This window comes from Dyadobacter sp. CY343 (assembly GCF_021390335.1).
Classification (GTDB): Bacteria; Bacteroidota; Bacteroidia; order Cytophagales; family Spirosomataceae; genus Dyadobacter.
Map to the genome: position 1 here is coordinate 346,028 of NZ_JAJUXK010000001.1, position 115,343 is coordinate 461,370.

Below are 115,343 nucleotides of genomic sequence, written 5' to 3' on the forward strand. Positions count from 1 at the left end.
CGCCGCCCTGTTCCTCGCTTCCGACGAAGCATCATTCATAACAGGCACCGATTTTCTGGTAGACGGAGGAATTACGTCCGCCTACGTAACGCCGGTTTAAGGGAGGAGGAAATGGAGGATGGAGGAAAGGGAGGAAAGGAGGAAGGATTTTCCTCTACTCAATATCTTTTCTTCCCCTTCTTCCCCTTCCTCCCCAATTCCTTCCTCCTTCCTCCTTCCTCCATTCCTCCATTTCTCCCCTTTAAAAAAATGACACTTCAAAAAACGATAAGTCCGATTGATGGCTCGGTATATGTGGAACGCATGTTGGCTGATGCTGATGCTGTGGAAATCGCTTTGAATAAGGCTGTTGCGGCTCAGAAGGAATGGCGTAAAACTTCGCTGGCTGAGCGTGCGGCTATTTGTCTGAAAGCGGTTGAGTACTTCCTCGATAATGCCGATGAGATCGGGTTGGAGCTGACCTGGCAAATGGGGCGGCCGGTCCGGTATACTGCAAATGAGATCCGGAAAGGATTTCAGGAGCGTGCAAAATATATGATCTCTATTGCCGAGAAGGCCCTATCGGATGTGGAAGTGGAGGGAATTCCAGGATTTAAGAGATTCATTCGCCGCGATCCGCTGGGGGTGGTTTTTGTGGTTGCTCCATGGAATTACCCGTATCTGACCTCCGTCAATTCCGTGATTCCGGCGATTATGTCGGGCAATGCGGTGGTTTTGAAACATGCGCAGCAAACACCCCTATGTGCCGAGCGTTATGCCGCTGCATTTGAATATGCGGGATTACCCGAGGGCGTGTTTCAATATCTGCATTTAAGTCACGATCAGGTTACAAAAGTAGTTGGTGACCAACGCATTGACTATGTTGTATTTACAGGATCGGTTGAAGGCGGACATGCAGTACAACAGGCAATTAATGAAAGATTTATCGTGGGCGGATTGGAGCTCGGCGGTAAGGATCCGGCTTATGTGCGGGCGGATGCAAATCTTGCAGATGCAGTCGAAAATCTGGTCGATGGTTCGTTCTTTAATTCAGGTCAATCCTGCTGTGGTATCGAGCGTATTTATGTGCACCAGGATATTTATGAGGAATTCGTGGATGAATTTGTAAAGTTGACAAAAACCTACAAACTGGGCGATCCGCTTGATCAGGAAACTACTTTGGGGCCGATGGTACGGACTGCCGCTGCCGATTTTGCCAAAAAACAAATTGACGAAGCGATTGCGCAGGGAGCTACTGCATTGATTGATACGGATCTTTTCCCCGCGCATCAGGCCGGCACTCCCTATTTCGCACCGCAGGTTTTGGTAAATGTCAATCATTCGATGGAGATCATGACAGAGGAAACCTTTGCGCCAGTAGTGGGGATTATGCCGGTTAAAGATGATAATGAGGCTATTAGATTGATGAACGACAGTCAATATGGCCTTACAGCGTCAATCTGGACCTCGAATATTGATGCTGCCCTCGCGCTGGGTGAGCAAGTTGAAACCGGTACATTCTTCATGAACCGCTGCGACTATCTTGACCCTGCATTAGCCTGGACAGGCGTAAAAAATTCAGGTCGCGGCTGTACGCTTTCAACAATCGGATATGAAGCGTTAACCCGTCCAAAATCTTTTCATTTAAAGATAAATAGTTGATATACAATGCAAGTAGGACTGCTGGAATGTGATCATGTGCGCGAAGATCTGTTGCATATTGCGGGTGATTACCGGCAAATGTTCCCGGCATTGTTCATGCAGGTTGCGCCGGATTGGGAGTTTACTTTCTATGATGTTTGCAATGGAAATTTCCCGAAATCTGTGGCTGAATGCGATTTGTATATCTGCACAGGATCGAAATTTTCAGTTTATGATGAAGAGGACTGGATTTTTAGATTAAAGGATTTTGTAAAAGAAATTAATAGATCGGGCAGGAAGTACGCGGGAATCTGTTTTGGTCACCAAATGCTGGCGGAGGCTTTGGGTGGTAAAGTAGAAAAAGGAAGCCCGGGCTGGTGTGTAGGCGTGCATGAATTTTCGCTAATAAGGTCCGCAGAATGGATTGATCCACAAAAAAATCACTTTAATCTGCTGATGATGTGCCAGGACCAGGTAGTGAGGATGCCAGAAGGAAGTGTGCTGCTGGCGCAAACTCCCGATTGTCCGGTTGGAATGTTTCAGGTGGGCGGCAATATGATTGGTATTCAAGCACATCCGGAGTTTCCGAAGCGTTATAACCAGGCTTTAATGGAATTGCGGGTCGAGCGGGTAGGAGAGGAAAAAGTCAATTCGGGTATTGCCAGCCTTGCATTACCTACCGACGAACTGCTGATTGCGGGCTGGATAAAGAATTTTGCAGCACTATGAAGTAGTCGGATGTATGCTTATTTTTAACCCGACATTATTTTAAGAATCACTTTTCTCAATGACTGAAAGCAATATTTCTCCCCGGCAAATACTTAGTTCGCATCAAACGAACCAGAAAATCAGAAGGATTGCTTTTCAGATTTATGAAAATAATTTTGAAGAGCCGGGCGTAATTATCGCTGGAATTTCGGGAGAAGGTTATGCATTCGCGGCAATACTGGCAAAGGAATTAGCAGAAATTGCCCCTTTCCAGGTCGACCTGATCGAATTGCGCTTTGATAAGCACCTGCACCACCAGAGCCCGATCCTTTTTGACAAAGAAATAGAGATCGAAAATCGGGTGATCATCATCGCCGACGATGTCCTCAACACCGGCCGGACGCTCGCTTTTGCATTGGAGCCTTTTCTGAAAGTTCCGATGAAAAAGTTGCAGGTAGCCGTGATCGTAAACCGCAGCCACCATTTATTTCCTATTCATGCGGATTATGTAGGCTATTCGCTCAGCACTACATTAACTGAGCACGTAAAAGTAGTGCTCAGCAAAGAAGGCGAGGAAGGTGTATATCTGAAATAAAACTCAGGTATATACCCTTCTCAATTTGACATTTTCTACCGGACGGATAATCAGCGGTACTTTCTCAATTTTCACTGAGCTGCTGTCCAGACCAAACCATTTATCTTCCGGCGTAGTGAAATCTTTCACAAAGAAGTAGGTTTTCATCACCAGCTGCTCAAAAAGCGGCAGGTCGTTTTCAAACGACAGAAATCTTTCCAATACTACAAAACGGAAATCTCCCGTGATATTCTGCTTGCTCAAAGATTCGTAGCGACTGGTAATATCCACTTCCTTATTCATTACCATATCTTCCACAACCTTCCGGAAAAACATATTGATCCGCTGATCGACCCTGAAACCGAGCCGGAAATTGATTTTGATCACATTGTCGTTATTGTCGTCGTCGGACAATACCTTATATTCCATTGTGTACGGATCATCGGTAATATCCACGTGAATGAACCAATATACGTCGGCTCGTTTGGGTCTTTTCTGAAAAATAGAATAGATCACTTTCGTCTCAATTTCTGTCGCCCGCGAGGCATTTGTCATAAAGACCAAATGCGTGGTATATTTTGGGATACTGATATCGCGGCTGAGCTCGTGGAGTGCAGGCAGATATTTTTCCAGTTTGGTATATTCGGTAAGTCTTAATTTGATGTAAAAAGCTCTTAACCAGACCGTCATCAAACCCGCTACAATTGTTCCCACCATAATCGTGAACCAGCCTCCGTGCAGGAATTTGGCCAGGTTGGCGCCCAGGAACATTCCCTCAATGCACAGATAAAGCAGCATGAACGCAATGACAATCCAGAGATTTACCCTTTTCAGATAGAGGTAATACGAAAACAATATCGTTGTCATAATCATAGTCAGCGTAATTGCCAGACCATAAGCAGCTTCCATATTAGATGATTGGCGGAAATACAAAACAACGCCGCTGCAACCAAGCCACAGTAACCAGTTGATACTAGGAACATAGAGCTGACCTTTCTGGTCACTTGGGTAATTAAGCCTTACTTTTGGCCAGAAATTCAGACGGATCGCTTCGGAAATCAATGTGAATGAACCGGTTATCACAGCCTGGCTTGCGATAATCGCTGCTAATGTAGCGATCACGACACCTGGCAGCAGCCACCATTCAGGCATGATTTCATAAAATGGTTTTCTTGCGGCGAGCAGGTTTCCCATTTCAGTGATCAACCAGGCGCCCTGACCAAAGTAGTTGAGCAGCAGGCATATTTTAACAAAAATCCAGCTGATCCGGATATTCTCGCGACCACAATGTCCCAGATCCGAATACAAAGCCTCGGCACCTGTCGTACACAGAAAAACGGCGCCCAATATCCAGAAACCCTCCGGGTGGCCGGTGATCAGATTGAATCCGTAAACCGGATTAAGCGCCTTTAATATTTCGGGATGAATCAAGATCTGATTTAAACCCAATACACCCAGCATCACAAACCAGGTCACCATCAGCGGCCCGAATGCGCGCCCGACCACTTTGGTACCAAACGCCTGAATCACGAAAATCAGTGTCAGGATACTGATTACGATGGGTATAGTCTGGATATTTGGGTAAATGAGCTGCAAACCTTCGACCGCCGAGGAAACTGAAATGGGCGGGGTGATGATACCGTCGGCAAGCAGGGTACTACCGCCGATAATGGCCGGGACGGTGAGCCACTTTGCATGCTTTCGAACCAATGCATATAATGCAAAAATCCCGCCTTCTCCTCTGTTATCGGCTCGCAAGATCAGGATTACGTATTTGATTGTGGTTTGGAGCGTGAGTGTCCAGAATATGCAGGATATCGCTCCGTAAATGATTTCCTCGGTAATGCGCTCATTCATGATGATCGCCTGCATTACGTAGAGCGGGGAGGTACCAATATCCCCGTAAATAATGCCGAATGCAACCAGCACGCCGGCTGCGGTAACCTTATCAACTTTGTGCTTCGATTCCATTCATCAGTTAAAAAACAGCGAAAGTTAGGAAACGGCAATCAAAGAAAACGGGTGAATATAAAATTTTAATTTGAAAAGCTTCGGCGATGCCGGAAAGTTGAACAGTATGGTAAATGCGACCGGATTAGCCGAAGGATAATCAGGATGGTTACTTTGCTCAGTTTGTGGTCGCTTAGATTGTTTTCCACTTACATTGTGCAGTACATCCAAACGTTATAAAAATCTTCTTCACTTAAATTTTTCACATAACTAATTGAAGTTTATGAAGAAGTACTTTTTTACCTGCCTTGTCAGTCTCTCTTTCCTGGCTTTCAGCTGCGCTCAAAAAACAAGTCAGGAACCTGGTCCTATTCCCGGAGTTCCTTCAACCGAGGAGGAAACTCCTGCCGAAACCAACACGGAACGTCTTTTACCTTCCCAGCTTCCGACAATCGCTTACCCGATGTTTGTCACCGGAACAACCACCTACCATTCCAAACTGAAACCGGAAGCGTGGTTTGCCAGGCCAATAGAAAAGGCTGATCTCGGAAGTCTTGCCAATCCGGGCAAAGTCCCGCATATGATCGCATTTGGTGGCGGTCTGACCGCCGGTGTAAGCAACGGCGGCCTGAACAGGGAAGCACAGCAATTTGCCTATCCCAATCTGGTGGCCCGGCAAATGGGGATCAGTGATTTCAAAACACCTCTTCTGCCCGAGGACGAAGCCAATGGGACTGGGATCTTTCTCTATGAAGACCCAAAAGCGGAGTACCCGCGCTGGAAAGAAGTGACCAACAATCTCGCGAAACTGGAAGCAGGACAGCCCGTCAAAATGACGCCGTACGAAGGATTGATACACAATTTCGCGTATCCTAGTGGTGGCACAATCGGTGTAACTTATCCGTTTTGTCCTAGTTGCAAAGGGCAAGCTTATTCGTCCCGCTTCAGTGCATATGAAAACTTGGATGATACCTATTTACTGGGAGATATTCAGAGAAAGCACGATTATGATTTTGTAATCATAGAGGAATATTTTGACGGGCTTCATGCAGCTATTATCAATGCAGCAAGACTGGACGAACGCTCAACCGGAGTTGTTTGGAATGAAAACAGAATTAATCCCTACAGTATTGAATTTGTGTTAAACAAGGAACAGAAAGGGGTCTTATTTACGATCCCACATTTCAAACACTTAGGATTCATGAACTGGTATAATGTTCTAGATCTGAAAAGAAAAGCGTCCTCAATTTCAATGGTTTACCAGACTCTGAACGGCGCCAAAGTCGCAGACGGTTCTAAAACACTATATCTTAAACCAACTCCCACAGTTGAAGGCCTGTTCCGAACAGTTGAAATAAACAAACCACTTGAAGGGAAACTATTCGATATTGATATTATCGACAATGGAGAGGATTACTTTATGGATCCGGATAAAATCTATAATCCTGGTTTATCAAAATTTGCTAGCGAGCATAATCTTGCATTAGTCGATCTCAGAAAAATCTACGAACAGATTCACAGCGGCTCGTATGTTACAGAAGATGGAATGCATATTGACGGTTCTATGAGAGGGAATTTCTTTTCCGCAGATGGAATTTATCCCACGCCGGTGGGCCAGGCTGTGATTGCCAATGAGGTAATCAAGGCTATCAACTCGAAATACGGCTCCCGAATCCCACTGATCAACGTTACCGAATTCGCAAAGATCGTAGGAGCCAAATAATCTAATCAATCACATATTCAGCGCATGGAAGTCCACCCGGAAATTTCGGGGACGTACTTCCGTGCGCCTAAACCAGAGGTCTTATGAATGCATTTTTGATCAGAAGTCTTTTACTCGTTTTAAGTTTTGCAGGCGTGGCAGCTAATGCGCAGTATTTAAGTCTCTCATATCCTAAATACAACTCCGTGATGCAGCGAAATGCAAATAACCAGGCGACCATTACAATTGCCGGACAATTGGTTTTCGGGACCGGGGCTGATGGTGCGATCGCCCCGGGTACGATCCTGAGTTACCGCATTAAAACGTTAAGTGCCAACCCGAATGTCCAGGGTGCTACGATTAACCTTTCTATGGCTGCTAACGGAATGTTTTACACTTCGACTGTCTTGTCCAAGGGTTGGTATCTTGTTGAGGTTATGCTCAATGGTGTCGTGTACGCAGCTTCCAAAGTCGGGGTTGGTGATGTTTTTTTCGTGGCTGGCCAATCTAATGCGCAGGGTTTTGGTAATAACCTGAATCCGATGGACATTTGGATGCTACCCAAGACATCAGGCTTTCCTGAGTGGATTGTAGGAATGAATTCCGATTATAACTGTACAAAAAACTTGCCGGAAACATATGATAATATGTATTCTCTTACGGACGCAGCAAGCCATTATAATAGATTGGGCCCAACAGGAAATAATGTATGGTGTTATGGTGTCCTGGGTAAGAAAATTTCCGATGCAAACGGCGGAATGCCTGTTGCGTTTTTTAATGCAGCATCTGGTGGTAGCAGCGTAACGCAATGGTACCAGGGTGCACAGGGATTAGCAGCCCCTAATCCATTCACTGGCGGAGCTCAGTTTTGTTTGGGCCATAATAACGGATCAGTGAACCCGGTGGATTACTATGGGCAGCCCTATACCCCCCTGAGATCTGGCCTTAATTACTATGCATCATTGTATGGAATCAGAGCTGTCTTATGGCACCAGGGAGAAACCGACTCCAATATTAATATTGCGCCGGCCTATAAGGCCGCAAGCGCGCAGGACTATCAGAACAAGTTACAGTTTGTGATAAACAAATCCCGGGCTGATTTTGGCGCCACAGTGAATCCTAATATCCTGACATGGATTGTGGCAAAAGCTACAATTAGTGAGTTTGGTCCATTAAACAACACAATCCGGGCCGGGCAGGGAAATGTGGTGGGATCAGGCGCAGGAAATGCGGGGCCGGATTCAGATTATGTGACAGAAAGTGCTGGAACCACAACAGTTGCCGGTTATAGAAGAGATTTAACCCATTTCGAAGAATCCAAAAACAATGCGCTGAGCTGGCTTGCTGGTAAATGGTTCGATGCCATCGGCAATCTGGGAAATAAGATTTCGGCCGGCTTTGTACCCCAATTGACTTATTCTTCCAACGGAAACAAGCGCACGCTAACTGCGCCAGCCGGATATGCCGAGTACCGTTGGGGTTCAAGCATTAATAATCCGATAGCAGGAGCGAATGGAAATGTATTTACAACTGAAAGTTGCTGGCCGGATGTCAAATGTTTTATCCGGGATAGTAAAGGTAACTGGCACGTATCCGCAGCTACCTGGGTGCATTGTTATGCTTCAAATCGCATTGCGGCGGAAGAAAAAGGTGCTGATGAAGCCGATCTTATACCAGAATTCAAAACTTACCCGAATCCGTATCAAAAGGAGATAACCATTGAATTCTATGTCAGGGACGATAACAGCCACGTGAAGCTGGAAATTGTGGATTTGTCAGGCAGGGTTATTAAGACTATTGTCGATAACCCTCATGCGAAGGGAAAGTGGACATATCAGAGCGGCGAAATTAATTCGGTTACAGGGAAAATGCTTTTTTGTCGCCTGAAAGTCAATGATACTTATATGCTTAAGAGAATTCTAAAAGCAGGAAATGAAACTAAATGAATGTGTTCCAAAGCAGGTATCCGTTGAGTGCGACAATGACTAAGGTGATGATCCAGCTCAGAACATTCAACGCGCGTGAATTGGCAAATCGACCCATAATCGAGCTTTTTGATGTAAAAAACACGAGCGGTACCACAGCAAAGCTCAATTGAAGGGACAGGATAACCTGGCTAAACACGAGCAGTTCGGCTGTACCTCTTTCTCCATACATGATCGACACGATCAGGGCAGGGATAATAGCGATCCCGCGCGTGATCAGTCTGCGCAGCCAGGGTTTTAATCTGATATTCAAAAAACCTTCCATCACGATCTGCCCCGCGAGTGTTCCGGTTAATGTGGAACTCTGGCCCGAAGCGAGCAATGCAAGTGCAAAAAAGATGCTGGCAAGTCCTACGCCAAGTACCGGATCCAGCAAATGGTAAGCATCAGTAATATCGGCGATCTCGAAGTGACCATTGGCATGAAAAGCGGTGGCGGCCAGGATGAGAATGGATGCATTAATAAAGAAAGCAAGGCCTAGAGATAAGGTAGAATCGATCGTGGCGAATTTGATAGCCGAACGTTTTCCTTCATCGTCACGCCGGAAAGCGCGCGTTTGTACAATACTGGAATGCAGGTAAAGATTATGCGGCATGACAGTCGCTCCAAGGATCCCGATCGCGATATAAAGCATGCCCGGGTTTGTGATGATCTCTGTTTTTGGTAGTAAACCATCCGCTATGCCCGCCATCGACGGCTGGGAAACGATCATTTCATAAATAAAACTAAGCAGGATCACGCCCATTAATCCAGCCACAATACTCTCGATAATACGAAAGCCTTTTTGCTGAAAATAAAGAACAAGCAACACATCAAATGCTGTGAAAACCACGCCGACAGGCAGCGGCAGGCCGAAAAGCAGATTCAGCGCAATAGCAGAACCGATTACTTCGGCAAGGTCTGTGGCTGCGATGGCGATCTCTGACAAAACCCACAAAACAAATGAAACGGGGCGGGAGTAGTAATCGCGGCAAGCCTGGGCAAGGTCCATTCCCGAAGCGATACCGAGTTTGAGCGAAAGGTGCTGCAAAAGCATGGCAAACAGATTTGAGATCAGGATCACTGAAAGCAATGCATACCCGAATCTCGACCCGCCTTCAATATCGGTGGCCCAGTTTCCCGGATCAATGTAGCCCACTGCGACCATTAGGCCCGGCCCGGTGAATGCCATCAGTTTTTTCCAGAAGCCGGCACCCTCGGGAACTGCAATACTCGAATGAACCTCTGATAAAGAAGCGAGTCGCCCTTCATTATCCATCGCTCCTTTGCGCATAAACGCCTTCACCTTTGAGCCGTCAATCATTTGGTTTACCTGCGGAATATTAGTTAAAATACCGAAAACAAATATAAGAAAAATCTTAAAAAAAATTTAGCCTAGTCTAAATTTTTTAATCACGCGCTCAGAATTGTACTTTTGCTTATATTAAGATCAAAATCCCGGTTTGCCTGAAATGCAGAATTCGTTCACAGAAGAAAACTATTTGAAGATCATTCATGCTCTTTCGGGCAGGGACGGGGGCGAGGTGAGTACGAATGCATTGGCTGAAAGTACGGCTACCCGCGCCGCTTCGGTGACCGATATGCTTCGGAAACTGGCCGAAAAAGGCTTAATTAATTATAAAAAATACCAGGGCGTCACACTCACCGAGCAGGGCGAAAAAGTTGCAATTAAGGTAATCCGCAAACACAGACTTTGGGAAGTATTTCTGGTCGAAAAATTGGGTTTTGGCTGGGACGAAGTGCATGATATCGCCGAAGAGCTGGAACATATTCCCTCCGAAGTGCTGGTTGAAAAACTGGATACATTTCTCGGACATCCAAAATTCGACCCGCACGGTGATCCTATTCCCGACGCGAAAGGCAATCTGACAGAGCCGGATTATAAAGTACTTACCGACGTTCAAATAGGGGAAAAAGTGAGAATGATGGGCGTACTGGATCATGCACCTTCATTTTTGCAGCATCTGGACCGGTCGGGTATCAAACTGGGATCGATTATTCAGGTGAAGGAAATTAATGAATATGATAAATCTGCGTCTGTACAAATAGACGGGGGCGAGTCGTTGTTTATCAGTCTTGAGGTGTCCAAAAATTTACTGGTTCAGCGCCGATGAGACTTAACCAGCCATGAGATTGAAAATACTGGATCGCTACCTGATCAAAAACTTCCTGATTACCTACGTTTTCGTCGCATTCGTGATCGTGCTGATCATTTGCATGATCGACTATACCGAGAAAGTGGATGATTTTCTCGAAAAGAAAGCGCCGCTCCGGGAAATCCTGGTCGACTATTACCTCAACCTGATACCTTACTGGATCAATTACATCAGTCCGCTGATGGTATTTATTGCAACGGTATTTTTTACTTCCCGCATTGCCGCGCGGACTGAAATTATCGCTATTCTGAGCAGCGGGATCAGTTTCGGGCGGTTATTGCTGCCCTACATGATCGGCGCGACGATATTGGGGATCTTGACTTTTGTTCAGGTTGGCTGGATATTGCCGAAGGCGAACAAGATCCGGAACAACTTCGAAAAGACCTACGTCAAAGACCAGTTCTATTTTAGCGGGCACAATGTGCATATTACCATCGCCGACGATGTTTACGCCTATCTTGAAAGCTATAATAGCTCAACCAATACCGGCAATAAATTCACCATGGAGACGATCAAGGGTAACCAGCTGATCCAGAAATTTTATGCTGATAAGATCGTCTGGCAGGAAAAAAAGCAGAAGTGGACCCTTCAAAATTACCAGGTTAGGACGTTGGACAGTCTGGGTGAAAAGCTGAGCAGCGGCATGGAGATCGATACTTCCATTAACCTTTATCCGAAAGATTTCCAGAGTGACTATAACCTCTTCGAAACCTTCACATTACCCGAATTGAACGGACATATTCGCCTCCTCAGAAGCCGCGGCTCGGATGGATTGGAAGTTTATTTGATCGAAAAATACATCCGGTTTACACAACCATTTGCTATTCTGATACTTACCGCGATCGGAGTGATTGTTTCTGCCCGTAAAAGCAGGCGCGGAGTAGGCTGGCAGATCGCTTTGGGGTTTATGCTGGCGTTCATTTACATCCTCTTTTTTCTTTTGTCAAAAGGCGTTGCTGAGGCGGGGACGATCAATACACTTTTTGCGGTTTGGCTTCCTAATATCGTGTTTTCGTGCATAGGGTTGGTTTTATATAAAACGCTGCCCAGGTAATATGTTCTCATCGACTACATTGCGCTCCTATTTACACCTGCATTTTCTGGTACTGATCTGGGGTTTTACGGCAATAGTAGGCTTGTTGGTCACTATTTCACCAATTTCACTTGTCTTATACCGAACTCTCTTTGCAGCGATCGGGCTGGGCGCAGTTATTTTTTTTAAGCAAAAATCCTTTAAAACGAATGCAACCGATCTGCGGCGAATGCTGGCGGTAGGCTTCATATTATCGGCGCATTGGATGCTTTTCTTTGCTTCGGCGAGGGTTTCCACAGCTTCGGTTTGTCTGGCAGGAATGGCGACCACTTCACTTTGGACGAGCATTATCGAGCCACTTGTCAACAAAAAAAGCATCCGGCCGCTGGAAGTAGCGTTGGGCATTCTTGCATTCGCCGGGTTGTATGTGGTCTTTCGTTTTGAATTCGATCACGCGCTCGGATTGCTGCTTGCATTGGCTTCCGCATTGTTGGCGGCGATGTTTACAGTAGCAAACAGCAGGCTCGTGCAGCGAATTGACGCTTATACCATTACTTTTTACGAAATGATCGGCGCGACGGTGTTTTCATTGATCGCATTGGTTATTGCTGAAACTTTCGGCTGGACCGGCAATGCACCTTACCTGCCCGAAACGGGAGATTGGGTCTGGATACTTTTCCTCGCCTGGATCTGCACTGTGTATGCAAGTACGATGGCGACCCAGTTGATGAAACAATTTTCAGCCTATCTGATCAACCTGACTATCAATCTCGAACCTGTTTATGGAATCGCGCTGGCTTTCCTGTTTTTTGGGGAAAAAGAGCGGATGACGACGGCATTTTACTGGGGTACCACGCTTATCCTCCTTGCAGTACTGCTTTATCCGATGCTTTCGGGCAGTATTTTTGACAGGGGTAACCGCAAGGTAAGCGACGCCCGGAAAGGAACCTGAATAGGGCCGGCCGGGAAGTCAAAGGAAGCATATTAACTTATTACTGCTATTTTTGTCGATTCAATCGCACAGCATTATATGAACCCAGCAAGACTACTCCTGGTAATACCATGTTACAACGAGGAAGCCATTCTGAACCTGACCTACTCCAAGTTGAGCATGTATTACAACGGGATCAAACAGCAGGGACTGATCGCTGAGAACAGCCGGATTTGCTTTGTGAACGACGGAAGCAGGGACAGAACGTGGAATATCATCGAAGAACTGTGCCGGACTGATTCCAATATTATCGGCGTAGGACTCTCCCGCAACTTTGGTCACCAGAGCGCGATCATGGCAGGTTTGGAGAAGCATGTGGACGATTTTGACTGCTTCATAACCATCGACGCCGACTTGCAGGACGATATCAATGCGATTACCGGAATGATCGAAAAGCACCGCGAAGGAGCGATGGTGGTGTACGGGGTAAGGAGCGACAGGAGTTCGGATAGCTGGTTCAAGCGGGTTACTGCCGAGCAATTTTATGTTTTAATGCAGAAAATGGGCGTGCCGGTCGTATTCAACCACGCCGACTTCCGTTTAATGGACCGGCGGGTATTGCAGGAGCTTGGAAATTTCAAAGAGATCAACCTCTTCCTGCGCGGCATTGTGCCTTTGGTTGGGTTCAGAAATGAAAAGGTCTTTTACAGTCGCCTCGAACGCCAGGCCGGAGAAACCAAATATCCTTTAAACAAAATGCTGCTTTTCGCCTGGAACGGGATCACTTCGTTTTCTACTTTTCCAATGCGGCTGGTCCTTTACTTTGGCTTGTTCAATTTCATAGTGGCGATGCTCATCGTCGTATATATTCTTTTTTCTTTCTTAATAGGGCATACCGTTCCTGGCTGGACTTCAACCATGCTGCCGCTCACATTTTTTAGTGGGTTTAATATGATGGCGCTGGGATTAATAGGGGAGTACATCGGCAAGATTTACGAAGAAGTAAAAGGCCGCCCCCGATACATTATCGAAAAAATTGTCAATGAATAGATTTTATAGAAAGTACCGGACTGTTGGCAACTGGATCAACATTGGATTAATGATCGCCGTGCTGGTTCCTTTGCTCGCGCTCGCTTACTACAATCACCCCTCCGCCGCAGATGATTATTGCTACATCGATACCGTCTTCAAAATAGGCTGGTTTGAGGCAATGAAATTGTATTACACCACCTGGACTGGCAGATATTCAGGAATCTTCCTGAATCATAGCAATCCGCTGCTATTTCATTCTATTACAGGGTTTAAGGTGCTGCCTGTCGTTCTGATCGCAGCCACTATTTTTGCGCTTTATAGTCTTTTCCGGCACCTTACGCCTACCTTATCGCGTGTCGCGCATCTGGGTTTTGCGGGTGTTGTTTTCTTTCTTTTTGTATTGAAAATGGCGAGTCTCGCGGAAGCTTTCTACTGGATGGCGGCATTTGTGACGTACTCGGTTCCGAATATGCTCACCCTTTTCTGGATCGTAATGGTATTGCGCTGGTACCGGCAGGACACGCAGTCGGCGAAATTTTTGGTGGGCTTTCTGGCCGGGTTTCTGGTTTTTGCGGTAATCGGCGCCAGCGAGCAGAATATGCTGACAATGGTATTGCTGGTAGGAGCCTGGTGGGTTTACCGCCTTATTTACTACCGAAAAGTGGACGCATTTATGGTTTCCATGCTAGTGATAACCGGAATATCATGTTATCTGCTCTTAGGTTCTCCTGGTAATCAGGCAAGAATGGGTGGAAATCCGCTGGGTGGAAATATCCCTTTTTCTACCATTTCAACTTTGAAAAAACTGGCAATACTCGGTTTTGACTGGGTTTTCAGAACGCCGCTTATATTCTTTACCGCAGTTTGGCTGGTAGTGATGTCGAGATTGTCGGAAGGTGCGCGGAATTATTTTTCAATACCTGTCTGGTATGCGGTATTGCTGTTTATCGGCGTGCTTTCAGCGCAGCTTTTTCCGTCCTATTATGGGGTTGGTATCGAGCCTACGCATCGGGTTGTTAATAGTGCCTATTTCTTTTTCCTGATCGGCTGGTTCTATATCTGGGGCGTTATTTTTCATTATTTCAAACAAAAAAGGTTCGGGTTTTTCCAATTTACAGTGGCAAGATTCGTCGGGTTGTATGTCATTTTGCTCGCGTCGGTAGCGCTCTCATTTTACAGAAGTCCAAATGTCAGATTGGTTTATACCGACTGGCTGAAAGGCAAAGCAGCAGCTTACGACAAGGAAATGTACCAGCGTTATGCGTTGATGAAAAACAGTACCGAGGAAGTCACTTATCTGCCGCCAATTCACTCAAAAGCATTCTCCATTTATGTAGAGGACGATATTACTGCTAATCAGGATCATTGGTGGAACAAATGCATGGCGGGATATTACGGTAAGAAGGCGATCATAATGTCGGAAAAGAATGAATAGTTTGACCAAAAAGCAGGAGACGTATTTTCAGTATGCCGCCGGTATCCTGACCGTCTTAGTGATCGGTACTTTTTACTATATCATTGTTCAAAACAGTATCAATATCCCCTGGTTCGATGATATCGAGAACATTCCCTATTTTCTGGTAAACTGGCTCGAAGCGCCTGATTTCGCTGGAAAGTGGGAAGCATTTATCCGACCGAATAATGAGCACCGGGTTTTCACGGCGCGCCTGATCGTTTTAGCACAATACTACCTGACCAGCAAACTTAATTTCAAAGACCTGCTTTTCTGCGGTAACCTGAGTGTGCTCGTGTTGTTCCTGTTTATCGTGCGCGGCTACCTCCGTCAGGGTGGGAAATGGTACTTTATTCTGCCTGTCGCATTCTTCGTTTTCAACTTCCAGGCCTACGCTGGTACTTTCATGACGATCATGTCCATGCAGTATCAAATGGTGATTATGCTTTCGGTAGCGAGTTTTTATTTATTGGTAAAACAAAGCGTTCCTGCATTCATATTCGCGATTGCAATTGCGTGTCTGGACACATTCAGTATGGGCAACGGAATGGTGGTGTGGCCGTCGGGGCTGGCTATTCTGCTGCTGCAAATGCGCTGGAAATCGTCTTTTATCTGGCTTGCCGCAGGTGCAGCTTCGATCTATCTATATTTTCAGGGGCCTGATTTTGTGCAGGGAAATGACAAAGCGTTCTCCTACGTACTCGAACATCCGATGCGCACATTCGTCGCTTTCTTCACGATGCTGGGTGGAGATTTTGATGTGATGGCCAATGCCGAATTTAATAAGAGAATGGTGATTCCTACCATTTTAGGCTTCATTCTGTTCGCGGTTTTCATCACGTGGACGGTAGCCGTGCTTTCTGTTTCACCTTTCTGGGGCAAGTGGGTTCCCGAAAGATGGGGGCGGACACTGGCGCGTATTTACAATGTGCGCGAAGCAGATATTCGCTGGAATGCATTCTGGCTGGCTATACTCGCCTATGTTTTGATCGGAATGTTAATGGTGGTTTTCTTCCGGACCCGCTTCGATCCGCACATTATACTCTGGAGTACCTACAAAATGTACCCCGCTGTGATGACCTCGGTCATATTCATTATCGTATTGCAGGCGCTCAATATCAGATCGCGTTACCGTTTTTTCGGGACAATGTGCCTGGTCTCGGCCGGACTCTGGTGGTCGACGATACACAACTATTTACCTATCGTAAAAAACACCAGCAATGCCAGAACTGCATTTGCATTTAACCAAAAACATAACGGAGTAGGTCTTGGGGCGACGAAGAACAGCGCATTTGAGACTATGCTTGCAACCACACTCAGGAAGGTCGACAGTCTGGGCATTTATTCACTCCCAAGGCCGCTTATTCATGCGGAAGAAGATCAGGTCAGATTAACCGGGAATACTTCGCAGCTGAATGCAAAAGCAGATATTGAGCTAGAAGGCGACATTTTGAAGATAAATTTAGTTTCTGGCCCTCCTGCCGATCATCGCAGATATGCATTCCTGGAATCAGAGAATAACCGTTATTTATTCGTATTTCCGATCGACGGCACCGAAACATTGTGTCCGGTTGGAACGATACGGGCCGGTGCGTACAAACTTGGTATCTGGGATATTTCTTCCGGCAATTTGTCGGTTTGGCTTACTGAGCAACTGGTTACGATTCCATAAAACGCCTGGTAATTGCGCTTTCTATGTTAGCCTGAAACGTGTATTTTTGCGACCACTGCCAAATTTGAAATCCAGAAAAGATTGAAAGTTCCACAGATATCTATTGTTGCGCCACTTTACAACGAATCAGAAACGTTTCCTCTGCTCGTTCAGCGTATCAATGCAGTAATGGATTCCAGTGAGCTCACTATTGAAGTTGTATTGATTGACGACGGTAGTAGGGATGATACAGCCTTGAAGATCAGGCAACTGGCACTTACAGACGAGCGTTATCACGGCGTATTTCTCTCCCGGAACCACGGCCACCAGCTGGCGCTCACGGCGGGTATCTCGACTGCCAAAGGTACCGAAGCAATTTTCGTCATCGACGGTGATTTGCAGGATCCACCGGAGCTCCTTCCAGAATTTTACAGGCTTTTAAAGGAAGGTAACGATGTGGTATACGCAGTTCGAAAAAAGAGGAAAGAAAGTTTTATTAAAAAGATAGGTTATCATCTGTTTTACAGGATATTAAGATCGATTTCTTACGTAGATATTCCGCTCGATAGCGGTGATTTTGCATTGGTTAGCAGGCGGGTAGTGGACGTGATGAAAAAAATGCCGGAAGAAAGTCGCTATCTGCGTGGAATGCGGTCCTGGATTGGGTTTCAGCAAACCGGTTTCCAGTATGAGCGGGATGCGCGGGCCGCAGGTGAGTCCAAATATTCTTTCAAACAGCTTTTCCGTCTGGCTTACAACGGGATATTTAATTTCAGTGAGTTTCCTGTCAAGTTTATGAGCCGGGTCGGCGTTTTGGCGATCCTGATCTCTTTGCTTTACTTCATTATAGTTGTTGTCAAGAAACTGTTTTTTGCCCAGGTCATAGAAGGTTTCACTTCCCTGCTTTTTGTGATTATTTTGTTCAGCGGAGTGCAGCTGCTTGCGCTCGGCATAATCGGGGAATATGTGCTGCGCATCTTTTTTCAATCTAAAAACCGCCCCTTATTTATTATTAAGGAGGAAATAGTCAACCGAGAGTACACTTCGCCCGATGCTGTTTAACACAATCCAGTTTATTATATTTTTTATTGTAGTTACGCTGGCGTATTTCAGCCTGTCGTGGCGCGGCCGCTGGATCCTGCTGCTCGTTGCGAGCTGTTATTTCTACATGGTTTTCAAACCGATATTCATCCTTATTCTGTTTGGAACTATTGTAATTGATTACTATGCAGGGATTTGGATTGAAAAAGCAAAAGACCAGAAGCAGCGCAAACTGTTGCTGATCATCAGTCTTATTTCCAATATCGGGATTCTTGCATTCTTTAAATACTACGATTTTTTGCAGGATTCGGTAAATGGCTTGCTGGCAGGTCTGGATCTGCGACCCCTCGTGCCGCCTCTGACAAGATTAATGCCCACGCAGGTTGTAGAGTGGATTACAACTGGTTCGGGGAAAATCCTGCTTCCGATCGGTCTGTCATTTCATACCTTCCAGGCGATGAGCTACACCATTGAAGTGTACCGCGGAAATCAAAAAGCGGAGCGGCATTTCGGGATATATGCATTGTACGTGATGTTTTACCCGCAGCTGGTAGCCGGCCCGATCGAGCGGCCGCAGAATATGCTTTTCCAGTTCCATTCGTATTTCAAATATGATTTCGAGCAGGTTAAGTCGGGTTTAATGCAAATGGCATTCGGGCTCTTCAAAAAAATCGTGATCGCCGACAGGCTTTCTTTGTTTGTAGATCACGCGTATAACCCAGGATCCGATCACAACGGACTTACATTGCTCTTAGCGACAGTATTCTATTCATTTCAGATCTATTGCGACTTTTCAGGATATTCCGATATGGCGATCGGAGCGGCCAGGGTAATGGGTTTTACTTTGATGGACAATTTCCGCTCGCCTTATGAAGCCAGGTCCATTCCCGAGTTTTGGGGAAGGTGGCATATTTCGTTATCTACGTGGTTCAGAGACTATTTGTACATTCCTTTGGGTGGAAATAGAAAAGGTGAATTCTTCAAATACCGCAATCAACTGATCGTATTTTTAGTGAGCGGCTTGTGGCACGGTACCAGCTGGAGTTTTGTAGTTTGGGGCGGGCTGCATGGGTTTTATCAAATTTCAGCTTCCCTGCGTGACAAATGGATGAAGAAAGCGAATATCAGCGTTCCCGATAATTTATTTACAAGAATAATCAATATACTGACCACATTCGCGCTGGTCACACTTACCTGGGTTTTCTTCCGGAATTCTATCAGCCGCTCTTTGGTAATACTAAAAGAAATAGGTAACCTCTCGTTTTCAGACCAGATTTTAACGCCACTGAACCCGACAGAAATGTGGTTTTGCGCCTTTCTGATTGTTTTTCTACTCGTGAAGGAACATTACTACGAGAAAATACCGACCAGAAATACGGTTCTGTTTTTTGTCTTGTTTCCCCTGCTCTCATTTTTGACCTATCTGCTCGGCGTGGTCACGGAGAAGCAATTTATATACTTCCAATTCTGAAAAGGAACGTATAACCGCAAACAAATGCTTTTGAATATTTGTTAGCCAGTTCAGAGGACGAGTTCCGTCCGGATAAGATTAAAGTTTTTAAAATGTACGAAGTGACTTCTGATAACCGGTTGAAAAGTTTAATAGTTGTGGGTGACCGCGTTTTGATCCGTCCTAAAAGTCCAAATGACCGGACAAATAGTGGCTTGTATTTACCTCCGACCATTACCGAAAAGGAGCAGGTACAGTCGGGTTATGTGATAAAAGTTGGCCCCGGCTACCCGATTCCGGCCGCTACCGAGGACGAACCCTGGAAAGAAACGGAGGAGAAAGTGAAATATATGCCGCTTCAATCGAAGGAGGGCGACCTGGCGATCTATTTACAGCGCAATGCAATTGACCTGGAATACGACGGCCAAAAATACGTGATCGTGCCGCAGTCCTCAATACTAATGCTGGAACGCTCGGAAGATCTGTTTGAGTAGAGTTTATGAGTTTATTAGTCTATGAGTTCATGAGTGGATTTTTGGCTTAAGACTTTAAACTCATAGACTCTAAACTCATAAACTTTAAACTCCAAACTCATAAACTCAAAAAATGAAGTACAAATTCATAGGAAATACCGGCGTGCTGGTTTCGGAGCTTTGTTTCGGCACCATGACTTTTGGCGGAGAAGGATATTGGGAGGCGATCGGTCGGTTGCAACAGGAGGAGGGGAGTGCGTTGGTAAAAACGGCGCTCGATAGCGGGATCAACTTTTTTGACACTGCTAATGTCTATTCCTACGGAAAATCGGAAACAATATTAGGGCAGGCGCTAAAAGACCTGGGCGTAAAAAGGAGTGATGTTGTAATCGCGACCAAAGCGCGGGGCAGAATGGCGCCCGGTGCAAATCAGATCGGTTTGTCGCGGCTGCATATCATGGATTCGGTCAATGAAAGCCTGCAAAGGCTGGGTACTGACTATATTGATCTTTTTTACGTGCATGGAGTCGATGCTGAAACTTCGCTGGAGGAAACAATGCGCGGGCTGGAAGATATTGTGCGGTCGGGCAAAGTGCGATATCTCGGCGTAAGCAACCACGCAGCCTGGCAAATTATGAAAGCTAATGGAATTGCTGGAAAGAATGGCTGGACAAAATTCGTGGCTTGTCAGCATTATTACACAATTGCAGGCAGAGATTTGGAGCGGGAGCTGGTCCCGATGATGAAAGATCAGAACCTGGCATTAATGCCTTGGAGCCCTCTGGCAGGTGGTTTTTTGTCTGGTAAATACTCGCGTAACAATGAATCAACTGGTGAGAATCGTCGCGATAACTTCGACTTCCCGCCGATAGATAAAGAAAAAGCGTACGATATTATTGACGTGATCGAGCCGATCGCTCAGGCACATTCGGTTTCGGTGGCGCAGATCGCATTATCGTGGCTCCTGCATCAGCAAAGTGTTACCAGTGTGATAATCGGGGCAAAGAAACCGGAGCAGTTGAAAGAAAATATCGCCGCCACTTCGATTACGTTAACGCCGGAAGATCTCAAAAAGCTGAATACAATCAGCGCTTTAAAAACTGAATATCCGCAGTGGATGTTTGAGCGCCAGGGTAGAGACAGAATCCCGGGCTGAAAATGAAAGCGGCTAAAAACAAAAAAAGCATGCAGTGATGCATGCTTTCGAAATGTCTTATTATGACTAAACTTAGATAACGCGAACGTTAACTGCGTTTAGACCTTTTCTTCCATTTTCCACGTCGTAAGACACTTTGTCGTTTTCACGGATATCGTCTTGAAGACCTGAAACGTGAACGAAAATGTCTTTTTCACCTGATGCTGGTTGGATGAATCCAAATCCTTTGGAGTCATTGAAAAACTTAACTGTGCCTTCTGCCATTAGAATTGATCTTATATTTTTAAAAATCAAATGTATATAGAAAAAATATATAAACAAGAATAAAATGGAAAATTTGCTTAGAATTGTTCTTAATAATTTACCAGAAGACACATGCCCTTAATAGAGACTGATAGTTTGATTTCCCCGTATTGGCTGCCTAATGGGCATTTTCAGAGCATTTATCCTGCTCTTTTCAGGAAGGTAAATGGCGTGAAATATTTCCGTGAAAAAATTGTAACTCCTGATGAAGATTTCTTGAATCTGGACTGGTCTTACTCGAAAAATACTTCATCAAAGCATCTCGCGATCCTGACCCACGGGCTGGAAGGGGACAGTAACCGGCAATATATGCTGGGTATGGTAAAGGTTTTGAACCAGCTCGGTTATGATTGTCTTGCCTGGAATTTTCGGAGCTGCGGAGGCGAGATGAACAATGCCGCAAGATTTTACCACAGCGGCGCGACCGAGGACCTGGAACTCGTGATTCAATATGCAGCAGATCGGGGCTATGACAATATTAATTTGATTGGATTTAGTCTTGGCGGAAATCTCACATTGAAATACCTGGGTGAAAACCGGCCCGAGCCTAACCAGCGTGTCAAAAAAGCGTTGGTTTTTAGTGTTCCTATGGACCTTAAAGCTTGCAGCCTGGCGATTATAAAGCGTGAAAACCGCGTCTATATGCATCGGTTTTTAAATACACTTAACCCGAAAGTAGCCGCAAAAGCCGCATTATACCCGGAAAGAATATCAGTGTCCGACAAAAAGCTTGTAAAGACACTTTACGACTTCGACCATATTTACACTGCTCCCCTACACGGTTTCAGCGGCGCCGACGATTATTATGAGCAATGCAGCTCCATGCATTTTGTGAAAAATATAACAGTACCGACGATGATTATCAATGCAAAAAACGACCCTATTGTCCCGTTTTCAAGCCTCCCGCTCGAAACCCTCAAAAATCACGAGTCAGTAACATTAGTAGCATCCGGCGAGGGCGGTCACTGCGGATTCCGTCCTTCGAAACTGACGGACGAATTTTACTGGTCAGAAAAAAGGGCAGCGGAGTTTTTGAAATTGTAGTTTTCGGGGCACAAACATCCTCCAAATCCTGCTCTCCGAATTTTAAACTGATACGAAGTATATTTTGTTGAGGTCATATCTAAACAGATTCGTAATTTTGCGCCACGAAAGAAATCCTGACCCTGCCAGACGTTATTTCATTTGACCCGATTATTATTCAGTTATTTCCTGCTTCATGTCCACATTAACACTCAATCCGTTACCATACATTATCATTGATTTTGACAGCACTTTTACCAAAGTAGAAGGACTGGACGAACTTGCAGCGATCGCTTTGAAAGGGCACCCTGAACAAGATCAGGTTGTTCAAAAAATTGCTGATCTGACCAATAAGGGGATGAATGGCGAAATGTCATTTGCCGATGGACTGCGTCAGCGGATCGCGCTTTTGAAAGCAAACCGTTCGCATATCGGCGAGCTGGTGACCTTTTTAAAGACAAAAGTTTCGGATTCTTTCAAGCGGAATATTCAGTTTCTCACTGAGAATTCGGATCAGATATACATCGTTTCGAGCGGATTTAAGGAGTTTATCGTGCCGGTAGCGACAGAGTTTGGCATTCGCGCCGACCATGTTTACGCCAATGAGTTTTTATTTGACGAAGAGGATAATATAGTAGGGATTGATGAGGACAACGCGCTTTCCATGGATGGCGGCAAGATTAAAGTACTTGCTTCCCTGAACCTGGCGGGCGATATTTTTGCAATTGGGGATGGTTATACGGATTATGAATTGAAATCATCCGGCCTCGCAAGTCGCTTTTATGCATTCACTGAAAATGTCGACAGACCGAGGGTAACTGCGGTTGCAGATCATATTGCTACTTCTTTTGACGATTTTTTATACGATAATAAATTAAGCAGAAGTCAGAGTTATCCAAAAAGCCGCATTAAGGTATTGCTTTTGGAAAACGTGCATCCGGCTGCATTAAGAGCCTTTGAATCAGAAGGTTTCAATGTTGAGTTTGTGAAAGGCGCATTGGATGAAGATGAACTTTGCGAGCGTATTAAAGATGTGTCTATCATAGGTATACGTTCAAAAACGAATATCACAAAACGTGTTCTTGAAAATGCCAACCGGCTGATGGCGATCGGGGCATTTTGTATCGGTACCAACCAGATCGATCTTGAAGAAGCTGCGAAAAGAGGTATTGCGGTTTTTAATGCACCATATAGTAACACACGTTCCGTTGTAGAGCTGGCTGTGGGCGAAATGATTTTGCTAATCCGGAATATAGTTGGTAAAAGCAACCAGCTGCACCAGGGCATCTGGGATAAATCTGCGAGCGGAAGTTTTGAGATTCGAGGAAAGAAGCTTGGAATGGTGGGTTACGGCAGCATTGGAACACAGCTTTCGGTTGTGGCTGAGGCTTTGGGAATGGAGGTTTATTTTTATGATGAGGTTGAAAAACTTTCAATCGGAAATGCCAAAAAACTCAATTCGCTAGAAGAATTGCTTTCGATCGCAGATGTGATCAGTATGCACGTCGATGGTCGCAAGGAAAACACGAATCTGATTGGTAAACGTGAGTTTGACCTGATGAAAAGAGGAGTCATATTCCTGAATTTGTCGCGCGGTCACGTGGTAGATATCCAGGCTTTGGCAGATGCGGTGAAAAGCGGTCAGGTTGCCGGCGCAGGTGTGGACGTTTTCCCAAAAGAGCCAAAAACGAATGACGAGTTGTTTAAAAGCGAGCTTTTAGGTTTGCCAAATGTGATATTGACCCCGCACATTGGCGGAAGTACCGAAGAAGCACAGGAGAATATCGGACATTTCGTGCCTGCGAAATTGCTTGAATTCATGAATAACGGCAGCTCTTACGGAAGTGTAAATTTCCCGGAAGTACAGTTACCGAAATTGAAAGATTCGCATCGCTTGCTTCATATTCATGCTAATGTACCGGGCGTTCTGGCGAAGTTGAACCATATTTTTGGCAAAAATAATATCAATATTACCGGCCAGTACCTGAAAACCAACGAGCATATCGGTTATGTGATCGTGGATATCGAAAAGGGTTATACAGAGGAGTTTATACAGGAAGTGAAAGAGCTGGAAGGTACGATCCGTTTCAGAATGCTTTATTAGGATTCAAGCCAGTTCATTTATTAGCGAATATGCCACTTACGTTTTTTACACCGGGCCCGGCCCAGCTTTACCCAACATTTGAAAAGCATTTGCAGACTTTTGTGGCCGATCAGCTTGGAGCGATCAGTCATAGAAGTCAGCAATACCGGAATCTGCACAAATTCACCGTCGACCAGCTGCGTACGTTGCTGAACGTACCAGAAACACACGCGATTCTGTTTCTCGGATCGGCTTCTGAGGCATGGGAGCGCATTCTTTTCAGCTGCGTGGAACTGGAAAGTTTTCATTTGGTAAATGGTTCGTTTTCGAAGAAGTTTTACGACTATTCCAGCGCGCTGAACAAATATGCGCACAAGTTTGAAAAGCCAATGGGGCAGGGATTTTCGGCTTCGGAAATCGATGTTCCCGAATATGCCGAGCTGATCGCTGTTACACACAACGAAACGAGTTCCGGTGTTCAAATGCCTGTTAGTGAAATACATAAGCTAAAACAGAGAAACCCTGATAAGCTGATCGCTGTCGATATGGTTTCCTCGGCGCCTTATCCTGATCTGGACTACAATCTGATCGACACTGCATTTTTTTCGGTTCAAAAAGCGTTTGGTCTTCCGGCTGGCCTGGGAGTCTGGATTGTGAGTGAAAAATGCCTTGCGAAAGCGCAAACTATCAAAAAGCAATATTCAATAGGCGCGCATAATGATTTGCCGACGCTTTGGAAAAATGCTTTGAACAACGAAACTCCTGCTACCCCGAATGTAATGGGGATCTATTTGTTGGGTAAAATCGCGGAAGATTTCAATGCGATCGGGGTCCAAACTATCCGTAAGCAAACCGAGCAAAAAGCGGCAGCTATTTACAAGTTCATTGACAGAACAGCAGGATTTACCCCGTTTGTAAAAGAAAAAGCTTTCCGTTCGCAAACTGTGATCGTTACTGATACAGAGCAGCCTTCATCGGATATCATAAAAAGTATAAAGGACAAAGGAATGGTGATCGGGAGCGGTTATGGGGAATTTAAAAACTCCCAGCTAAGGATAGCCAACTTCCCGGCTACGTCTTCCGAAGACGTAGAAAAGTTGCTTTTTGAGTTAGGGAAGATCTAGTAAGAAATATTTTGTGACCGGGAGGTTGTTTGAACGTCTAAATTCAAACAACCTCTTTTTTTGTGTATACAAATGACATACTGTGGAAATCAATTCTAGAAGATACTTTCGAAGACTTCCTGCTCTTTTTCTTTCCTGATTCAAATGCATTTTTCGATTTCAGCAGAGGCTTTGAATATCTGGACAAAGAGCTCGAACAGCTCTTCCCGCCCGACGGCTGTGCGCATGAAGTCAAGTTCGTAGATAAGCTTGTAAAGGTATATTTGCTTGATGGTCAGGAAGAATGGATTCTGGTTCACGTGGAGGTACAGGGTTATGTAGACAAAACTTTCTCGGAGCGAATGTTCACTTACTATTACAGGATCTGGGACAACTACCGGCGCCGGATCACTGCATTTGCTATTCTGACAGATGAAAATGCCGCTTTTCTTCCTTCGAAATTTGAACAAAACTTTCTGGGTACTCGGCTGAGTTTTGAATTCAATTCTTACAAAGTGCTCGATCAGTCAGAAGATTATTTGCTGAAAAGCACAAATCCTTTCGCACATGTTGTGCTGGTCGTGAAATTAGCGATGCGAGGTAAAACCTTACAAAAAGAAGATTTGTTTTCACTGAAAATGGCCTTAGCCAGGCGGTTGCTGGCCATGCAAATTCCGAAGCGGAAAATTGGAAAGTTGATGAAATTTCTGAAACTTTATGTGAAGTTCAATGATGAAAATTTCGAGGAAAAGTTTGAAAAGGAAATAAGTAACATCACTATAAATACGCACAAAACTATGGGAATCGACGAATTATATTTGCAGATAAGAAACCAGGAGGCGAGAGAAAAGGGGTTGGCGGAAGGGAGGAAAGTAGGTCGGGAAGTGGGCCTGGCAGAAGGTGAACATCTTGCCAAGATGAAGCTGGTTCAAAACTTGCTACGGGAAACTTCATTTGACCTTATTACAATCGCCAGACTTGCAGACGTTCCGTTAGAATTTGTGGAGCAAGTGAGGTCGGAATATTAGAAATTGCTACTTATATATCAGTGCAAAGCGTAGAATCATCGATTCTGCGCTTTTTGTTTTTTAGAGTTAAGAAAAACAACCTTAATACAAATGAAACTATTGAAATCAACCGTACTCACGGTATTTGCCGCATTCCTGCTTTTTAATTGTTCTCCGAAAAAAGAAGATAACCAGGCATCAACCGACTCGACGGCTACATCCGAAGCTAGGGAGATCTGGACCAAGGAGCAGGCGAAAGAATGGTATGCTAAACAAGGCTGGCTGGTAGGAGCCGATTTTTTACCAAGTACCGCCATTAATCAGCTTGAAATGTTCCAGGAAGCGTCTTTTGACACCGCAACAATCAATCGTGAGCTGGGCTGGGCCGAGAATATTGGCATGAATACGATGCGCGTTTATCTCCACGATCTGCTTTTTCAACAGGATTCTGCGGGCTTTGTAAAGCGTGTTGGCGTATTTCTAGATATCGCTAAAAAACATAATATCAAACCAATGCTCGTTCTCTTCGACTCCTGCTGGGACCCATTTCCAAAATTGGGTACGCAACGCTCACCGAAGCCAGGCGTTCATAATTCGGGCTGGGTACAAAGTCCGGGGCTGAATGCATTGAAAGACAGCACGCAATATGCCCGACTTGAAAGATACGTGAAAGGTACAGTAGCTGCATTTGCAAACGACGACCGCGTGCTGGCATGGGACATATGGAACGAGCCGGACAATCCGAATACCAGCTCTTATGGTAAAGTCGAAATACCCAATAAAGTGGATTATGTACTGCCTTTGCTTGAAAAATCATTTGCCTGGGCACGCACCGTTAATCCTTCGCAACCACTCACAGCCGGCGTTTGGAATGGAGACTGGACTTCGCATGAAACTTTGAAACCCATTGAGAAAGTAATGATCGACCAATCGGATATCGTTACTTTTCACAACTACGAGGATGCTGCGGATTTCGAAAAACGCATTAAACAATTGCAGCAATATGACCGCCCGATGATCTGCACAGAATATATGTCGCGTGGCAACGGCAGCTTCTTCAAAGGTTCTTTGCCAATCGCGAAGAAATACAATGTAGGCGCGATCAACTGGGGCCTGGTGAGCGGGAAATCTCAAACCATTTATCCTTGGGATAGCTGGAAAAAAACCTACACCAGCGAGCCTGAACTTTGGTTTCATGACATTTTCCGAAAAGACGGAACGCCATACAAAAAAGAAGAGACGGATTTGATAAAAAGTCTGACAGCTTCCAAATAGCATCCGATATTCTGCGAAGCTGAAAAAAAGAGACTTAATACTAAGTTACTATTACAAAGAAGTTGCGTCTAAATGCATAAACACAAATTGTTTATGCAAACACGCTACCCAGTATTTCGAATTGTCCGGAAAGCACTCATTGTAGTGCTTTCCGTATTTTCAGTCAGTCACGCGCAAACCGTGTATTTCCATCAGGATTTTGCGAAAACGACTTCGCTTGTCAATCCGTTGCCTGATACCGGCCAGTTTAGCCACATGATCCTGACAGCCCCGCAGCTTTCCTATCACAAATTTCACAAAGGATATGTGGAGCTGGTACGTTCCCAGCAGGATTCTGCGACGGGAGGTATTATCAGAGCAATGCGCGCGACGCCTTTTCAGCCCAGTCCGCAGACATTAATGGTACAAATTACGCTCAGTGCAGAATCTTTGCCCTCCGACGCGGCGAATGCGATTTACTTATATGTTGGTGAAAATTTCAATCCGGTCAATAATTCTTTTCCCGGAAATGACCTGATGTTTTCGAAATGTACGGTCAGTTTTGTAAAGGATTCGATGATCATCAAGGACCCGGAAACCCAGCGGACGAGCAGATCTATTCCAATAAAAAAGCGCGTTACGCTCACCTGGGTATTAAATAATTCCAATGAAATGCTTACCTATCAAATACCGGGCGATTTGCAGGAAAGAGCAGTTTCTTCCGGTACTTACGATTTGTGGGTTGATAATGAGCCGGTTTGTTTAGGTGCTACTGCATATCCGGGAAATGCAGAATTCTCGACCGCAAAGCTTTCCAATTTCGAACTCAGGTTTCGGAATGGACTTGGGAAAATTCGGATCTATGATATATTGATCAGGGAAGGTAAAGTGCCAGAATTACCTGCGGAAGCGATTGCAATGCCGAATCCAGTCTCAGGAAATTCATTTTCCATTAACACAGACAATATGGATATGTCGACTTTACAGCTTATTTCATTGAAAGGCATTCCGGTAGCTTTTGATATTAAACCATCGAAAAAAGGGTTTTCACGAATATTTGTTCCTGAATATTTTGCGCCGGGCTTTTATATTTTGTGTTATAAAGATCTGCAACGGCGAAGGAAGAGTTTGAGAATAGTGGTACAGTAATTTTGCGGGAAGGAGTATGAAATACATTGTTATTTTACTGATCTGCATTGCCCCCTGCCTGGTTTCTGCTCAGAAAGGTGTTTTGGATACAAAGGAATTCAAGCATTACGTCGACGAGTTTAACCAGAATGATCATGAACTGTACCGGCAAAAATTTCCAAATTCCGAAGCCTGGGCATTTATGGAAGCGAATATTCCATTTTTTGAGTGTCCAGATAAACAGTTGGAAAAGACCTACTATTTCCGGTGGTGGACTTATAGGAAGCACATCAGGGAAACGCCGGATGGGTATGTGATCACAGAGTTTCTCCCCAATGTGCCGTGGGCAGGAAAACACAATACGATCAGTTGCCCGGCGGGTCACCACTTTTACGAAGGTCGGTGGCTGCATAATGCCTCCTATTTGTCGGATTATGCTCAGTTCTGGTTCAAAAAAGGTGGAAGTCCCAGATCTTACAGCTTCTGGGCCGCTGATGCGATTACCCGATTTTGTGAAGTACATGGTGACTTTTCCGTCGGTTTAAATTTGTTGCCGGACCTTATATCAAACTACAAGGCGTGGGAAAATGAAAAACTGGATTCTACGGGTTTGTATTGGCAAAAGGACGATCGGGACGGAATGGAAGTATCAGTTTCCGGCGCGATGAGCGAAGGTAAGTTAGGCTATCGCGCTACGATCAATAGCTACCAATATGGCGACGCGAAGGCTATTGCATATCTGGCCGGTTTGAAAAATGACAGAATCACTGAAAATGCTTTCAAACAAAAGGCAGCAGCTATTCGGATGAATGTAACCGAGAAATTATGGGACGAAAAGGCGCAGTTTTTCAAGGTAATCCCGCGCGGCAAACCGGAACTTACGCAATCTGATGCGAGGGAATTGCACGGTTTTACACCCTGGTATTTTAATATGCCTGATAAAAAATATGCGGGTGCCTGGCAGCAGCTAAAAGACACAACGGGTTTTTCGGCACCTTATGGATTGACAAGTGTAGAGCGGCGGCATCCGGATTTTCGGATCAGTTATGAGGGGCACGAATGCCAGTGGAATGGTCCCAGCTGGCCTTTTGCTACTTCGATAACGCTCACGGCACTCGCCAATTTGCTCAATAATTATCAACAACAATACTTGACAGGTTCAGATTACCTCAAAGCACTGCGTACTTATAGCCGAGCCCATCAGCGCAAAAAAGCAGACGGAACTAAGATACCCTGGATTGACGAAAACCTGAATCCATTCACAGGTGACTGGATTTCGAGAACGCGGCTGAAAAGCTGGGATAATGGAAGCTGGTCGGCCGGAAAGGGAGGCGAGGAACGGGGCAAAGATTACAATCACTCTACCTTCTGCGACCTGATCATTTCCGGATTAGTAGGCATCAGGCCGCAGCAAGGCAATATCCTGGTCGTAAATCCGCTGGTACCGCAGAACGAATGGGACTACTTCTGCCTCGATCGCGTGAAATACCACAATAGGATGCTCACGGTAATTTACGATAGATCCGGGAAGAAATACGGAAGGGGTAAAGGGTTCAGGGTGTTTGTAGATGGGGTTGAGAAATTTGCATCTGACAACATTGAGAAGGCGGAAATACGGCTGTAAGGGGCTGTCAGTGATTCATTTCATCTTAGGCTTAACCACTTGCTCAATATCGGTACCGGTTACTCGGTATCACTTCCACGCAACAGTTTCTGCATCTATTTTCGTGATCATTTAACAAAAACAACCTAGTCATGAAAATGTTATCCCTGAAAAAATTAACCAGTCTTCTGTTGTCTATCGCGCTGCTGGCCGGTGCTGTATCCTGTAAAAAAGACAAAGACGATCCTACTCCCGGCGGCAATGGAAATGGCGTGGAAGGATCCTGGAAACTATCCGCAATTACTGTCGATCCTGCGCAGGATGGGATTTCGGATTACCTCGCGTATTTGGAAGCATTGACCGGAACGAAATGTCTCTCGCAAACTACTTTTATTTTTAAAGGAGATGGTACCGTTTCCGGAAACGTTCCGGCAGGTTGCACGGTGGACGAATCTCCTGTTATTGAGGGAGATGGCGGCTGGAAAGTTGTAGGAAATAAAATCCAGATGACGGATGGAACCGAAGTTGATGAATATGATCTGGAAGTAAAAGGAAACGAAATGAAATGGTCGGATACGGTAACAGAAGACGGTGCTACTTACAAAATGACCCTCGTTTTCAAGAAAGCATAAACCTTCGGGTGCTCTAATGAGAGTTGACTGAACACAACTTTCTCTTTAAATTTTAGAAATTATCAAACAAATAGCCGGTCTTATGTCCGGCTATTTGCATAATATTGCAGTCATTCCTAAGAAACCCATATAACTTGAAATGAATACCCTTACGCAAGCACCTCGTTCAGATGCTTCCCACCTTTTTAGTGCACCCGTCATTGTTGCAGCGCTTGGTTACTTTGTCGATATCTACGATTTACTCCTCTTCGGGATCGTGCGCATTCCCAGCCTTGTCGCGCTGGGTTTAACCGAGGCTGAAATTTCCATCACCGGCGCCAGTATTCTGAACTGGCAAATGACAGGATTACTGCTTGGCGGTATTTTGTGGGGTGTTTTGGGAGATAAAAAAGGCAGGCTTTCCGTTTTGTTTGGTTCAATTATCACTTATTCGCTTGCTAATATTGCCTGCGGCTTCGTACAGGATCCGGATGTTTACAAGGTCCTGCGTTTCATAGCAGGAGTCGGTCTGGCAGGGGAGCTGGGCGCTGGTATCACGCTCGTTTCCGAAATTTTACCCAAACATTTGCGTGCTATCGGCACTTCTCTGGTCGCAGGTATCGGTCTTCTGGGCGCAGTTGTGGCCTATTTTACGGTTGAGTTCTTCGATTGGCGTTATGCCTACTTTATCGGTGGCGGCCTCGGGGTTTCGCTGCTTTTGCTTCGGATCGGTGTTTTCGAATCCGGAATTTTCAAGGATATTAAGAATCAAAAACACGTTGAAAAAGGTAACTTTTTTGCTTTGTTCACCAATCGGGAAAGATTATTCAGATACCTCCGTTGCATCGGAATTGGCTTGCCTACCTGGTTTGTGATCGGTATCCTGGCCACATTCAGCAATGAATTCGGGCGCGCATTGGGTATTCAGGAGGCGATTAAGCCAGGCTTGTCCATTATGTGGTGCTATGTTGGATTGTCGATCGGTGACCTCGCGAGCGGATTTATCAGTCACTGGCTCGAATCGCGCAAGAAAGCTGTATTGTATTTGATGATTTTTACGTTAATAGGAAGTTTGGTGTACCTCTACGCAGGACTCAAAACTTCAACCTCTTTTTACGCCACGGCAGGTTTGCTGGGTTTTGGAATAGGCTATTGGGCGATGTTTGTCACAATCGGAGCGGAACAGTTCGGAACTAACCTGCGCGCGACGGCGGCTACGACGGTACCCAATATGGTGAGAGGGACAGTGGTGTTAATGACGACATTATTTGCTAGTTTTAAAGAGTCTTTTTCGGTAGTTAATTCTGGCGCGCTGGTAGGTGTAATTTGCTTTGCAATAGGCATTTATTGCATTTTGACAATACCTGAAACACACGGCAGGGATTTGGATTTTTTGGAAGAATAGGAGGATAGATCCCCACAGGTTTTTGAATATTCACAATCAAATTTTATAAGTAATGGAAAGACGCATAGCTCTTAAAAGCATGGCGTTGGCTGTGGGTGCTTTGGCCAATTTACCGGCATGGGCGTCGGGGTGGACGAAGGAATCGATCGCACAGACTGCATTTCTTTCGGCTGATCAAGCGAAAAACCTGGTAGCAATAGTGGAAACGATGATCCCTAAAACCGATACGCCGGGAGCGGGTGAATTGGGAGTAGGCGATTTTGTACAGAAAATGGTAACGGATTGTTACGATGCGAAAACGCAGAGCAGCTTTACCAGCGGCATCTCCAATCTCGACCAACAAAGTGTCCAGAAATCTGGCAAATCCTTCGCTGACAGCAGCAAGGAACAGCGGCTGCAATTGCTGAAAGACCTGGAAGCAAGTGCAGATATGGCGCAAAAGGGATTTTCCAGTCTGGTAAAAAACCTGACCATTCAGGGATACCTGACTTCGGAATACGTAATGACCAACATAACTCACTACGAACTGGTGCCAGCCCGCTACCACGGCTGCGTTCCTGTTAAGAAAGTATAAAAAGGGGAGGATGGATGAAAGGGAGGATGGAGGAAGGAAAAAATTTACTTTAATTCCCTTTCCTCCATCCTCCCTTCCTCCATCCTCCCTTAAAAACAACGACTATGGCGAATTTTAATATAGATAGCAAAAAAGCCCGGACTTATGATGCGATTGTGATCGGGTCGGGGATAAGTGGCGGCTGGTCTGCCAAGGAATTGACTGAAAAGGGATTGAAAACCCTTGTGCTTGAACGTGGCCGGGATGTGCAGCATATTAAGGACTATCCTACTACGAATATGATGCCGTGGGAATTTCCGCACCGCGAGAAGCTTCCCAAAGAGGTTACCGACGCAAATCCGATTGCGAGCCGCTGCTACAATTTCAAGGAATCTTCGGCTCATTTTTTTGTAAAAGATAATGAGCACCCGTACGTGCAGGAAAAGCCTTTTGACTGGCTGCGTGGGTACCAGGTAGGAGGAAAATCGCTGTTATGGGCAAGACAAACACAGCGTTGGAGCAAATACGATTTTGAAGGTCCGGCGCGGGATAAGTTTGCAGTCGAGTGGCCGATCGGGTACGACGATATTGCACCCTGGTACAGCCACGTCGAGAAATTTGCCGGGATTACCGGTAACAAAGACGGGCTGGATTCGCTGCCAGACGGCGAGTTCTTGCCTCCACACGAACTGAACTGCGTTGAAAAATACTTCAAGGAGCAGGTTTCCAAACAATATAAGGACCGCCATTTTATCATTGGACGTGCTGCGCATATCACCCAGCCAAAACAGATTCACCTGGATCAGGGTCGGGCGCAGTGCCAGAACCGGACGTTGTGCGAACGCGGGTGCCCGTTTGGAGGTTATTTTAGTAGCAACTCATCCACTATTCCGTGGGCAATGAAAACGGGTAACCTTACCCTGCGGCCGCATTCGGTTGTTCATTCTATCATTTACGACGACAAAAAGCAAAAGGCTACCGGCGTAAAAGTGATCGATGCGACTACTAACCAGATGATGGAATTTTATGCTGATATCATTTTTGTGAATGCAGCTGCATTGAATACAAATCTGATCCTGATGAACTCCACATCGAGCCGATTTCCAAACGGTCTTGGAAATGATAGTGGCGTGCTGGGTAAATATGTGGCTTTCCACAATTACCGCGCAACTGTCTCCGGTGAGTACGAAGGGTTCCTGGATTCTACAACAGATGGTCGCCGGCCAAATGGCGGGTATATTCCGCGATTCCGGAATGTGTATAAGCAGGAAACTGACTTCTTAAGAGGATATGCGGCAGGTTTCGGTGCAAATCGGCAGACTTATAACGACCGCAGCGGGATCGGCGAATCTTTGAAGGATGGTTTATTCCAGGTTAAATACGGTAACTGGAGTGTAGGATCGCATATGATGGGCGAAACCATTCCAAAAGAGTCCAACTATGTATCACTCGACAAAACGCAAAAGGACGCGTGGGGTATTCCGCTATTAAATATCTCAGTCGATTACGACGACAACGACGAGAAAATGATCAAGGATTATGTGGAGCAGGTAAGTGAAATGTTCACCAATGCGGGCTTCAAAAATATCAGGTCAAACGACGGTAAGCGTAACCCGGGAAATGATATTCACGAAATGGGCGGTGTACGCATGGGTAAGGATCCAAAAACCTCTTTACTCAACAAATTCAACCAGCTGCACGCCTGTAAAAACGTATTTGTAACGGACGGTGCGTGTATGACTTCTACCTCAACCCAGAACCCGTCGTTAACCTATATGGCGCTTTCTGCCCGAGCTGTGGACTTTGCGGTGAAAGAAATGAAGGCGAAGAATTTGTAAGTACAATTTGGAAAATGTTGTAGAGGCTGTCGCGAAGTGTGACAGCCTCTTTTTGTATCGGGCAATTCTCGTTTTTAGAATTCGCCTGAAAGTTTAATTGGGGTGACCATTCGTTTTCACCTCAATAAATGGCTCATTGTTGTCGATAAGACTGTCTTTGATTACATACGATTGCAGTTTGTCAAGCTTGATTCTTAAATTCGCAAGGCTACGCAAGGCAGCCTCATCTACATTATTATATTGCCCGCCCCATCCACTGCCAGGATCATAGCAGATAGCCATAAGCTTGCCAGTTGCGTAGTAATTAATAATGTAATCGCCTTTTGAGATCACCTCAAAATACTCTTTGGTATTATCGGAATTAGAGTAATGTTCGTAAAATTTCGAAAAAGCCTCACTTCTTACCGAGTCTGAATGTTTAGACTTTAAATAAAAAGTTTCGACCGCCGGATCGACCTTGTTGAAGCAAGCTGCCAAGCCAACAATGCTCAAAATGATAAGTAGTTGATTTGCTTTTTTCATGATTGAATTTATTAAATGCGTACAAGGTGCCCATAACAACACTTATCTAGCCTATATTCCTTTTCTACAAGTTTGAGACGCGTTTTTTTACTTCGGCTAATTCGGATGACCGTTCGTTTTTACCTCAACCCTTGGTTCATTATCATCAATAATGCTGTCCGTGTTTACAAACGACCGAAGATTGTCCAGTTTGATCTTCAAATCGGCAAGCCTACGTAAGGTGGCTTCATCTACATTTTTGTATTGACCGCCCCAGCCGCTACCAGGATCATTACAGGTTGTTAACAGTTTGCCCGCCGGGTAGTAGTTGATAATGTAGTCACCCGTTTGTTTTGAGACCACCTCATAATATTCCTTTGTTTTATCGGAATTAGAATAGTGTTCGTAAAGTTTCGAAATAGCCTGGCTCCTTAAAGTGTCTGTACGGCCTGAGCTGAAATACAGTGTATCTACCGCCGGATCGACCTTGTTAAAGCAAGCTGCTAAACCAGCAATGCTCAAAATGATAAGTAGGTGATCTGCTCTTTTCATGATTGATTTTATTAAATGCCTACAAGGTCTCATAACAATACTTATCTTGCCTATTCCTTCTCTACAAGTTTGAGACGCGTTTTTTTATTTTGGCTAATTTGGATGACCGTTCGTTTTTACCTCGAGAATGTTATTAGGGTTCTCACTAATTATGCTGTCTTTAGATACATATAATTGCAGGTCAACTAGTTTGATCTTTAAATCTGCAAGCTTACGCAACTCGGCTTCGTCTACATTCTCATACTGATTGCCCCAGCCACTCCCAGGATCAGTACAGGTTGTCAACAATTTGCCGGCAGGATAGTAATTTAAAATATAGTTACCTGTTCTTTTTGAGATCACTTCGTAGTATTCTCTGGTTTTATCCGAATTAGAATAGTGCTCGTAAAGTTTCAAAAGCGCTTGGTTCCTTAAAGTGTCCGGATGACCAGTGCTAAAATAGAATGTACTTACCGCCGGATCGACTTTGTTGAAGCAAGCTGTCAAGGTAGTAACGCTAAAAATAATCAGGAGTAAATGTGCTTTTTTCATGGTGAATTTTATTTGAGTCGGACTAAGTGTTCATAAGACCCATACATGTTACCGTATAAATTATTCCAGGTGGTAGCATTATTACCTCCGTGTGCATTCAGAATCGCATTAAACGCTCCGGCAAAATCGACTGCACTGTTATAGTGAATTGCTATTGCTGCCTTTCCCTGCATTTCTGCAATAATTTCGCCATAACTTGGTATTTTTCTAAGCGGCCCTATCCCCCATGAAGTTTTTTTCTCCATCCAGACTCGGGCAGACATATTATTGTGTAAATCCATTGCTGCATCTATAGTGTACTGCGGATCATTATTTACAAATTCATGCTTAGCGGTGCCATCCTGCGTAAAGTCAATTGCCTGATTTTCGCTTGCAGGGGCGGACTTCAGTATATTTCTAATGGCAAATGCGTTCCAAACAGAATGCCTGAAAGCATTGCCCATATTAGTGCCGTCCAAATTTCCATAAATGGACTGCGTGTAACTATTTGCGTCAAGCCCTGAATTTACATAAGCCAAACCATACGCGGGAACGGAGAGCAAATGCAGTTGTTCCTGATCTGATAATTTGCCGGGAGATAGCGTTCTCAGGTTTTCAACACTATTTTCGTAGTTAATAACTTCCAATGTGGCGTCACGTTTACATAAATCCTGGTAGTAGTCAAAAATGACAGGCCTTTTGCTATTTACTTCTTCTACTGTTCTGAGCTTTGGAAAGTCTTGAAATATTCTTTCAAGATCATTTTCAGAAATAATATTGTCCGAAGTTATCTTCGGATATCTCTCAAGGCACTTCTGCAATATCGGTTGCAATTCCTCAAAGGATAATACGCTCATTTCCGTCGTGGCATTCGTCCTGGCACTTACAAAAAGACTACGATAATAACTTTCAAACTCTTCTGGTGATTGGTCGAACAACGTTTTCGGGAAGCCGGTAGGTACAATCACTGTTTCTCCTTTGAAGTCGATCAGTTCGATTGGGTCAGGTTGCTCAGCTGATTTTTGTAGTAATTGTTCTTTACAGCTGAATACCGTACTTGTGACAGCTATCATAAATAAAGCATTCAGAACCGTTAAGGTATCTGTTAGCTTAATGCACAAAAGTCTTTTCATTTAATTTGAACTTGATGGTGATATAGTGCACCAAAATTCAGTCAAATGAATGCGCGTAAAAAGTCATTTGAGTGATCAAAAATTGACTACTTAAGTGACTTGCACGCTTCGCGCTTTTTTGTTAATTAGAGAGCCGGGGTGGAAACAGGACTCGGAACAATTGTTTGAGCGCCCGGCGATGCTGTCTCGCAAATCTAGCCAGCGTGTTGTGTCCCTTCAATATCAGCTTGTCGCCGATGCGGTTGCGCATCGACCTGATGCTTTCAATCTTCATGTTTGTAATAACAGCAATATCCTTATTGCTCCTGTCTTCCGATATCAGGAGCAAAATTTCCCATTCACGGAAAGTCAGTTCCGTAACCGCGAAGTCGGACAACGATGCATTTTCCTCAGATTCAGTAAAGTCAGGCATTTGCTTTGATTTTTTGATAGAAAACACGAGGTGGAAGGCTTTTGCGATGCCCGGGTATTGAGGTTTAAGCGGACAAGACAAATATAGCCGGGGTAATATCAACTCAATTTATTACACCAGATGCGTTATTAACCGGCAGACACAAATAATCCTGCGGCATAGCATTAACAAAAGTTTCAGTTTTTTTTAATTGAGACTAAGGGGATTCAAGTGCAAAAAAGTCTTTCTATTATTACATAAATAAAGACTCAATGCAAGATCCTTTGCTTACTAACGAAACGAAGCATTCAAGTCCGTTTGTGTCACCTGCGCAGGAGGTTAAGGTTGAGGCAAACGAAATTGATTCTGCCACTTTCCTGAAAGCTACTTTTGAACAAAACCCTTCAAAAGGTCTGGAATTGCTGTTCAGGCGTTTTTATACGCCACTTTGCAGCCACGCGGTCAGGTTCGTTTATTCCAAACAGCTGGCCGAAGATCTGGTAAGCGAGGTCTTCTTTCAGTTCTACCGCACCAAAGCATACGAGAATATCACTTCTTCCTACACCAGCTACCTCTTTCGATGCGTGCGAAACGAATGCTATACGTATATGCGTCGGGAGTTTGGGAAAATGGATACGCTGGAAACGACCGAGGAAAACTCCATTTCTTGCTACCAGCAGCTGCCGGATGCTGAAATCCACTACAATAACCTTTTTATAAAGGTGAACGAGGTGATCGCAAGACTGCCGACGCAATGCCAGCGGGTATTCCTGCTCAGCCGGTTCGAAAACAAGAAATACAACGAAATAGCCAACGAGCTTCATATTTCCCCTAAAACCGTAGAAGTACATATCTCAAAAGCACTGAAACATCTGAGGTCCGCCTTGCACGGCGAATGGATGATCTCGCTTGGTTTGACGCTTTTGAGTTTTGCAGAATACTGATCAGCGCCTGTTCAGGCTGTACTTCGAAATGCATTAAAAATGAAAACACTTATATCAAAATATACTCTTTTCGAGTATCTGGCCGGACGCGCCAACCCGCTCGAACGTCAGCTGGTGGAGGACTGGATTATCCGCAAAGAGAATAGCGAACTCTTTCATCAATGGTTGATGGAATATGAATCCAGGCACCCGCAGTTCGCTCCAAACCAGGAAAAAGCACTGGAAAACCTGCTGCAAAAACTCGACGAAGATAAGGTTACCGAAAGAAGCCCCGAAAAGCTGAGCAGTTCTGCCGGAATTCCTCCTAAACCATTGAATAACCGTTCCTGGCTGATCGCTGCGTCTCTCCTGTTGCTGGTGGGTTGTGGCTGGCTGTTCCGTGAGCCGATCCAGTATAAAACCTACCAGACGGGCTACGGCAAAACGACTGATATCTACCTGGAAGACGGCAGCAAAGTTGCGCTGAATGCGAATTCTAAATTAAAAATTCCGCGATTTGGCTTCGACCAAAAAGTGCGGCAGGTAATGCTGGAAGGTGAGGCTGAGTTTTCGGTGAGTCACACTGTTGATAGTAAACTTTTTGTGGTAAAAACATCTGACAAGTTCAAGGTGGAGGTTTTGGGGACAACTTTTTCAGTGTACGCCCGGCCACGCGGAACGAAAGTCTCTCTCACCAGCGGAAGTGTCCGCATTGATTATTCCCAAAACGACCAGAATAAAAAAGTCATGATGGAGCCCGGAGATCAGGCAATACTTGATCCGGTAGGCAAAGTGCAGCTTGAAAAAAAGCAGGATGTCAAGACTTTTGCGAGCTGGAAAGAACATCGCTACGTGTTCAATGCGACCCCGGTGAAGGATATTATCTCAATGATCGAAGAGAATTTCGGTCAAAAAGTGAGCCTCTCAGATTCTGCTATCGCCAGGCGCACGATTACGGGGAATTTTAAGACCAAAAATGCCGAAGAACTTTTACGGACGATCTCCGAAGTACTCGATATGAGAATCGAGCAAGATGGCCGCACTATCTTTTTGACAAACAACTGATTATTCTTAACCATTTTATTATGAATGTAATGCTATCAGCTAAGCAATGGGTGGCGATAGGACTTGTATTGATGACGCAGGTCTCGCACGATGCCCGGTCCCAGGTAATTGCATTTGCATCTGTTCCTACCCGGCAGCATACGGGTTTTGGGCAAGAGATGAAATTGAAAAATGTCCTCCTAGAAATGCAAAAGCATTATGGAGTGGAAATCGTGTTTGAAGATCGGCTCGTTGGCTCGGTGAAGGTTCCTTCCGGCGATATTGACCTGACCCAGACACTTGAAAAAAACCTCGAACAGGTTTTGGGCCAGCACGGTCTTAAATTCAAGAAAACGCGGAAAAGTACTTTTGTGATCATTGATGCCAGAGCAAAGGATTCTCAGGATAAGTCAGAAAAAAAGGAATCAGCCGGCTTGCCCGACCAGTCGGTGAGATCGGAAAATCTTGATGCGCCGGGCACGGGACAGCAGGCTGCGGTTGACCGGACTATCAAAGGAAAAGTAGCTGATGAATCGGGTGCGGGCTTGCCGGGCGTGAGCGTAGTTTTGAAAGGTACGCAGCGCGGAACCTCGACAGGCGGAAGCGGTGAATTTACATTGGAAATACCCGACGGCGGCTCTAATGTGCTTGTATTCAGTTTTGTGGGGTTTAAATCTCAGGAGGTTGCAGTCGGGAACCAGTCCGACTTCAATGTGGCGCTGGTACCGGACGAGAATTCTCTGGACGAGATTGTGGTCGTGGGATATGGTACTGTTAAAAAGTCCGACCTGACCGGCGCAGTAGGTACGATCAAAGGCGAAGTGTTGCAGGAGCGTCCGGCTTCTTCATTGAATCAGGGACTTTCCGGCCGCATTGCGGGAGTGAACGTATCGTCCAATTCGGGCCGGCCGGGTGGGCGCGCCAATATCCGGATCCGTGGTGCGAGCTCGATCAGCGTTTCCAATAATCCGCTGTATGTGATCGACGGGGTGATCCTGAATGCAGTGGACCTGGCCAACGGAAGTACACCGATCGATTACCTCAATCCGAATGATATTGCTTCGATCGAAGTATTGAAAGATGCTTCTTCGACTGCAATTTACGGAGCGAGGGGCGCGAACGGGGTTATTCTGGTAACCACAAAACGCGGAACTTCGGGAGGCGGCAAGATCACTTACGATTCCGATTTCAGTATTGGTGTAGCACCTAAGAAACTGCCGGTTTTGAATTCGAGGGAATTCCTGGCAGTGGAAGAACTGGCTTATACCAATGCAGCAAAATACGATCCGGTAGGCTGGGCAACCGGTACCAAATACACCGATCCGAAAAAGAAACGCACCAATCCGCTGTTGTTCGATTCGAATGGAAATCCGCTTTACGATACCGACTGGCAGGATGAAGCATTTCAAAAAGCTTTTACTCAAAATCACCAGCTTGGTATGACGGGTGGAAGTGAAAAAGGAAGCTATGGCGCATTCCTGAACTACCGGAATGAAAACGGTATTGTGCGGGAATCGTGGCAGAAGCGATTTGCAGGCCGTTTTGTATTTGATAGTCAGATCAAAAGCTGGCTGAAAGTCGGCGGTACCCTGGGTTATACGGACCAAAACGAAAAGCAGATCGATCAGCTTGGCGGCGGCGGTATTACGGCAATGCGCCAGGTTTTGGAAGCTTTGCCTATTATTCCTGTCAAATATCCTGACGGCCGCTGGGCAAGTAACCGCGATTATCCGGGAATGGAAGGCGGCGACAGCCCGTTGCGTGTAGGTGCGGAGCGACTTTCTTACCTGCGTACCCAAACGATGCTCGGCAATATGTACGCGACGATCAGTCTGGCTCCCGGGCTCGATCTGCGCTCCACGATCGGAACGAATGTGATCAATCAGCGCGAAGATTACTTTGCAGCTGCCGGCCTCCAATATATTTCCAATAATGGTGATGCGTCCGTGAATAACAGGCGGTTCAATTCCTGGCAGTTTGAGAATTACCTGACGTATGTAAAGGATTTTGGTAAAATACATTCTGTGAATGCAATGCTGGGGTTATCTTGGCAGCATGTGGATCGTTTTGAGAATCTGGCGAGAAGTCAGAATTTCACAGATACTTACTTTCAGTTCAATAACCTGGGCGCCGGCGCTACTGCACTTGCCCCAAGTTCTAATGCATCTGCTTATGGGCTGAACTCGTATTTCGCACGTCTGAATTACAGTTTGCTCGATAAGTATCTGGTTACTTTCACAGGCCGTATTGATGGTTCGTCCAAATTCGGGGCAGCCAACAGGTATGCGTTTTTCCCGTCGGCTGCGGTTGCGTGGAGAGTTTCGGAAGAAGAATTCCTGAAAACGAGTACGACCATATCAAACCTGAAAATACGCGCCAGCTACGGAGCGACTGGTAACTCCGAAATTCCTGCGTACCGCGCATTGGCTGGTATGACCAACAATATCGCCAATGTGATCGATTACAGCGTTATTTTCAACGGCGAGCGGAATATCGGTACGGGTATCAGCCGGATGTCGAATTCGAATTTGCAATGGGAAAAAACGCAGCAGGTCGATCTGGGTATAGAGCTAGGTTTATTCTCAAACAGACTGAGTTTCGAGCTGGATCTTTACCGTCGGAAAGTCAATGAAATGCTATTGGACGCGCCACTTCCTTTGAGCAGCGGTTACAGCAGCATTTATACGAATATCGGAAGTATGGAAAATAAAGGTTTGGAGTTTGCGGTGAATTCCACCAATGTCAAACTCGGTGATTTCTCCTGGAATACAACCTTTAATATTTCGGTAAATAAAAATAAGGTACTCGCATTATCCGGCGGGAGCGACATTTTCTCGGGCGCTACGGTGATCAGGGTAGGAGAGCCGGTGGGTTCATTTTTTGGCCGGGTGCATCAGGGAACGTATTCAACTGCAGAGGCTGAGCTGGCTAAAAAATACAACGAGCTTCCGGGCGATGTGAAGTACCAGGATCTGAACAATGACGGAACGATCAATGATAACGACCGCACCATTATCGGAAAAGGTATCCCCGACGGATTTGGAACATTCCTGAACACATTCCAATACAAAGCCTGGTCGCTGACTGTTGACCTGCAATACATGTACGGAAACGATGTGCTTGACAGAAGTATTCACTCGGCAGAAGACAGACAGGGTATTGCAAACAGCTACAAAACGGTTTTGAATGCCTGGACAGAAACCAACCAGAACACCCCTATTGCCCAGGTGAGGCCGATCAATGCAGGATATGATACCAATAACGACAGCCACAAAGTAACAGACGCTTCTTTTATCAGGGGCCGCAACCTGCTGCTTGCCTATTCATTTTCACCTGAACTTGTATCGAAACTGAAACTGGACAGGCTGAGGGCTTACGTATCTGTTCAAAACTTCTTCGTAGCCACCAAATACAAAGGTTATGATCCCGAAGTTTCCAATTCCGGCTCTCCTTTCGACCAGGGTTTGGGATTGTATGATTATCCCAAGCCGCGTGTTTTCATGCTGGGATTAAACATTGGTTTATAAAATACGGACTCTTATTCAGAAGCAATATGAATCGAATATCAAATAAAATAGGATTGCTCGCGACAGTGGTGAGCATATTTTTCGCCACAGGTTGCAACGATTTTCTGGAAGAGACAGACCCTAGCAACTTCACGACGGACAGCTACTTTACGCAGCCGGCCCACGGCAGAAGTGCGGTCAATGCGATTTATGCAAGTTTGCGGGAGCCGCTCGGCAGCGGGTTTGGAGGAGGAGCCTGGATGATGACAGAATTCGCGACCGGCCTCGCAAATACCGACCTTGGGCAGGCTGTAAATAGCTATTTCGTCAAAGATCTGCGTAATACATCGGATAATGGTTACGGCCAGACTTACTGGGCCGCCTATTACCGCGGGATTGCGAATGCAAATTTGTCAATTGAGAAAATCCCGGGTATCCCTGCTATGAACGCGGCCGAGGCCACAAAGCTGGTCGGGGAGGCGCAATTTCTGAGGGCCTTTTATTATTTCAACCTGGTGCGGATGTTCGGAAATATTCCGCTTGTTACGGAGTCTGTGGACCTGCAATCGCCGCAACTGAAACCTTCTCAGGCGACAGTGGAAGAAGTTTACAATTATATTGTTGCAGATCTGAAAGCGGCCGAAGCGTCGGGCTTGCCCTGGGCAGATCCTTCCGGAAAGGTTTCTATGGGCGCGATCAAATCGTTGCTCGCGCAGGTTTACCTGACAATGGCCGGTTATCCGCTGCAAAAAGGAGCTGCATATTACGAGCTGGCAGCCAAAAAAGCGGAGGAAGTGATCGATTCCAAACAGTTCAGGTTGTTTACTACTTACAACGATCTGCATAATCCTGCCAAAAAGAATGTGGAGGAAAATATCTTCATGATCCAGTTCAAAACCCAGATCCTACCTTCTGGCTGGCAGGTTTCTATTATTCCTTATAACAAGAATATCTCCCAGTACTCGGATGAAACAGGCGGAATTTACTCCACTGCGGATTTTGTGAAATCGTACGATCCGGCGGATTTGAGAGCGAAGGAAAAGCAGTTTTTCTATACCAAATTCACAGATGAAGCCGACAGGAGCAAAGTGGTCGATCTGGGTGGGAATTTTATTTACAAACATTTTGATGTTACCGCCCAGACCAGCACTGCAAACAGCGACCTTAACTGGCCGGTGATCAGGTATGCCGATGTGTTGCTCACTTATGCCGAGGCTGCGAACGAAGCCACCGGGCCTTCTGCCAAGGTTTATGAGTCTGTTAATGCGGTCCGCACTCGGGCGGAGCTGCCTGCATTGGCCGGCCTGACAAAGGACGCACTTCGTGAGGCGATCTGGCGGGAACGCTGGTATGAGCTTTGTTTCGAGAATATTACCTGGTTTGATATGGTGCGTCTGCGGAAAGCATTCAATGTGACTACCAAGAAATTTGACAATTATGTAGGGCACAAATTTTCTTACGGACCGACAGTTACCGCGCGTGAACTGCTATTCCCGATACCGACTTCAGAAATGAGAAACAATACCAATTTGAAGCAAAATGAAGGATATTAATGCTTGAAAAAAGTGGTTCTTAAGGTGCCGCCTTACCTAAGTGTTTCATTATCTGATAGCCAAACCCCTGGAAACTTTTCAGGGGTTTGTTCATTTAAGAGACTGCGTTGGCATTAAAATTTAGGGGTGTTTAAACTTTCAACCAATAAATTCATCAACAGATATGAAAAAGACAATGAGTGTATGGGTCGCTGGGACCATGATATTGATGGCTTCGATGACATTCAGCTGTAATTCGGGTGCAGATAAGGATAGAAAAGAACTTGCGAATGCAGAGGAAGAGGCACTGGAAGCGGCTGAAAAAACTTCTGAGGTAGTGTCGAATGATACTAGCAAGGAAGAAATGTCAAAAGCGAAAGAGGAATTACTGGATGCAAATGCGAAGCTGAATGAAAAGCAGCAGGAATACCTCACTTCACTCAAAGAACGTGAAACAACTATTCAGGATCGTATTAAAAAGCTGGACGAGAAACTTCAATCGGCCAATGATAATTCTAAGAAGCGCCTGACGGAAAGAAGGGATAAATTCACCAAAGAACGCGATCTGCTGCAAGCCAATATTCTCGAATTGCAGAAACCGATGGAAGATAAGCGACTGGAAACAGTACAGAAAGAAGTACAGCAGCGTGTAGTTGCAATTGATAAAGAGTTAAGTCAGCAGGACTAAATCTAAATCTTCACATAGCAAAAATGGCCGGCACATTGCCGGCCATTTTTTATGGATAAGAAATTTTGCTGATCAGCTTAAATAAACTTGTTGATCAGGTTTTCAAGATATTCCTGTCTGCCGGAAGTAATTGCCGGTTCGCCGTTTGTCGCTGCCAGATCAAAAAGATCTTCCAGTTTCAACGCGCCGTTTTCAAATTCAGCACCTTTTCCACCGTCAAAACTTGCATATCTGTTCGTGCGGATCTTGTCGTATTCGCCGTTCTGAATGATTTTATCAGCCACAACAAGTGCTCTTGCCACTGTGTCGATACCGCCAATATGCGCGTGGAATACATCCTCCATATCAGTTGAGTTACGACGACGTTTCGCGTCAAAGTTGATACCGCCGCCTTGCAAGCCACCTGCTTTCAGGATCACAAGCAATGCTTTTGTCCATTCTGCCAGATCGTTCGGGAATTGGTCGGTATCCCAGCCATTTTGATAATCACCGCGGTTGGCGTCGATTGACCCCAGAATACCGGCATCTGCTGCAACCTGTAATTCGTGCTCGAAAGTATGTCCCGCCAATGTAGCGTGGTTTACTTCCAGGTTCAATGCGAAATCGTTCAGCAGATCATGGTGGCGAAGGAAGCCGATCACAGTCGCTGCATCGTAATCATATTGGTGCTTGGTAGGCTCGCAAGGTTTTGGCTCAATGAAGAATTTACCTTTGAAACCATTCGCACGCGCATAAGCTACCGACATTTTAAGCATTTGCGCAAAGTGCTCCTGCTCTCTCTTCATATCGGTATTTAAAAGGGTCATATAACCTTCGCGGCCGCCCCAGAAAACATAGTTTTCACCGCCCAAAGCGATCGTTGCATCCAGCGCCATTTTCACCTGTGCACCAGCGTGTGTTACCACAGCAAAGTCAGGGTTTGTGGAGGCGCCGTTCATGTAACGGTGGTGACCGAACAGGTTAGCTGTTCCCCAAAGCAGTTTTACACCAGATTCCTTTTGTTTCTGACCCAGGTATTCAGTCAGGGTTTGCAGGCGTTTTTCGTTCGTTTTTACATCGTCGTCGTAATCCACCACATCCAGATCATGGAAGCAATAGTAGGGTAGGCCCAGCTTGGTGATCAATTCGAATGCTGCATCTGCTTTATCTTTCGCACGGTCAACTGCGTCTGCTTTTTTATCCCATGGGTAAAAAAGAGTAGGTCCGCCAAACGGATCCAAACCGGATCCGCAGAATGTATGCCAGTAAGCAACCGCGAACCGCAAATGGTCTTTCATGCTTTTGCCGCCGATGATACGGTTTTCATCGTACCAGCGATATGCCAACGGGTTATCTGTTTCGGGTCCTTCAAAAGCGATTTTCCCGACTCCTTTAAAGTACTCCTGTTCTCCGAGTAAGATGCTCATTGTGATTATAAGTGTAAGATTGACAATTGATAGTGCAATACTATTACTTTTTTCTGAATTTTTTGCAGTCCTGAAACAAAAAGAGGAGCAGAAATGAATTCTGCTCCTCTTAGTGAAAGATTATTTTTATTTATCTCAGAAAAACTTAGCTCTGTTATCTTCGATTTTCGCGTTGTCCCTGATCGCCTCGTTTACCAGGTAAGACGTTCTGCCTTCCAGTGATTGAGTCAACTGCGTTTTGTACTGCGTAAAATCCGCAATTTTAGGAGCTTCTGTTTTGTTCAGCAGTTCTACGATGAAAACACCGTTCTCGCCAGTGAATACATCTGATTTCTGACCAGCTTTCAAACCAAAAGCTTTTCCTAATGCGATCGGATCAAATCCTGCGCTGGTAAGGAAGCCGGTTGCCAATGAAATATCATTTGCTGATTCAACCAATGCGCCTGCACCGTATTTCTTTGCAATTGCATCCAGATCGCCGGTTGCGCCTTTCAGCTTGGCTGTAATTTGTTCCGCTTTGATCTGGTTACGTACCTTGGTAGTAAGCTCATCACGGAAATCATTCACTTTCACGTCTTTTGCATCCGATTTGCCGGTAAGAACAGCCACGATATATTGTTCTTCCGTTTCAAATACCGGAGATACCGAGTTGATTTTAGAATCGTCTTTGAAAGCCCATCTTACAATCTCACGACCATTTTTGATCGCATTGATATTGGTTGAAGACTCAGGAATACGGTTTGCTGTTGCTACGATCAGGTTTTTGTTTTTCTTAACTGCCTCGTCGAACTGTTCTTTTGTTTTTACAGAATTAACAAATTCATCCGCTTTTCTGTAAGCTTCGTCACGTGTTGCCTGACTTGGCGCGATCGTTTTTCCTATTGCAGCAATGCGGTACAGCGTATTGGATTTTGTGTCTGTTACCTTGATAATGTGGAAACCGAACTGGCTTTCTACAAGTCTAGGGATCAAACCAGGTGCGGTAGCAGAGAACACAGCATCTTCAAATGGCTTGACCATTGCACCGTTGTTCTGGAAATAGTCAAGGTCACCACCACGTTGAGCAGATCCAGGATCGGCACTGGAAGTAGCAGCCAAAGCTTCAAAATTTGCTCCTGCTTTAATTTGGGCAAGAATACCTTCCGCTCTTACACGAGCAGCCGCTTTTGCTGAATCCGACTGATTTTCTGCACGGATCAAAATGTGGCTGGCTCTTGCAGATGAGACTGTATCAGAGCGGGTACCGCCGTATTTGTAGATATAATAGGTATTTTCTTCCCGGTAAGGTCCGTAAACACCACCTGGTACGAAAGTCTTAACTGCCTCTTTCAATTGGTCTGACATATTTGCCAGAGACATATTAATAGGAAGCGGAATATCTGAATTCATGCTCGCAAAAGCTGAATCGTTGGGTGCAGCTGCAAGACCTCTCGCCAGTTCTTTGATCTCAGCATAAAGTGCAGCACTGTCATCCTTTGCAGGTTGTACCGGAAAAGTAACGTACTCGATCGAGCGGGTATCTGTTCCCTTATATTCTTTGCGGTGCGCGCTGAGGTAATCTTCCAGCTGCGCGTCGGTAACTTTGATCGTTGTATCTACAACCGAGAAATAAGGTACGTACAGGTAACGCAAGTTGGCTTTCGTGTTTTGCGCTACATATTCTTTCTCAGCCTGTGCTTTCGGAGTATAAGTAGAAAGTCTCAGCAGGTTTTCATATTTACTGCGGGTACGTTCTTCACGAAGGCTTTTCTCAAAATTCTCCCACGATTTTTGTTGTTCGACCGGAAGCGTTTTAAGGTTTTTTAGATAATTGATAACTGCATTTTTATCAAATTTTCCAGTAGTAGGATCCGAAAATGCTTGTAGAATCGATGGGCTGATGTGGTTTCCCTGAACCATATCGTACAGTTCGTCATCTGTAACAGTCAGTCCCAGTTTATCGAATTGGCTTTTATAAGCAATATCCACTACAAACTGGTTCCAGGCCTGATCTCTCAGAGAAGCAAGCTCGCCTTCATTAAGGCTGCGGCCCGATTGCGCTTCGTAGTTCTGGCGGAATCCGTCGACCCTGCCCTGGAAATCTTTTATATTAATTTCTTTGCCGGCTATCTCGCCTACAACCTGGTTATTGTTTCCTCCCAGCATCGAATTGGGGCCCATAAGATCGCCGCCAATCATAAAAAGAATTAAACTGATAGCGATTACCGTCACGGCAATCCCGGATTTCTCTCTGATCTTGTTAATTAAAGCCATTTTCTCGATTCAAAATTAGTGCGCAAAATAAAATCTTTTCTTCGTGGAAAGCAAGACCTTAGATTCTCAATTTCACGAATTGAATGCAACGTGAGTTGCTGCGCGTTAGGGTTAAGATAGGATTAGGTAATATACTGATATTAAGACATGTGTTTCAGGTTCAAAGCATACAGCACGGCCATGAAAATACTCAGGAAGATACCCGCCATCGCATTGATCACTCCAAGCCAGCCGCCTATCAGGAAAAGCGGCGCCAGAAATGCGACCGCAATGCCAGCCAGGTAGAGATAGTAACCTTTCTTATTCAGGTTCCACATTAAATAGGCTGCATAAAGCGCAAGGGATTCAAAAATCAGCATAATGATCGCCGCAGTCCTCACGGAATCAGCTGTGGTTTGTTTGATCACCGATTCGAACATTTTGTCCATTGTTTCCGTATCTGCGGTTGCTTTCTGTGTGTCCAGACTTTCACGCACAGTCTCGAAAGTCTCCCTTGTTTTATCGGCCATGATCTCGGGGCTCCATAGTTTTTCGGAATGAGTCCAAAGACCGGAAACAGCACTCATAAAGGTAAGAAAACACAAAATAGTTAGGAAAGTCGGACGTATTGCGGGAGCACTCATTGAGTAAGATAATCAGCAGGTCAGTTTAGCCTGCCATGTAAAATTTGCGGATTTAGATGAAAACACCAAAGCCGATTTGAATATTCTTAACGTCCAACATACATTTGTCGTTCAGGTCTGACTTAATATTCAACAACACAAAAACCATTATCATGAGCCTTCAAACACTTACCGAGCGCGTAACAAATATGCTCGGCACGGACAGCGGACTGAATGCGACCGCGAAATTTGTAACCGAAGAAGGTACTGTATACGTCGACGGAAAATCGGTGCCGAATGCAGTTTCAAATGAAGATAAAGAAGCAGATTGCACTTTTGAGGTTTCGACTAAAAATGCATTGAAATTGATGGATGGAGACTTAAATGCGATGATGGCTTTAATGTCGGGCAAGCTGAAAATCGACGGGGATATGGGCGTGGCTATGAAAATCGCTGAAACTTTCGGGGGCAAATAGTAGGGCTGTAATAGCGCTGGCTTTTCATCGAGACGGGTTTGTTTTAAAAGAACCTGCAATTCAAAATGGAAAATCAGCAGGCAGAGTCCGGACAGGAGATTAATCGCAGAAAATTCGTCAAAGCTGGCGCAGTAGCCGCGGCGAGCTTTATGATAGTTCCCCGCTACGTGCTGGGGAAGGGATTTATTCCTCCAAGTGACAAGCTTAATATCGCCGCCGTGGGCTGTGGCGGCAAAGCCGATGTAAATATCAGGCTTGCATATAATAATGGTGCAGATAATATGGTCGCTCTTTGTGATGTAGACGACCGTCAGTCAGAAAAATACAGAAAGCAATTTCCCAAAGCACCGTATTACAGGGACTACCGGAAAATGCTGGAAAAGGAAGCCAAAAACATAGATGCTGTCCTGATCACAACCCCGGACCACATGCATTTCCCGATCGCAATGTCCTGCATTGAGCTTGGTAAGCACGTTTATGTCGAAAAACCACTGACCAAGGATATCTGGGAAGCGAGGAACCTGACGCAGGCCGCTAAAAAATATAAGGTAGTGACCCAAATGGGCAACCAGGGCAGTAGCGGCGATGGTACCCGGCAGACGGAAGCTATTGTTCAGTCGGGTGCTATCGGTGATGTTTACAAAATAGAAGTCTGGACCGACCGCCCGGTTTGGCCGCAGGGTGTGAAATCTCCAAAGGATAAAAATGAATCTCAGCCAATCCCGAAAGAAGTAGACTGGGATCTTTGGCTCGGTAATGCTCCAAAACGGCCATATCATGAAGCTTATATGCCTTTCCGGTGGCGGGGTTACTGGGATTTTGGTACCGGGGCGCTTGGGGATATGGGCTGTCATTTTATCGATGTGCCATTTCGGGCAATGAAGCTTGGGTACCCGACTTCCGTCGAATGCAGCGTAGGCTCAGTATATTCCGATTTTTTCAGTCAGGCATTTTTCGATGACGTTTGTCCACCTTCTTCTTCGATACATTTAAAATTTGCTTCAAAAACGCCCGGGAAGGAGATCAGCTTTTCTTGGTACGACGGTGGTATCAGGCCGCAGCTACCCGAAGGTTGCGACTACAAAACCGTTTTCGGTAGTGTGGACGGAGGAATGCTGTTTATCGGTACCAAAGGAATTTTGAGCGCAGAAATGTTTGGAGAAAATCCCAGACTATGGCCGGAGAAGCAATTTGAGAACGTGCGGCTAAATATTCAACCGCGTGAACTGGTACCCGGCGGCCCCGCAGGTCACCAGCAGCAGTTTGTTCAGGCTTGCAAAAAAGGATTTGGCGCTTACACCAGCTCTTCATTTGATCAATCGGGCCCGCTTACTGAGATTGTTTTAATGGGAAACCTGGCGGTAAGAAGCTACCTGCACCGCGAAGCCAAGGCAGACGGAAAAGGATTTACATTCCCCGGCCGGCAAAAGCTGATCTGGGACGGAGATAATATGAAGATCACCAATTTCGATATCGCCAATCAGTTTGTTAAAAGGGAATATAGGAAGGGGTGGTAGCCTTCGTTTTGTCACAACTCCAGCTTTTTTGTCACCCTGAGCGGAGTCGAAGGGTAACGTGCTGCATGTTACCCTTCGACTCCGCTCAGGGTGACAAGCTTTGTGTCACAACTCCAACTCTCTTAAATACATTTGTATCGTATTTTCAAGACCCAGATAAAGTGCGTCGGAGATCAGCGCGTGGCCGATGGAAACTTCGTCCATCCAGGGGATACTTTGTTTGAGGAAGCGCAGATTGTCCAGGCTCAGATCGTGGCCGGCATTTAAGCCCAAACCTACTTCCCTTGCGGTTTCAGCGGCTGCTACGAATGGTAACACCGCTTTTTGTCTGTTCTCAAAATAGCCTGCGGCGTAGGGTTCTGTATAAAGCTCCACGCGATCAGCACCGCATATTTTGGCTCCTTCTACCATTTTTTGATCCGGATCCACAAACACAGAAACACGAATGCCGGCAGACTTGAAAATGCTGATCAGATCTGTCAGTTCACTCTTATTATTAATGGTATCCCAGCCTGCATTGGAAGTAATTGCGTGCAATGCGTCTGGCACGAGCGTAACCTGGTCAGGCTTGTTGGCCAATACCAGCTCGACGAATTTTTTCTCAGAAGGATTACCCTCGATATTAAATTCAGTGGTAACCACTTCTTTCAGATCATACACATCCTGGTAACGAATGTGCCGCTCGTCAGGCCGCGGGTGAACTGTAATACCTTGTGCACCAAATCGCTCACAATCCAGCGCCACTTTCAGTACATTAGGATTATCACCGCCGCGGGAATTGCGCAGGGTAGCAATTTTGTTGATGTTAACGCTTAGGCGAGTCATTTTTTAATGATTGAATGATTGAATGATTTGGTTAATACTTGTTGAAGGCGCTAATGAGCGATCCGGTGCAATGAATGCTTTGATTCGGGTTATTTGGGACGAATCTCTTAAATTCGCCGATTGCAAATTTAGTGTTCACTAGTTCAAAATACGTTTTATAAACAATTAATCAAATATTCATCGCGCCGGCACCCGGCAATTCAGTCATTCAGTCATTCAATCATTCAACATTAAAAACATGTCTTTAAAAACACAAGTCGAGTCGGGTATAAAAGATGCAATGCGGGCTAAGGATCAGGATACTTTGCGTGCACTCCGCGCTATTAAGTCTTTGATTTTATTGGAAGAAACAAAAGGCGGCGCGAGCGGCGAGCTGACTTCTGATGACGAGCTGAAATTGCTGACCAAAGCAGCCAAGCAACGCCGTGAATCAGCCGATATTTACAAGACTCAAAACCGTGAGGATCTTCTGCAAAAAGAAGAGGCAGAATTAGCGGTCATCGAACAATTCCTGCCAAAACAACTTACTGAGGACGAATTGAAAGCGAAATTGCAGGAAATTATTACCCGAATAGGAGCTTCGGCGCCTTCTGATATGGGCAAAGTAATGGGCGTGGCGACCAAGGAACTGGCTGGCCAGGCTGACGGAAAAGTAGTATCTGCATTGGTGAAGGGATTGCTCGCATGAAATTACTGGATGTAATCATCCTCATTCCGCTTTTGTGGGGTGCATTACATGGTTACCGCAAAGGTTTGCTGATCGAAATTATCGGAATAGCAGGTTTTGCCGTGGCTATGGTTTTGGGGTTTAAATTTTTAGGGCTCGGAATGGAGGTATTAACCCCCTATTTCAGCGATAGTATGGCCAAGCGGATCCTGCCTTATATCGGGTTTTCAGTGATTTTCTTTCCTACCATATTCTTATTGAATCAATTCGGATATATGATCCGGCGCTCGCTGAGGTATTCTATTCTGGGTACTTTCGACAGTTTTGCCGGCGCGATGGTGGGCGTTTTTACGTGGGTTTTCGGGATCAGCGTTTTTTTCTGGCTGGTGGATATGATCGGAGTGAAAATTCCGGCGCACCGCACAGATGATACCTACCTTTATCCGCTGGTAGTACCTATTGCGCCCAATCTGATTACGAAAGCATTGTCGATCATGCCCGCAGGTACCGACCTGATCCGCGAGTGGAAAAGTGAATATCTAACCGATTGAACTTTCAGAATCAGCGCCGGGTTAAGTTTTCGTTGCTGACTTTCAGTACCTTTGCAGCTCAAACAGGCCGAATGCAAAACGCATTTGACCCAAAAAAATAAAAATGACCGGAATACAAGACAAGCAGGATATCCGAAAATTGACAGTCGATCAGCTGAAAGGCTGGATGGCCGAGCACGGAGAAAAAGCTTTCAGGGCGAAGCAGATATATGAATGGATCTGGAAAAAATCTTCCCATTCGTTCGCCGAAATGACTAATCTTTCCCTTCCTACCCGCCAGTTGATGGATGAACATTTTGTCATTCATAATATGGAAGTGGCAAAACAGCAGCAAAGCAACGACGGTACGATCAAATCTGCATTCAGACTATTTGACGGAAATCTGGTAGAAGGCGTTTTAATCCCTGCCACAGACAGAATGACCGCCTGCGTGAGCAGCCAGGTTGGTTGCTCGCTTACCTGCAAATTTTGCGCAACCGGATATATGGACCGCAAACGCAACCTGGAAGCAGGCGAAATTTACGATCAGGTAGTGGCGATCGCGCGCCAGGCGGAAGGAAGTTTCAATGCGCCGCTTACCAATATCGTGTATATGGGAATGGGCGAGCCGCTTTTGAACTATACCAATGTTCTGAAATCCATCGAGCATATTACCTCGCCGGAGGGACTGAATATGTCGCCTAAACGCATTACCGTTTCTACTGCGGGTATTGCGAAAATGATCAAAAAGCTGGGCGATGATGAAGTGCGTTTCCGGCTTGCATTGTCGCTCCACGCGGCAAATGATGCGAAAAGAAATCAGATTATGCCGATCAATGAATCCAATTCACTCGATAACCTGGCGGAAGCTCTGAACCATTTTTACAGAAAAACGGGCAACAGGATCACTTTCGAATACATCGTTTTCAATAATTTCAACGATACTTTGCAGGATGCGAAAGAGTTGTGGGAGTTCACTAAAAGGGTTCCGGCGCGGGTGAATATCATCGAATATAATCCGATTGCAGAAGCCGATTTCAAGAATACGGAAGGGGATAAGCTAGATAAGTTCGCCGGGTTTCTGGATGATCGCGGCGTCTCTGTGCATGTGCGCAGAAGTCGTGGGAAAGATATAGACGCAGCGTGCGGCCAGCTGGCAAATAAGGAGACGGCATAAAACTTTGGCTTAACAATTTGTTAATATTGCATCGCTCAAGAATAAGTAGCTTTGTGCTGTTTATAAATAAACTTATATACTTCTTCTATGTTTGGTCTTGAAACCGACATCTTTATTCTCCTCGCTTTTAGCCTTTTAGCCGCCTGCGCATTCGAATTTGTCAATGGTTTTCACGATACTGCCAATGCGGTCGCTACTGTGATTTATACAAATTCCCTGAAACCAAATGTGGCCGTAGTTTGGTCTGGTTTTATGAATTTCTGCGGTGTTTTCTTTGGTGGAATAGCAGTAGCAATGGGTATTGTCAACCTGCTTCCCGTCGAATTGCTCATTGATCAAAACGTTTATCATAGTGCCGCAATGGTCTTCGCGCTGCTTTTCAGCGCGATCATCTGGAACCTGGGTACCTGGTATTTTGGCTTGCCGAGTTCGAGCTCGCATACGCTGATCGGCTCTATTTTAGGGGTAGGTCTTGCATTTACATTCATGCCCGAAAATTCCAATGCAGCGGGTGTAAACTGGTCGAAGGCAAAAGAATTGTTCATGTCGCTGCTGACTTCTCCGATCTTCGGTTTTGCATTGGCGATCATCATTATGTTCATATTAAGGCGCTCACTTTCAAAGCCTTTACGTGAAATCGTTTTCAGTGAGCCCAAGAAAAATCAGCCGCCTCCAATCTGGATCCGCGCTATTTTGATCACAACCTGTACATTAGTAAGCTTTTTCCACGGTTCCAACGACGGACAAAAAGGTGTAGGGTTGGTGATGTTGATATTAATTGGAATTGTACCTGCACATTTTGCATTGGACAATAGCCAGGATCCTATTCAAATGAAAGCGGACCTGATCGGTATCGAGCAGGCGGTTTCAAAAATTGATTCTTCAAGACTTTCAGTTACAGATCGCCACAATCTCGCGACAATTAAACATGAAATTACCAACCTGAATGCACAGGTAAGCGACTCTCTGCCGGAACATAAATTACCGTTGGAAAAAAGAATGGACGCCCGTCGCTCATTGCTTTTGATCAGCCGCAATACAAAAACGATCCTTGATAACGGACACGCAAACCTTGGTTCGGCCGATGCTGCTTACCTCAAAATGCAGTCGGGAAGTGAGCAGGGGATCAGACGTTACACGGATTATGCACCGGACTGGGTTATTTTGATGATCTCACTTTCGCTGGGTCTTGGTACAATGGTGGGCTGGAAACGTATTGTGGTGACGATTGGTGAAAAGATCGGAAAACAACATTTGACTTACGCACAAGGTGCTTCTGCTGAGCTCGTTGCCGCCAGTACCATCGGCGTTTCGTCTTACCTCGGCTTACCGGTGAGTACAACGCACGTACTTTCTTCCGGGATCGCGGGTTCGATGGTAGCCAGTAAAGGTGTCAAAAACTTACAGGGTGGAACAGTCCGGAATATCGTAATTGCCTGGATATTAACATTACCGGTCACTATGCTGCTTTCAGGAACGTTATATGCGTTTTTCCGCTGGATATTATAAGTAAGAAATTTTGTTGGATTGAAGCCGGGGCGGAAACGTTCCGGCTTTTCCATTTGGAAGCCTGTCGCACTTTCTTTGCTTTGGATTGGTTTTAATATCGTAATTTCGAAAAGGAGTTTTAATATCAATTAGAGCCAATTATTCACCAGAATGACAACTATTGAAGAGCAGGTAAACCGTTACGGATATGTCACCGAAGCTGTTGCCGAAGATATCGATCTGATCGCCGAGATCACGAGGTTAAAGAAAGAAAAGAATGCAGTGATCCTCGCACACTATTATGTGGACGCTGAAATTCAGGATCTTGCGGATTATATTGGTGACAGTCTCGGTCTTTCTCAGCAGGCAGCTGCGACGGAGGCAGATATGATCATCTTCTGCGGCGTGCATTTCATGGGAGAGACTGCAAAAATTCTCAGCCCCAATAAAAAGGTGGTTATTCCTGATCTCAACGCAGGATGTTCGCTCGCGGATTCTGCACCTGCCGACAAATTTGCTGCATTCAAGGCCCAATATCCCGATCATATTGTGATCAGTTATATCAACTGTTCAGCGGAAATTAAAGCTTTGACGGACATCGTTTGTACGTCCTCAAATGCCTTGCAGATCGTGGAAAGTCTGCCGAAAGACCAGAAGATCATATTTGCTCCTGATGCAAACTTAGGAAGATATGTCGCGCATCAAACGGGCCGGGATATGGTTTTGTGGGACGGCGCCTGCATTGTTCACATTGATATTTCGAGAGAAAAATTGAAGCAGTTGCAGGATGAAAATCCGGATGCATTGCTGATCGCCCACCCTGAGTGTAAGGAAGATATATTGAAGCAGGCGGATTATGTAAGTTCGACGACCGGGTTGTTGAAGTTTGTTAAAGAATCCAACCATACCAAGTTTATCGTCGCGACCGAAGCAGGCATTTTACACAAAATGAGACAATCGGTGCCGGACAAAAAATTGATTCCTGCGCCAGGTTCGGACAACAATACCTGTGCGTGCTCAGAATGTCCATACATGAAGATGAATACGTTAGAAAAAGTTTATAATGCACTTTATTATGAGCAGCCGGAGATTTTTGTACCGGAAGATATCAGGCTGAAAGCCTACGAATCAGTGGCCCGCATGCTGGAACTGAGCAAAGGTATCTAATCTTATAATTTGTATTTTTCTCTCAATTTATGCCCCAGTTTGATTTTCTGATTATTGGTTCGGGTATTGCCGGACTTAGTTACGCGGCCAAACTCGCCAGACATTTTGATTCCCTGAAACAGGAGAAGTCCATTGCCGTGATCACGAAAGTTCAGGCTGACGAAACGAACACTAAATATGCACAAGGCGGTATTGCGGTCGTTTGGGCAGAATCGGATTCATTTGAAAAGCATATTCAGGATACGATGGACGCCGGCGACGAGGTCAACAAGCGGAATATCGTGGAAATCGTTGTGCGCGAAGCGCCCGAGCGGATCCAGGAACTGATTGATTATGGTACCCGGTTCGACAAGGAAAGCGGGGGAGAATATGACCTGGCAAAAGAAGGCGGACACTCGGATAACCGGATTCTACATTTCAAGGATATCACCGGCGCCGAAATAGAGCGGGCACTTTTGGAAGAAGTGAACCGGCACAAAAGCATTCAGATATTTACCCACTATTATGCTGTCGAACTGATCACGCAGCACCATTTGGGCGAGACCGTTTATCGTTACCAGGAGGATATCAAGTGTTTTGGCGCGTATGTTCTGAACCGCCAGACCGGAGATGTTGAAAAATTTATAGCAAAAACTACGATGCTCGCGACCGGCGGGATCGGGAATATCTACCAAAGTACTACCAACCCGACGATCGCGACCGGCGACGGAATTGCGATGGCTTACCGGGCAAAAGGGATTTGCGACAATATGGAATTTATTCAGTTCCATCCTACCAGCTTCTACAAACCAGGTCAAAAACCCTCATTCCTCATTTCCGAAGCAGTACGCGGTTTTGGAGGAATATTGAAAAGGGCCGATGGAAGTACATTTATGGAAAATTACGATTCGAGGCTTTCGCTCGCGCCCAGGGATATTGTGGCCCGCGCTATTGACTCGGAAATGAAGAAAAACGGGGTGGATCACGTGTACCTGGACGTGCGGCATTGTGACTATGAAAAATTCGTCGAGCATTTTCCGAATATCACAGAATACTGTCTGAATGAGGGAATTGATGTACGGAAAGATATGATACCGGTAGTGCCTGCGCAACATTATATGTGCGGAGGAATTCGGGTAAATGAATGGGGCAAAACCAATATCGACTTTTTATACGCAGTGGGTGAATGTGCCTGTACAGGTTTGCACGGATCCAACAGGCTCGCTTCCAATTCATTACTGGAAGCGGTGGTTTTTGGTCACCGCGCTTATGAAAGCACCATATCCAGTTTTGAAAATGCCTTTACTCCTGATAACATCCCAGAATGGGACGATTCAGGCACAACACATCCCGAAGAGCAGGTATTGGTCACAGAAATGACGCGGGAGCTGAATAGTATCATGTCCAATTACGTGGGCATCGTCCGCACCGATCGCCGGATGAAACGCGCATACGACCGGCTTGAATTGCTGCACCAGGAGCACGAAGATCTGTACCGCGAATCCAAAATTTCCGTGGCAATATGTGAGCTGCGAAACATGATTTCTGTTTCGTATCTGATCATTAAAATGGCAATGGCGCGAAGAGAAAACATCGGCCTGCACTACAATGCGGATCGAGTTGCGTAGATCGGATCGCGTAGATCGGATCGCGTAGATCGGATCGCGTAAAAAATCACTTACTGGCAATTGCGTGACGACCTTTCTTGGTAACCGCGCGTTGCCAGACATTTTGACCGATTTTTTCACCTAGATAAGTACCTTCCTCGACACCGTCGCGGTAGTGGATCCCGCCATAAACGCGGCTCATAGAGGCATCCCAGTAAGCTTCTTTGAACGATTTAAAGGATTTTACACCATGCCCGTATTTCTTTTCAGTCGAATCTGTAAAAGCTACATTGTCGCCGATCAGGTTCGTTAATACCACTCCGCATGCAGCTGAAATGGTACTGTGGCCACTTACATATTCCGGGAAAGCCGGCGTTTCGAGGAATGGTCGCCAGTTTGGGTCCCAGTTATTATTGATAACCGTTTCGGGCCGGATCCTCACGGTTCTGTATTTTTCATCCCAGCAAGCTGAAAACGCGTCAAACAATGCCAATGCGCCCAATGTATATGCTTCGGTGGAGCGGATCAGATCGAGCTTTTTATCTGTCGATACTGTTCTGATAATAGCGAGCCAGTGCCCGGCAGGAGTCATTTTCTTGTTTGCGAACATTGCGTGGCCGACTACATTGGTAACAAATGCATTATCATCCCAAAAATAGGCAGCTGCCTTTTGCTCTTCGGTCAGCGTTTTGCCGGTGTTATAAACCTCCATCGCTAACTTCATAAACTTGCTGTTTTTGTCAAGATCGTACTTGGCCGGGGGCGGGCAACGGAACTGTGTAATCGAATCTAATGTGAAAGTCCGGACCGTATTCCACATAGGTTCACAAGCATCAGCGTAAGCGGGCGGCGTAGGTACCCAGGTGCCGGGCGCGTGCGTTACCGTGTACCTGTAACCACGGATTTCCTTATAGTGATCTTTGGAAGAATATTGCATCACATGCTTCGCAACCGAGTCACCGTATGCTAGTGACCGTTCGTATACTTCTTCCGGAATTCCCATGTTTTGATACTTCTCGAAAAGCCCTTTTTCATACTTATCCCACATATCACCTGAGAAAGTCAGTGTGCGGCCCACGGAAGTAAATGCCCGGATACTAGCCAGGGGAAAGCAATAGGCAAGGGAGGAATCAGGCTTTGGCGGTGCTGTAAATTTGACCAGCTGGCCTGCAAGAGATTGATATTCAGGATACCCGGGCGCTAGTGCTTCGTATGCAGCTAAGAAAGAATAGCTGTAAATGCGGCTTGCAACCGGCGGTTTGAAAATATCGTGGATGATCACGTCCGTCAGGTAGGTAGCGGTTTCGTGGAAAAGCGCTGGATCTGCCGCCTTTGCATTGTATTCGGCTGGCGTGAGCTCTTTTTTACAACTAAAACAAAAGGCGAGAACGACCAGGGAGAGTAAGCTTAATCTCATTACAAGTAGATAGGTGGGTAAAGACAGTAGCAGTTAAGAATACGAATATAAATAATCAATCAGTGGTTACCAATTCTGGATTAAAGAACGAATAATTGTAACTTATATATGACAAAAAGTGCATTTCCAGCTAAATAAGTGATATCTATTGTTATTTTCTTATAAATTATAGACTATAACCGTGAATGCTTTCTTTTGTTAAATAATTAATATCTTTTTGTACAATCGCATGAGTAAATCATTCTGATATGTACTTATCGAAGGGATTTTGCAGGCGCTGTAAATCGAATTGTGTTAAAAGTACACCCTCTGAATTAATGACTGAACGTTTCAACCACCATTAAAAAAAGCGTATGTAAAAACTTTCCGATCCAACTCTTCTTTGACTTGTAGACTACTTCCGTGACTGGGAGAATTTATCAGCTCTACGTTCCGTGCTTATACGGTTAAGCAACTTTCAATTACCACTTTTAACTCTAAATTTTAATCTATGAGATTTTCTACTGATTGGGTACCCCGTGTCGTGTCGCGTGGTATTTTTTCACTTCTCCTCATGCTTGCTTTTGTGACAGCTGCCCACGCGCAAAACACAATCAAAGGTAAGATCAAGGATGAGCAAGGCCAGGCATTGCCGGGTGTAAGTGTAGTCGTAAAAGGGACTACCGCTGGGACTGTGACCGACAACGAGGGTAACTACACTGTGAATGCAGAAAGAAATGCCACGCTCGTCTATTCATTTATCGGTTACCTAACCCAGGAAATTGCGACCGGGAACAGGAATTCTGTCGATATCACGCTGCAAACTGATACCAAAGCACTGGAAGAAGTGGTGGTTGTGGGTTACGGTACCGCCAAAAAAGCGACGCTTACCGGTTCAGTTACAGCCGTTAAAGGAGCCGAATTGCAAAAAGCACCGGCAGCCAACTTATCAAATACATTGGGTGGCCGCCTTCCGGGTGTTTCTGCTGTACAGGCAAGTGGTGAACCAGGTTATGATGGATCAGCAATCCGTATCCGCGGTACCAACTCTCTGGGTAACAGCAATGCACTGATCGTTGTCGACGGGGTACCAAACAGAAGTGGTGGTCTTGACCGGATCAACCCTGCTGATATTGAAAGTATTTCGGTTTTGAAAGATGCTGCGGCTGCGATTTACGGTTCACGCGCCGGTAACGGGGTTATCCTGATTACTACCAAACGCGGAAAAACCGGCAAGCCGATGATTTCGTACGATGTTAACCTGGGGTTGTCTGCACCAACGCGTACTCCGGAAATGTCGAATGCAGAAGAATATGCGACAATCCGTAACGAATTGCAGATTTACGATAACCTGCCTGTGGGACAATGGGGCGGTGCTTTGCAAGGATTTAATTCAAACGGATCGTATACCCGTACCGACAATCAAAATGTGGTCAATGCCGTTTTCAAGCCGGAGGATATTCAGAAATTCAGAGACCAATCTTCGCCTCTGCTTTACCCTGATACAGACTGGTACGGTTCGGTACTTCGTAAATGGGCACCTCAGCAGCGCCATAATCTGCAACTGACAGGTGGTAGCGAGAATATCAAATACCTTGCCTCGATCGGGCACATCAAGCAGGACGGATACTACATCAATTCTGCAACCGGTTACAAGCAATATGATATGCGTATCAATCTTGATACAAAAATCAACAAGTATGTGACTGCGAACCTGGGACTTACACTGCGCGAAGAGCACAGACATTTCCCAAGTGGTGGAAACAGCGCGCAGGCGATTTTCCGTATGTTAATGCGTGGAAAGCCAACTGAGATCGCAATCTGGCCAGACGGTCGCCCGGGTCCTGATATCGAAAATGGTCAGAACCCTGCGGTTATCACAACCAATACAACTGGTTATAACAACGATAAAAGAGATTATATCCAGACTAACGGTGGACTTGAAATTCAGATTCCAGGTGTATCCGGGCTAAAAGTAAACGTTATGGCGGCTCTGGATAAGCAGCTGCGTCGTCAGAAAAACTTCGAAACGCCGTGGACTTTGTATTCGTGGCCTGACAAATCTAAATTCGAAGCAGATGGCGTAAGCCCGCTCCTTAGCGGAACAGTTCGCTCTACTTTCAAAGATCCTCGTTTGAGAGAAAGTGCTTCTCAGGAGCTTTCAATCCAGCTTACTGGTCAGGTTTCTTACGAAAAATCTGTGGGCGCGCATAACTTCAATGTGATGGCGGGTATTCAGAATGAAAAAGTGGATGCAGACGGATTCTTTGCATTCCGCAGGTATTTCATCTCTCCGGTAGTTGACCAGCTATTCGCGGGTGGTACTGCCGAGCAGGATATCAATAACTTCGATTTGTACAAAAGAGCGCGTTTGAGCTACTTCGGTCGTGCAGGTTACAACTACAAAGAGAAATATCTGGCTGAATTCCTTTGGCGTGTGGATGGTTCTTACGTGTTTCCAAAAGAAGGCCGTTTCGGATTTTTCCCTGGGGTTTCGGCGGGATGGAGGGTTTCGGAAGAAGACTTCTGGAAAAACAATATCCGCTTCCTGAACAATGTGAAAGTACGCGGATCGTGGGGCCAAATGGGTGCAGAACCCTATTTCCTTGGAACAGAAACACTGGCTGAATACCAGTATCTGTCTACAATGGGCTTCGGAAGCTACATCATCGGCGACCAGGTTGCTAAAACCTTGCTCGAATCCCGTGTTGCTAACAAGAACTTCACCTGGGAGGTTGCCAACAATACCAACTTCGGTATCGAGGGTACACTGTTCCGTGATAAAGTCGCTTTCGAATTTGATTATTTCGTAAACAACCGTTCTAATATCCTGATCCCTAAGGCTGGTTCTACACCTTCAACCGCAGGTATCGACGGAAAGCTTCCTCCTCAAAACCTGGGTAAGCTGCAAAACAAAGGATGGGAATTCAAAGTGAGCTACGATGGTAATGCGGGTGATTTTACTTATTCTGTCAGTGTAAATGGTGGTTTTGCTAAAAATGAGATTAAATACTGGGATGAAACGCCGGGTGCTCCTTCTTATCAGAGATCTACCGGAATGCCTTACAACTCATTCCTAGTCTATCAGTTTGACGGTGCATTCAGAGACCAGGCTGAGATCGATGCCAATCAAATCGATTACAGCCCGATCACTGGTAACCTGAGACCAGGTGATATGAAGTTCAAAGATGTGAATGGCGATAAGAAGATCAGTGCGGATGACCGCGTGCGCAGCGAGAAAGTGCAGCGTCCATGGTTTACTGGCGGTGCTTCTATCAACCTTGGCTACAAAGCATTTGACCTTTCAGTATTGTTCCAGGGCGCTACCGGCGGTTTGCAGATCATCGGTCTGACAGAATCCGGCGACATTGGTAACTATCTGAAATATGACTTCGACCACCGCTGGACGATCGATAACCCAACTAGCGAGTACCCACGTTTGACAAACCGTAACAACCGTTACTACACGAACACTGGTCAGGCGGGTATTAATGATTACTTCCTGAAAAGCAGCAATTACCTGCGTTTGAAAAACATCGAACTCGGTTACAATCTGCCTTCTGAGATCGGATCGAAAATCGGATTGAGCAATCTGAGAATTTATGTGAACGGACTGAACCTGCTTACGATTGACAAGATCAAAGTGTGGGATCCGGAAGCGACCAGAAATGATGGTCAGTATTATCCTCAGGCAAAAATTATGAGCGCTGGTGTACGTTTGGCATTTTAATGAAAACAAATATGAAATTAAGATATAAAGGTTTAGCTATCGTAATGCTGTTGGCGGGCGGTTTGGCATCGTGCGATACCGAGTTCCTCGACGTAACTCCACCGACCGAAATCCCGACCGAGGAGGTTTGGAAAGACGGGGCATTGGCAGAAGGTTTTGTAACGGGTAATTATGGAGGACTTCAGCAGGGTGGATTTAGTGAGCAAATGCTCGCTTCCCTCACGGACGAAGCCGTTTTTACCCACACTGGTCGTAATATCAACACGGTGACCGAAGGAAGTTTAAGCCCGTCCAATCTGGGCTGGGTTGACGCGACTTACGGATGGAGCCAGATGTATACGCAGGTTCGTAATGCAAATATTGCATTGAACAACCTGCCTATCGCTACTTTCACTGACGAGGCGTTGAAAGCCAGACTGATCGGAGAAGCTTACTTCCTGAGAGCTTACTACTATCAGCAGCTGGTGCGTTACTATGGATCTGTTCCTATCATCAAAAAAGTGTACAAACTGAATGAAGATTATTCAGTGGCACGTAACACTTTTGACGAATGTATCAAGGCGATCGTAAGTGATTGCGACAGTGCTGCATTGTTATTGAAAGGGAAAAATCTTGCAAAAGGCCGCGCCACTGAGGCAGCTGCTTTGTCACTGAAAGCGAGGGTACTCCTTTACGCTGCAAGTGATTTGCACGATATCCCGACTGCCAAAGCGAAATCTTCGGTAATCGCAGGCTATCCTAATCCGGAATTCCTGGGTTACACAACCGGCGACCGCAAAGCACGCTGGCAAGCGGCGCAGGTAGCTGCGAAAGCTGCTTTGGACGCAACAATAGGCGGAGGTTTCAAGCTGAACTTGGCTGCACCCGTAACTCCGGAACAAGGCAAACTTAATTATGTGTCGATCGCAATGGGCGGCGCAAGTGCTGACAAAACCCTTGATGCAAGTGCCGGAAGTGAGATCGTTTTTGGCCGTTACTTCTCGCCAAGTATGAATGAAGGCGCGCGCCAGACAGGTTTGAACAACGGTCCTAACGGATACCACAACTGGGCGGGTAATACGCCGATCGGTACGTTGGTTGACGATTACCAGATGATGGACGGAACTGCATTTGCCTGGACCAACCCTGTTCACAAGGCGAGTCCTTACGCAAACCGTGATCCTCGTCTTTATGCAACCGTAATGTACGATGGTGCACCCTGGAAGCCACGTCCTTCCGATGCCAAAGATCCTGCCAACCAGATCCAGACAGGCGCTTATGATTTGCTTGATGACAAAGGTGCATTGATCAACCGCAAAGGATTGGATACCAGAAGCAGCTCAATCGAAGACTGGAACGGTAGCCGCACAGGATATTACATGCGTAAATTTATCGACCCGAATCCAGGTTTATATGACAATACCGACCGTCAGAATATTCCTTGGCCATTTATCCGCGTGACTGAAAACGTATTCAATTACGTAGAGGCAAGCATTGAATTGGGTCAGGACGCAATTGCGTTGGAATGGTTGAACAAAATCCGTTTCCGCGTCGGTATGCCTGCATTGAAAGTATCGGGAGCTGCATTGAAAGATGCTTTACGTCACGAGAAAAGGGTTGAAATGGCTTATGAGGAACATCGCTACCACGATGCACGTCGGTGGATGATCGCTGAGGCTACATTGGGCCGGCCACTTCAATACATCAACGTGATCGGTAAATTCAAGGCGGGTAAGTCGATGAAAGAGCCTTATCATTACGATCCGACGGTTTACGATTATACTTACACGCCGGTGGAGGAAAAGTCTCACGAAAACCGGAAATGGGTGGATAAAATGTACTTCCGTCCGTTCAGCCGCGATGAGATCAACCGGAATGCGTTGTTGGTTCAAAACCCTGGATACGACAAATAGTATTATTTTATTGATTATTTTTACAGAAACTATGTCTTCGAAAAGGAGACATAGTTTCTTTTTTCTATCCCTACTAATAATCCTAGTTCGCTGTTATGATGAGCGCCACATCCTGGAAATCGGGTATTTTGATATTGCTATTCGGTTTGACGCTCGCTTCCTGCAAAAAAGACGCGGAGACGGAAAAGCCGGAAGAGAACACCGGGCCGACACTTTTTACGCTGCTCGCGCCGGAAAAAACCAAGATCGATTTTGCAAATACATTGACAGAAGGTTTGAACACCAATGTGTTGATGTATGAATACTTCTATAACGGTGGCGGCGTGGCTGTCGGCGATTTAAATGGCGACGGGCTCGACGATATTTACTTCACCGGTAATATGGTTTCCAACAAATTATACCTCAATAAAGGGAGTATGATTTTTGAAGATATTACAGCTCAGGCTGGGGTAGGAGGCCGAGAAAAACCGTGGAAAACAGGCGTGACGATGGCCGATGTAAACGGGGATGGAAAGTTGGATATCTACGTTTGTTACTCCGGAAATGTATCTCCTGAAAGTCTAAGGAACCAGCTTTTTATAAATAAAGGAAATAGCGCAAATGGAATTCCTCAGTTTGAAGAGGTGGCATATAAATATGGTTTAGGCGATCCCAGCAACAGTACCCAGGCCGCTTTTTTTGATTTTGACAAAGATGGCGATCTGGATATGTTCCTGCTCAATCATAATCCCAAGTCGCTGCCGATCCTTGATGAAGCCAGTACTGCGGACATTTTAAAGAAGAATGATCCGGTGACAGGAGTAAGATTATTTCGTAACGATCAGAAGGGCGGTGAACCGATTTTTACCGATATCACCGAAAAAGCTGGCATTCTCAGCTCGCCGCTTACTTATGGGCTGGGCATTGGTATTGCCGATATTAACCAGGACGGCTGGCAGGATATGTACATTTCCAACGACTATTCGGTGCCTGATTTTATGTATATCAATAATAAAAACGGGACGTTTACGGACGTGATCGGAGAAGGGATCGGGCATACTTCACATTCATCAATGGGAAACGATATTGCCGACTTCAACAACGACGGGCTGCCGGATATTTTTACGCTCGATATGCTGCCGGAAGATAACAGAAGGCAGAAGCTCCTCGCGGGCCTCGACAATTATGAATTGTTTGATTTCAATGTAAAAGTCGGCTTTCACCACCAGTATATGCGAAATATGCTGCAACTGAACGAGGGCGCGGGCAAAGGTTCTAAGGTTCCTGTTTTTTCAGAAATAGGTCAGCTTGCGGGCGTTTCGAATACCGATTGGAGCTGGGCGTCGCTGTTTGCTGATTATGATAATGACGGCTGGAAAGACCTTTTTATCACCAATGGTAACCTCCGGGACTTCACCAATATGGATTTTGTCAAATTTATGGGCGACCATTTAAAACGGATAGAGGGTCAGGTGAAGCGGGAAGATGTGCTGCAAATGGTCTACCAAATGCCTTCTTCCAATATGAAAAACTATCTTTTCAAAAATAATAAAAATCTTACTTTCAGCAATGTAGCCGACAGCTGGGGATTGGGAGAAGTGTCAAACAGCGGCGGAGCGGCTTATGCGGATCTGGACAACGACGGTGATCTGGATCTGATCGTCAATAACATCAATAAACCAGCATTTATTTACCAAAATGATGGAGATAAGCTGCTGAAAAACAACTATTTAAAAATCAAACTCGAAGGCGAAGGAAAGAATACACTGGGCGCTGGCGCAAAGGTTATCATTTACCAGAAAGGCCAGAAACAATATCTCGAACAAATGCCGACACGCGGTTACCAGTCCAGCGTTTCACCAATTTTGCATTTCGGTTTGGGAAAAGAAACGAGCATTGATTCGCTTTCGATTACCTGGCTGAGCGGTAAGCAGCAAAAATTGATTTTGCCTAAAATCAACCAGCAACTGATACTTGCCGAGAGCAATGCAAAGGCGACCAGGCCCTCGACGAAAAATAGCAACCCAATATTCATTCCCATTACTTCGCCGATCGCATTCAAAAGCGCGTCCAGCCAGACAAACGATTTCAAAAGACAGCCCCTCCTTATCAATCCGATCTCGTTTTCAGGACCTTGTTTGGTAAAAGGCGATATCAATGGCGACGGGCTGGAAGATGTTTTTGCAGGCGGCGGCGCCGGGGAACCTTCGAAATTATACATTCAGCAAAAGGGCGGCGCATTCACAAACAAGCCGGTCGCTGCATTTGAAGCGGACAAGCAGTCGGAAGATGTGGACGCAGTTTTTCTTGATGCAAATGGTGACGGTTTTCAGGATTTGTTTGTGTGCAGCGGCGGCTATGCGAGCTTTATGCCCGAAGATCTCTTGCTGCAAAGCCGGCTGTATATCAATGACGGAAAAGGAAATTTAACCAAAAACACTACTGCATTACCTAAAATGCTCACTAGTACGAGCTGCGTGCGTGTTGCCGATCTGAATGGAGATTCTAAACTGGACCTTTTTGTGGGGGGGCGCGTCATTCCGGGCAGGTATCCCGAGGCGCCCAGAAGTTATATTCTGATCAATGGCGGAAAAGGTAATTTTTCAGATCAAACCAAAAGCTGGAATGCCGACCTGGAAAGGATCGGACTGGTTACCGACGCAGCCTGGACAGATCTTAATAATGACAAAAAACCGGATCTTATATTGGTAGGAGAGTGGATGCCGGTGACAGTACTGATCAATACCAATGGAAAACTGGAAAATAAAACGACCGATTATTTCGACAAACCTTACAAAGGCTGGTGGAATAAAATACTCGTAGATGATTTCAATGGGGACGGAAAACAGGATCTGGTGATCGGAAATCTGGGTCTGAATACGCAATGCAAAGCCAGCGACAAAGAGCCGGTACAAATGCTTTACAAAGATTTTGACGACAACGGGTCCGTCGATCCGATCATGAGTTTTTACATTCAGGGGAAAAGTTATCCTTATGTGACGCGCGACGAAATGCTGGATCAAATGAGCATTATGCGAACCCGTTTTCAGGATTACAATAGTTATGCGGATGCTTCGGTTAAAGAGATATTCACGCCGGAAGAACTTGAAGGAGCGAAAGAGCTGGAATCCAATTATTTGAAAACGGCTTATTTCGAAGGCAATGCGGCCGGGAAGTTTGTTGAAAAAGCGCTGCCGTTGGAAGTTCAGAATTCACCAGTTTACACCATCACCAGCCTCGATTATGATAGCGACGGGACGAAAGACCTGCTGCTTTGCGGAAATGTGAGCAAGGCGCGCCTGCGTTTTGGAAAGTATGACGCTAATTATGGTGTTTTGCTAAAAAATAATGGCAAAGGTCAGTTCAGCTATATTCGTCAGAACGATTCGGGATTTACATTAAAAGGTGATGTGAGAAGCGTTTTGCCGGTGGGTAATAAGTTGTTGTTTGGAATAAATCAGAAGGAAATAAAAGCATATCAGGTTGGAACAGTTCAGTAAGATCATTTTAATACTCGTCTCCGTTTGTCTGTGGTTTGGTTGCGCAAAAGAGCGGAAGGAGCATTTTGTAAGTCCGGACGCGATAGGACAAGTGACGCTGCAAATGACCGACGTGATGGTGCACGACGTGACAAACCCGCCGCTGAGTGCCCGCTTTTTTTCCTATGCCTGTCTGGCGGGATATGAAGTTGTGGCGCAGCATGATACCGCATTCAAAAGCATGAACGGCGTTTTAAACGGTTTTCCTGAAATCGTGAAACCGGCTGTTGAAACTTATTCCTACCAGCTCGCGGCGATCATGGCGATGCTGGAAACCGCCAAGAAAATGCAACCCTCCGGCGCACTTTTGCAGAAATACCAGGATAAACTGGTCGATTCATGCAGGACGCTGGGCTGGAAAGAGGAGGTTCTGGCTGGTTCCAAAACTTATGGAATAGAGATCAGCAAGCAGATCCTGAAATACGCGAAAGCAGACAAATACAACCTGATCAGCAACTTCCCAAGGTACGAGCCGCGCAGGACGCCAGGCACCTGGTACCCGACTCCGCCGGGCTATTTTCCGCCGGTAGAGCCCTATTTTGCAACTGTTCGACCATTTACGCTCGATTCCGCCTCTCAATTTCCTCCTCCTCCGCCGGTAGCGTTCTCGGAAAATAAGAATTCAGAATTCTTTAAACTGATGCAGCAGAATTACGATGACAAATTGGAGCAGGAACACCGGGTTACTGCGGCTTTCTGGGACTGTAATCCGTTTGCACTGGAAAATAAGGGACATTTATTGGTAGGCATGAAGAAAATCTCCCCGGGCGCGCATTGGATGGGGATCACGGATATTGCCTGCCGGCAAGCTAAAACGGATTTCAGCAAAACACTGCTCATCAATACCTCGGTCGCGATCGGGCTAATGGACAGTTTTATGACTTGCTGGGACGAAAAGTACAGAAGCAACCGAATCCGCCCCGAAACGGCGATCCGCAAGTATATCGATCCGACCTGGACGCCATTCCTTCAAACTCCGCCTTTCCCCGAATACCTCAGCGGGCATTCCGTGATCTCGACTTGCTCGGCAGTTATTCTGACGCATTATTTCGGCGAAAATTTTGCCTATACCGATTCAGTGGAAGAGCGGTTCAATTTAAAAGCCCGCAGATTTCCTTCTTTCATGGCCGCCGCGCTTGAATCAGGTATGTCCAGATTTTATGGCGGAATACACTTCATGGACGCAATTACCAACGGGCAAAAGCAGGGGCAGCAGGTTGGGGAATGGGTGATCGGGACTTTAGAACGCCGCGATTAAATTTTACTTAACTCTTTTTCAAGAAAATCAATTAGGCTGATAATCTTGACATTGTGACTTGTAATGTAAGTGTCACTTCCCGGCGTGATGATAAATTTATATGCAGGATCTAAATCCTCAGTACAACTTATAAAACCTCGGGAGACTGTGGGAGCATTACTCAACTTAATCTCGATACATGCGACCGGCGTAATTCCTCTGACCAAAATCAGATCACACTCGGCTCCGGTCTGGGTCCTGTAAAAGAACATATTAATGTCATGTTGAGCCCGTTGATAAATTTGCTCAATAACATATCCTTCCCAGGAAGCACCGACTCCCGGATGTCCTGACAGCTCTTCCGCATTAGGGATATTCAGTAGCCGGTGCAGAATGCCAGTGTCACGAACATATACTTTGGGGGATTTAATCAATCTTTTTTTAGCGTTTACGAACCAGGGTTGAAGGCGTTTGACCATATATCCGCCCTCTAAAAAACTTACGTACCGCAAAACAGTTGGAGCACTAACCCCAAGAGACCTCGCGAAGATTTCAGCATTCCATAGATTGCCATTCGAATGAGCAAGCATGTTCCAGAAATTACGTAAGGTTGTCGGCACCAGCTCCACACTAAAAAGGTGCGCTAAGTCTCTTTCCGCATAACTTCGAATGAAATCGTCCAGCCATTTGGTGGCTTCCTTGTCATTTCCGGAAAGTAAAGCCTCCGGAAATCCACCTCTGAACCAATGGTCACGCATCGGGATTTCATCAGGCAGTTCCGGTAATCCGATTGGGGTTAATTCAATATAGGAGATTCTGCCGGCAAGCGATTCCGAAACGCCCTTGATCAGGGCAGGTGAAGCAGAACCCAAAACAATAAATCTTCCTGGCGTTCGCTCGGCGTCTATCAATGGCCGTAGTAGTGAAAATAGTTCTGGTTGTAATTGGATCTCATCAATAATCACGCAGTTTGCGCTCTGATTTTCAAGAAAAGTGTAGGGATCGCTCAGTTTCACCTGGTCCCTTGGGTTTTCTATATCAAGATATGTGAAGGATTTTTTACTTGAAGTCGCAAGGCTTTTTGCCAGTGTGGTTTTCCCGACCTGCCTCGGACCAAGAATTGCAACCGCCGGCGTCTTCGCCAGCCGCTCCTCAATTATAGATTGGATAATGCGATTTACCATCATGCAATCTAAGTAATAACCTAGTAAATCCAAAGTATAACTTTGGATTTACTAGGTTAATTAATTGTTAGATCTCTGTTGGTCGGGTTTTCCAATAGTTTAGTCGTATAGACATACCCTACTTCAAAAAGCGCTTTCGCTTTCTTGAAATCAAAAATCCCAAACCGGTTCAAGGCGGGTGGTTCTATCATAAGGTTGCATTTTTTGAAGCGCTCGCGGTTTTTGGCGTGCATGGCCAGGATCAGACTTCTGTATACGATCTCGGTAGTTGTTTTTAAAGGTTTGTCGAGACTGAATGGATTGCAGTGACTACCGATAATAATATCCGCTTCGCCCTCCATATGCTCGACGGGCAGATTGTTTAATACCCCGCCGTCGACCATATCGCGGCCATTTATCTGAATAGGACTAAAAAGTCCGGGAATGCAACAGGAGGCCAGCAGCGGCAATGCAAGGTCGCCGCTGCTGTATAGTACAGTCTCACCCGAAACGATATCGGTCGCATTCAGTACTAACGGAATTTTCAGGGATTCGAAGGAATTTTCAGGAATATACTGGCAGATCACCGTTTCAATCCGCTTCATTTGCAGCAAGCCGGTCGCTCCGAAACCTGGTCTTAAATAGGGATAAAAGCTGGTCTGAATAATTTTTTCGAGCACTTCTTCCGGCTGGTATCCGTAAGCTACCATCGCCCCGACGAATGCGCCGGAGCTCGTAGCACTGATCACATCGGGCTTGATACCTTTTTCAAACAAAGCCTGAATAACCCCTAAATGCGCAATTCCACGCGCGCCGCCTCCCGATAGTACCAGACCGATTTTCATTTTAGCTTCTGATAAAATCGCTTAATTTACCCCGTTCCTTTATCCGTATTCCTTTTTCTGTCTGTTCCACGATCGCCGCTTCGTATATCGGATCATGTTCGAAAATGAGAATATGATTTCCATCGGCCGCATCTTGAAGCAGAGCCTGTTTTTCGTCCATCGTTTGCAGCGGGCGCATATCATAGCTCATAATCCAGGGGAGCGGAATGTGAAATGAAGAGGGAAGCAGATCAGCTACGTAAATGATCTTTTGATCTTTATAAGTGATCACGGGCAGCATCATTTGCTCAGTATGCCCATTTACGTACAAAAAATCCATTGAACCAAAAGGGGAAACATTGTCCTGAATAAATTTCAATTGTCCCGATTCTTGCAGAGGAAGTATATTTTCCTTTAAAAAAGAAGCTTTTTCTCTCGGATTTGGATTGACCGCCCATTCCCAATGCGCCTCATTCGACCAGTAAGTTGCATTCGGGAAAGTGGGTACCAGGCGAGCTTGGTCCTGAAAACGCACCGCGCCGCCGACGTGATCAAAATGCAGGTGGGTTAATAGTACATCGGTAATATCCCCCGGCGCAAATCCTTTTTTCTGAATAGAAGAAATCAGCGTCGCGTCGCCGTGCAGGTCATAGTGCCCGAAGAACTTCGCGTCCTGCTTGTCGCCCATCCCGGTGTCGATCAAAATCAGCTTTTCCCCATCCTCAATCAGCAGGCAGCGCATTGCCCACGAGCAGAGGTTTTTCTCGTCAGCTGGATTTTGTTTGTTCCAGAGTGATTTCGGGACTACGCCAAACATCGCGCCTCCGTCGAGTTTAAAAAAGCCGGTATCGATGATGTGGATATTCATATATGGAGCAGAATATGATGTTCGTCCAACATAGCATTATTTTCTCGATCTTCCGACTTTGAAAGCCAATAAGCCTGACTATGCAATATAAATTTATCTCCTTTTTTACCCTTTTTACATTCGCTGCGATCATTTGTCCAGCCGTTTTTGCTCAAAAAATGCCTGTTCAATACGTTGAAACGCGGATTGGCACAGCTCCGTCTACAACTGAAAGCGCGCAGGCACATAGTGAAGCGGGCAGCGAACTTAAAGGCCAAACCATACCGGCAGTCGGAGTACCGAACGGGATGACGCAATGGACGCCCCAAACGCGATCGACGGAGACCAAATGCATTGCACCTTACTATTATACAGATCAGAAATTCCAGGGATTTCGGGGTACGCACTGGCTCAATGGTTCCTGCGTGCAGGATTACGGCACGCTCACGATCATGCCGGTTTCGGGCGAACTGGTGACGAATTCGGAATTGCGGGCGAGTACTTTTTCACACGAAAAAGAGCGCAGCGCGCCAAACTATTACGGGGCTTACCTTGAAGATGAAAAAATAGATGCAGAAGTTACAGCAACTGCCAGGGCCGCGGTAATGCGCTTTCGTTTTGAAAGTGGCAGTGAATCTTTCGTGATTATTGAGCCGAATAGCGACGAGGGACAGGGTTCTGTGGAGATCTTTCCTGAAAAGGGAGAAGTGGTAGGTTACAATCCCGTACACCGGATTTACCAGGGCACCGGGGAGCCGGCTGGTTTCAGCGGGTATTTTGTAATGCAGTTTGATAAAAAGATCGTTCAGTCGGGTGTGTGGCTGGAAGATACTTTGAGCCCGATGGGAAGAGTAATGTCGGGGAAAGGAAATCGTGAAAAGCTGGGTGCGTATGTGGGTTTTGGTGAGGGGGTACAAACGGTCACGGTTAAGATCGGGACTTCCTTTACCAGTCTGGAAGGAGCGAGGCGAAACCTGGAAAAGGAGATCGGGAACAAGGACTTTGAAACAATAAAAATCTCGACGGAGAAAATATGGAACGAGGCGCTTGGGAAAGTGGAGGTAAAAGGTAGTGAAGATGATAAAAAGCTGTTTTACAGCGCATTGTATCGTACCAAACTTGCGCCGAGGCTTTTCTCTGACGCTGACGGTCAATATCCTTCTTTCGCAGGCGGCACGCCGCTGCAAAAAGCAGACGGTTTTGACTACTACTGCGATTTTAGTTTGTGGGACACTTTTCGCGGAGCAATGCCGCTCGGCATCTTGCTGGAACCGGTAAAAGCCGGCGATATGATACAGTCGCTTGTAAAAAAAGCCGAGCAGGGCGGCTGGATGCCTATTTTTCCATGCTGGAACCATTATACTGCGGCTATGGTAGGCGACCATGCAATGTCGGTGGTGGCTGATGCTTACAGTAAAAATGTCCGCAACTTCGATTTGAACTCGGCTTATCAATCACTGCGCAAAAATGCATTTGAAGTAAACACGGATGCGAAGAGCTATGCGTCGGGAATGGGCAGGAGAGCGCTGGATTCTTATCTTAAATACCATTACGTGCCCCTGGAAGACAGTGTTCCGCTGGCTTTTCACAAACGCGAGCAGGTTTCACGGACGCTGGAATACGCTTACGACGACTTTTGTCTTTCGTTACTGGCTGCTGCAACCGGCAATACCAGCGACGCACAGCAGCTGCGGAAACGCGCATTGAATTACAAAAACGTGATCGATCCGGGCACAGGTTATGCGCGCGGACGGTATGCGGACGGCCAGTGGATCGCAGATTTCGACCCGTTTGCAAAACGCGCCAGCTTTATTACCGAAGGCTCCCCTGCGCAATATACCTGGTTTGTGCCGCAGGATATAGCAGGTTTACAAGCGTTAATAGGTGGAAAAAAGGCATTTATTGATAAACTTGATACACTTTTTAATCACGGACACTACTGGCACGGAAACGAACCGAACCACCAGATTGCGTACCTGTACGCATTCGCCGGACAGCCCTGGAAAACGCAGCAGTGGACGCGGAAGATCATCCGTGATGAATACGACACCGGTATGGGCGGACTGAGCGGTAATGAAGATGGAGGGCAAATGTCGGCGTGGCTTGCTTTCAGTATGATGGGCTTTTATCCGGTTACGCCAGGTATAGAACAGTACGTGATCGGCAGCCCGGTTTTTGAGGAAATTACGATCAGGGGTACGAAGGGAAGTAAATTTAGTATTGTAGCAAATGGCGTGTCGGATAATGCGCCTTATATTCAGTCGGCGACTTTGAATGGTAAACCCTTCAACCGCAGTTATCTTACCCATCAGGAAATCGTAAAAGGAGGGAAGCTGGTTTTACAAATGGGACCCAAACCTAATACGAAGTGGGCAACGGAACCTGTGAGCGCGCCTTTTTCACTTTCCAGCATTAAGTAACAAACAGATGTTGTGCTACTGGGAAGATGTAAAGTAATAATTGGATTAAACGCTTGTGATAGAAATATTCTTTTGAGTTGATACTAATACGCAAGAGATAATTTCTTAATATTAAAAATAACAGTATCTCATTTGACACAGCTTTATTTTACCTTGACCTGATGAACCGCAGAAACTTCTTCGAAAAAGCAATTCCCGCCAGTTTTGCATTAGGCACGATCGTGTCTGCCTGTGCACCTAAAACGCAGCTGCAATATCCTGACAAACATTTTCACATCAGTCGGGGCTACCACCAGATTCCCAAGCTCCGGCTTTCGATGGACAGGATCGTGAAGGAAACAGTGGGCTTGCGGCCTTTTCGGGCTTCGGGGCCGAGGCTTGACGTGGAGCAGCTGGGTAGCAAAACGCTGGTTCATAACTACGGGCACGGCGGAAGCGGCTGGTCGCTTTCTTGGGGAACAGGTAATATCGCGCGCAACAATGTACTCAAAACGGGAGAAAAGAAAGTGGCGGTGATCGGCTGTGGAACCGTAGGCATTGCTACTGCCAGACTCTTGCAGGAAAGTGGATGCGAAGTGACAATTTATACCAAAGATGTACCGCCTAATATTACCAGCAACCTGGCGACAGGTACCTGGTCGCCGGCATCGCGGGTTTGTGATAAAAATGTGGCTAAGCCGGAATTTAAGACGATTTGGGAAGAAGCGACGCGCTTTTCGCACCGGCGTTTTCAGTTTTTGTTAGGTATGAATGACATTGCCTGCTGGGCAGAGGAATACAGCGTTTTTCACCAGGCACCTGTTTATACGCCGGGCGCAGGCGGGGAGGATTTTGAAATAGAAGGTTTGCTGCCGGAACGCGTAAGGCTGGACAAAAAAGAGCACCCTTTTAGAGCGGAATATGTGACGCGGCGCTCGAATATCATGTTCAATATCCCGACTTACCTTCGTCACCAGTTGCAGGACTTCACGATGTTTGGCGGGAAAGTGAAGATCCAGGAAATTAAAAAACTGGAAGATATTGACGCATTACCCGAGAAAGTTGTGGTCAATTGTATGGGACTTGGCGCCAAGCCGGTTTTCAATGACGAAGAGCTGACACCCGTTTCCGGCCAGCTTTCGTGCCTTATTCCCCAAAGTGATATCAACTACAAACTCTACACCCAGGGAGCCAATTTTATTTCAAGAAAAGACGGTATTTACATTGGAAGCAACGGGATTGTGGGCAACTGGGACACGACGCCCAACAAAGAGCAGACTGAAAAAACGGTCGGTATCCTGATGAAGATTATGGAAGAAATGAAAGGTTAACGAGCCCGTCCTAGTCTTCTTTCAGGTGGTATCTTCTTCTGATCTCATTGATCAGGAATTTTTTGTGCTGCGTAAAACTTTCCGGGTGCATCGTTTGAAAAATGCTGCTCCACTCTTCAAAACGTGCCGCATCGGCCTTTTTGAAGGCATTTACGTCAATCTTTTTCGTGATCAGATACTCTTCGAAGTCCATATTTCGTATTTTGAATGCAATATATCGGTTTAAATGTATTCATAATGAAAATTGACTTACGCAGTGATACCGTTACGAAACCGACCCGGGAAATGCAGGAGGCAATGTGGGAAGCCACCGTGGGCGACGATGTAATGGGCGACGATCCTACCGTCAATGCATTGCAGGAAAAGGCTGCGGAGCTTTTTGGAATGGAAGATGCACTGTTCTGCGCTTCGGGAACGATGACTAACCAGCTGGCTATCAAATTTCATACCCAGCCAGGCAGCGACGTGATCTGCGACAAATATTCGCATATATATCTGTACGAAGGCGGCGGCATTATGCTCAATTCGCTTTCGTCGGTGAAGCTGCTGGATGGTGACAAAGGCAGGCTCACTGCAAGTCAGGTAGCGGCTGCTATTAGTCCGGAGCACGATATTCACTCCACGGTAACCCGCCTGGTTTCACTGGAAAATACCATGAACAAAGGGGGCGGAAGCTATTATGATTTTGACGAAATAAAGGCGATCAGGCAGGTTTGTAACGAAAAGGGTATTCCCCTTCACCTCGACGGAGCCAGATTGTTTAATGCATTGGTAGAAACCGGCGAGACGCCGCGTCAGTTTGGGGAAGTTTTTGATAGTATCAGTATTTGTTTGTCCAAGGGACTTGGTTGTCCGATAGGTTCGCTGTTGCTCGGATCAAAAGAAACGATCAGTAAGGCCCGCCGTTTCCGGAAATCAATGGGTGGGGGCTGGCGGCAGGCCGGTTTTTTGGCGGCGGCAGGTATTTATGCATTGGACCACCACGTGAAGAGGTTGAAGGAAGACCATGCACGCGCAAGAGAAATCGGGAAGATATTCGAAGTAAAAGCCGAAGTGGAAGCTGTATTCCCCGTTGATACCAATATCGTGATCATCAGGTTAGCGGACGGGATCTCAGAAGTTGAATATGTGCAAAAACTCGCGGAGCTCGGGATACTTGCTGTTACTTTTGGGCGAGGCCTGGTCCGTTTTGTAACCCACCTGGATTTCAACGATTCACATCTGGAGCAGCTTCAAAAAAGTATAGCCTGAGCGATAACGCCCCAGGCTATACTTCCGGAATAGACTCTTCATATTCATACTCAGAGTTCGGCCCCTGATAAATAATCGTCATGCCCATAAGGTCGGCGACGTAGGTGTGAATGCCTGCTGCGCCGATCTCCCTTAAGAAAGTCTGATAGTCAATTTCGCCGTCCTGACTTCTCTTGATCGCTTTTTTCACCTCTTCGAGTTCAAAAGCTTCTGCGCATTCAAATTCGGGATAGTCGCCTGGGATATGCAGCTTGTCGCCATTTTTGGCAGTATAGGTACGCGCATGATCTCTCACGCGGATCTCATAATTATCTACCCCGATCGCTTTCAGGTTTTTTGCAAAATGAGGATAAGGCTGTCCTTTCGACCGCTCCTCTGCTGTCCTGATCAATTCTTCTGTCAATTCTATCATTTCCATAGCTGTGTCATTTTAAAGCAAAGCCGTTAAATAGCTGTGCCAGCGCGTTTTTTCGATGTTTTTAACTTAAATTACTATCCTATGCGCAACGAATTGATCGAACATACCCACTCGTCTCTGCTGCATACTTCACATTTGTGCGTACCTGGTTGCAACTTTTCGGTGTGCCCGCAAAAGCCGCAGGAATGATAACCCGCATTCAATATCGTCTTGCTTTTCTTATAATACAACTCCGGCAGGAGCGGCAAGCCGTATTTTACTTCCTGGTCCTGATAGAAGAAAATGCTCACTTCACCCGAAGGTTCCAGATAAGCTTTACGGATCTGTCCAAGATGTTCAATACTTTTTGACCGTAATTCCGAGAAAAATTCGTCCTGGGCGAGTGTCTCTTTTTTGAATTCAGAAGTTGAAAACTTGCCTTCGTGAATCAGACAGACCGTTTTTCCTTCAATCAGTTTCTCAAAAAATTTACTCTTTCCTGTAAGCCAGGTCACTACCCGGTATAATAATATAATCGTCGCAAAAACTACCAATGCAGGCAGAATACCCACATCTTCATAAAACATCGGATCACCCGCAGCAGATCCCAGCGCGATAATAATGACCGTTTCGAAAATGGAAAGCTGCCTTACACCCCGTTTTCCGGTTATACGGAGCGCGATCAGCAAAAAGACAAACATGACGGTTGAGCGCACCAGCACCTCAACAAGAAAAATGGGAGGAAGCTCATTAAGCAATACCCGTTCCCATTCCAGAATGTCTTTCATGCAGTATGTAGATTAGTTGATAGGTTCGGGCAAAATGAAAAAGATGTCACATTATTCCAAATGGATAACGTAACATCTTCTCCACTATTTAATTGAATATAGTGTGAATAAACGCACAGTTAATGCGCAATATCATCATCGTCGTGGTGGACAATCAGGGAACTTCTGGTGTCCAGTTTCCTGATCATTTCATTGGACATTGCGTCCGCATATACGCCGTAGCTGCTGACCAACGTGCCTTTCAATCCGTCTTTCGATTCGATCGCATATAGAATCGACATATCCGACGGGTCGGTCATACCTTCAAAGCGGTAAACCTGTACAATGTTGAAATCTTCCGGGGAAAGGTTCAGGCAGATACCATCTTCCTTGTGTACTTCGAGTGCATGCGCCGTTAGGTTGAAATCATAGGTAAAACCTTCTTCTTTCAGATCCTCCAATGTTTCCACAAGTGTATCGGGCTCACTCATATTTTTATTTGAAGGATGTGGTTTCTCGTCTTTATCCTTATCAGTTCCTTGCAAGTCCATAACTAATCGGTTTAAGGTTGTTATTAGGATATCATACCGAAGTGATATGTATATATTTTAAAACCTCTGTTTGCAGAGGTAATCAATCGATTTGGTTGTTTGTATCAATAATAGTGTTGTGCACGGGAAATCAGAAAAAATTATGCCTTGAAGCTTTTAAAGGTAAGATTTGGGATCCCTGGAAAGGTAAAGAAGGTTGGAAACTCTAAAAACAGCATCGAATGCAGGGTAATGCATTTTTCCGGATTAGTTAAGTGATGTAAATTCTTGTTAAACTCTTAAACGAAGAGAACATGTTGAGGTGGTTTGACCTCAGTTTGTCTTAACATGTAGAACGTAATTAAGTGGCAAAGTCACCTCATTTTTACTCCGGGCGATAAATCAGCTGCCCGATATGATATGCGGCAAAACAGCCCAAACCGCCATTTATATTCGTAAAAACAAGAGAAGGTTCCACAAATGGATTATCAGAATTTCGCGCATTATCGAGCGACTTGTGATATTTGTAATAAACTTCATCCGTATTAAAAACCTCCATCGTCACCGATACGATCTTTGATTTTGGATAGACAGTGAACACATTTCCATTTCCGAAATCGTAGGCGGTAATTCCTGGTAACCTCAATGTGCCTCTGGGAGAAGTAAATACAGTACCGTCCAGGCTGGCGTCACTCTGAAAATTATCCCTGCCGACTGTCTCCTCCCAATTGACATTGAACCTGTTACGTATCCGCCGCTCCTTGAAATCCTGCGGCGAAGTATCATCGGCAACACTGTATTCCAGGTCGATGTAGGCTCTCACGCGATAAAAGTTTCTTTCGCCGGGAATATCGTCCCACTGCATTTTCAAAGTGAGCAATGTATCGTTGGCGAAATTGCTGGAATAAGTAGTGTCAATTTCGAAGCTCTTTGGAGTGGCCACTTTTAAGGGCACGGTGCAGAAGGAATTTACCGATCTTTTTCCATCAGAAGCAGTAATCGTATATTTTTTGCCGGCCTCGATCGGAAACCTGGATTTGTCTATTGCGTACAGCATATTGACCGAATCGTAAGGGACCACCGCTTCCTGGCTGCCATTGGAAATGGTAACCAACGCATTTGAAAGGACAAGCGCCGCCGGAATATCCTGCCCGAATAACGGCGCAGACTGGCTCACTACTACCAGTGTTTTTTGATTTTCGGGAGATATAAAGGATTGAACAACCAGCCTGGATTCTGTTTTAGGTAAATCTGCCTCGTCGATCTCTGTCACAAGCGACTCGCACGCGGCAAGACTCAGGCAAGCTATACAAATCAGTAAAATGCGGATATTCATTTTTATAGCCATCAAAACTTGAAATTATAGCTGAAAGACGGAAGGATAGGGAAGAGCGAATATCGTTTCAAAGTTTTCTTGTTTCTGGTTGCTGAACCTTCGGTAACTGTTTCGTTATCAATATTATAGAAGAATGGATTCCGGCGGTTATAGATGTTATAGAACCCAAATTCCCAGGTTCTTTCGTGGCGTTTTTTCTTTTTGTGAAATTGAATAGCAACATCCCCCCGGTGAAACGGCTCCGACCGAAAACTGTTTTTTTCTCCATATTCATTCACTTCCCTGCCGCCCCAGTCAATGATCGTTTGCCCGTTTGGTGTCACGCGCGGAATGAAATTATCGCGCAGCCCGGTGTAAGTTGCTATAGGTAAGGTAAGTGCATTGCCGGTACCGTAAACCCACGTTGCGCTGAGTGTGATTCGCTTGCTGAGTTCGTAAATACCCACTACCGAAAGGTCGTGGCGGCGGTCGTAGCGAGGGAAAAAAGTTTTGCCGAAATTCAGTTCAGGGAATTTCCAGTATGTCCAGGATAAGGTATAGCCGACCCAGCCGGAAAAGCGGCCTGTTTTCTTCTGGACCAGAAATTCAGCGCCATAAGACCAGCCTTTGCCCGAAGTTACATTGTCTTCCCAGCTCAGTTCATTGGCATTTTCGCCGTCGAAACTCAGGAAAGAAGAGCCTTCCTTGTAGTTCAGGATATTATTCATGACTTTATAATATCCCTCCAATGTAAATGTCAGCGCAGGCCGGTCAAGGTCTTTTGCAAAACCGAACGCTACCTGCCTGGACTGTTGCGGCGCAATGCGGTCTGTGGTAGGAACCCACAAATCGGTAGGTAAGCCCAGCCCGGTGTTAGAAAGCAAATGCACATACTGGTTCATCTGCGCATAAGAAGCCTTGAAAGACAGATCTTTCGCCAACCTGAGCGCAGCAGAAAAGCGTGGTTCTGGACGGATGTAATTTTTGGATTTGGTCTGAAATGAGCTCAACCTAAGACCTGCATTGATCTTCAATGCGTCCAGCGCCTGCCAGGTATCTTCAATATAAACTCCTGCTTCCAGGGTATTGACCGGCTGCACGGAGCGTTCGATCGGATTGTCGAAAAATGAACCGGCAATAGCGAGGGCGGACGGTACGAATTTGTGAAAAGTAGCCTGGCCGCCGAATTTGATTGCGTGTTTGGTGGAGGGGTAAAAGTCAAAATCCGTTTTAATCCCCAGATCGCGGATCTTGGAATTGTATTCCAGACTAAATTCATCGCCGTTGCTTCCATTGAAACCGATATCATTGGAATAACTCGAAACGCCGAAGTCGAAATTGCTGTAAATGAAAGAGGTGTTGACAAAAAGCTTTTGGTTGATCAGATGGTTCCAGCGCATAGTAGCGGTCGCATTGCCCCACGCCAAACCTGCCCTGGTTTCCGAATCGGAGCTTTTTTCGTTCGCATGAAATTTATCCCTGCCGAAATAGCCGCTGATATAGAGCTTGTCCTTTCTGCCAAGATCATAGTTCATCTTGGCATTTAAATCATAAAAAAAATAGCCCGGCTTAACCTGACTATCGGACCCTTTCTGAGATTGGGCAATGAATGGAGCTGCCAGCACATCAATATAAGTGCGCCGCCCTGAGATCAGAAATGAAGATTTTCCTTTCGAAATCGGCCCTTCCAATGTCAGTCTGGAAGAAATAAGGCCGATTCCACCTTCTCCGTGTAATTTTTCTTTGCTGCCTTCTTTCATATTCATTTCGAGTACCGAGGAAAGCCTGCCGCCGTATCTTGCGGGAAATCCACCTTTGGTCAGCTCCACACTTCTCAGCGCGTCGCTATTAAATATGGAAAAGAAGCCGAAAAGGTGATTCGCATTGTAAACTACGGCGTCGTCCAGAATGATCAGGTTCTGGTCTGGCCCACCGCCGCGCACGTACAGTCCGGTTTGTCCCTCAGTACCTTTTTGTACGCCGGGCATAAGCTGTAATACGCGCAACACGTCTTTTTCACCAAAAAAAGCAGGTATCTTCTTGATCTGCTGTATCGGGATTTCGATCTTACTCATCTGCACGTTCCGGCTTACGTAATCCTCCTGTTTGCGCGCCGAAACCAGCACTTCTTCGAGTTGATTTACCGTGAAAAGGAATATGTTCAGTTCAATATTTTTGGTCAGAACAACCGGCCTGCTGACTTTCTCGTAGCCTACGAATGAAAACGAAAGTGTAGCAGTGTCCGCGGCAGGTACCGTCAGCGAATAGAAACCGTAGGTATTGGTGACAGTTCCGTAAGGCGAATTTTCAATGTATACATTCACGCCCGGCAGTTGTTCCTGACTCCCGTTTTCTTTAACAAAACCGCTGATTGTAATGCGTTCCTGACAAAAAGCCGAAGCTGATAGGAGAAGAAACAGACTCGTAAAAAAAGCACGCATAGGCATAGACCGGGTTCGCTTGTGTAACGACCCGATAAAATATATAGTATAGGATAATTTTCTATTACCCTATACTACACAGCCTGTTATAATGATGCAAACCGAGGAGGTCAGAGCCTATTTCACGCCTTTTACTTTCATTTTCAAACCATAAACCGCAGTCTCGGCAGTAATGAAAAGCATATCGTTATTTTTTCCTCCGAAACAAAGGTTGGCAGTCCAGCCTTTGTGCACTGGAAAATGGGCGATTTTTTCGCCGGTTTTGTCAAATACGGTTACTCCATCGCCGGTGATGTAGAGATTTCCTTCCGAGTCAAGGATCATCCCATCGGAGCCTTTGGAAACAAAAAGTGTCCTGTTGGTTAATGTTCCGTCTTTTTCGATGTCGTACACATAGGTTTTGTTATCACCAATATCCGCTACGTAGAGTTTTTTCCCGTCTTTGGTGCCAATAATGCCATTTGGCTTCTTGATATTGGCATCAACGCGGATCAGATTCTTGCCTTTTGGGTCGAGGTAATATACGTGTTCACCGTCCTGCTGCATTTTCGGGTCACGTTTCCAGTAATCGCGTTTGTAAAGTGGATCTGTGAGGTAAATTCCGCCTTTTGGGTCAATCCAAAGGTCATTCGGGCCATTTAACAGCTCGCCTTCGAAATCTTTAACTAAAACTGTCGGCTTGCCGTCTTTGTCAAAAGACCAAACCTGGTTTTCCTCGTCGGAACATGCAACCAGGTTACCTTTTTTGTCAAAATACATGCCGTTTGCTCTGCCTGCATTTTCTGAAAAAACGGAGAACTTGTTCGTTTCTGCGTCCCAGCGAATGATTTTGTTGTTCGGCTGGTCGGTAAAAAATACATTACCGTCCTTGTCGGCTACGGGTCCTTCTGTGAATTTGTAACCGTCTCCAAGTTTCTCAACTTTTGCATCCGGTGCTACTATTGATTTTGAATCCATAATCTGAGCAAAAAGCGAAACCGGCATAAAAACCGCCGCTGTGATGATTGTATAAATGTTCATGCGATAGTTTATAAAAATTGATGCCTGTAAAAAAGCGAAACCCGGCGGGTAATAAAGTCGCCGGGTTTCGCAGAATACTGTATGATCAGCCATTTCCAATGCAGAACCAGCTTCTCTGATACTTCATTTATTGAGTCAAATTTTGCCGGCTCTCATGAAGTTTCTGAAGATACTTCCTCGCATTCGCGGTTTTTCTTGGGAATAGGTCGTTGCCTCTGGTCCTTTCCAAAGCATATTTGCAGAGTTCTGACTCAGTTAGCGAGGATATTTGGTCGGGTAGTTTGCTTGTAGTTTCCATGTGATGAATTTACTTTATTTTTTGAAGATTAAAATCATATCGTATTGTTTTCCTGAGATATAAATTTCAGATGCGATACTGTCATCAGCATTTTTGAAAGCTCCCAAAAACCAATATTCATTGCTTAGTGCGAGGAAGTTTTTTTCAACATAGCGCCGATATATGGTAATTCTCTGATTGATCTTTTTGCATACCGAATCGCATTTCCGCGCGCAGGTTTCAATGCATTGATCGGTAAACCCGGTTTCGCCATCACTCCCCTGAACCATCAGAATTTCATTCTTGAATTGTTGAAAGAAGATTGGCACAGTTGATAAAACGGTGTGGAAAACCTTATAACTATCGCCATTGTTGCTACTTGCCCGGTCATTGACCTGATTCAGATCGAAATCGTAGTCGCCAAAACCCAGATTGAAGATCCGCTTACCTTCAAAATCCCGCGCATAAGTGTATTGAACCATCTTAACAATGTCCCTTATCCCAGTGCTTCTAAAAGAAAACCGCAGTTCGCCAGCAGTTTCGTCATGGTATGTTTGGTAAATATTGGATGAATTCGCCATGATTTCGATTCTGTTCGGAAAATGGCGGAATATGGAAAGTTGCGAAGTGGAGGCAAATATTAGTTATCCTTAGACACGCTTCAATTAGCAAAGGGCGAAATAGCCATTTAATCGCGCTTCTCGTCGCCAGCTGGAAGAACTTGTAAAGGGGCATTACTGAAATAAAAAAGCGATAGGAAACTATCGCTTTTTTATCAATATAAAATATGGGCTCAACTAAACATCCATCGCATCGTAAACGATCACTTTGTCCCACAACGCGCTGCAATCCTTGATGAACTGCTGGTGGATAGGGTGATCCTGATAGATTTTCTGGGCCGCTTCGTTTTCAAAAAACATCAGTTCTGATACGCCCCATGAATTGTCGACCACGTCGCGTTTCTCAGTACTCGCCACCACGCCGATACGCAGTTCTTTAATCGCCTCTATCTTTCTCAATGTCTTCAAACCCTCAATAATCCTGTCACGATCTTTGACAGAACCAGGATTTTTAAGCCAGAAAAACACATGGTGTACTAATGGATTTTTGCTTTTTTGAGGCTCATTTGAAGAAGCTACTGCGGTTGCGGTTCCTGCTGCCAGCGCCACAGAGCCAGCGATAAATTTACGACGGGAGTTGTTCATGCTTTGAGTTTGTATATCGTTTTTCCAAAAATAGTAGTTGCTGTCAAGCTTTGCAGCGAAATGATATCTAAAAAGGTTAAAAGTTTGTGTATAACATACTGGCTTATGCTTCAAGCTGTCTTGATATTAATTGAAGCTACAAGATAAAAAATCAATTAACCTATGAAAGTGACCGTCATCGTAATATCAAGATGTGTGTGTTAGGAGAGAATAAGATCGGCTTTCCAGCGAAAAGCCATGTTGGAGTTCTAGGTGATGAGCCGCATTGGGTTAGGCAGCGTGCTGAGTGTTTGCAGTAATTACGTAACCGCGCTCAATTTGCTGGCCAAGAAATTCTTCATCCTTGATCATTGCAACGCCGTGCTGAACATTGATATTTTGAATAAAATCTGGCAGCTCCAAATCCTCTTGTTCCAAAACTACAACCCGCGAGATCTGAATAATTTCATCTGCTGATAAGGAATTTTGTATTTTTTTTGCCAAATAACTCTGGGAATTAGGATAGTCGCGGTATGCCCATTCAGAATATACCACTATGTCCCAGCGACCAATAGATCCTTCTCTCAGAAATAAAGCAAATAGTTCATAATCGCCTTTTTCTGCGGCACTGTCACGTTCTATCTCTATAAGTTTTTTGATTATGTCTTTCATAAACTTTGAAGAATAATGCTGGTGAAGGCAAACATGTTTTTCGCCTTGGCTTCACTAACTAATCCGGTGACATGGTAACGCGATTCTGGCGTCCAGTTGCTAACAAGCGACCATTCGTCAAAATAACGGATTTTAAACTCTGATTCAAAACCAGTTAGCGACAATAGTAATTCTAAATCGTGCGTTCTCAGGCTCTTTAATTTTTCAAATTCTTTGGATGAAGAAGGAAATCCGGCCCAATTCAAGGTTTTGCAAATTTTGTATTTCAGAGCGATTTCAACCGAGTAGCCGCATAAATAAAAGGAACTATCGAAACGACCTGCAATCAATAAAGTCTGCGCGTCGGCGAGCCGCTCCAAGGCAATGTCTTTCAAATCATCGGCAGGTATCATCGATAGTGTGTTTGATCTAGTAGGTGTCCAAGTTTCCAAAAGTAGCTCTTAGTTGGAAAGCTTTTACTGGATCGTTTGGCTCACTTATCCTCCGGTGTATTTCATATTCCCACAATACGATAATCGTCTTTAAACGATTGTTAACATAATTGCCAAATTTCCAACTGCGCATTCTTCTTCAATTCACCAACAGGCTCGATAATTAATCTTTCACCTTCCAACCGGACTGTAATGTGCTGTCCATAGTCAAAACCCATATCTTTCAGCCACTTCCCACAAAGCCGGATTTCGGGAACGAATTTGGAGTTCCATTGGGAGGTTTGCTGAAATTTTGAATAAATTTTTAGTTGGCGTTCTTTGAATCTGGACATGCGAATCTCCAATTAAGTTTTCGTAAAACTAAACTAAATTTTCGTTTTACGAAAATTGTATTTCGTCATTTACACATTTATAACACTTAATACGCTCATTATCATTAACTTAAAGATTTCACTAAGTTTGCGTGAAACGAAACCTTTTGGTTGATGCCTAAGCAAAAATTTAACAGAATTAAGATTGTTCTGACAGAAAAAGACAAATCAGCAAAGTGGCTGGCGGAAGCAATTGATAAGGATAAATCCACTGTGTCACGTTGGTGCACTAACGACATGCAACCTACAATTGAGACTTTTTATGAGATAGCGAAGCTGCTAGATGTGGATGTGAGGGAGTTATTCGTTCCAAGCAAATAAGATAACTTAATAGCTTATTGCTTATTTACTTCCATTTTTTAACTCGTCAAATTCGACGACACTTTTGTTAATGACGCTTTGCAGAAATCCTCCGATAGGATTCAGTATTTGATCAAACTCAGTTGCAATTTCAATGCCCTCGCTCCAAGTGATATCATATATCACATTAAGTTGTTCGATTGAGGATCTATCTCTATGAGCTATAGATACATTTCTAATTTTTTTCAATGAATGCTCTCTGCTCGACTTGAAGGTGTTGAGTCTCGAAACATTTGTGTTAAGTTCATCAATCAATTTCTCGTGATTTGAAAGCATTGATATGGTTCTTCGAAAGATTTTACCTAGTAATTCTAGTAAGTCATTCATTCCTTCATATGCGAGTAATGCCAGCTGTCTAACGAAATACCTTTTTTCCCATTCCTCTTTTGCCAATACAAGGTTTTTGCCAACAACCTTAAGATCATAAGATAATATGTTCACGTATCCTGAGACATTCCAAATGATCTTATTGCTGTCAAATCGGTTAAAGTCGGCGTGTTGAATGGACTTGGAAATTAAATTCAATGTTTTTTCCTGGACTTCAAAATTTTTGGAAAACGTAGCGGCTAGTGAAGCCCTGTCCCTATTAACCATTTTTTGCAATTCCCTGTCTTCTGAAGTGATTTTATACATGTAGGTTTTAATTAGCTAACAATGGTCTTTGCGTAATCTTAAAACATCGAAGATTGTCTAAATGGCTCATCACAATCACCTCCCCTTCACCACCCCATCAATCTCCCCCAACAACGACTTCACCCCGGTACTATCCTGCAACAACTGCCAAATCATCACGCCGCTAACCTTCTGCTTTGCCAGCTCAGTCTTCCTCCGAATCGTCGGCAACCCATTATAATAAACTATACCGCCATTCAAATGCATCTGATCCTGGTTAACAGAATCGGGATATTGCCGGAGAATGTTTTTGTAGGACATGCTTTCCGGCGCATTGCCGCCGAAGCCGTAGCCGTAGAATGGGACGCCTAGTGTGAGTTTTGCTCTTGGAATTTTGCGGGTTTCGAGCCAGTATTGGAGGTCTTCTTCGGCCATCGAATAGGGAGCGTGTGGACCAGGTTTGTCCGGTCGCCAGGGACCGGTGCGGTCGTAGGACATGATATTGACGAAATCGAACTGCGCTAATGCTTTGTCTGTGAACGGGCTTTTGTAAACCGTGGCAATAGCGGCTGTGATCAGCTTGTTTTTCTGTCTCAATGCAGTTGCAAGCTCGATCACAAAGCTTTCGTAATTGGCGTCGATCAATACGCCTTCCAGGTCTACGTCAATGCCGTCGAGGTTATTATCAACTGCCAGATTTACAAGGTCGTTGATCAGTTTTGCTTTCTTTTCTCCTATTAAAAAAGCAGGATAATACTTCGGAGCGCCGCCGCCGCCGATGGAAGCCATGATCTTTACATTTTTAGAATGCGAGAGTTCAGCAACATCTTTTAAATTTTCAGTGCCGGTAAGATTGCCTAGTGAGTCGGGATTGACAAAGGCAATGTACAAATGCGTGATTTTGGCAAAATCAATCTGGTTTGCTGCGGTTAATAAATCTGTTCTGTTTGGTAAATAGCCAATCACTTTAAAGCGATTATCAGTATTCCCGTTTTTGGAAACAGTGACGTTTTTCTTACTGCAACTGGTATTAAAAGCAAAAATCACCATGAAGGCGAAGATGCATTTTGTAAACAACTTCGGGACTTTCATGGTGATTCTTTGTGATTTGAAATGCTATTTGCCTGCCAACATAATCTTCGCGCCGCCTTTGCGGATCGATTCGTAAACGGCGTCGACTACGATCATATCCTTCAATCCTTCGGCTCCGCTCACATTTGGGTCGGGTTTGTTATTTAAGATAATGTCGGCGATACCGTCCATTTGCAGGGTTTGATGCGTGACTACGGGCTGGTTCATCGGGCCGTTGTGGGTCCGGCCTTTGATCGGACCGTAACTGAATGCGGGGCTGAGTTCCACGAAACCTTTTTCGCCGATCACATACAGTCTTTCATAATAATTAAAATTATAAGTCGTGCCGCAGCTCGCCACCACGCCGCTCGGGAAGCCAAGCTGGAACATGATCGTTTCGTCCACTTCCTTGAATTTCACCGGATCAGTTTTGGTTTCCTGCGCAGTTACCCAAATAGGCTCTTCGCCGGTACAATACCGCGCGCCATTCAATGCATAAATGCCCACGTCCATCATCGCGCCGCCGCCAGCCAGTGCTTTTTTTAACCTCCATTGATTGGGATCGCCGGCTTTGAAGCCCATATAATTGTTTACATGCATGATCTTGCCCAGCTCGCCAGCCTCGCGCATGCGGATCAGCTCGCGGGTATGTGGCTCAAAATGCATGCGGTAACCAATGTAAAACTTCACTCCGGCTTTCTCGCAAGCAGCAATCATTTCGCGGGTTTGCTTCGCATTGTCAGCCACCGGTTTCTCGCAAAGTACATGTTTCCCAGCCGCAGCAATTTGTAATACATGCTTGTGATGCAGTGAGTTAGGTGTGGTGATGTATACCAGATCAATATCTGGATTATCCTTGATCTTGCTGACCGTATCGTAGTTATAGGTATTCTTTTCAGGAATATTATACTTCTTTTTCCAGTCTTCCAGCTTCGCCGGCGTACCAGAAACCGCGCCTACGAGCGTGGCCATTTTGCAATCTTTCATCGCATCGGCCACGCGGGCACCGTAGCTACCCAGACCCATAATCGCGACGCGCAATTGCTTGTCGGCTTTTGGGCCGGAATACAGCTCGCGGGCGCTTGCAGGAAGATCGGTCAGTGCAGTAGCGCCTATTCCCAGCGTTAGTTTTTGAAGAAAATCACGACGTGAATCCATAGTAATTGAGTGATTATTTTTTGATAAATACCTTTGCACCGTTTTTACGCAGCGATTCGTAAACTGCATCGATTACGAGCATATCCTTTAAACCTTCCTCGCCGGTCACATTCGGATCCGGTTTTCCATTGAGTATCGCATCCGCAATTCCGTCCATTTGGTATGCCTGGTGATTTACATCGGGCTGGTCGATCGCCCCTTTGTGCGTAGTGCCTCTGATAGGACCGTAGCCAAATGCAGGGTTCATTTCAGCCCAGCCTTTCTCGCCCATCAACCGCAGCATTTCAACGTGATTGAAATTGTAGGTACAGCCGCAATTTGCAATAATCCCGCTTGGAAAACCTAGCTGAAAAGTAACCGTTTCATCTACATCCTTGAATTTAACAGGATCCGTTTTAGACTCCTGCGCAGTCACCCAGATCGGTTCCTCGCCGGTGCAGTACCGCGCTCCATTTGTAGAATAAACCCCGACATCCATCATTGCGCCGCCGCCAGCCAGCGATTTTTTAAGCCTCCACTGCGTCGGATCGCCAATTTTGAATCCTGCATAATTATTGACGTGCATGATTTTACCAAACTCCCCAGCCTCGCGCATCCTGACCAATTCTTTGGTATGCGGCTCAAAATGTAATCGATAACCAATGTAAAATTTAACGCCGGCTTTCTCGCAAGCCGCAATCATTTCTTTCGCCTGTTTCGCATTATCGGCAACAGGCTTTTCGCAAATTACATGTTTTCCCGCTGCCGCTACTTGCAGTACATGTTTGTGATGCAGGGAGTTAGGGGTGATCACATACACCAGATCAATATCCGGGTTGTTCTTGATCTCGTTCAGATTTTCGTAGTTATACACATTCTTATCTTCAATTCCGTATTTCTGCTTCCAAACCGGGATTTTCGAAGGAGTGCCGGTCACAATGCCCACGAGTTTCGCAGTTTTGCATTCTTTCATGCCCCGGGCAACTATATCTGCATAACCACCAAGGCCCATTAATGCGACGCGGAGTTGCTTGTCAGCTGGCAGATTTGCGGTAATCGGAGCAGCTATGCCGGGAGTAAGATCGGTGAGCGTGGCCGCTCCGATTCCTAATGAAAGTTTTTGTAAAAAGTCTCGGCGGGAATTCATAGTCAGTTGTTAAAGTGTTGAAAACAACTGAAAAAGGGAACCGGTATATTAATCTCCTTATGAATCAGGCAGGTATGCAATGAATGGTTTTCTCACCGATAGGCTCGCTTCCTGGGGCTATTTTTCTTTGTTAAGATTAATCCAGGTCAGCGGCGCCGGTTCCATTCCACGGTGCGGTAACCTACCAGTAAATCAGCCCGGCCTGCTGGCGGACGGTGGTAGATCAGGATATCATAATCATTTTCAGTAGCCGCATAATTTCCCTCAATCAGTGATTCGTCGGCTTTGCTATCAACCTTGGAAACTGCTGTGTAATCATAATTGATAACTCCCTGCTTGATCAGTATCTCGGCTTCATAAGCTTGTTTATCAGCATTATAGGTCATTCTGTTGCGATCGTTCAGCTGCCAGAGATTGAATGCGCCATTTACATAAAAAGTTACTTCCGGATTTTCTTCTGTTTTTAATGTAAACAACACTGGTGTATAATCTGCCTCCACACTTCCTCGTCCCGACTCCCGCTGGTCTACAATATATTGCCCGTTAAAATCATCAATCTGAATATAGGCGCCGACTGCCCTGGATTTATCGGGAAAAAGCGAAAGGCTGGTATATTCATCCGTACGCTGGATTTCATTTATCCCATAGCCTCGACCGGTTAGCGACCGGCTGTCGAAATACCGGAATTCGTTGCCGCCGGGAAATGTATTTTCAAGATCGAAAAAAGTGTATTCCAGGAGCTGGTCAAACGGCCGCACATTGGTTGGTTTGAATCCCGATTTCATTTGGTCAAAGCGAAAATTTTTCCGGATAAAAACTTTAAGATCAGTTTGCGGCGCATTGAGCGGGTAACCTTTGTATTCGACTGCAAAATCAATCTGCTGATCAGAAAACTGTTGCTGAATACCCTGAGAAAAACGCGCCTCCGCTTTCAGATTTATTCTTGATTCATATAGCATAAAGCGCCTGCTCAGAACCGGCTTTCTATCTCTGTCGGAATAAACGTACACCACATAATTTCCCGAAAGTTTCAGTCGCGGCAGTTCAAGCCGGTAATGAAAATAAGGAACTTTGGTGCTAAATGCCTGCTCGGAAATGGTAATAGGGTATTCATTGAATTCGTAAGTGAACTCGATATCGTTCAAACCCGATTTGGTCCAGTCTGCATTGCAATGGACGATTTTCGCGCGGTACCCCTCAAATTCCCCTGACATATCATCAAATTCAAGCACAAGCGGAGAAGTACTGGCGAGCGGTTTCACTGGCGGAGTTAATAGGCGGGTAGGGTTTTCAGGATCTTCAATGGCCGGATAAAGCAGTACGGTCCTGATCCTTTCATTATATATATAATCTTCCAGACGGATATTCTGAGTCTGCGCGAAAGCAGCAGTAATGCAAAATGACAGACAAATGGAAAGGATAAAGCGCATCAGAAAAATTTTGAAATAATAACGTTACTTCTCGAACCAAGGTACGTCTAAACAGGAAAAGGTCATTTGAACATTATTAACTATTTTTGTTTACACACGTATGACAGCACAAACTATTCAAATGTATTCAGCAGAAGAGTATCTCGAACTAGAAAGAGCCGCGGATTACAAAAGCGAGTACTACCGTGGTGAAATTTTCGCGATGGCCGGAGCCGGGCGAAATCATAACCGTATCAAGGAAAATTTGTCAGGAGAGGTCTATATAGCTTTGAAAGGCAAATCCTGCCAAAGTTTTTCAAGTGATATGCGGGTGCATATTCCGGAAAATACATTGTACACCTATCCGGACTTGGTGATATTATGCGGCAAGCCGGAATTTCTGGATCAGCAAACGGATACCTTGCTTAATCCATCGGTGATTATTGAGGTATTATCTTCCGGCACTGGCGAATACGATCGTGGCCAAAAGTTTCATTTGTACAGAAGCATTCCGTCGCTAGTCGAATACGTGTTGATAGATTCCCGTAAATTAACGGCGGAGGTACATCGAAAGGCAGATAGTGGTCTGTGGGTACTTGCTTCCGAAGCGTATGCTATTGACGAATTTATTAAAATCAGTCACATCGGTCTGCAACTAAAAATGAGTGACATTTATGCGCAGACCGACGATATTATTTAGCCGCCAGTTCTTCCACTTCCATCATCAGAGTTTCCCAATCCTCAGTAGTCTTTTCGAGCTTTTGCTTGATATCTGCGTAAAAGCGGTTGATCTCCGCGAGTGCCACGGAATCATTGTAAATTTTAGGGTCGCCCAGCTTTGTTTCGGTCTCCGCTTTGCGGGTTTCCAGATTATTAATGGTCGATTCCAGCTCTTCGATCTGCTTTTGCGCTTTTTTCAATTTCGCCGAATCTTCCGATGAGGTAGATTTCGGTGCGCTTTTAGGAGCGGAGTTTTGCTGCGTTGATTTTTGAGGAGGCGCGCTGCTCACAGTAGCTTTTTCACTCACGGCAGACTGCAAACCTCTTTCCTCAACCCAAATCTCATATTCCTGATAAGTTCCGGGATATTCCTTGATCTGGTGATCTTCAATATACCAGATCTTGTTGGCGATGTTTTCGACAAAATACCGGTCGTGGGACACGACGATGTAGCTTCCTTCATATTGCTGCAAGGCCTGGATCAGAATGTTCACAGACTGCATGTCCAAGTGGTTGGTAGGCTCATCGAGCAGCAGGAAGTTGGCCTGTGAAAGCAATACTTTCGCTAATGCAACCCGTGATTTTTCACCTCCTGATAATACCTTGATCTTCTTGAAAACATCGTCACCGCTGAACAAAAAGCAGCCCAGAACTGTCCGGAGCTCCGTTTCTGTCTTATTTGAATTAGCATATTTTAGCTCCTCGATCAGGTTATGCGCGACATTCAACGATTCCAGCTGGTGCTGTGCGTAGAATGTAAAAGACACATTGTGACCCAGTCTTCTTTTTCCCTCAATAGGCTCGGTACCCGCCACTACGCGAAGTACAGTCGATTTTCCACGTCCGTTCGCACCGATCAACGCGATTTTATCACCGCGCTCCATACTTATATTGGTACTGTCAAGAATTACCTTGTCGCCGTATGCTTTCGAAGCCTCTTCCAACTGAAAAACGTGCCTTCCGGGTTGTGTGGTAAACTGGAAGCGGAAATGCACTTTCGCATTTTCATCTACTACCGCATCCACAACATCCATCCTGTCCAATGCTTTTACACGGCTCTGAACTTGCTTTGATTTGGTCGCTTTGGCTTTGAATCGTTCAATAAATCGCTCCGTCTGACGGATCTTGGCCTGCTGGTTTTCGTAAGCGCCGCGCTGGATTTCGTTACGCTCTTCTTTTTCCTCTAAATAATAAGAATAGTTTCCTGCGTAATAATTCAGTTTCCCGCCGGACACTTCTACGGTCGTATCTATCGTATTATCAAGGAATTGCCTGTCGTGAGAAACCACAATTACTGCGCCTTCGTAAGACTGCACGTATTTCTCAACCCACTGAATAGAAGGTAAGTCAAGGTGGTTGGTAGGCTCATCGAGCATGAGCAGTGACGGTTTCTGCAAAAGCAGTTTGGCCAGCATTACCCGCATTCTCCATCCCCCCGAAAACAGACGCAAAGGCTGATTCAGATCGGCGGTAGAGAATCCCAGACCTTCCAGGATCGCTTCCGCTTTGGATTGTACCGTGTATCCGTCAAGCGCCTCGAATTCATCCTGCACGCGTGCAAGTTTGTCCACCAGCGCGTCGGTATAATTGTGCTCCATATCGTGCAGGATCTTGTCGATCTGCACTTGCAGCATATTTTGTCTTTCAAAAGCCTGCATAGCCACTGAAAGTATGGAATCGTCGCTTTGGTATGAAAGCAAATCCTGGTTCAGAAAGCCGATAGTACAATCCCCGGATTTGGAAATATTGCCTCCGTCCGGCTGGAATTCACCGTTAATCATGCGCAGCAGCGTAGATTTTCCTGTTCCGTTCAAGCCGATCAGCCCGATCTTTTGTTTAGGCTTTATATGAAGCGACGCACCGTCATAAAGTGCTCTGTCGCCTAGAAAATAACTGAGGTTGGTAATTGCGATCATAGTACAAAGTTACACGGAAGAAGCAGATAGTAAAAGTCCGATTGTTGGAATAGTTATAAATGAAACCTGACAGACAGAATCAAAACATATTTTCCTGTAAATTTGATTATAAACCATTCATCCCAAACCTGCGCCGTGAACGAGCTTTTTCCAATTTTTATCAAACTTGAAAACCTGCAAACATTGATCGTCGGAGGCGGATATGTAGGCCTTGAAAAGATCACCGCAGTACTTGATAATTCGCCGCAAGCCAACATCACATTGGTGTCCCCCGAGATCAGGCAGGAAATCGTAGAGCTGGCTGGAAATAATGATCGTATCTTCTTGATAAAAAGGAGGTTTGTGGATGAAGATCTTACCGGAAGGGACCTGGTGATCGTGGCTACAAATGATAAGGAAGAAAATAAGCGCATCGCCGCCACTTCAAGAGCGAAACATATTCTCACAAATGTGGCCGATACACCCGCTATTTGCGACTTTTATCTTTCTTCTGTTGTAAGAAAAGGAAATCTGAAAGTCGCGATTTCAACCAACGGAATGTCGCCGACGCTCGCGAAACGATTAAAAGAAGTACTAGGCGAAGCATTACCCGATAACCTCGAAACCGCTATGCAGCAGCTCAAAGCTGTGCGGGATATGTTGAAGGGAGATTTTGCTTATAAAGTGGATGAGCTGAACCGGATAACTTCCGTGCTGACAGCCCCGGTAAACCCCCAGGAAAATGCTGATAAAATCGATTGAAAATCGGGCATAGATCTCACAATAAAACGCAGCGTAAATTGTTTTAATAAAGATATTTGCAGAATATCGCCCGTACCCCCTCCACATCAGTCGTAACTTCTGAATACCTGAGCTACTGACCTTAGTACTAAAATTTTATTTCAGCATTTTTACTATGTAACTGATAGTAAAAAATTGTGTTCGTTTTTTATTGCTTTAATACGTATTATTGAAATAAGTAATATTCAAACCGGTAATTCGGAAACCCATTCATTTTTGAGATAGACTTATACACGAGCATATATGGATCTTTTTTACCGGAACAGTGGCCAGGGTAGGCTTTCTTTGTTTCTTCTTGGTGCCATTTTTTTTGCTTTCTCAATCCTCCCCATTCACGCTTTTTCCAATATCATCAATATTGATATAAAGGGTGTTGTTAAAAGCAATACAGGGGAAATACTGATCGGTTCTACCGTGCGCGTGAAGGGTACGCAAAAGGGAACTGTGACCAACGAAAAGGGCGAATTTGTGCTTACCGACGTTAACGAAGGCGCGACGCTGGTGGTGACGATGATTGGATTTTTGCCCAAAGAACTTCCCGCTGCAAGAAGCATGAGTATCGAGCTGGCCGAAGATGCGGTAGGCTTGCAGGATGTGGTAGTGACTGGTTTTCAGAACATTGATAAAGATAAGTTCACGGGATCGGCTGTCACCCTGAAAACAGACGATGTTAAAATTGACGGACTTCCTGATGTAAGCCGGATGCTCGAAGGCCGCGCTGCCGGGGTTTCCATTCAGAACGTTTCCGGTACTTTCGGGGCTGCTCCAAAGATCAGGATCCGCGGCGCTACTTCCTTAAACGGTGATAATAAGCCGCTTTGGGTGATCGACGGGGTTGTTCAGGAGGATATTGTGAATATTTCAAACGATCAGCTTTCAAGCGGCGACCCGACTACATTGCTGGGCTCTGCAGTTGCGGGGTTGAATCCAAATGACATTGAAACCTTCGATATCCTGAAAGATGCCGCCGCGGCTGCATTATACGGTGCACGCGCAATGAACGGGGTAATCGTGATCACGACCAAAAAAGGAAAAAGCGGTAAGCCGGTGATCACTTACTCCGGCAATTTCAGTACCCAGCTTACGCCATCTTACCGGAATTTCAACATTATGAATTCGGCGCAGCAAATGTCTGTGCTCGGCGAACTGGAACGTAAAGGTTATCTGAATTCAGATATTCTTTCAAGGCCGGATTTTGGGGTTTATGGTAAATATTACAACTCGCTGAACGGTGATAACGAAGGTAACTTTCCATTACCCAATACACAGGAAGCTAAGAAAAACTATTTGCTCCGTTACGCAGGCGCCAATACCGACTGGTTTGATGTACTCTTCAAGCAAAATTTCATTCACGAACATTCATTAAGTGTTTCTTTCGGAAGTGAGAAGTCAAGTTCTTATGCATCTGTAAGTTACCTCGATGATAATGGCTGGACGATCGCTGATAAAGTGAAACGTTACACCTTGAATTTTAACAATACCTACCAGCTTTCCGACAAGCTGAGCATTGGGCTGACAACCCTCGCTTCTGTCCGCAGGCAGCAGGCTCCCGGTTCGCTCAGCCGCCGCAGCAACCCGGTGGAAGGGAAATTTGACAGGGATTTTGATATTAACCCGTTCAGCTATGCATTGAATACCAGCCGCACTTTGACAGCTTATGATGAAAATGGCGATCTGGAATATTTCAGAAGAAATTTTGCCCCTTTCAATGTCGTATCGGAGCTGGCCAACAACCGCATTAATCTAAATCTGGCAGATATTAAGTTACAGGGAAATCTTTCCTACAAAATCACGGACAATATCACCTATGATTTCCTGGGTGCGCTCAGGTACATTCAAACCGGTCGCGAGCACATTATTACGGAAAACAGTAATATGGCCAATGCGTATCGCGCAGCAGATAATTCGACGATTGCTTTGGCTAATAAATACCTGTACACCGATCCCGACGTGCCCAATGCGTATCCGGTTGTAGTATTGCCGAGCGGCGGTTTTTACAATACCAACGAGGATCAGATGTTGTTTTATAACATTCGTAACAACCTCAGGTACAACAAAAAATTTGCAGAAAGGCATCAAATCGATATTCTGGCTGGTCAGGAAATTAAATATACCAACCGGAAAAATTCGAATAATACAGGTTACGGATTTCAGTATGATCAGGGAGGAACGCCTTTCGTGGATTACCGGATCTTGAAGCAAACCATTGAGTCTAATTTCCAATACTACGGAATGCGGATGGACTACGAACGTTTCGCGGCATTTTACGGAAGCGCGGGCTATACCCTGGATGATAAGTACAATTTTACCGCTTATATCCGCTATGATGGTTCAAATAGTTTTGGGAAATCGGCGATTGCAAGGTGGCTGCCAACGTATACAGTAGCCGGATCCTGGAATTTTGATCGGGAAAATTTCCTGAAAGATTTCAAATGGCTTAGTATGGGCAGGCTTCGTGCCAGTTACGGGCTTTCCGCCGACACCGGGCCGGCAACCAATTCAGCGGTTTTATTCCAGAGTATTATCAGCAGAAGACCTTACGCGGATGAAAAAGAATCGGCCATCGCATTGGCGTCTCTGCAAAACACGCAGCTGACCTGGGAGAAATTATATAGCGGAAACCTTGGACTTGACCTGGGTTTGTTTGCCAACCGGATTAACCTGACAGTAGACGGTTACACCCGAAACAGCTTTGACCTGATCGACCAGATCAAGACTTCGGGTATTGGCGGGCAAATTTATAAGGTAGCCAACTATGCAGATATGCAGTCCTACGGGGTGGATTTCTCTATCGACGGCGTGCTTTTCAAAAACAAGGACTGGGATTTCCGTTCCCGGATCACGGTGGGTTACGCACAGACGCGCATTACCAATGTAGACAACAACCCAGGCATTTTTGATTTGGTCAAAGCGGAAGGGGCGAATGTGAAGGGAAGACCGGTACGAAGCTTATTTTCAATAGATTATCGTGCATTGAATCCGAAAACGGGCGTACCCATTTTCCTGAACGAGAATGGAGAAGTGAGCTCGGACGTTTATTTGCAGGATCAGAATGTATCTTATCTAAAATATGAAGGACCAGTTGATCCGCCTGTTACCGGAGGTTTTAACAATACATTGACATACAAAGATCTGTCACTGAATGTTTTCTTCACTTACCAATATGGTAACAAAATCCGCCTGAACCCGCTATATAAAGGAGTATTCAGCGATCTGGATGCACTTCCACGTGAGTTTCTGGATAGATGGCTGATTTCCGGCGAAGAAGAAGTTACCCCGGTAGCTTCGATTCCCGACAAGCTGGAAGCGCAATATCTGGCGGGTACTTATCCTTACAGTATTTACAATTATTCCACCGAAAGGGTCGCAAGAGGAGATTTTGTTAGATTGAAATCCGTGTCACTTTCTTACAAAGTGCCCGTGGTATTTGCGGGCAGATACGGGTTTAAAGCGGCAAGCATTCAGCTGTCTTCTATCAATCCATGGTTGATTTATGCGGATAAAAGGTTGAAAGGACAAGATCCTGAGTTTTTCAATTCGGGCGGTGTTGCGCAGCCAATTCAGAAGCAATTTACAGTGGCGATCAAGCTGACGTTATAGTGCATTGTGAAACCGGTACATTGATTTAAGATATTAAATATGAACAGACTAAGAAATATAAAAAGCCTTTTGATCATCCCGCTGCTGCTTGTTCTGGCGGGCTGCGAGGATTTTCTTTCTACCGAACCTGATAGTACGCGCGCGACCATTAACTCGCCGCAAAAAGTATCTCAGTTGCTCGCTACCGCTTATCCGCAGGCCAGTTATGTGCTGTTTGCCGAATCCATGAGCGATAATGTGGCCGATAAGGGTACCGGGGAAGATGATAAGACCAACCGCTTTTCATTTCTTTTTGAAGAGGTTGAAGCGACGGTAGACGAACAGGATTCGCCCGATCAGTACTGGGCGGAATGTTACCGCGCTATTTCTGTTGCGAACGAGGCGCTGGACATTATCAGCAAAGTCCCTGATCCACAGCAGTATTCTGCGCAAAGGGGAGAGGCGCTGGTCGCACGTGCTTACGCGCATTTTATGCTTGTCAACTTTTTTAGTCAATTTTTCGATGCGACACAAACGAACCCGAGCCCGGGCGTTCCGTATGTGACAGTTCCTGAAAAAGTAGTATTGAAACAATACGATCGCCGCACGGTGGATTTTGTTTATAGTATGATCGAGAAGGATTTACTCGAAGGTCTTCCTCTGATCGCCGACGGGAGTTACACCGTTCCGAAATATCACTTCAACCGCGCAGCAGCGAATGCATTTGCCAGCCGTTTTTATCTGGTAAAAAGGGATTATGCCAAGGTTGTGCAATATGCGAATGCCGCTTTTCCGGGTGAAAGTATCAGAGATAACCTTCGCCCCTGGAACACTACCTATGAAAGTTTATCTCCGCAGGAATTATACAACACCTATTCCCGCGCGAGCCAGAATGCCAACTTGCTCCTGGCCGAAACTTCGTCGACTTACGGCAGGTATGTAGCGCAATACCGTTACGGAATGAATTTCAGGAAATGGCAGGAAGTTTCGCAAGGAGAGGGGATTATCGGCGGCAATGCGAGCTGGGCTTATCCTTTGTACACGCAGGGTGATAACAATTATCTGATCCCGAAATTGAATGAATATTTCGTTCGGGAATCTGTGAATGCAGAAATTGGATTTCCTTATGTAATGGTGCCTCTGTTTACAGCAGAAGAGGTTTTGTTCAATAGAATTGAGGCAAATGCTTACCTGAACAATACGAATGCGGCAATCGCGGACCTTAACTTGTTTGCAAGCAAAAGAGTTTCCAACTATAATCCTTCCACGCACGTGATCACTTCCAGAGGGATTACCAACTTTTTTGGTGGTAACCTCAGATCAGGAATTGTGAATACGGTGCTGCTTTTCAAAAGGGTTGAGTTTGTGCAGGAGGGAATGCGATGGTTTGATATACAGCGTTACGCGATCCCGGTACAGCATCAGACTTCATCGGGGCAGGTGATCTCGGTACCGGCTGGCGACCCAAGGAGGGTTTTACAAATACCACAATCGGCAACACTGGCCGGAATTGAACAGAATACCAGATAATCGAAAAGAAATATGCTAGCTAAAACGATATCGAAAATTTTCTTTCTTGGAATGCTTGCTTCCAGCGTGATTTTGAGTTCGTGTAAAGAGGAGAAAATCGGCGAAGTGGAAGATATTCCGGGTTTGGGCGGAGATACCTGGGTGCCCGGGCCCGTGGATAAATGGATTCTCGACAGCCTGACCACGCCTTACAACATTTCCGCCAAATACAAATGGGACCAGTTTGAGTTTGGTAACATCACCAAAACGCTGGTGCCGCCAGACGAAGCGCAGGTGATCCCACTATTGAGGACGATCACAAAAGCCTGGACGATACCTTACGTGCAGGAAGCGGGGAAAGTTTTTTACAACAAATTCTCCCCCAAGTTCTTTATTCTTTCGGGCAGCAATGAATATAATGCGGAAGGTTCGGTGACGCTCGGTACGGCCGAGGGCGGGCGTAAAGTGGTTTTGTTTGGAGTTAATTTGTTCAAGATCAAAGGAATGCAGGGGTATAATGCGGCGGAAGATTCATCTTTCGTGAAAGACTGGTTCCTGCACACGATACACCATGAATTTGGTCACATTCTGCATCAGACGGTTTTGTACCCGGTTGAATACAAGAACATTACGAAATCACTTTACCAGGGAGGAAACTGGATCAACTGGTCCAATGAGGATGCGCGCCGCGATGGTTTTGTAACTGCATACAGCTCGCTCAATTTTGACGAAGATTTTGTAGAAATGATCGCCATGATGCTGACGGAGGGGAAAGCCGGATTTGACAAGCTTGTAAATTCGATCCCGGAGGGAACCAGTCCAAGGGGCGTTACCAAAGCGCAGGCGCAGGCGTCGCTAAGGCAAAAAGAAGCGATTGTGGTTGCCTATTACAAAAACACGTGGAATATAGATTTTTATAGCCTTCAAAAAAGGGTTAGGGGATCGATGAACCAACTTTTTTAACCAAATGAAAAAACTCTTTCTCTATCTGCTATTCGTTGCTCCGGCTTTATTCTCCTGCGAGAATAGCGATGATACCCTGTTTGAAGAATCGGCCGATACCCGTTTGAATGCTGCTTTGGCTTCTTATGAAAAGCTGCTGGTGGATGCGCCTTACGGTTGGAATGCCATTATTTATCCAAAAGGCGGAGGCACTTATGGATTTCACTTCAAATTCAATGATCAGAACAGAGTGGTGATGTATTCTGACTTCTCGGCTGAAACTGCGGCGAAACCCAAGGAAAGCAGCTACCGGTTGAAGGCAATGCAAACGCCGTCACTCATTTTTGATACCTATTCCTACCTTCATTTACTCTCGGATCCTAATCCCGACGTGAATGGCGGGGGAGTTGGAGAGGGGCTGCAATCGGATTTTGAGTTCAGCATTTTTCCGGATTCATTAAAGGAAGAAACCGTCACATTTGTGGGCCGGAAAAACCAGAGCAGGCTTGTACTGACCAAAGCGACGCAGGCACAGGCGACGGCTTATGCAAATGGAGACCTGGCCAAAGCGGTGTTGTTCAATAATATCACCAAATACCAGACTTATTTCAAGCGGATCACTTTGGGTAATGTTACTTATGAAATTACACCCAATCAGCAGACAAGAACCATTAAGCTAACCTGGCTGGAAGGTAATGTACCTAAGAATTTCACCACCGGCTATTACTTCGCTGGGGCAAATCTTGTGTTTTTGAAACCATTTGTGAATGGCTCTCAAACCATAAACGGGTTTGCCAATTTTACATGGAATGCAAATCCGACGCAGCTGCGGTTTTCGGCAGGAGGGGCTAATACGCTTGTGCAGGAAGCGATCAAGCCACTTTCTATTGACCTTACCGCTGCAAGAAGGTGGTGGCAGGAACCGGTTGAGTCTGGCGGAGACTGGCGCACGGGAGTTGGATTTCACGTGAATGGCGTGGATGATGCGTTTGGTGTGAAAGAAATGAAATTCGAAGGTTCTGACTATGCATTTTATGTTTATCAGCCCGGAGGAGATACCAACTACGAAGTTTTTGCGCCTGTTTTCGTTGAGAATGACGATTATGCAATCGAGTATGGGCACCTTGGAGAACCACCCACCTTTACTTCCGACGGCAGGGTAATATTCACCGCACGCGGAACATTTGGTGCCGCACCAACAAGCGGCCCGGCGATCAATTCAGTCAATCAGTTGTACGAAAAAAGCGGCTACTACCTCATTCAGACCTCAGAAACAACCTATGATATGGTAAGCGCGAAGGATGCGAAAGCGTGGATCAGCTGGCAATAGATATTCTTATTCCGGCACAAAAAAACACTCCCCGCAACGGGGAGTGTTTTTTTGTGCGCTGTTGCTAGTGCTATTGGTAACCTTCGTTTTGAACCAGCGCTTTGTTTACATCAATTTCGCGCTGCGGAATCGGCATGATCAGCTTCGGGGAGTTGTAAGGTAATGTGCCTACATTCTTCTTGTTCCGCTTGATATCGTGCAGCATGTGACCCTCGAATGCAAGTTCCAGATGGCGCTCTTTCAATATCGATTCCAGCGTAACCGTAGTCGCCGGTTTCAGTCCTGCGCGTGCTCTGATCAGATTAATATCCGCCAGCGGCGTCGCGCCCACAGCCGTGCCCAGACGGAAATTAGCTTCTGCGCGGGTCAGGTACATTTCAGCAGACCGGAATTGCAGCACGTTACCGAAGTTGTCAATATGCTTTTGCGTATAAGTGTTGATAGTAGTGATAAAAAAGCTACCCCGCGTATCACCGGCTTCATACATACCTCTGTGTTTAGGCAAAATTCGTATATCTCCTCTTCCCGCAGTACCTGTAATATCCTCGATGGTCGCGCCAAAGAAGGTATTAAGGTCATTTACTCCGTCTTGCGCCGTTACTTTCATCGCAAAAATATACTCGTCAGGATTGTCACCGCCATTGCGCAAAAACGTGTAGAACAGCGATGCAAAATTGTCTTCCAGCGGATACATTTCGGAATTGATCACTTCATTAGCCTCGTCTCTTGCCATTGCAAAGTTGGATTGCATCAGGTAAACGCGCGACAGCTGGGCCGAAGCGGCATATTTGTTAGCGTAAATAGTATTTTCTTCCGGCAAAAGTGTTTTTGCAGCCCTTAAATCTTCCAAAACTTGTGCATACACTTCCGCTACGGAATTACGCGGGACACTATTAGCGTCCGTTACAACGCGGGTCGGGGTCAAAATAAGGGGAACGCCCGGATTTGCATTGTTATCGCCATCTCCCCAGGTTTTTGCATAAAGCCGCACCAGGTCAAAGTACACGGAACCACGGATAAACCGAGCCTCGCCTTCCACACGTTCGCGCTTGTCTTCTTCCAGGATATCGAGCGCCGACAGCACATTGTTGCAGCGGTTGATCGTCGCATAGGAATCTCTCCACGTCGCGAGCGCAGTTACATTCTGTGTCGTAATTTCCTTGTTGTACATTTCCAGCAGATTCTGAAAAGTACCTCCAAAACCCAGTTCGTCGCTGTTTCCGAGCAGCTCGGAAGCCAGTTGAAAAGCGCCACCGTAAACGTCCACATCCTGTAATCCGTCGTAAGCACCGATCAAAGTTACTTCCACGTCACGCGAAGTGCTGAGTGCTACTTCTTCATCGATGCTCTGCGTCGGCTCAACATCGAGCTTACTGGCGCAGCCATTGGCCAGAAACAAGCCTGCTACCAGGGCCAGGGAATATATGTATTTTCTTTTTTTCATGATTTTGCAATTAATGAGCTGAAATGAATTAGAAGCCAACATTGATACCAACCAAAATAGTACGCGGCTGAGGAGGCGTGTAGAAATCAGTTCCTGTCGCAAATTTCAGGTCTCTCGCACTCAGGTCATCGGTGTTAACTTCCGGGTCCCAACCTTTATAATTGGTAAATGTGGCCAGGTTCAATCCTGAAACGTAAACTCTCACACGGTCCATTTTGATCTTACTCGTAACTGTTGAAGGCAGATTGTAACCCAATGTCAAAGAACGCAGGCGCAGGTATGATCCGTCCATAATATAGCGGCTGGAAGCCTGATTCCCGTTTCCGCGGTAAAAGCGAGCCTCTGGAACATCGGTATTCGGATTCTCAGGCGTCCACGCATTCAGCTGATCCACGGTCTGGTTATCTTCATAAATACCATTTGCAGAAGAATACTGGCCCACTCCGTAGAAATTGAGCTTGTTACCCGCAACTCCGTTGAAGAATACATTCAGGTCGAAACCTGCGAAGGAAAATGTGTTGGTGATACCGCCAACCACCTTGGGATTAGGGTTACCTGCCACTACGCGCTGGGCCGTGTTATAGCCATTATTTGTAACGGTGGTTCTCCCTTCGGTAGGGGTATTTTTGTAAAAAAGCGCATTACCGTTCGCCGGATCAACACCTGCATATTCTACGGTATAAAAAACACCAACCGGCTGACCTTCCATTACCCGGCTCATATTCGCCAACCCACCTTCGATGATCTGATCCTGAATATCAGTCACCTTATTCCTATTTGCGGCCAGGTTCAAAGAAGTGCTCCATTTGAACTTGCCGATCAGATTTTGAGTGTTCAATACAAATTCAAAACCCTTATTTTCCAGTTTACCAACATTCGCAACTTTAATAGCAAAACCTGTGGTAGCCGGCACGTTCACTTCCAGTAGCAACCCATTCGTCTTTTTCTCATAATAGTCGATCTCCCCATTGATACGGTTATTGAACAAACCAAAATCAATACCAAAATCCGCCTGTTTGGTCGTTTCCCATCGCAGGTCCGGATTAGCAAGTTGCGAAGGCCGCTGTCCCGCTGCTCCCGCGTATCCCGCATCTCCCGAAAACAAACCAAGCTGAGGGAAGTCGCCGATCTCCGAGTTTCCGGTTGAACCGTAGCTACCTCTCAGTTTCAGGAAACTCAATACATTGTTGTTTTTCAGGAAATTCTCTTCTGTAAGTACCCAGCCTGCCGATACGGAAGGGAAAAATCCGTAGCGTGAATTAGCTCCGAAACGCGACGATCCGTCAATCCGTGCACTGGCTGAAAGCAGGTATTTGTCTGAGAACTTGTAATTGAGCCGCAGGAAATAAGAGAGGAAACGGAAATTAGTTTCCGTCGAACTTCCGCCCGACTTGGTAGCAGCACTGGCGATCTTTTTATAGGAATTGGAAGGAAACTGTGATCCTTCGATAAAGCTCGTCTTGTTTTGCGACTGCTGGTACGACATACCTAATGTGCCCCCAATCGTGTGGTTGTTCAGTGTTTTGTCGTACGAAAGAAAATTGTTTGTATTGTAGTTGGTTACAAAAGTCGCAAAGTTCTCGCCCAGCCCGCTGCTAGCAGTACTTACGTTACGTACGTTTTGAGTCTGGTAGTAGCTTTCTTCGTTCTGGTTTAAAAGGTCAATACCGAGTTCACTGCGGAATTTCAGCTCCGGTGTGATATTGATCTGCGCATAAGCATTGGTCAGGTTCCTGAAAGAAGTCGCTATAAAACTTGCATACCGGCTTGTGATCATCGGGTTGAAGTAAAGCGGCACGCCCACTTCTCCCGGCGGTGTACCGGTAGGTAAGCCGGTTTCAGGATCGTTGAATGGCGTTAAAGGTGTCAATGCGGCCATTTGGAGGGGGTTTGAGAATGCATTATCCCCAGGCAAACGTTTGTTAATAGTTCTGGCAAGCCCCATTGAAAGTCCGATCTGCAACCATTTGTAAGCCTGGTGATCCAGGTTCATTCGCGCCGAAACGCGGTCGAGCTTATTGCCTATTATTGTTCCTTTCTGGTCAAGATATTGGCCCGACAGGAAAAATTTAGTCTTGTCTGTTCCGCCGTTCAACTGGAAATCCAGCTGCTGCATAGGTGCTTTCTGAAATGCCTCATCCTGCCACAAATACTCTTTCTGCTGCGGTGTACCGAATGTGCCAAGACTATAAGTGTCCAAAAAGCCACCTTCACCGATCATATATTGCGTATAAGAATCCGGGTCATTTGGATCGGTGCCGTCAATGCGGTCACGGTTATTAGCTGCCTGGGTGTAAAATTTCACGTATTGGTCTGCATTAAGAAAATCCACGCGGCGCGTCGCTTGCGAAGAACCCAGCTGGTAGTTAATGCTCACATTCGTTTTTCCTGCTTTACCACGTTTCGTCGTGATCAATACCACCCCGTTTGCCGCACGTGAACCGTAAATAGCACCCGCAGATGCATCTTTCAGGATTTCGATCGATTCAATATCGTTGGAGTTAATGTCGGCCAAAGGGTTGGTCGCGCCGCCGGTACTGTTACTCAGGTCCGCAGTCGTGATCGGCATTCCGTCCACTACATATAAAGGCTGGCTGCTTGCACTTATCGAGGAATTTCCCCGGATCCGCACATTGATCGCCTGGCCAAGTTTCCCACTGCCGCTGTTCACATACACACCTGCCGCTCTTCCTTGTAAAGCTGCATCCACACTCGCCACGGGCATATTCTGGATCTCGGTGCCTTTTACCTGCGCGATATTTCCTGTTACATCCCGCTTGATCTGCGAGCCAAAACCAGTCACGACCACTTCGCTGAGGTTTCTGCTGTCGCTCACCAACTGTACGTCGATCACGCTTTGGCTCCCCACAGGTATTTCCTGGCTTATCATCCCTACGAAACTGAAAACTAGTATAGATTCAGCGTTCCGCACGTTGATCGTGTAACTTCCGTCCGTACTCGTCTGTGTTCCGGTTGACGTACCTTTTAACTGCACAGAGGCTCCCGGGAGGGTCGAGCCGTCGTCACCTGATACTTTCCCAGTGATCCTCACATCCTGTCCGCTTGCCGACATCCATGTTACCACAAAGAAAAAAAGTGCTAATAGTAGAGTTTTTTTCATAATTATTTGGTTTGGTTGAGTTGATTTTCTTCAAAAGCAAATATATGTCTAATGAAAGTTAGCCCAAATTATATTACGAAATATTTGAAAACGCATGTAGTATGAGTTGTTAACATTCCGGTAAAAAATAGGATATCTTCGACTTTATATGCTGCGCTCGCGCGTTTTGAAGCACAATTTAAAATGGTAATAAAGAAGAATGGGGGTATTACCAGTACTTACCTCTCTTGACAGCAAAATTAATGCCGCGGTAAATAATCTTCCCGTGATTTAAAATGGTGGAAATCAAACCGAAATGTCGTTTCAAAACTATGAAGCGATCTGTCAGCGAGCGTCGGTGATTTTTGACGGAAGTACCGCCCAGCAAGTAACGGCAGAGTATAAATGGAAGGAAATGGGTGGACCTGGCTTGTTTAAGACATTTTATTTCCCAGTCAATATCGGCACTGAGGTTATTGATATCGTAAACAGGCGCTATCTCTTTTTTTACTATAAATGCCTGGTGGCAGATTTTCATCCCAAGGTTGAAGTCTTTCCAGCTGATATTTTCGGGCAGATCGTGCGGCGTAAACTTACTACGAAGTCCCTGCTCTTTCCCCGATTCAGTAACCATCATTGCGTCGCTGTAAACGATATCGAAACTTTGATTCAAAACAGGAAGTAAGTCTCGCAGAATATCACGATTGTAAATTTCGTCGCCGGCATTCAAAAACCATAGGTATTTGCCGCTGGCCAGCGCCATGCCTTTGTTCATCGCATCGTAAATGCCCCCGTCTTTTTCAGAGACAGTTTTGGAGATCAGTTCTGAGTAGCGCCCGCATATTGAAAGCGTGTCATCGTTGGATTTCCCGTCGATGATGAGGTATTCTACCAGCTCTGGTTTTTCAACTTGTGCAAGAGCCGCCTGCACACTTTTGAGCGTGCGTTCCACGACAGTTCCGGCATTGTAAGTCACCGTAATTATGGTCAATAGCGGCTGGTTATCCATTCAGGAGCGACTGATAGAGTTGTTGATATTGATCTGCAATAATATGCTCGGAATAGCTTTCCAGCACTTTCTCCCGGGCAAGCGCAGCTATTTCACCATCCTGATCATTTTCCAAAACCCATTTGATTCCTTCCATTAGTGACAAAGCGGACTTGAGTTCGGCTACATAACCATTTTTTTTGTGGTCGATCATTTCAGGAATTCCGCCCGTTTCAAAACCCACTGCCGGCGTACCGCAGGACATTGCTTCCATAATAGTATTGGGCAGATTGTCTTCCAGCGAAGGCACCACGATCAGGTCGGCAGCATTGTAAGCGTCGACCATTCCGTGTGGCTCCGTGATTTTCCCAAGATAATGTACCGGCACCGGAAAATCGACCAGGTTATCCTTGTCTGCTTTTCCAAAAATCATCACTTCAATATGCGGAAAGTGGCTTTTCACCAAAGCCAGCGCTTCCTGAAAATAGCTGAATCCTTTTCTTACATCCTGAATATTGGCGCCGGTGAAAAGGATCAGCTTTTTCTCGACAGGTAATCCGAGGTTCATTCGCGCCATATTTTTATCGAGCGGCGCGAAAAACTGCGTATCAATGCAGTTGGGGATGCACTTTGAGCTATTACCGGAAGTGAGCGGCGCTTTTTTTACCATTTGATCCAGCCAGTTGCTGGGAGATATCAGTGCCAGATTTTTTTTCGCGTACAATGCTTCTTTTGCCTCAAACTGAGAGAATGAAATGTCGTAACGGTCGGGTTTGGCGAGATAGGGACAGTAGGCGCAATGCGTCAGGAACTTGTCACAGCCGCGACTATAATGGCAGCCGCCCGTAAAAGTCCACATATCATGCAAGGTCCAGACGATCGGTTTTCCAAGCTGAAACAGTTTTTCCAGCGAACTGATTGACAAAAAACCAAAATTGACCCAATGCAAATGGATCACACTTGCCTGCCGAACCAACGGATGTTCCGAAATATCAATACCCGCTTTTGCCGGCGAAAACGCAAACCGGACAGAGGCATCTTTTTCGTGCGGATAAAAGGCGAGGCGCTCGGCAATGAAGTAGCTCCATGCCTTTCTTTTTTGCCATTTTGTATCGGCCAAACTTGTTACATTTTCCTCTTCCCGGCTTGAAAACTGAGTAAGTAAACGCGAATCAACCCCCGATTTTTGCAAGGCCTTGTGTAGCCTCGTCGCCGCCACTCCCGCGCCTCCTTCCAAATGAAATGTACTTAAATGAAGTACCATGTAAATGTTTTGTGCTGATCCGGTTCCGCGGCAATCGTGTTATAGGTGGTAAATTTAAACAGTTCCGGGGTTAAAAATTTTATTCGTTAATCTATCTTTATCGGGAAATAAGTAAACTGACGAACATGTCTAATGAAAAGCGCAGCCACGAAGCGCATTCGGAGTGGTACGATGTTCAGTACGCAACGAAGGAAGCGAAGGACCGGGCGATTGAGTTGTGGGAATATGATAATCAGCATAAAACGATCAATCACTGGATCCACCAACGAATGCTGGCGCTGGCCAATCCATTCATGAATGAACCGAAATCCTGGCTAACTGTCGGTGACGGTTATGGATTTGATGCCAATTATTTTTTTAAAAACGGGCTAGAAACAACTGCTACTGACATCTCCGAAGCATTTCTGCCTTTGTCAAAGGCAAGAGGTTTTATTGATAAATATTCCGTTGAGAATGTAGAGAAGCTGACTTTTGAAGACAATAGTTTCGATTACGTGTTCTGCAAGGAAGCTTACCACCATTTTCCAAGACCGTATCTGGGCGTTTACGAAATGCTGCGCGTTGCAAGAGAAGGTGTGATCCTGGTCGAGCCACACGATCCGATCTCAAAAATGCCCTTTTTATTAGCATTAAAGAATATTTTTGATCGGTTTGATACAACACTTTTACAGAAATATTGGAAAAACAGGTATTCGTTTGAAGAGGTCGGTAATTACGTTTTCAAGCTTTCGGAGCGGGAAATGGATAAGCTGGCCAATGGAATGGGGCTTCCGATGGTGGCATTTAAAGGTATCAATAACAACTATTATCACCCTTCGTACAGCCAGGAAAAAGCGGACGATTCCTCAGTCGCATTCCGCAAGATCAAGCGCAAGCTCGCATTTCATGATTTCCTGGTAAAAGCCTCATTAATGCCTTCGCAAGTGTTATGCGCGGTGATATTCAAGAAGATACCTTCTCAGCAAACCCTGGAAGCAATGCAAAAAGACGGTTTCCAGATCCATACATTCCCGCCCAATCCCTACGCCCATTGATCACTCTCCCGGCCTGAAACCGATCGGTGATCTTTCATTCGGTGGACCGAGGAGGTAAGTAAGTGCTTCGTGAATATCCTTGAATTTGACCTCCATTTCATTTTCAAGTGCGTCAATTCTTACTTTGAGTTCTTTGGAATCGAGGTAAAACTGTCGCATTGTTACAAATGCGCGCATTACTGTAATATTCACCTGCAAAGCTTTCCTACTTTTCAGGACGCTCGACAGCATAGCCACACCTTGTTCGGTGAATGCAAATGGGAGGTATCTGTTACCGCCCCAGGTTGAGGTCACGTTTTGTGACCTCAACCCGATGAACTCATTCTGTGTGAGTTCAAACATAAAATCGCTCGGGAACCGGTCCGCATTTCTTCTGACAGCCTGTTTCAGTGCTTTCGTCTCCACTCCATACATTTCAGCAAGGTCGAAATCGAGTATTACCTTAAACCCGCGGAGGGTAAAAACTTTGTTTTGTATGATATCCAGTTCCATAGTATTGTTTAAAATTTCTCGGCTTCACTTTAATCAATACGTAGTAAATGCAAATAGGTAACGGTCAAAATTGAAATTTTTTGGTAGGGTGAAATATGCATAGTTTTATGCCCTACAAAATAACTGAGCGTAGATGTTTCCGGATTTGCAAGAGAAAATTGCCGTGATCGGGCTGGGATATGTGGGCCTGCCGCTGGCGGTGGCGTTCAGCGATAAGTATGATGTTTTGGGATATGATATCCAGAGCCAGCGCATTTCGGATCTGCTAGGTCATGAGGATACAACCAGAGAAATTTCCAGTCAGGAACTGGAAGCAGCAGTTAATCTGCGGTTTTCAAATACGGAGTCAGACCTGGAATCAGCGAATATCTACATTGTAACAGTACCTACACCGGTAGATCAGCGCAAAAAACCAAACCTGTTACCATTGCTCAATGCGAGCAGGATGATTGGAAGATATCTTCGCAAAAACGATATTGTGATCTATGAATCAACGGTTTATCCGGGTTGTACGGAAGAGGATTGCGTGCCGGTGCTGGAAGAGGTGAGCGGATTGAAGTATAACGTAGATTTCTTCTGCGGCTATTCACCCGAACGCATTAACCCGGGAGATAAGGTGCGGACTTTCACCAAAATAAAAAAAGTGACCTCCGGCTCGACACCGGAAATTGCAACATTTGTCGATAATTTGTACGCATCTGTAATTACAGCGGGCACGCATTTAGCACCCAGCATCAAGGTTGCCGAAGCTTCCAAAGCGATTGAAAATGCGCAGCGCGACGTCAATATTTCCTTTATTAACGAACTGGCGCTGATTTTCGACAGGATGAATATAGATACCACCGAAGTGCTGGAAGCCGCCGGAACGAAATGGAATTTCCTGCAATATAAACCTGGGCTGGTTGGCGGGCATTGTATCGGTGTCGATCCCTATTATCTTGCCTACAAGGCCGAATCGCTGGGTTATTATCCGCAGGTTATTCTCTCGGGCCGGGATGTGAATGATACGATGGGTGTTTTTGTGGCTAATAAATTAGCGAAGCTCCTAGCAAAAAAAGGGCATCGACTGGATACGGGCCGGGTACTGATTCTCGGTATTACATTCAAGGAAAACTGTGCGGATATGCGGAATACGCGCGTTGTTGATGTGTATCATGAATTGCGCGATTTTGGTTTGCAGGTTGATATTTACGATCCTTGGGCCTTGCCCGAACTGGCGCTGGCTGAATACGGGATTTCACTGGTTCCCGAGCCAAAAGGTCAATATGAAGGAGTAGTGTTGACCGTGGCGCACGATCTGTTCCGTGAGCTGGACTTCGAAAGCTTCACTTTTTCTGAATCAGTTATTTATGATTTGAAATCGGTATTGCCGCGCGAAATGGTGGATGCGAGGTTATAGTGATTATTCCCGCCAGCCGAAGATATTTAGTTGCAGGTCCATGACGTCGTTCCCGCGGTAGCGGCGGTTTGTAAAAGGTCTCTGGCGGTGCTGATTGGTATCCACGTAATATCTGAACCCATTTTCTTCGAAGATCCGGATCACATCTGCAAGTCCTTGCGGATTGTTGAAATAGGAATGAAACTCAACAAAAAGGTTGCTCACGTGCTGTAAATCGTACCGGCAATCGTCGAGCACTTCTTTCTCTGCGCCTTCAATATCTATTTTGAGGAAATCAATATGTTTCTCGGCCAGCAAAAAGTCCTTCAAACGGACAGACGCGACTTTCTGTTTCTCTGATTGCGAATAAATCGAGGAAGAGTCCGCCGACTCGCTGCCGAACCAGATACCTTCCGAATCTTTCCAAACTGCTTTGTCAACCACCTCCACACCCTGAATCGCATTTGTAGCCAGGTTCTTTTTCAGCAATGCAGCTATTTCGGGTTCGGCCTCAAATGCCAGTACGCGCGCATTGGGGTACAGATTTTTGAAATACAAAACACTCATACCCACATTTGCACCGCAATCAAAAATGACGGGCTGCGGGTTTCTGGTCTCAAAATGATAAAATTCATCTGCAAAAATCTCCTTGTGCTGCCAAAGGAATGACATTACATCGGGCACCGACAATTTGAATTTCCCGAATGCAACGTCAGTTAGTTTATACCTGGGACTGTTTCCATATTTTAATAACAAACCCACAAACTCCCGGCCGGCAGCCGTGTTGAGCGCATTATAAGGTTCTTTCAGCAGGTATCGGAGCCAGTACATAAGCGGT

Annotated in this window: 96 protein-coding genes (1 of these 96 cut by a window edge); 56 read left to right on the forward strand and 40 right to left on the reverse strand. The window is 45.5% G+C overall.

Translation table 11 applies throughout. The features are described 5' to 3' along the window. The 4 genes from LZG94_RS01350 to LZG94_RS01365 all read left to right on the forward strand — a co-directional run. Window positions 1-100 carry the end of a glucose 1-dehydrogenase gene (locus LZG94_RS01350; protein WP_233790137.1) on the forward strand. 674 nt of this gene lie to the left of the window's left edge, so the window shows 100 of its 774 coding nt (coding positions 675-774); its start codon lies off the left edge, out of view; its stop codon occupies window positions 98-100. Between the two features lie 149 nt (window positions 101-249). Next, window positions 250-1,641, forward strand: a complete 1,392-nt coding sequence (locus tag LZG94_RS01355) for an aldehyde dehydrogenase family protein (RefSeq protein WP_233790138.1) — start codon at window positions 250-252, stop codon at window positions 1,639-1,641. A gap of 6 nt (window positions 1,642-1,647) precedes the next feature. Then, on the forward strand, window positions 1,648-2,349 hold the full coding sequence (locus LZG94_RS01360) for a glutamine amidotransferase-related protein (protein WP_233790140.1): 702 nt from the start codon (window positions 1,648-1,650) through the stop codon (window positions 2,347-2,349). Between the two features lie 58 nt (window positions 2,350-2,407). After that, the gene (locus tag LZG94_RS01365; RefSeq protein ID WP_233790142.1) at window positions 2,408-2,923 is read left to right on the forward strand and encodes a phosphoribosyltransferase family protein; all 516 of its coding nucleotides are present in this window, start codon (window positions 2,408-2,410) and stop codon (window positions 2,921-2,923) included. A gap of 3 nt (window positions 2,924-2,926) precedes the next feature. Here the strand turns inward: LZG94_RS01365 and LZG94_RS01370 are convergent, their stop codons facing one another. Then, window positions 2,927-4,873 carry a KUP/HAK/KT family potassium transporter gene (locus LZG94_RS01370; protein WP_215233900.1) on the reverse strand — a complete coding sequence of 649 codons (1,947 nt, stop codon included), beginning with the start codon at window positions 4,871-4,873 and terminating at the stop codon, window positions 2,927-2,929. 262 nt (window positions 4,874-5,135) lie between these two features. On the opposite strand from LZG94_RS01370, the gene LZG94_RS01375 reads away from it, so the two are divergent. Then, entirely contained in the window at window positions 5,136-6,575 is a 1,440-nt protein-coding gene (locus LZG94_RS01375; protein ID WP_233790144.1) for a hypothetical protein, read from the forward strand. A gap of 83 nt (window positions 6,576-6,658) precedes the next feature. After that, window positions 6,659-8,500, forward strand: coding sequence for a sialate O-acetylesterase (locus LZG94_RS01380; RefSeq protein WP_233790146.1), 1,842 nt, complete (start codon window positions 6,659-6,661; stop codon window positions 8,498-8,500). On the opposite strand, the gene LZG94_RS01385 is transcribed toward LZG94_RS01380, so the two are convergent. After that, window positions 8,493-9,812, reverse strand: a complete 1,320-nt coding sequence (locus tag LZG94_RS01385; RefSeq protein ID WP_233791108.1) for an Nramp family divalent metal transporter — start codon at window positions 9,810-9,812, stop codon at window positions 8,493-8,495. The two genes, LZG94_RS01380 and LZG94_RS01385, sit on opposite strands and share 8 nt — an antisense overlap. A gap of 178 nt (window positions 9,813-9,990) precedes the next feature. On the opposite strand from LZG94_RS01385, the gene LZG94_RS01390 reads away from it, so the two are divergent. The 10 genes from LZG94_RS01390 to LZG94_RS01435 all read left to right on the forward strand — a co-directional run bounded on the left by LZG94_RS01390 (window position 9,991) and on the right by LZG94_RS01435 (window position 20,915). Further along, window positions 9,991-10,653, forward strand: coding sequence for a metal-dependent transcriptional regulator (locus LZG94_RS01390; protein ID WP_215233896.1), 663 nt, complete (start codon window positions 9,991-9,993; stop codon window positions 10,651-10,653). A gap of 19 nt (window positions 10,654-10,672) precedes the next feature. Continuing rightward, window positions 10,673-11,749: an LptF/LptG family permease gene (locus LZG94_RS01395; protein ID WP_233791109.1), complete on the forward strand. Its 1,077-nt coding sequence runs from the start codon at window positions 10,673-10,675 to the stop codon at window positions 11,747-11,749. Between the two features lies 1 nt (window position 11,750). Then, window positions 11,751-12,680: a DMT family transporter gene (locus LZG94_RS01400; protein ID WP_215233895.1), complete on the forward strand. Its 930-nt coding sequence runs from the start codon at window positions 11,751-11,753 to the stop codon at window positions 12,678-12,680. Between the two features lie 78 nt (window positions 12,681-12,758). Next, the gene (locus LZG94_RS01405; protein WP_215233894.1) at window positions 12,759-13,709 is read left to right on the forward strand and encodes a glycosyltransferase family 2 protein; all 951 of its coding nucleotides are present in this window, start codon (window positions 12,759-12,761) and stop codon (window positions 13,707-13,709) included. Next, entirely contained in the window at window positions 13,702-15,126 is a 1,425-nt protein-coding gene (locus LZG94_RS01410) for a DUF6056 family protein (RefSeq protein WP_233790148.1), read from the forward strand. The genes LZG94_RS01405 and LZG94_RS01410 overlap by 8 nt, the downstream gene beginning before the upstream one ends. After that, entirely contained in the window at window positions 15,119-16,816 is a 1,698-nt protein-coding gene (locus LZG94_RS01415) for a hypothetical protein (RefSeq protein ID WP_233790160.1), read from the forward strand. The genes LZG94_RS01410 and LZG94_RS01415 overlap by 8 nt, the downstream gene beginning before the upstream one ends. 81 nt (window positions 16,817-16,897) lie before the next feature. After that, window positions 16,898-17,857, forward strand: a complete 960-nt coding sequence (locus LZG94_RS01420; protein ID WP_233790162.1) for a glycosyltransferase family 2 protein — start codon at window positions 16,898-16,900, stop codon at window positions 17,855-17,857. Beyond that, a complete protein-coding gene (locus tag LZG94_RS01425; protein ID WP_233790164.1) occupies window positions 17,847-19,307 on the forward strand; it encodes an MBOAT family protein in 1,461 nt (486 codons plus the stop codon). Before LZG94_RS01420 ends, LZG94_RS01425 begins: the two co-directional genes overlap by 11 nt. Before the next feature lie 92 nt (window positions 19,308-19,399). Further along, window positions 19,400-19,780 (forward strand): co-chaperone GroES family protein, encoded by a 381-nt coding sequence (locus LZG94_RS01430; RefSeq protein ID WP_215234305.1) that lies wholly within the window; start codon window positions 19,400-19,402, stop codon window positions 19,778-19,780. Window positions 19,781-19,892: 112 nt separating this feature from the next. After that, window positions 19,893-20,915 carry an aldo/keto reductase gene (locus LZG94_RS01435; protein ID WP_233790166.1) on the forward strand — a complete coding sequence of 341 codons (1,023 nt, stop codon included), beginning with the start codon at window positions 19,893-19,895 and terminating at the stop codon, window positions 20,913-20,915. Between the two features lie 72 nt (window positions 20,916-20,987). Here the strand turns inward: LZG94_RS01435 and LZG94_RS01440 are convergent, their stop codons facing one another. After that, window positions 20,988-21,179, reverse strand: coding sequence for a cold-shock protein (locus LZG94_RS01440; protein WP_031526203.1), 192 nt, complete (start codon window positions 21,177-21,179; stop codon window positions 20,988-20,990). Between the two features lie 111 nt (window positions 21,180-21,290). On the opposite strand from LZG94_RS01440, the gene LZG94_RS01445 reads away from it, so the two are divergent. The 11 genes from LZG94_RS01445 to LZG94_RS01495 all read left to right on the forward strand — a co-directional run bounded on the left by LZG94_RS01445 (window position 21,291) and on the right by LZG94_RS01495 (window position 34,826). Next, complete coding sequence (locus tag LZG94_RS01445; protein ID WP_233790172.1) at window positions 21,291-22,262, forward strand: YheT family hydrolase; 972 nt, start codon at window positions 21,291-21,293, stop codon at window positions 22,260-22,262. A 175-nt stretch (window positions 22,263-22,437) separates the two neighbouring features. After that, on the forward strand, window positions 22,438-24,345 hold the full coding sequence (gene serA, locus LZG94_RS01450; RefSeq protein WP_233790174.1) for a phosphoglycerate dehydrogenase: 1,908 nt from the start codon (window positions 22,438-22,440) through the stop codon (window positions 24,343-24,345). 29 nt (window positions 24,346-24,374) lie between these two features. Next, entirely contained in the window at window positions 24,375-25,448 is a 1,074-nt protein-coding gene (locus tag LZG94_RS01455) for an aminotransferase class V-fold PLP-dependent enzyme (protein ID WP_233790176.1), read from the forward strand. A 62-nt stretch (window positions 25,449-25,510) separates the two neighbouring features. Next, on the forward strand, window positions 25,511-26,455 hold the full coding sequence (locus tag LZG94_RS01460) for a hypothetical protein (protein WP_233790177.1): 945 nt from the start codon (window positions 25,511-25,513) through the stop codon (window positions 26,453-26,455). Window positions 26,456-26,545: 90 nt separating this feature from the next. Next, window positions 26,546-27,709 carry a cellulase family glycosylhydrolase gene (locus LZG94_RS01465; protein ID WP_233790179.1) on the forward strand — a complete coding sequence of 388 codons (1,164 nt, stop codon included), beginning with the start codon at window positions 26,546-26,548 and terminating at the stop codon, window positions 27,707-27,709. A 93-nt stretch (window positions 27,710-27,802) separates the two neighbouring features. Continuing rightward, on the forward strand, window positions 27,803-28,837 hold the full coding sequence (locus LZG94_RS01470; protein ID WP_233790181.1) for a T9SS C-terminal target domain-containing protein: 1,035 nt from the start codon (window positions 27,803-27,805) through the stop codon (window positions 28,835-28,837). 16 nt (window positions 28,838-28,853) lie between these two features. Beyond that, complete coding sequence (locus LZG94_RS01475; protein ID WP_233790182.1) at window positions 28,854-30,440, forward strand: MGH1-like glycoside hydrolase domain-containing protein; 1,587 nt, start codon at window positions 28,854-28,856, stop codon at window positions 30,438-30,440. 131 nt (window positions 30,441-30,571) lie between these two features. Continuing rightward, window positions 30,572-31,051, forward strand: coding sequence for a lipocalin family protein (locus LZG94_RS01480; RefSeq protein ID WP_233790184.1), 480 nt, complete (start codon window positions 30,572-30,574; stop codon window positions 31,049-31,051). A 139-nt stretch (window positions 31,052-31,190) separates the two neighbouring features. Continuing rightward, window positions 31,191-32,435 (forward strand): MFS transporter, encoded by a 1,245-nt coding sequence (locus tag LZG94_RS01485; RefSeq protein ID WP_233790186.1) that lies wholly within the window; start codon window positions 31,191-31,193, stop codon window positions 32,433-32,435. Window positions 32,436-32,487: 52 nt separating this feature from the next. After that, window positions 32,488-33,009, forward strand: coding sequence for a gluconate 2-dehydrogenase subunit 3 family protein (locus tag LZG94_RS01490; RefSeq protein ID WP_233790191.1), 522 nt, complete (start codon window positions 32,488-32,490; stop codon window positions 33,007-33,009). A 104-nt stretch (window positions 33,010-33,113) separates the two neighbouring features. Beyond that, window positions 33,114-34,826: a GMC oxidoreductase gene (locus LZG94_RS01495; protein ID WP_233790193.1), complete on the forward strand. Its 1,713-nt coding sequence runs from the start codon at window positions 33,114-33,116 to the stop codon at window positions 34,824-34,826. A gap of 93 nt (window positions 34,827-34,919) precedes the next feature. On the opposite strand, the gene LZG94_RS01500 is transcribed toward LZG94_RS01495, so the two are convergent. The 5 genes from LZG94_RS01500 to LZG94_RS01520 form a co-directional block, all read right to left on the reverse strand. Beyond that, window positions 34,920-35,348 carry a hypothetical protein gene (locus tag LZG94_RS01500; RefSeq protein WP_233790195.1) on the reverse strand — a complete coding sequence of 143 codons (429 nt, stop codon included), beginning with the start codon at window positions 35,346-35,348 and terminating at the stop codon, window positions 34,920-34,922. A 96-nt stretch (window positions 35,349-35,444) separates the two neighbouring features. Beyond that, window positions 35,445-35,879 (reverse strand): hypothetical protein, encoded by a 435-nt coding sequence (locus tag LZG94_RS01505; protein WP_233790196.1) that lies wholly within the window; start codon window positions 35,877-35,879, stop codon window positions 35,445-35,447. Between the two features lie 93 nt (window positions 35,880-35,972). Next, window positions 35,973-36,410: a hypothetical protein gene (locus LZG94_RS01510; protein ID WP_233790197.1), complete on the reverse strand. Its 438-nt coding sequence runs from the start codon at window positions 36,408-36,410 to the stop codon at window positions 35,973-35,975. An 8-nt stretch (window positions 36,411-36,418) separates the two neighbouring features. Continuing rightward, a complete protein-coding gene (locus tag LZG94_RS01515) occupies window positions 36,419-37,522 on the reverse strand; it encodes a DUF6973 domain-containing protein (protein ID WP_233790199.1) in 1,104 nt (367 codons plus the stop codon). A gap of 121 nt (window positions 37,523-37,643) precedes the next feature. Further along, window positions 37,644-37,934, reverse strand: coding sequence for a LuxR C-terminal-related transcriptional regulator (locus tag LZG94_RS01520; protein ID WP_215233874.1), 291 nt, complete (start codon window positions 37,932-37,934; stop codon window positions 37,644-37,646). A 251-nt stretch (window positions 37,935-38,185) separates the two neighbouring features. On the opposite strand from LZG94_RS01520, the gene LZG94_RS01525 reads away from it, so the two are divergent. The 5 genes from LZG94_RS01525 (at window position 38,186) to LZG94_RS01545 (ending at window position 45,606) form a co-directional block, all read left to right on the forward strand. Beyond that, a complete protein-coding gene (locus LZG94_RS01525) occupies window positions 38,186-38,857 on the forward strand; it encodes an RNA polymerase sigma-70 factor (protein ID WP_233790201.1) in 672 nt (223 codons plus the stop codon). Between the two features lie 39 nt (window positions 38,858-38,896). Next, window positions 38,897-39,901, forward strand: coding sequence for a FecR family protein (locus LZG94_RS01530; protein WP_233790203.1), 1,005 nt, complete (start codon window positions 38,897-38,899; stop codon window positions 39,899-39,901). Between the two features lie 20 nt (window positions 39,902-39,921). Next, a complete protein-coding gene (locus tag LZG94_RS01535) occupies window positions 39,922-43,407 on the forward strand; it encodes a TonB-dependent receptor (protein WP_233790209.1) in 3,486 nt (1,161 codons plus the stop codon). A 26-nt stretch (window positions 43,408-43,433) separates the two neighbouring features. Next, window positions 43,434-44,939: a RagB/SusD family nutrient uptake outer membrane protein gene (locus LZG94_RS01540; RefSeq protein WP_233790211.1), complete on the forward strand. Its 1,506-nt coding sequence runs from the start codon at window positions 43,434-43,436 to the stop codon at window positions 44,937-44,939. A 163-nt stretch (window positions 44,940-45,102) separates the two neighbouring features. After that, the gene (locus LZG94_RS01545; RefSeq protein WP_215233869.1) at window positions 45,103-45,606 is read left to right on the forward strand and encodes a hypothetical protein; all 504 of its coding nucleotides are present in this window, start codon (window positions 45,103-45,105) and stop codon (window positions 45,604-45,606) included. A gap of 77 nt (window positions 45,607-45,683) precedes the next feature. Here LZG94_RS01545 and xylA read toward each other — a convergent pair whose 3' ends face one another. The 3 genes from xylA to LZG94_RS01560 all read right to left on the reverse strand — a co-directional run bounded on the left by xylA (window position 45,684) and on the right by LZG94_RS01560 (window position 49,831). Next, on the reverse strand, window positions 45,684-47,012 hold the full coding sequence (xylA, locus tag LZG94_RS01550; protein WP_233790212.1) for a xylose isomerase: 1,329 nt from the start codon (window positions 47,010-47,012) through the stop codon (window positions 45,684-45,686). Window positions 47,013-47,147: 135 nt separating this feature from the next. Beyond that, window positions 47,148-49,265, reverse strand: coding sequence for a peptidylprolyl isomerase (locus tag LZG94_RS01555; protein ID WP_233790214.1), 2,118 nt, complete (start codon window positions 49,263-49,265; stop codon window positions 47,148-47,150). Between the two features lie 140 nt (window positions 49,266-49,405). Continuing rightward, a complete protein-coding gene (locus LZG94_RS01560; RefSeq protein WP_215233866.1) occupies window positions 49,406-49,831 on the reverse strand; it encodes a hypothetical protein in 426 nt (141 codons plus the stop codon). Window positions 49,832-50,040: 209 nt separating this feature from the next. On the opposite strand from LZG94_RS01560, the gene LZG94_RS01565 reads away from it, so the two are divergent. Both LZG94_RS01565 and LZG94_RS01570 read left to right on the forward strand, forming a co-directional pair. Further along, on the forward strand, window positions 50,041-50,343 hold the full coding sequence (locus LZG94_RS01565) for an SCP2 sterol-binding domain-containing protein (protein ID WP_233790216.1): 303 nt from the start codon (window positions 50,041-50,043) through the stop codon (window positions 50,341-50,343). 65 nt (window positions 50,344-50,408) lie between these two features. Beyond that, on the forward strand, window positions 50,409-51,860 hold the full coding sequence (locus tag LZG94_RS01570) for a Gfo/Idh/MocA family protein (protein WP_233790217.1): 1,452 nt from the start codon (window positions 50,409-50,411) through the stop codon (window positions 51,858-51,860). A gap of 105 nt (window positions 51,861-51,965) precedes the next feature. On the opposite strand, the gene LZG94_RS01575 is transcribed toward LZG94_RS01570, so the two are convergent. Further along, the gene (locus LZG94_RS01575; RefSeq protein ID WP_233790219.1) at window positions 51,966-52,685 is read right to left on the reverse strand and encodes a pyridoxine 5'-phosphate synthase; all 720 of its coding nucleotides are present in this window, start codon (window positions 52,683-52,685) and stop codon (window positions 51,966-51,968) included. A gap of 238 nt (window positions 52,686-52,923) precedes the next feature. Here LZG94_RS01575 and LZG94_RS01580 point away from each other — a divergent pair, with 238 nt between their 5' ends. The 6 genes from LZG94_RS01580 (at window position 52,924) to nadB (ending at window position 59,321) form a co-directional block, all read left to right on the forward strand. Continuing rightward, window positions 52,924-53,373, forward strand: a complete 450-nt coding sequence (locus LZG94_RS01580; protein WP_233790220.1) for a GatB/YqeY domain-containing protein — start codon at window positions 52,924-52,926, stop codon at window positions 53,371-53,373. Further along, entirely contained in the window at window positions 53,370-53,903 is a 534-nt protein-coding gene (locus tag LZG94_RS01585; protein WP_215233861.1) for a CvpA family protein, read from the forward strand. The genes LZG94_RS01580 and LZG94_RS01585 overlap by 4 nt, the downstream gene beginning before the upstream one ends. Window positions 53,904-54,006: 103 nt before the next feature. Further along, window positions 54,007-55,059 carry a 23S rRNA (adenine(2503)-C(2))-methyltransferase RlmN gene (gene rlmN / locus LZG94_RS01590; RefSeq protein ID WP_215233860.1) on the forward strand — a complete coding sequence of 351 codons (1,053 nt, stop codon included), beginning with the start codon at window positions 54,007-54,009 and terminating at the stop codon, window positions 55,057-55,059. An 87-nt stretch (window positions 55,060-55,146) separates the two neighbouring features. Then, window positions 55,147-56,568 carry an inorganic phosphate transporter gene (locus tag LZG94_RS01595; protein WP_233790228.1) on the forward strand — a complete coding sequence of 474 codons (1,422 nt, stop codon included), beginning with the start codon at window positions 55,147-55,149 and terminating at the stop codon, window positions 56,566-56,568. Window positions 56,569-56,718: 150 nt separating this feature from the next. Beyond that, a complete protein-coding gene (gene nadA, locus LZG94_RS01600; RefSeq protein WP_233790229.1) occupies window positions 56,719-57,714 on the forward strand; it encodes a quinolinate synthase NadA in 996 nt (331 codons plus the stop codon). Window positions 57,715-57,743: 29 nt separating this feature from the next. After that, window positions 57,744-59,321 carry an L-aspartate oxidase gene (nadB, locus tag LZG94_RS01605; RefSeq protein WP_215233857.1) on the forward strand — a complete coding sequence of 526 codons (1,578 nt, stop codon included), beginning with the start codon at window positions 57,744-57,746 and terminating at the stop codon, window positions 59,319-59,321. Between the two features lie 46 nt (window positions 59,322-59,367). Here the strand turns inward: nadB and LZG94_RS01610 are convergent, their stop codons facing one another. After that, the gene (locus LZG94_RS01610) at window positions 59,368-60,717 is read right to left on the reverse strand and encodes a vanadium-dependent haloperoxidase (RefSeq protein WP_233790231.1); all 1,350 of its coding nucleotides are present in this window, start codon (window positions 60,715-60,717) and stop codon (window positions 59,368-59,370) included. Between the two features lie 553 nt (window positions 60,718-61,270). On the opposite strand from LZG94_RS01610, the gene LZG94_RS01615 reads away from it, so the two are divergent. The 4 genes from LZG94_RS01615 to LZG94_RS01630 all read left to right on the forward strand — a co-directional run bounded on the left by LZG94_RS01615 (window position 61,271) and on the right by LZG94_RS01630 (window position 71,094). Continuing rightward, window positions 61,271-64,426, forward strand: a complete 3,156-nt coding sequence (locus tag LZG94_RS01615; RefSeq protein WP_409013238.1) for a SusC/RagA family TonB-linked outer membrane protein — start codon at window positions 61,271-61,273, stop codon at window positions 64,424-64,426. A gap of 11 nt (window positions 64,427-64,437) precedes the next feature. Continuing rightward, complete coding sequence (locus LZG94_RS01620) at window positions 64,438-66,318, forward strand: RagB/SusD family nutrient uptake outer membrane protein (protein ID WP_233790235.1); 1,881 nt, start codon at window positions 64,438-64,440, stop codon at window positions 66,316-66,318. 95 nt (window positions 66,319-66,413) lie between these two features. Continuing rightward, a complete protein-coding gene (locus LZG94_RS01625; protein ID WP_233790236.1) occupies window positions 66,414-69,797 on the forward strand; it encodes a VCBS repeat-containing protein in 3,384 nt (1,127 codons plus the stop codon). Next, window positions 69,781-71,094: a vanadium-dependent haloperoxidase gene (locus tag LZG94_RS01630; protein ID WP_233790237.1), complete on the forward strand. Its 1,314-nt coding sequence runs from the start codon at window positions 69,781-69,783 to the stop codon at window positions 71,092-71,094. The genes LZG94_RS01625 and LZG94_RS01630 overlap by 17 nt, the downstream gene beginning before the upstream one ends. On the opposite strand, the gene LZG94_RS01635 is transcribed toward LZG94_RS01630, so the two are convergent. The 3 genes from LZG94_RS01635 to LZG94_RS01645 are packed head-to-tail and all read right to left on the reverse strand — an operon-like array spanning window position 71,091 to window position 73,928. After that, complete coding sequence (locus tag LZG94_RS01635) at window positions 71,091-72,290, reverse strand: ATP-binding protein (RefSeq protein WP_233790238.1); 1,200 nt, start codon at window positions 72,288-72,290, stop codon at window positions 71,091-71,093. The two genes, LZG94_RS01630 and LZG94_RS01635, sit on opposite strands and share 4 nt — an antisense overlap. A gap of 23 nt (window positions 72,291-72,313) precedes the next feature. After that, window positions 72,314-73,081: a patatin-like phospholipase family protein gene (locus LZG94_RS01640; protein ID WP_233790239.1), complete on the reverse strand. Its 768-nt coding sequence runs from the start codon at window positions 73,079-73,081 to the stop codon at window positions 72,314-72,316. A 1-nt stretch (window position 73,082) separates the two neighbouring features. Next, window positions 73,083-73,928, reverse strand: a complete 846-nt coding sequence (locus LZG94_RS01645) for an MBL fold metallo-hydrolase (protein WP_233790240.1) — start codon at window positions 73,926-73,928, stop codon at window positions 73,083-73,085. Window positions 73,929-74,008: 80 nt separating this feature from the next. Here LZG94_RS01645 and LZG94_RS01650 point away from each other — a divergent pair, with 80 nt between their 5' ends. Further along, window positions 74,009-76,327 (forward strand): GH92 family glycosyl hydrolase, encoded by a 2,319-nt coding sequence (locus tag LZG94_RS01650; RefSeq protein ID WP_233790241.1) that lies wholly within the window; start codon window positions 74,009-74,011, stop codon window positions 76,325-76,327. 161 nt (window positions 76,328-76,488) lie between these two features. Next, entirely contained in the window at window positions 76,489-77,637 is a 1,149-nt protein-coding gene (locus tag LZG94_RS01655) for an FAD-dependent oxidoreductase (protein WP_233790242.1), read from the forward strand. Window positions 77,638-77,647: 10 nt separating this feature from the next. On the opposite strand, the gene LZG94_RS01660 is transcribed toward LZG94_RS01655, so the two are convergent. Continuing rightward, window positions 77,648-77,830 (reverse strand): hypothetical protein, encoded by a 183-nt coding sequence (locus LZG94_RS01660; protein ID WP_215233850.1) that lies wholly within the window; start codon window positions 77,828-77,830, stop codon window positions 77,648-77,650. 44 nt (window positions 77,831-77,874) lie between these two features. Here LZG94_RS01660 and LZG94_RS01665 point away from each other — a divergent pair, with 44 nt between their 5' ends. After that, complete coding sequence (locus tag LZG94_RS01665) at window positions 77,875-78,888, forward strand: low specificity L-threonine aldolase (RefSeq protein WP_233790243.1); 1,014 nt, start codon at window positions 77,875-77,877, stop codon at window positions 78,886-78,888. 16 nt (window positions 78,889-78,904) lie between these two features. On the opposite strand, the gene LZG94_RS01670 is transcribed toward LZG94_RS01665, so the two are convergent. From LZG94_RS01670 to LZG94_RS01720, 11 genes are all read right to left on the reverse strand, one after another. After that, window positions 78,905-79,306 carry a DUF1398 domain-containing protein gene (locus tag LZG94_RS01670; RefSeq protein ID WP_233790244.1) on the reverse strand — a complete coding sequence of 134 codons (402 nt, stop codon included), beginning with the start codon at window positions 79,304-79,306 and terminating at the stop codon, window positions 78,905-78,907. Window positions 79,307-79,380: 74 nt separating this feature from the next. Next, on the reverse strand, window positions 79,381-80,073 hold the full coding sequence (locus LZG94_RS01675) for a DUF421 domain-containing protein (protein WP_233790245.1): 693 nt from the start codon (window positions 80,071-80,073) through the stop codon (window positions 79,381-79,383). Window positions 80,074-80,192: 119 nt separating this feature from the next. After that, on the reverse strand, window positions 80,193-80,603 hold the full coding sequence (locus tag LZG94_RS01680; protein ID WP_233790246.1) for a hypothetical protein: 411 nt from the start codon (window positions 80,601-80,603) through the stop codon (window positions 80,193-80,195). A 364-nt stretch (window positions 80,604-80,967) separates the two neighbouring features. Continuing rightward, window positions 80,968-81,930, reverse strand: coding sequence for a DUF4249 domain-containing protein (locus LZG94_RS01685; protein WP_233790247.1), 963 nt, complete (start codon window positions 81,928-81,930; stop codon window positions 80,968-80,970). Beyond that, complete coding sequence (locus tag LZG94_RS01690; RefSeq protein ID WP_409013233.1) at window positions 81,930-84,344, reverse strand: TonB-dependent receptor; 2,415 nt, start codon at window positions 84,342-84,344, stop codon at window positions 81,930-81,932. The genes LZG94_RS01685 and LZG94_RS01690 overlap by 1 nt, the downstream gene beginning before the upstream one ends. Window positions 84,345-84,455: 111 nt before the next feature. Continuing rightward, window positions 84,456-85,358 carry an SMP-30/gluconolactonase/LRE family protein gene (locus LZG94_RS01695; protein ID WP_233790249.1) on the reverse strand — a complete coding sequence of 301 codons (903 nt, stop codon included), beginning with the start codon at window positions 85,356-85,358 and terminating at the stop codon, window positions 84,456-84,458. Between the two features lie 312 nt (window positions 85,359-85,670). Beyond that, entirely contained in the window at window positions 85,671-86,216 is a 546-nt protein-coding gene (locus LZG94_RS01700) for a DUF6934 family protein (protein ID WP_233790250.1), read from the reverse strand. A 216-nt stretch (window positions 86,217-86,432) separates the two neighbouring features. Continuing rightward, the gene (locus tag LZG94_RS01705; RefSeq protein ID WP_233790251.1) at window positions 86,433-86,840 is read right to left on the reverse strand and encodes a Dabb family protein; all 408 of its coding nucleotides are present in this window, start codon (window positions 86,838-86,840) and stop codon (window positions 86,433-86,435) included. A 270-nt stretch (window positions 86,841-87,110) separates the two neighbouring features. After that, the gene (locus LZG94_RS01710; protein ID WP_233790252.1) at window positions 87,111-87,491 is read right to left on the reverse strand and encodes a hypothetical protein; all 381 of its coding nucleotides are present in this window, start codon (window positions 87,489-87,491) and stop codon (window positions 87,111-87,113) included. Continuing rightward, the gene (locus LZG94_RS01715) at window positions 87,488-87,883 is read right to left on the reverse strand and encodes a HEPN domain-containing protein (RefSeq protein ID WP_233790253.1); all 396 of its coding nucleotides are present in this window, start codon (window positions 87,881-87,883) and stop codon (window positions 87,488-87,490) included. Before LZG94_RS01715 ends, LZG94_RS01710 begins: the two co-directional genes overlap by 4 nt. A gap of 140 nt (window positions 87,884-88,023) precedes the next feature. Then, on the reverse strand, window positions 88,024-88,254 hold the full coding sequence (locus LZG94_RS01720; protein ID WP_233790254.1) for a SymE family type I addiction module toxin: 231 nt from the start codon (window positions 88,252-88,254) through the stop codon (window positions 88,024-88,026). 153 nt (window positions 88,255-88,407) lie between these two features. On the opposite strand from LZG94_RS01720, the gene LZG94_RS01725 reads away from it, so the two are divergent. After that, window positions 88,408-88,614, forward strand: a complete 207-nt coding sequence (locus tag LZG94_RS01725; protein WP_233790255.1) for a helix-turn-helix transcriptional regulator — start codon at window positions 88,408-88,410, stop codon at window positions 88,612-88,614. 21 nt (window positions 88,615-88,635) lie between these two features. On the opposite strand, the gene LZG94_RS01730 is transcribed toward LZG94_RS01725, so the two are convergent. The 5 genes from LZG94_RS01730 to LZG94_RS01750 all read right to left on the reverse strand — a co-directional run bounded on the left by LZG94_RS01730 (window position 88,636) and on the right by LZG94_RS01750 (window position 94,050). After that, a complete protein-coding gene (locus LZG94_RS01730) occupies window positions 88,636-89,286 on the reverse strand; it encodes a hypothetical protein (RefSeq protein ID WP_233790256.1) in 651 nt (216 codons plus the stop codon). Between the two features lie 75 nt (window positions 89,287-89,361). Then, window positions 89,362-90,357, reverse strand: coding sequence for a glycosyl hydrolase family 18 protein (locus LZG94_RS01735; RefSeq protein WP_233790257.1), 996 nt, complete (start codon window positions 90,355-90,357; stop codon window positions 89,362-89,364). 24 nt (window positions 90,358-90,381) lie between these two features. Beyond that, window positions 90,382-91,494 (reverse strand): Gfo/Idh/MocA family protein, encoded by a 1,113-nt coding sequence (locus LZG94_RS01740; RefSeq protein ID WP_233790258.1) that lies wholly within the window; start codon window positions 91,492-91,494, stop codon window positions 90,382-90,384. 13 nt (window positions 91,495-91,507) lie between these two features. Next, on the reverse strand, window positions 91,508-92,620 hold the full coding sequence (locus LZG94_RS01745; RefSeq protein WP_233790259.1) for a Gfo/Idh/MocA family protein: 1,113 nt from the start codon (window positions 92,618-92,620) through the stop codon (window positions 91,508-91,510). Window positions 92,621-92,766: 146 nt separating this feature from the next. Further along, a complete protein-coding gene (locus LZG94_RS01750; RefSeq protein WP_233790260.1) occupies window positions 92,767-94,050 on the reverse strand; it encodes a DUF5103 domain-containing protein in 1,284 nt (427 codons plus the stop codon). 121 nt (window positions 94,051-94,171) lie between these two features. Between LZG94_RS01750 and LZG94_RS01755 the strand changes: the two genes are divergently transcribed. Continuing rightward, window positions 94,172-94,729, forward strand: coding sequence for a Uma2 family endonuclease (locus LZG94_RS01755; RefSeq protein WP_233790261.1), 558 nt, complete (start codon window positions 94,172-94,174; stop codon window positions 94,727-94,729). Here LZG94_RS01755 and abc-f read toward each other — a convergent pair. Continuing rightward, a complete protein-coding gene (gene abc-f / locus LZG94_RS01760; protein ID WP_233790262.1) occupies window positions 94,722-96,665 on the reverse strand; it encodes a ribosomal protection-like ABC-F family protein in 1,944 nt (647 codons plus the stop codon). The two genes, LZG94_RS01755 and abc-f, sit on opposite strands and share 8 nt — an antisense overlap. Window positions 96,666-96,800: 135 nt before the next feature. On the opposite strand from abc-f, the gene LZG94_RS01765 reads away from it, so the two are divergent. From LZG94_RS01765 to LZG94_RS01785, 5 genes are all read left to right on the forward strand, one after another. Beyond that, complete coding sequence (locus tag LZG94_RS01765; protein ID WP_215233829.1) at window positions 96,801-97,406, forward strand: bifunctional precorrin-2 dehydrogenase/sirohydrochlorin ferrochelatase; 606 nt, start codon at window positions 96,801-96,803, stop codon at window positions 97,404-97,406. A gap of 282 nt (window positions 97,407-97,688) precedes the next feature. Continuing rightward, window positions 97,689-101,045, forward strand: a complete 3,357-nt coding sequence (locus LZG94_RS01770; RefSeq protein WP_233790263.1) for a SusC/RagA family TonB-linked outer membrane protein — start codon at window positions 97,689-97,691, stop codon at window positions 101,043-101,045. 39 nt (window positions 101,046-101,084) lie between these two features. Next, a complete protein-coding gene (locus LZG94_RS01775) occupies window positions 101,085-102,554 on the forward strand; it encodes a RagB/SusD family nutrient uptake outer membrane protein (RefSeq protein ID WP_233790264.1) in 1,470 nt (489 codons plus the stop codon). Between the two features lie 12 nt (window positions 102,555-102,566). Next, window positions 102,567-103,496, forward strand: coding sequence for a putative zinc-binding metallopeptidase (locus LZG94_RS01780; protein ID WP_233790265.1), 930 nt, complete (start codon window positions 102,567-102,569; stop codon window positions 103,494-103,496). A 4-nt stretch (window positions 103,497-103,500) separates the two neighbouring features. Next, complete coding sequence (locus LZG94_RS01785) at window positions 103,501-104,805, forward strand: DUF4302 domain-containing protein (RefSeq protein ID WP_233790266.1); 1,305 nt, start codon at window positions 103,501-103,503, stop codon at window positions 104,803-104,805. 70 nt (window positions 104,806-104,875) lie between these two features. Here LZG94_RS01785 and LZG94_RS01790 read toward each other — a convergent pair whose 3' ends face one another. The 4 genes from LZG94_RS01790 to LZG94_RS01805 form a co-directional block, all read right to left on the reverse strand. Then, window positions 104,876-106,249, reverse strand: a complete 1,374-nt coding sequence (locus LZG94_RS01790; RefSeq protein WP_233790267.1) for a RagB/SusD family nutrient uptake outer membrane protein — start codon at window positions 106,247-106,249, stop codon at window positions 104,876-104,878. Window positions 106,250-106,277: 28 nt separating this feature from the next. Beyond that, on the reverse strand, window positions 106,278-109,370 hold the full coding sequence (locus LZG94_RS01795; RefSeq protein ID WP_233790268.1) for a TonB-dependent receptor: 3,093 nt from the start codon (window positions 109,368-109,370) through the stop codon (window positions 106,278-106,280). Window positions 109,371-109,578: 208 nt separating this feature from the next. Then, window positions 109,579-110,358 carry a glycosyltransferase family 2 protein gene (locus tag LZG94_RS01800; RefSeq protein WP_233790269.1) on the reverse strand — a complete coding sequence of 260 codons (780 nt, stop codon included), beginning with the start codon at window positions 110,356-110,358 and terminating at the stop codon, window positions 109,579-109,581. After that, a complete protein-coding gene (locus LZG94_RS01805; RefSeq protein WP_233790270.1) occupies window positions 110,351-111,601 on the reverse strand; it encodes a glycosyltransferase family 4 protein in 1,251 nt (416 codons plus the stop codon). The genes LZG94_RS01800 and LZG94_RS01805 overlap by 8 nt, the downstream gene beginning before the upstream one ends. 125 nt (window positions 111,602-111,726) lie before the next feature. On the opposite strand from LZG94_RS01805, the gene LZG94_RS01810 reads away from it, so the two are divergent. Next, complete coding sequence (locus tag LZG94_RS01810) at window positions 111,727-112,635, forward strand: class I SAM-dependent methyltransferase (RefSeq protein WP_233790271.1); 909 nt, start codon at window positions 111,727-111,729, stop codon at window positions 112,633-112,635. Here LZG94_RS01810 and LZG94_RS01815 read toward each other — a convergent pair whose 3' ends face one another. Further along, a complete protein-coding gene (locus tag LZG94_RS01815) occupies window positions 112,636-113,127 on the reverse strand; it encodes an ORF6N domain-containing protein (protein ID WP_233790272.1) in 492 nt (163 codons plus the stop codon). Between the two features lie 133 nt (window positions 113,128-113,260). Here LZG94_RS01815 and LZG94_RS01820 point away from each other — a divergent pair, with 133 nt between their 5' ends. Continuing rightward, the gene (locus LZG94_RS01820) at window positions 113,261-114,526 is read left to right on the forward strand and encodes a nucleotide sugar dehydrogenase (RefSeq protein ID WP_233790273.1); all 1,266 of its coding nucleotides are present in this window, start codon (window positions 113,261-113,263) and stop codon (window positions 114,524-114,526) included. Between the two features lie 3 nt (window positions 114,527-114,529). Here the strand turns inward: LZG94_RS01820 and LZG94_RS01825 are convergent, their stop codons facing one another. Then, on the reverse strand, window positions 114,530-115,336 hold the full coding sequence (locus LZG94_RS01825) for an FkbM family methyltransferase (protein WP_233790274.1): 807 nt from the start codon (window positions 115,334-115,336) through the stop codon (window positions 114,530-114,532). Window positions 115,337-115,343 lie beyond the last annotated feature (7 nt).

Coding starts and splice junctions, on each gene's coding strand:
- LZG94_RS01445 (WP_233790172.1), top strand. CDS start 21,291: ATGCCCTTAATAGAGACTGATAGTTTGATTTCCCCGTATTGGCTGCCT.
- nadA (WP_233790229.1), top strand. CDS start 56,719: ATGACAACTATTGAAGAGCAGGTAAACCGTTACGGATATGTCACCGAA.
- LZG94_RS01815 (WP_233790272.1), bottom strand. CDS start 113,127: ATGGAACTGGATATCATACAAAACAAAGTTTTTACCCTCCGCGGGTTT.
- LZG94_RS01440 (WP_031526203.1), bottom strand. CDS start 21,179: ATGGCAGAAGGCACAGTTAAGTTTTTCAATGACTCCAAAGGATTTGGA.
- LZG94_RS01470 (WP_233790181.1), top strand. CDS start 27,803: ATGCAAACACGCTACCCAGTATTTCGAATTGTCCGGAAAGCACTCATT.
- LZG94_RS01665 (WP_233790243.1), top strand. CDS start 77,875: ATGAAAATTGACTTACGCAGTGATACCGTTACGAAACCGACCCGGGAA.
- LZG94_RS01810 (WP_233790271.1), top strand. CDS start 111,727: ATGTCTAATGAAAAGCGCAGCCACGAAGCGCATTCGGAGTGGTACGAT.
- LZG94_RS01435 (WP_233790166.1), top strand. CDS start 19,893: ATGAAGTACAAATTCATAGGAAATACCGGCGTGCTGGTTTCGGAGCTT.
- LZG94_RS01645 (WP_233790240.1), bottom strand. CDS start 73,928: ATGAATATCCACATCATCGATACCGGCTTTTTTAAACTCGACGGAGGC.
- LZG94_RS01375 (WP_233790144.1), top strand. CDS start 5,136: ATGAAGAAGTACTTTTTTACCTGCCTTGTCAGTCTCTCTTTCCTGGCT.
- LZG94_RS01480 (WP_233790184.1), top strand. CDS start 30,572: ATGAAAATGTTATCCCTGAAAAAATTAACCAGTCTTCTGTTGTCTATC.
- abc-f (WP_233790262.1), bottom strand. CDS start 96,665: ATGATCGCAATTACCAACCTCAGTTATTTTCTAGGCGACAGAGCACTT.
- LZG94_RS01825 (WP_233790274.1), bottom strand. CDS start 115,336: ATGTACTGGCTCCGATACCTGCTGAAAGAACCTTATAATGCGCTCAAC.
- LZG94_RS01530 (WP_233790203.1), top strand. CDS start 38,897: ATGAAAACACTTATATCAAAATATACTCTTTTCGAGTATCTGGCCGGA.
- LZG94_RS01755 (WP_233790261.1), top strand. CDS start 94,172: ATGTATTCAGCAGAAGAGTATCTCGAACTAGAAAGAGCCGCGGATTAC.
- LZG94_RS01780 (WP_233790265.1), top strand. CDS start 102,567: ATGCTAGCTAAAACGATATCGAAAATTTTCTTTCTTGGAATGCTTGCT.
- LZG94_RS01620 (WP_233790235.1), top strand. CDS start 64,438: ATGAAATTAAGATATAAAGGTTTAGCTATCGTAATGCTGTTGGCGGGC.
- LZG94_RS01680 (WP_233790246.1), bottom strand. CDS start 80,603: ATGGACTTGCAAGGAACTGATAAGGATAAAGACGAGAAACCACATCCT.
- LZG94_RS01660 (WP_215233850.1), bottom strand. CDS start 77,830: ATGGACTTCGAAGAGTATCTGATCACGAAAAAGATTGACGTAAATGCC.
- LZG94_RS01400 (WP_215233895.1), top strand. CDS start 11,751: ATGTTCTCATCGACTACATTGCGCTCCTATTTACACCTGCATTTTCTG.
- xylA (WP_233790212.1), bottom strand. CDS start 47,012: ATGAGCATCTTACTCGGAGAACAGGAGTACTTTAAAGGAGTCGGGAAA.
- LZG94_RS01805 (WP_233790270.1), bottom strand. CDS start 111,601: ATGGTACTTCATTTAAGTACATTTCATTTGGAAGGAGGCGCGGGAGTG.
- LZG94_RS01725 (WP_233790255.1), top strand. CDS start 88,408: ATGCCTAAGCAAAAATTTAACAGAATTAAGATTGTTCTGACAGAAAAA.
- LZG94_RS01580 (WP_233790220.1), top strand. CDS start 52,924: ATGTCTTTAAAAACACAAGTCGAGTCGGGTATAAAAGATGCAATGCGG.
- LZG94_RS01740 (WP_233790258.1), bottom strand. CDS start 91,494: ATGGATTCACGTCGTGATTTTCTTCAAAAACTAACGCTGGGAATAGGC.
- LZG94_RS01670 (WP_233790244.1), bottom strand. CDS start 79,306: ATGGAAATGATAGAATTGACAGAAGAATTGATCAGGACAGCAGAGGAG.
- LZG94_RS01505 (WP_233790196.1), bottom strand. CDS start 35,879: ATGAAAAGAGCAGATCACCTACTTATCATTTTGAGCATTGCTGGTTTA.
- LZG94_RS01430 (WP_215234305.1), top strand. CDS start 19,400: ATGTACGAAGTGACTTCTGATAACCGGTTGAAAAGTTTAATAGTTGTG.
- LZG94_RS01385 (WP_233791108.1), bottom strand. CDS start 9,812: ATGCGCAAAGGAGCGATGGATAATGAAGGGCGACTCGCTTCTTTATCA.
- LZG94_RS01560 (WP_215233866.1), bottom strand. CDS start 49,831: ATGAGTGCTGTTTCCGGTCTTTGGACTCATTCCGAAAAACTATGGAGC.
- LZG94_RS01380 (WP_233790146.1), top strand. CDS start 6,659: ATGAATGCATTTTTGATCAGAAGTCTTTTACTCGTTTTAAGTTTTGCA.
- LZG94_RS01820 (WP_233790273.1), top strand. CDS start 113,261: ATGTTTCCGGATTTGCAAGAGAAAATTGCCGTGATCGGGCTGGGATAT.
- LZG94_RS01750 (WP_233790260.1), bottom strand. CDS start 94,050: ATGCGCTTTATCCTTTCCATTTGTCTGTCATTTTGCATTACTGCTGCT.
- LZG94_RS01730 (WP_233790256.1), bottom strand. CDS start 89,286: ATGTATAAAATCACTTCAGAAGACAGGGAATTGCAAAAAATGGTTAAT.
- LZG94_RS01615 (WP_409013238.1), top strand. CDS start 61,271: ATGCTTGCTTTTGTGACAGCTGCCCACGCGCAAAACACAATCAAAGGT.
- LZG94_RS01800 (WP_233790269.1), bottom strand. CDS start 110,358: ATGGATAACCAGCCGCTATTGACCATAATTACGGTGACTTACAATGCC.
- LZG94_RS01415 (WP_233790160.1), top strand. CDS start 15,119: ATGAATAGTTTGACCAAAAAGCAGGAGACGTATTTTCAGTATGCCGCC.
- LZG94_RS01520 (WP_215233874.1), bottom strand. CDS start 37,934: ATGCCTGACTTTACTGAATCTGAGGAAAATGCATCGTTGTCCGACTTC.
- LZG94_RS01710 (WP_233790252.1), bottom strand. CDS start 87,491: ATGAAAGACATAATCAAAAAACTTATAGAGATAGAACGTGACAGTGCC.
- LZG94_RS01735 (WP_233790257.1), bottom strand. CDS start 90,357: ATGAAAGTCCCGAAGTTGTTTACAAAATGCATCTTCGCCTTCATGGTG.
- LZG94_RS01625 (WP_233790236.1), top strand. CDS start 66,414: ATGATGAGCGCCACATCCTGGAAATCGGGTATTTTGATATTGCTATTC.
- LZG94_RS01485 (WP_233790186.1), top strand. CDS start 31,191: ATGAATACCCTTACGCAAGCACCTCGTTCAGATGCTTCCCACCTTTTT.
- LZG94_RS01715 (WP_233790253.1), bottom strand. CDS start 87,883: ATGATACCTGCCGATGATTTGAAAGACATTGCCTTGGAGCGGCTCGCC.
- LZG94_RS01705 (WP_233790251.1), bottom strand. CDS start 86,840: ATGAACAACTCCCGTCGTAAATTTATCGCTGGCTCTGTGGCGCTGGCA.
- LZG94_RS01500 (WP_233790195.1), bottom strand. CDS start 35,348: ATGAAAAAAGCAAATCAACTACTTATCATTTTGAGCATTGTTGGCTTG.
- LZG94_RS01535 (WP_233790209.1), top strand. CDS start 39,922: ATGAATGTAATGCTATCAGCTAAGCAATGGGTGGCGATAGGACTTGTA.
- LZG94_RS01545 (WP_215233869.1), top strand. CDS start 45,103: ATGAAAAAGACAATGAGTGTATGGGTCGCTGGGACCATGATATTGATG.
- LZG94_RS01570 (WP_233790217.1), top strand. CDS start 50,409: ATGGAAAATCAGCAGGCAGAGTCCGGACAGGAGATTAATCGCAGAAAA.
- LZG94_RS01695 (WP_233790249.1), bottom strand. CDS start 85,358: ATGAACATTTATACAATCATCACAGCGGCGGTTTTTATGCCGGTTTCG.
- LZG94_RS01495 (WP_233790193.1), top strand. CDS start 33,114: ATGGCGAATTTTAATATAGATAGCAAAAAAGCCCGGACTTATGATGCG.
- LZG94_RS01655 (WP_233790242.1), top strand. CDS start 76,489: ATGAACCGCAGAAACTTCTTCGAAAAAGCAATTCCCGCCAGTTTTGCA.
- LZG94_RS01690 (WP_409013233.1), bottom strand. CDS start 84,344: ATGCCTATGCGTGCTTTTTTTACGAGTCTGTTTCTTCTCCTATCAGCT.
- LZG94_RS01525 (WP_233790201.1), top strand. CDS start 38,186: ATGCAAGATCCTTTGCTTACTAACGAAACGAAGCATTCAAGTCCGTTT.
- rlmN (WP_215233860.1), top strand. CDS start 54,007: ATGACCGGAATACAAGACAAGCAGGATATCCGAAAATTGACAGTCGAT.
- LZG94_RS01675 (WP_233790245.1), bottom strand. CDS start 80,073: ATGAAAGACATTCTGGAATGGGAACGGGTATTGCTTAATGAGCTTCCT.
- LZG94_RS01405 (WP_215233894.1), top strand. CDS start 12,759: ATGAACCCAGCAAGACTACTCCTGGTAATACCATGTTACAACGAGGAA.
- LZG94_RS01700 (WP_233790250.1), bottom strand. CDS start 86,216: ATGGCGAATTCATCCAATATTTACCAAACATACCATGACGAAACTGCT.
- LZG94_RS01410 (WP_233790148.1), top strand. CDS start 13,702: ATGAATAGATTTTATAGAAAGTACCGGACTGTTGGCAACTGGATCAAC.
- LZG94_RS01595 (WP_233790228.1), top strand. CDS start 55,147: ATGTTTGGTCTTGAAACCGACATCTTTATTCTCCTCGCTTTTAGCCTT.
- LZG94_RS01455 (WP_233790176.1), top strand. CDS start 24,375: ATGCCACTTACGTTTTTTACACCGGGCCCGGCCCAGCTTTACCCAACA.
- LZG94_RS01490 (WP_233790191.1), top strand. CDS start 32,488: ATGGAAAGACGCATAGCTCTTAAAAGCATGGCGTTGGCTGTGGGTGCT.
- LZG94_RS01365 (WP_233790142.1), top strand. CDS start 2,408: ATGACTGAAAGCAATATTTCTCCCCGGCAAATACTTAGTTCGCATCAA.
- LZG94_RS01795 (WP_233790268.1), bottom strand. CDS start 109,370: ATGAAAAAAACTCTACTATTAGCACTTTTTTTCTTTGTGGTAACATGG.
- LZG94_RS01745 (WP_233790259.1), bottom strand. CDS start 92,620: ATGAATTCCCGCCGAGACTTTTTACAAAAACTTTCATTAGGAATCGGA.
- LZG94_RS01465 (WP_233790179.1), top strand. CDS start 26,546: ATGAAACTATTGAAATCAACCGTACTCACGGTATTTGCCGCATTCCTG.
- LZG94_RS01650 (WP_233790241.1), top strand. CDS start 74,009: ATGCAATATAAATTTATCTCCTTTTTTACCCTTTTTACATTCGCTGCG.
- LZG94_RS01540 (WP_233790211.1), top strand. CDS start 43,434: ATGAATCGAATATCAAATAAAATAGGATTGCTCGCGACAGTGGTGAGC.
- LZG94_RS01515 (WP_233790199.1), bottom strand. CDS start 37,522: ATGAAAAGACTTTTGTGCATTAAGCTAACAGATACCTTAACGGTTCTG.
- LZG94_RS01720 (WP_233790254.1), bottom strand. CDS start 88,254: ATGTCCAGATTCAAAGAACGCCAACTAAAAATTTATTCAAAATTTCAG.
- LZG94_RS01390 (WP_215233896.1), top strand. CDS start 9,991: ATGCAGAATTCGTTCACAGAAGAAAACTATTTGAAGATCATTCATGCT.
- LZG94_RS01775 (WP_233790264.1), top strand. CDS start 101,085: ATGAACAGACTAAGAAATATAAAAAGCCTTTTGATCATCCCGCTGCTG.
- serA (WP_233790174.1), top strand. CDS start 22,438: ATGTCCACATTAACACTCAATCCGTTACCATACATTATCATTGATTTT.
- LZG94_RS01575 (WP_233790219.1), bottom strand. CDS start 52,685: ATGACTCGCCTAAGCGTTAACATCAACAAAATTGCTACCCTGCGCAAT.
- LZG94_RS01770 (WP_233790263.1), top strand. CDS start 97,689: ATGGATCTTTTTTACCGGAACAGTGGCCAGGGTAGGCTTTCTTTGTTT.
- LZG94_RS01475 (WP_233790182.1), top strand. CDS start 28,854: ATGAAATACATTGTTATTTTACTGATCTGCATTGCCCCCTGCCTGGTT.
- nadB (WP_215233857.1), top strand. CDS start 57,744: ATGCCCCAGTTTGATTTTCTGATTATTGGTTCGGGTATTGCCGGACTT.
- LZG94_RS01565 (WP_233790216.1), top strand. CDS start 50,041: ATGAGCCTTCAAACACTTACCGAGCGCGTAACAAATATGCTCGGCACG.
- LZG94_RS01585 (WP_215233861.1), top strand. CDS start 53,370: ATGAAATTACTGGATGTAATCATCCTCATTCCGCTTTTGTGGGGTGCA.
- LZG94_RS01355 (WP_233790138.1), top strand. CDS start 250: ATGACACTTCAAAAAACGATAAGTCCGATTGATGGCTCGGTATATGTG.
- LZG94_RS01790 (WP_233790267.1), bottom strand. CDS start 106,249: ATGAAAAAAAGAAAATACATATATTCCCTGGCCCTGGTAGCAGGCTTG.
- LZG94_RS01685 (WP_233790247.1), bottom strand. CDS start 81,930: ATGGCTATAAAAATGAATATCCGCATTTTACTGATTTGTATAGCTTGC.
- LZG94_RS01510 (WP_233790197.1), bottom strand. CDS start 36,410: ATGAAAAAAGCACATTTACTCCTGATTATTTTTAGCGTTACTACCTTG.
- LZG94_RS01555 (WP_233790214.1), bottom strand. CDS start 49,265: ATGGCTTTAATTAACAAGATCAGAGAGAAATCCGGGATTGCCGTGACG.
- LZG94_RS01785 (WP_233790266.1), top strand. CDS start 103,501: ATGAAAAAACTCTTTCTCTATCTGCTATTCGTTGCTCCGGCTTTATTC.
- LZG94_RS01360 (WP_233790140.1), top strand. CDS start 1,648: ATGCAAGTAGGACTGCTGGAATGTGATCATGTGCGCGAAGATCTGTTG.
- LZG94_RS01640 (WP_233790239.1), bottom strand. CDS start 73,081: ATGAAAATCGGTCTGGTACTATCGGGAGGCGGCGCGCGTGGAATTGCG.
- LZG94_RS01425 (WP_233790164.1), top strand. CDS start 17,847: ATGCTGTTTAACACAATCCAGTTTATTATATTTTTTATTGTAGTTACG.
- LZG94_RS01370 (WP_215233900.1), bottom strand. CDS start 4,873: ATGGAATCGAAGCACAAAGTTGATAAGGTTACCGCAGCCGGCGTGCTG.
- LZG94_RS01610 (WP_233790231.1), bottom strand. CDS start 60,717: ATGAGATTAAGCTTACTCTCCCTGGTCGTTCTCGCCTTTTGTTTTAGT.